Origin of the sequence: Streptomyces sp. SD31 (assembly GCF_052068475.1) — a bacterium.
Lineage (GTDB): Bacteria > Actinomycetota > Actinomycetes > Streptomycetales > Streptomycetaceae > Streptomyces.
On sequence record NZ_JBQHCX010000009.1, the window covers coordinates 340,586 to 448,642 of the forward strand.

86 protein-coding genes and 4 pseudogenes (1 of these 90 running past the window's edge) are annotated in these 108,057 nt (G+C 70.3%); 53 read left to right on the forward strand and 37 right to left on the reverse strand.

The window, feature by feature from the left end; genetic code table 11:
- Positions 1 to 2,501, reverse strand: partial view of a tetratricopeptide repeat protein gene (locus ACTMVF_RS21645; protein ID WP_441272722.1) — the 5' portion only. 736 nt of this gene lie to the left of the window's left edge; 2,501 of the gene's 3,237 nt are visible here — the first part of the coding sequence; its start codon is at positions 2,499 to 2,501; its stop codon lies off the left edge, out of view.
- 264 nt (positions 2,502 to 2,765) lie between these two features.
- Here ACTMVF_RS21645 and ACTMVF_RS21650 point away from each other — a divergent pair, with 264 nt between their 5' ends.
- The 6 genes from ACTMVF_RS21650 (at position 2,766) to ACTMVF_RS21675 (ending at position 11,740) form a co-directional block, all read left to right on the forward strand.
- A complete protein-coding gene (locus ACTMVF_RS21650) occupies positions 2,766 to 2,960 on the forward strand; it encodes a hypothetical protein (RefSeq protein WP_441272723.1) in 195 nt (64 codons plus the stop codon).
- A 30-nt stretch (positions 2,961 to 2,990) separates the two neighbouring features.
- Positions 2,991 to 5,024 carry a thioredoxin domain-containing protein gene (locus tag ACTMVF_RS21655; RefSeq protein ID WP_441272724.1) on the forward strand — a complete coding sequence of 678 codons (2,034 nt, stop codon included), beginning with the start codon at positions 2,991 to 2,993 and terminating at the stop codon, positions 5,022 to 5,024.
- 191 nt (positions 5,025 to 5,215) lie between these two features.
- Positions 5,216 to 6,493 carry a glycosyltransferase gene (locus ACTMVF_RS21660; RefSeq protein ID WP_441272725.1) on the forward strand — a complete coding sequence of 426 codons (1,278 nt, stop codon included), beginning with the start codon at positions 5,216 to 5,218 and terminating at the stop codon, positions 6,491 to 6,493.
- Positions 6,490 to 8,139, forward strand: a complete 1,650-nt coding sequence (locus tag ACTMVF_RS21665) for an ArnT family glycosyltransferase (protein WP_441272726.1) — start codon at positions 6,490 to 6,492, stop codon at positions 8,137 to 8,139. Before ACTMVF_RS21660 ends, ACTMVF_RS21665 begins: the two co-directional genes overlap by 4 nt.
- Positions 8,136 to 9,326 (forward strand): glycosyltransferase, encoded by a 1,191-nt coding sequence (locus ACTMVF_RS21670; protein WP_441272727.1) that lies wholly within the window; start codon positions 8,136 to 8,138, stop codon positions 9,324 to 9,326. The genes ACTMVF_RS21665 and ACTMVF_RS21670 overlap by 4 nt, the downstream gene beginning before the upstream one ends.
- 11 nt (positions 9,327 to 9,337) lie before the next feature.
- The gene (locus tag ACTMVF_RS21675) at positions 9,338 to 11,740 is read left to right on the forward strand and encodes a galactose oxidase-like domain-containing protein (RefSeq protein ID WP_441272814.1); all 2,403 of its coding nucleotides are present in this window, start codon (positions 9,338 to 9,340) and stop codon (positions 11,738 to 11,740) included.
- On the opposite strand, the gene ACTMVF_RS21680 is transcribed toward ACTMVF_RS21675, so the two are convergent.
- The 4 genes and pseudogenes from ACTMVF_RS21680 to trhA all read right to left on the reverse strand — a co-directional run bounded on the left by ACTMVF_RS21680 (position 11,737) and on the right by trhA (position 14,196).
- The gene (locus ACTMVF_RS21680; protein WP_441272728.1) at positions 11,737 to 12,468 is read right to left on the reverse strand and encodes a Mut7-C RNAse domain-containing protein; all 732 of its coding nucleotides are present in this window, start codon (positions 12,466 to 12,468) and stop codon (positions 11,737 to 11,739) included. The genes ACTMVF_RS21675 and ACTMVF_RS21680 overlap by 4 nt on opposite strands.
- 4 nt (positions 12,469 to 12,472) lie before the next feature.
- Positions 12,473 to 13,132 carry a TetR/AcrR family transcriptional regulator gene (locus ACTMVF_RS21685; protein ID WP_441272729.1) on the reverse strand — a complete coding sequence of 220 codons (660 nt, stop codon included), beginning with the start codon at positions 13,130 to 13,132 and terminating at the stop codon, positions 12,473 to 12,475.
- Positions 13,133 to 13,137: 5 nt separating this feature from the next.
- Positions 13,138 to 13,332, reverse strand: a pseudogene (locus ACTMVF_RS21690) (MFS transporter); the annotation flags it as partial.
- Between the two features lie 117 nt (positions 13,333 to 13,449).
- Positions 13,450 to 14,196 (reverse strand): PAQR family membrane homeostasis protein TrhA, encoded by a 747-nt coding sequence (trhA, locus tag ACTMVF_RS21695; protein ID WP_441272730.1) that lies wholly within the window; start codon positions 14,194 to 14,196, stop codon positions 13,450 to 13,452.
- A 353-nt stretch (positions 14,197 to 14,549) separates the two neighbouring features.
- On the opposite strand from trhA, the gene ACTMVF_RS21700 reads away from it, so the two are divergent.
- Entirely contained in the window at positions 14,550 to 16,373 is a 1,824-nt protein-coding gene (locus tag ACTMVF_RS21700) for a phosphoenolpyruvate carboxykinase (GTP) (protein WP_441272731.1), read from the forward strand.
- Positions 16,374 to 16,678: 305 nt separating this feature from the next.
- Positions 16,679 to 18,412 carry an Ig-like domain repeat protein gene (locus ACTMVF_RS21705; protein ID WP_441272732.1) on the forward strand — a complete coding sequence of 578 codons (1,734 nt, stop codon included), beginning with the start codon at positions 16,679 to 16,681 and terminating at the stop codon, positions 18,410 to 18,412.
- Here the strand turns inward: ACTMVF_RS21705 and ACTMVF_RS21710 are convergent.
- The 6 genes from ACTMVF_RS21710 to ACTMVF_RS21735 all read right to left on the reverse strand — a co-directional run bounded on the left by ACTMVF_RS21710 (position 18,402) and on the right by ACTMVF_RS21735 (position 24,790).
- On the reverse strand, positions 18,402 to 19,007 hold the full coding sequence (locus tag ACTMVF_RS21710; protein WP_441272815.1) for a hypothetical protein: 606 nt from the start codon (positions 19,005 to 19,007) through the stop codon (positions 18,402 to 18,404). The genes ACTMVF_RS21705 and ACTMVF_RS21710 overlap by 11 nt on opposite strands.
- A gap of 19 nt (positions 19,008 to 19,026) precedes the next feature.
- A complete protein-coding gene (locus ACTMVF_RS21715; RefSeq protein WP_441272733.1) occupies positions 19,027 to 20,574 on the reverse strand; it encodes a substrate-binding and vWA domain-containing protein in 1,548 nt (515 codons plus the stop codon).
- Entirely contained in the window at positions 20,571 to 21,740 is a 1,170-nt protein-coding gene (locus ACTMVF_RS21720) for a toxic anion resistance protein (protein ID WP_441272734.1), read from the reverse strand. The genes ACTMVF_RS21715 and ACTMVF_RS21720 overlap by 4 nt, the downstream gene beginning before the upstream one ends.
- 15 nt (positions 21,741 to 21,755) lie before the next feature.
- On the reverse strand, positions 21,756 to 22,820 hold the full coding sequence (locus tag ACTMVF_RS21725) for a hypothetical protein (protein ID WP_441272735.1): 1,065 nt from the start codon (positions 22,818 to 22,820) through the stop codon (positions 21,756 to 21,758).
- 251 nt (positions 22,821 to 23,071) lie between these two features.
- Positions 23,072 to 23,506: an SCO4983 family protein gene (locus ACTMVF_RS21730; protein WP_441272736.1), complete on the reverse strand. Its 435-nt coding sequence runs from the start codon at positions 23,504 to 23,506 to the stop codon at positions 23,072 to 23,074.
- Between the two features lie 72 nt (positions 23,507 to 23,578).
- A complete protein-coding gene (locus tag ACTMVF_RS21735; protein WP_441272737.1) occupies positions 23,579 to 24,790 on the reverse strand; it encodes a pyridoxal phosphate-dependent aminotransferase in 1,212 nt (403 codons plus the stop codon).
- A 126-nt stretch (positions 24,791 to 24,916) separates the two neighbouring features.
- On the opposite strand from ACTMVF_RS21735, the gene ACTMVF_RS21740 reads away from it, so the two are divergent.
- On the forward strand, positions 24,917 to 25,645 hold the full coding sequence (locus ACTMVF_RS21740; RefSeq protein WP_441272738.1) for a hypothetical protein: 729 nt from the start codon (positions 24,917 to 24,919) through the stop codon (positions 25,643 to 25,645).
- 258 nt (positions 25,646 to 25,903) lie between these two features.
- Positions 25,904 to 26,836, forward strand: a complete 933-nt coding sequence (locus ACTMVF_RS21745; RefSeq protein WP_441272739.1) for a trypsin-like peptidase domain-containing protein — start codon at positions 25,904 to 25,906, stop codon at positions 26,834 to 26,836.
- A 3-nt stretch (positions 26,837 to 26,839) separates the two neighbouring features.
- Here the strand turns inward: ACTMVF_RS21745 and ACTMVF_RS21750 are convergent, their stop codons facing one another.
- Together ACTMVF_RS21750 and ACTMVF_RS21755 are read right to left on the reverse strand one after the other, a co-directional pair.
- Positions 26,840 to 28,468 carry an N-acyl-D-amino-acid deacylase family protein gene (locus ACTMVF_RS21750; RefSeq protein WP_441272740.1) on the reverse strand — a complete coding sequence of 543 codons (1,629 nt, stop codon included), beginning with the start codon at positions 28,466 to 28,468 and terminating at the stop codon, positions 26,840 to 26,842.
- Positions 28,469 to 28,478: 10 nt separating this feature from the next.
- On the reverse strand, positions 28,479 to 29,750 hold the full coding sequence (locus ACTMVF_RS21755) for an amino acid deaminase (RefSeq protein ID WP_441272741.1): 1,272 nt from the start codon (positions 29,748 to 29,750) through the stop codon (positions 28,479 to 28,481).
- A 125-nt stretch (positions 29,751 to 29,875) separates the two neighbouring features.
- On the opposite strand from ACTMVF_RS21755, the pseudogene ACTMVF_RS21760 reads away from it, so the two are divergent.
- The 6 genes and pseudogenes from ACTMVF_RS21760 to ACTMVF_RS21785 form a co-directional block, all read left to right on the forward strand.
- Positions 29,876 to 30,640: pseudogene (locus ACTMVF_RS21760) on the forward strand (sugar kinase); the annotation flags it as partial.
- A 612-nt stretch (positions 30,641 to 31,252) separates the two neighbouring features.
- A pseudogene (locus tag ACTMVF_RS21765) lies at positions 31,253 to 31,549 on the forward strand (PfkB family carbohydrate kinase); the annotation flags it as partial.
- Positions 31,546 to 32,307 carry an IclR family transcriptional regulator gene (locus ACTMVF_RS21770; RefSeq protein WP_441272742.1) on the forward strand — a complete coding sequence of 254 codons (762 nt, stop codon included), beginning with the start codon at positions 31,546 to 31,548 and terminating at the stop codon, positions 32,305 to 32,307. The pseudogene ACTMVF_RS21765 and the gene ACTMVF_RS21770, both read left to right, overlap by 4 nt.
- A gap of 22 nt (positions 32,308 to 32,329) precedes the next feature.
- Complete coding sequence (locus ACTMVF_RS21775; protein ID WP_441272743.1) at positions 32,330 to 32,740, forward strand: RidA family protein; 411 nt, start codon at positions 32,330 to 32,332, stop codon at positions 32,738 to 32,740.
- A 120-nt stretch (positions 32,741 to 32,860) separates the two neighbouring features.
- Positions 32,861 to 34,348, forward strand: coding sequence for a GntP family permease (locus tag ACTMVF_RS21780; protein WP_441272744.1), 1,488 nt, complete (start codon positions 32,861 to 32,863; stop codon positions 34,346 to 34,348).
- Between the two features lie 214 nt (positions 34,349 to 34,562).
- Entirely contained in the window at positions 34,563 to 35,183 is a 621-nt protein-coding gene (locus tag ACTMVF_RS21785; protein ID WP_441272745.1) for a hypothetical protein, read from the forward strand.
- 3 nt (positions 35,184 to 35,186) lie between these two features.
- On the opposite strand, the gene ACTMVF_RS21790 is transcribed toward ACTMVF_RS21785, so the two are convergent.
- A complete protein-coding gene (locus ACTMVF_RS21790; protein WP_441272746.1) occupies positions 35,187 to 36,539 on the reverse strand; it encodes a M14 family metallopeptidase in 1,353 nt (450 codons plus the stop codon).
- 443 nt (positions 36,540 to 36,982) lie between these two features.
- On the opposite strand from ACTMVF_RS21790, the gene ACTMVF_RS21795 reads away from it, so the two are divergent.
- The 4 genes from ACTMVF_RS21795 to ACTMVF_RS21810 all read left to right on the forward strand — a co-directional run bounded on the left by ACTMVF_RS21795 (position 36,983) and on the right by ACTMVF_RS21810 (position 42,608).
- A complete protein-coding gene (locus ACTMVF_RS21795) occupies positions 36,983 to 39,622 on the forward strand; it encodes an ATP-binding protein (protein ID WP_441272747.1) in 2,640 nt (879 codons plus the stop codon).
- 46 nt (positions 39,623 to 39,668) lie between these two features.
- Positions 39,669 to 40,583 (forward strand): anti-sigma factor RsbA family regulatory protein, encoded by a 915-nt coding sequence (locus ACTMVF_RS21800; protein WP_441272748.1) that lies wholly within the window; start codon positions 39,669 to 39,671, stop codon positions 40,581 to 40,583.
- 134 nt (positions 40,584 to 40,717) lie between these two features.
- Positions 40,718 to 41,200, forward strand: a complete 483-nt coding sequence (locus ACTMVF_RS21805; RefSeq protein ID WP_441272749.1) for an ATP-binding protein — start codon at positions 40,718 to 40,720, stop codon at positions 41,198 to 41,200.
- Between the two features lie 88 nt (positions 41,201 to 41,288).
- On the forward strand, positions 41,289 to 42,608 hold the full coding sequence (locus ACTMVF_RS21810) for an Nramp family divalent metal transporter (RefSeq protein ID WP_441272750.1): 1,320 nt from the start codon (positions 41,289 to 41,291) through the stop codon (positions 42,606 to 42,608).
- A gap of 15 nt (positions 42,609 to 42,623) precedes the next feature.
- On the opposite strand, the gene ACTMVF_RS21815 is transcribed toward ACTMVF_RS21810, so the two are convergent.
- Both ACTMVF_RS21815 and ACTMVF_RS21820 read right to left on the reverse strand, forming a co-directional pair.
- The gene (locus ACTMVF_RS21815; protein ID WP_441272751.1) at positions 42,624 to 43,892 is read right to left on the reverse strand and encodes a hypothetical protein; all 1,269 of its coding nucleotides are present in this window, start codon (positions 43,890 to 43,892) and stop codon (positions 42,624 to 42,626) included.
- A gap of 89 nt (positions 43,893 to 43,981) precedes the next feature.
- Complete coding sequence (locus ACTMVF_RS21820) at positions 43,982 to 44,497, reverse strand: SigE family RNA polymerase sigma factor (protein WP_441272752.1); 516 nt, start codon at positions 44,495 to 44,497, stop codon at positions 43,982 to 43,984.
- Positions 44,498 to 44,636: 139 nt separating this feature from the next.
- Here ACTMVF_RS21820 and ACTMVF_RS21825 point away from each other — a divergent pair, with 139 nt between their 5' ends.
- Entirely contained in the window at positions 44,637 to 45,068 is a 432-nt protein-coding gene (locus ACTMVF_RS21825; RefSeq protein ID WP_441272753.1) for a hypothetical protein, read from the forward strand.
- Between the two features lie 107 nt (positions 45,069 to 45,175).
- Positions 45,176 to 46,801 carry a glycosyltransferase family 2 protein gene (locus ACTMVF_RS21830; protein ID WP_441272754.1) on the forward strand — a complete coding sequence of 542 codons (1,626 nt, stop codon included), beginning with the start codon at positions 45,176 to 45,178 and terminating at the stop codon, positions 46,799 to 46,801.
- Positions 46,802 to 46,880: 79 nt separating this feature from the next.
- Here ACTMVF_RS21830 and ACTMVF_RS21835 read toward each other — a convergent pair whose 3' ends face one another.
- A complete protein-coding gene (locus ACTMVF_RS21835; RefSeq protein ID WP_441272755.1) occupies positions 46,881 to 47,918 on the reverse strand; it encodes a glycoside hydrolase family 5 protein in 1,038 nt (345 codons plus the stop codon).
- Between the two features lie 148 nt (positions 47,919 to 48,066).
- Entirely contained in the window at positions 48,067 to 49,746 is a 1,680-nt protein-coding gene (locus ACTMVF_RS21840; RefSeq protein WP_441272756.1) for a chitinase, read from the reverse strand.
- 243 nt (positions 49,747 to 49,989) lie between these two features.
- Between ACTMVF_RS21840 and ACTMVF_RS21845 the strand changes: the two genes are divergently transcribed.
- The 13 genes and pseudogenes from ACTMVF_RS21845 to ACTMVF_RS21905 all read left to right on the forward strand — a co-directional run bounded on the left by ACTMVF_RS21845 (position 49,990) and on the right by ACTMVF_RS21905 (position 59,896).
- Positions 49,990 to 50,799, forward strand: coding sequence for a hypothetical protein (locus ACTMVF_RS21845; protein ID WP_441272816.1), 810 nt, complete (start codon positions 49,990 to 49,992; stop codon positions 50,797 to 50,799).
- Between the two features lie 78 nt (positions 50,800 to 50,877).
- Positions 50,878 to 51,585: a Flp pilus assembly protein CpaB gene (gene cpaB / locus ACTMVF_RS21850; RefSeq protein WP_441272757.1), complete on the forward strand. Its 708-nt coding sequence runs from the start codon at positions 50,878 to 50,880 to the stop codon at positions 51,583 to 51,585.
- A 9-nt stretch (positions 51,586 to 51,594) separates the two neighbouring features.
- Positions 51,595 to 52,863, forward strand: coding sequence for an AAA family ATPase (locus ACTMVF_RS21855; RefSeq protein WP_441272758.1), 1,269 nt, complete (start codon positions 51,595 to 51,597; stop codon positions 52,861 to 52,863).
- 44 nt (positions 52,864 to 52,907) lie between these two features.
- Positions 52,908 to 53,231: a pilus assembly protein gene (locus ACTMVF_RS21860; protein ID WP_441272817.1), complete on the forward strand. Its 324-nt coding sequence runs from the start codon at positions 52,908 to 52,910 to the stop codon at positions 53,229 to 53,231.
- A gap of 1 nt (position 53,232) precedes the next feature.
- Positions 53,233 to 53,601, forward strand: a complete 369-nt coding sequence (locus ACTMVF_RS21865; RefSeq protein WP_441272759.1) for a TadE/TadG family type IV pilus assembly protein — start codon at positions 53,233 to 53,235, stop codon at positions 53,599 to 53,601.
- A 23-nt stretch (positions 53,602 to 53,624) separates the two neighbouring features.
- A pseudogene (locus tag ACTMVF_RS21870) lies at positions 53,625 to 54,927 on the forward strand (CpaF family protein).
- Positions 54,928 to 54,937: 10 nt separating this feature from the next.
- Positions 54,938 to 55,885 carry a type II secretion system F family protein gene (locus tag ACTMVF_RS21875; RefSeq protein WP_441272760.1) on the forward strand — a complete coding sequence of 316 codons (948 nt, stop codon included), beginning with the start codon at positions 54,938 to 54,940 and terminating at the stop codon, positions 55,883 to 55,885.
- A 46-nt stretch (positions 55,886 to 55,931) separates the two neighbouring features.
- Positions 55,932 to 56,819, forward strand: a complete 888-nt coding sequence (locus ACTMVF_RS21880; RefSeq protein WP_441272818.1) for a DUF5936 domain-containing protein — start codon at positions 55,932 to 55,934, stop codon at positions 56,817 to 56,819.
- Between the two features lie 69 nt (positions 56,820 to 56,888).
- Positions 56,889 to 57,680 (forward strand): response regulator transcription factor, encoded by a 792-nt coding sequence (locus ACTMVF_RS21885; protein ID WP_441272819.1) that lies wholly within the window; start codon positions 56,889 to 56,891, stop codon positions 57,678 to 57,680.
- Between the two features lie 156 nt (positions 57,681 to 57,836).
- Positions 57,837 to 58,031 carry a Flp family type IVb pilin gene (locus ACTMVF_RS21890; RefSeq protein ID WP_441272761.1) on the forward strand — a complete coding sequence of 65 codons (195 nt, stop codon included), beginning with the start codon at positions 57,837 to 57,839 and terminating at the stop codon, positions 58,029 to 58,031.
- Positions 58,028 to 58,645, forward strand: a complete 618-nt coding sequence (locus ACTMVF_RS21895) for a pilus assembly protein TadG-related protein (protein WP_441272762.1) — start codon at positions 58,028 to 58,030, stop codon at positions 58,643 to 58,645. Before ACTMVF_RS21890 ends, ACTMVF_RS21895 begins: the two co-directional genes overlap by 4 nt.
- Before the next feature lie 34 nt (positions 58,646 to 58,679).
- Positions 58,680 to 59,258, forward strand: coding sequence for a hypothetical protein (locus ACTMVF_RS21900; protein WP_441272763.1), 579 nt, complete (start codon positions 58,680 to 58,682; stop codon positions 59,256 to 59,258).
- 8 nt (positions 59,259 to 59,266) lie between these two features.
- Positions 59,267 to 59,896, forward strand: coding sequence for an OmpA family protein (locus ACTMVF_RS21905; protein WP_441272764.1), 630 nt, complete (start codon positions 59,267 to 59,269; stop codon positions 59,894 to 59,896).
- A 36-nt stretch (positions 59,897 to 59,932) separates the two neighbouring features.
- Here ACTMVF_RS21905 and ACTMVF_RS21910 read toward each other — a convergent pair whose 3' ends face one another.
- Positions 59,933 to 60,316, reverse strand: a complete 384-nt coding sequence (locus ACTMVF_RS21910) for a DUF192 domain-containing protein (RefSeq protein WP_441272765.1) — start codon at positions 60,314 to 60,316, stop codon at positions 59,933 to 59,935.
- A 71-nt stretch (positions 60,317 to 60,387) separates the two neighbouring features.
- Here ACTMVF_RS21910 and ACTMVF_RS21915 point away from each other — a divergent pair, with 71 nt between their 5' ends.
- The 7 genes from ACTMVF_RS21915 (at position 60,388) to ACTMVF_RS21945 (ending at position 68,713) form a co-directional block, all read left to right on the forward strand.
- Positions 60,388 to 61,266, forward strand: a complete 879-nt coding sequence (locus ACTMVF_RS21915) for an LLM class flavin-dependent oxidoreductase (RefSeq protein ID WP_441272766.1) — start codon at positions 60,388 to 60,390, stop codon at positions 61,264 to 61,266.
- A gap of 61 nt (positions 61,267 to 61,327) precedes the next feature.
- Positions 61,328 to 61,864 (forward strand): GNAT family N-acetyltransferase, encoded by a 537-nt coding sequence (locus ACTMVF_RS21920; protein WP_441272767.1) that lies wholly within the window; start codon positions 61,328 to 61,330, stop codon positions 61,862 to 61,864.
- A gap of 12 nt (positions 61,865 to 61,876) precedes the next feature.
- Positions 61,877 to 62,677: a class I SAM-dependent methyltransferase gene (locus ACTMVF_RS21925; RefSeq protein ID WP_441272768.1), complete on the forward strand. Its 801-nt coding sequence runs from the start codon at positions 61,877 to 61,879 to the stop codon at positions 62,675 to 62,677.
- 905 nt (positions 62,678 to 63,582) lie between these two features.
- A complete protein-coding gene (locus ACTMVF_RS21930) occupies positions 63,583 to 64,356 on the forward strand; it encodes an isoprenyl transferase (RefSeq protein WP_441272769.1) in 774 nt (257 codons plus the stop codon).
- Between the two features lie 353 nt (positions 64,357 to 64,709).
- On the forward strand, positions 64,710 to 66,035 hold the full coding sequence (locus ACTMVF_RS21935; RefSeq protein ID WP_301997224.1) for a PhoH family protein: 1,326 nt from the start codon (positions 64,710 to 64,712) through the stop codon (positions 66,033 to 66,035).
- A gap of 418 nt (positions 66,036 to 66,453) precedes the next feature.
- Complete coding sequence (locus tag ACTMVF_RS21940; protein ID WP_441272770.1) at positions 66,454 to 67,143, forward strand: transglycosylase SLT domain-containing protein; 690 nt, start codon at positions 66,454 to 66,456, stop codon at positions 67,141 to 67,143.
- 166 nt (positions 67,144 to 67,309) lie between these two features.
- Positions 67,310 to 68,713 (forward strand): AI-2E family transporter, encoded by a 1,404-nt coding sequence (locus ACTMVF_RS21945; protein WP_441272771.1) that lies wholly within the window; start codon positions 67,310 to 67,312, stop codon positions 68,711 to 68,713.
- Between the two features lie 49 nt (positions 68,714 to 68,762).
- Here the strand turns inward: ACTMVF_RS21945 and ACTMVF_RS21950 are convergent, their stop codons facing one another.
- Together ACTMVF_RS21950 and ACTMVF_RS21955 are read right to left on the reverse strand one after the other, a co-directional pair.
- Positions 68,763 to 69,296 carry an alkyl hydroperoxide reductase gene (locus ACTMVF_RS21950; RefSeq protein WP_441272772.1) on the reverse strand — a complete coding sequence of 178 codons (534 nt, stop codon included), beginning with the start codon at positions 69,294 to 69,296 and terminating at the stop codon, positions 68,763 to 68,765.
- Positions 69,297 to 69,301: 5 nt separating this feature from the next.
- Positions 69,302 to 69,856: a peroxiredoxin gene (locus tag ACTMVF_RS21955; RefSeq protein WP_217214840.1), complete on the reverse strand. Its 555-nt coding sequence runs from the start codon at positions 69,854 to 69,856 to the stop codon at positions 69,302 to 69,304.
- A gap of 136 nt (positions 69,857 to 69,992) precedes the next feature.
- Here ACTMVF_RS21955 and ACTMVF_RS21960 point away from each other — a divergent pair, with 136 nt between their 5' ends.
- Positions 69,993 to 70,940 carry a LysR substrate-binding domain-containing protein gene (locus tag ACTMVF_RS21960; protein ID WP_441272773.1) on the forward strand — a complete coding sequence of 316 codons (948 nt, stop codon included), beginning with the start codon at positions 69,993 to 69,995 and terminating at the stop codon, positions 70,938 to 70,940.
- A 289-nt stretch (positions 70,941 to 71,229) separates the two neighbouring features.
- Here the strand turns inward: ACTMVF_RS21960 and ACTMVF_RS21965 are convergent, their stop codons facing one another.
- The 5 genes from ACTMVF_RS21965 to ACTMVF_RS21985 all read right to left on the reverse strand — a co-directional run bounded on the left by ACTMVF_RS21965 (position 71,230) and on the right by ACTMVF_RS21985 (position 76,139).
- Positions 71,230 to 73,566 carry an ABC transporter permease gene (locus ACTMVF_RS21965; protein ID WP_441272774.1) on the reverse strand — a complete coding sequence of 779 codons (2,337 nt, stop codon included), beginning with the start codon at positions 73,564 to 73,566 and terminating at the stop codon, positions 71,230 to 71,232.
- On the reverse strand, positions 73,563 to 74,252 hold the full coding sequence (locus ACTMVF_RS21970; RefSeq protein WP_441272775.1) for an ABC transporter ATP-binding protein: 690 nt from the start codon (positions 74,250 to 74,252) through the stop codon (positions 73,563 to 73,565). Before ACTMVF_RS21970 ends, ACTMVF_RS21965 begins: the two co-directional genes overlap by 4 nt.
- The gene (locus ACTMVF_RS21975) at positions 74,249 to 74,773 is read right to left on the reverse strand and encodes a PadR family transcriptional regulator (protein WP_441272776.1); all 525 of its coding nucleotides are present in this window, start codon (positions 74,771 to 74,773) and stop codon (positions 74,249 to 74,251) included. Before ACTMVF_RS21975 ends, ACTMVF_RS21970 begins: the two co-directional genes overlap by 4 nt.
- Positions 74,774 to 74,934: 161 nt before the next feature.
- Positions 74,935 to 75,189 (reverse strand): hypothetical protein, encoded by a 255-nt coding sequence (locus ACTMVF_RS21980; RefSeq protein ID WP_441272777.1) that lies wholly within the window; start codon positions 75,187 to 75,189, stop codon positions 74,935 to 74,937.
- On the reverse strand, positions 75,186 to 76,139 hold the full coding sequence (locus ACTMVF_RS21985; protein WP_441272778.1) for an SPFH domain-containing protein: 954 nt from the start codon (positions 76,137 to 76,139) through the stop codon (positions 75,186 to 75,188). Before ACTMVF_RS21985 ends, ACTMVF_RS21980 begins: the two co-directional genes overlap by 4 nt.
- 249 nt (positions 76,140 to 76,388) lie before the next feature.
- Between ACTMVF_RS21985 and ACTMVF_RS21990 the strand changes: the two genes are divergently transcribed.
- Entirely contained in the window at positions 76,389 to 78,788 is a 2,400-nt protein-coding gene (locus ACTMVF_RS21990) for a transglycosylase domain-containing protein (protein ID WP_441272779.1), read from the forward strand.
- A 51-nt stretch (positions 78,789 to 78,839) separates the two neighbouring features.
- Here the strand turns inward: ACTMVF_RS21990 and ACTMVF_RS21995 are convergent, their stop codons facing one another.
- The 4 genes from ACTMVF_RS21995 to ACTMVF_RS22010 all read right to left on the reverse strand — a co-directional run bounded on the left by ACTMVF_RS21995 (position 78,840) and on the right by ACTMVF_RS22010 (position 85,668).
- A complete protein-coding gene (locus ACTMVF_RS21995; RefSeq protein ID WP_441272780.1) occupies positions 78,840 to 80,984 on the reverse strand; it encodes a SpoIIE family protein phosphatase in 2,145 nt (714 codons plus the stop codon).
- A gap of 277 nt (positions 80,985 to 81,261) precedes the next feature.
- Positions 81,262 to 81,957 carry a cytidylyl-2-hydroxypropylphosphonate hydrolase gene (gene fomD, locus ACTMVF_RS22000; protein ID WP_441272781.1) on the reverse strand — a complete coding sequence of 232 codons (696 nt, stop codon included), beginning with the start codon at positions 81,955 to 81,957 and terminating at the stop codon, positions 81,262 to 81,264.
- A 72-nt stretch (positions 81,958 to 82,029) separates the two neighbouring features.
- Positions 82,030 to 83,415 (reverse strand): class II fumarate hydratase, encoded by a 1,386-nt coding sequence (locus ACTMVF_RS22005; RefSeq protein ID WP_441272782.1) that lies wholly within the window; start codon positions 83,413 to 83,415, stop codon positions 82,030 to 82,032.
- A gap of 585 nt (positions 83,416 to 84,000) precedes the next feature.
- The gene (locus ACTMVF_RS22010) at positions 84,001 to 85,668 is read right to left on the reverse strand and encodes a fumarate hydratase (protein ID WP_441272783.1); all 1,668 of its coding nucleotides are present in this window, start codon (positions 85,666 to 85,668) and stop codon (positions 84,001 to 84,003) included.
- A gap of 153 nt (positions 85,669 to 85,821) precedes the next feature.
- On the opposite strand from ACTMVF_RS22010, the gene ACTMVF_RS22015 reads away from it, so the two are divergent.
- Positions 85,822 to 86,547 carry a DUF1707 SHOCT-like domain-containing protein gene (locus ACTMVF_RS22015; RefSeq protein ID WP_441272784.1) on the forward strand — a complete coding sequence of 242 codons (726 nt, stop codon included), beginning with the start codon at positions 85,822 to 85,824 and terminating at the stop codon, positions 86,545 to 86,547.
- Positions 86,548 to 86,722: 175 nt separating this feature from the next.
- Positions 86,723 to 87,100 (forward strand): WhiB family transcriptional regulator, encoded by a 378-nt coding sequence (locus ACTMVF_RS22020; RefSeq protein ID WP_388802369.1) that lies wholly within the window; start codon positions 86,723 to 86,725, stop codon positions 87,098 to 87,100.
- Positions 87,101 to 87,254: 154 nt separating this feature from the next.
- Here ACTMVF_RS22020 and glpX read toward each other — a convergent pair whose 3' ends face one another.
- Positions 87,255 to 88,292: a class II fructose-bisphosphatase gene (gene glpX / locus ACTMVF_RS22025; protein WP_441272785.1), complete on the reverse strand. Its 1,038-nt coding sequence runs from the start codon at positions 88,290 to 88,292 to the stop codon at positions 87,255 to 87,257.
- 126 nt (positions 88,293 to 88,418) lie between these two features.
- Between glpX and ACTMVF_RS22030 the strand changes: the two genes are divergently transcribed.
- On the forward strand, positions 88,419 to 88,940 hold the full coding sequence (locus ACTMVF_RS22030; protein WP_441272786.1) for a DUF4245 domain-containing protein: 522 nt from the start codon (positions 88,419 to 88,421) through the stop codon (positions 88,938 to 88,940).
- 104 nt (positions 88,941 to 89,044) lie between these two features.
- Here ACTMVF_RS22030 and ACTMVF_RS22035 read toward each other — a convergent pair whose 3' ends face one another.
- From ACTMVF_RS22035 to xseA, 3 genes are all read right to left on the reverse strand, one after another.
- The gene (locus tag ACTMVF_RS22035; protein WP_441272787.1) at positions 89,045 to 89,635 is read right to left on the reverse strand and encodes a malonic semialdehyde reductase; all 591 of its coding nucleotides are present in this window, start codon (positions 89,633 to 89,635) and stop codon (positions 89,045 to 89,047) included.
- A 155-nt stretch (positions 89,636 to 89,790) separates the two neighbouring features.
- Positions 89,791 to 90,030, reverse strand: coding sequence for an exodeoxyribonuclease VII small subunit (locus ACTMVF_RS22040; RefSeq protein WP_441272788.1), 240 nt, complete (start codon positions 90,028 to 90,030; stop codon positions 89,791 to 89,793).
- 9 nt (positions 90,031 to 90,039) lie between these two features.
- Positions 90,040 to 91,305 (reverse strand): exodeoxyribonuclease VII large subunit, encoded by a 1,266-nt coding sequence (gene xseA / locus ACTMVF_RS22045; RefSeq protein WP_441272789.1) that lies wholly within the window; start codon positions 91,303 to 91,305, stop codon positions 90,040 to 90,042.
- A 377-nt stretch (positions 91,306 to 91,682) separates the two neighbouring features.
- Between xseA and ACTMVF_RS22050 the strand changes: the two genes are divergently transcribed.
- The gene (locus ACTMVF_RS22050; protein WP_441272790.1) at positions 91,683 to 92,702 is read left to right on the forward strand and encodes a 4-hydroxy-3-methylbut-2-enyl diphosphate reductase; all 1,020 of its coding nucleotides are present in this window, start codon (positions 91,683 to 91,685) and stop codon (positions 92,700 to 92,702) included.
- 29 nt (positions 92,703 to 92,731) lie between these two features.
- Entirely contained in the window at positions 92,732 to 93,481 is a 750-nt protein-coding gene (gene ppgK / locus ACTMVF_RS22055) for a polyphosphate--glucose phosphotransferase (protein ID WP_441272791.1), read from the forward strand.
- 65 nt (positions 93,482 to 93,546) lie between these two features.
- Here ppgK and ACTMVF_RS22060 read toward each other — a convergent pair whose 3' ends face one another.
- On the reverse strand, positions 93,547 to 94,155 hold the full coding sequence (locus ACTMVF_RS22060) for a DUF6542 domain-containing protein (protein WP_441272792.1): 609 nt from the start codon (positions 94,153 to 94,155) through the stop codon (positions 93,547 to 93,549).
- A gap of 485 nt (positions 94,156 to 94,640) precedes the next feature.
- On the opposite strand from ACTMVF_RS22060, the gene ychF reads away from it, so the two are divergent.
- Positions 94,641 to 95,729 (forward strand): redox-regulated ATPase YchF, encoded by a 1,089-nt coding sequence (gene ychF, locus ACTMVF_RS22065; protein ID WP_441272793.1) that lies wholly within the window; start codon positions 94,641 to 94,643, stop codon positions 95,727 to 95,729.
- A 287-nt stretch (positions 95,730 to 96,016) separates the two neighbouring features.
- On the opposite strand, the gene ACTMVF_RS22070 is transcribed toward ychF, so the two are convergent.
- Both ACTMVF_RS22070 and ACTMVF_RS22075 read right to left on the reverse strand, forming a co-directional pair.
- Positions 96,017 to 97,018: a TauD/TfdA family dioxygenase gene (locus ACTMVF_RS22070; protein ID WP_441272794.1), complete on the reverse strand. Its 1,002-nt coding sequence runs from the start codon at positions 97,016 to 97,018 to the stop codon at positions 96,017 to 96,019.
- Positions 97,019 to 97,119: 101 nt separating this feature from the next.
- A complete protein-coding gene (locus ACTMVF_RS22075) occupies positions 97,120 to 98,058 on the reverse strand; it encodes a TauD/TfdA family dioxygenase (protein WP_441272795.1) in 939 nt (312 codons plus the stop codon).
- 186 nt (positions 98,059 to 98,244) lie between these two features.
- Between ACTMVF_RS22075 and ACTMVF_RS22080 the strand changes: the two genes are divergently transcribed.
- From ACTMVF_RS22080 to ACTMVF_RS22090, 3 genes are all read left to right on the forward strand, one after another.
- Complete coding sequence (locus ACTMVF_RS22080) at positions 98,245 to 98,463, forward strand: MbtH family protein (protein ID WP_441272796.1); 219 nt, start codon at positions 98,245 to 98,247, stop codon at positions 98,461 to 98,463.
- Positions 98,464 to 98,733: 270 nt separating this feature from the next.
- Positions 98,734 to 103,377, forward strand: coding sequence for an amino acid adenylation domain-containing protein (locus tag ACTMVF_RS22085; protein ID WP_441272797.1), 4,644 nt, complete (start codon positions 98,734 to 98,736; stop codon positions 103,375 to 103,377).
- A 70-nt stretch (positions 103,378 to 103,447) separates the two neighbouring features.
- Positions 103,448 to 108,057: amino acid adenylation domain-containing protein (locus ACTMVF_RS22090; RefSeq protein ID WP_441272798.1), on the forward strand; the 4,610-nt coding region annotated here is incomplete at its 3' end.

Genomic DNA, 108,057 nt, shown 5'->3' on the forward strand with positions numbered 1-108,057 from the left:
CCGGCGACCAGGCGGGCGCGGGCGAGCTGGGTCATCGCCCAGGCCTCGCCCCGGGCGTCGCGGGTACGGCCGTACAGGTCCAGGGCTGTCCGCAGCTCCGACTCCGCGCGCGGTACGTCGCCCATGCGCAGGCCCAGTTGGCCGAGCTGGAAGTGGGCCCAGGCCTCGCCGTGGATCGACTCGCCGGCGCGGTGCAGGGCGAGGGAGCCCGTCAGGAGCTCCAGGGACTCGGAGATGCGGCCGCGGTCCCGTTCCACCGCCGCCAGCGCGTGCATCGTCCAGGCGCGGTCCGTCGCCAGGGCCGGGGCCGACTGCAGGTTCAGGGCCTCGCGGAGCTTGGCCGCCGCCTCAGTCAGGTTGCCCTGGTGGTGGAGGGTGATGCCGAGGGAGCACAGGGCCCGGGCGGCGCCCGCGTCGTGATGCGCCTCCATGTAGAGGTCGACCACCGAGGTCAGGGTCGTGCGGGCCTTGTCGAGTTCGCCGAGCTGGCGGGCCGCGATGCCCGTACGCCACTGCACCGAGCGCACCAGCAGGCCCTGGTCCCCCTCCTCCACTCCCGACTTCGCTCGAGCGGGCGGACCCCCACGCGCCAGCTCGCTGATCTCGCCCAGCCGGTAGAGGTCGCCGCGCAGCAGGCAGTAGTCGCACAGCGCGCCCAGCAGGTTCAGGACCGCCGCCTGGTCCACATCCTCCGTGTGCCGCAGGGCTGCCGTGATGAAGCTCGACTCGTCGTCCAGCCAGCGCAGCGCGTCGTCCAGCGAGGTGAAGCCGTGCGGGCTGAAGCGGTCCGAGCGGGTCGACATGTTGCCGTCGACCAGGCGAAGGACGGAGTCGGCGAGGTCGGCGTAGTTCACGATCAGCCGCTCCTGCGCCGCCGTACGCTCCGCCGGCTCCTCCTCGTCGAGGAGGCGGGCGTGAGCGAAGGCGCGGACCAGGTCGTGCAGGCGGTAGCGGTTGCCGCGGACGTGGTCGATCAGGCCCGCCTCGGCCAGGGCCACCAGGTGGCGGGTCGCCTCCGCCTCGTCCGTGGCCAGCAGCGCCGCCGCCGCTGCCGCGCCCAGCGAGGCCCGGCCCGCCAGCGCGAGCCGGCGCAGCAGGCGTCTCGCCGGCTCCGACTGGTCGGTGTAGCGCAGCCACAGCACCCGCTCGATCGGCTCCACCGGGCCGTACGCCCCCAGGTCCGTCGCCAGCGTGCGCGGTGAACGCGGCCCCAGTGCCGAGCCCGCGATGCGCAGCGCCAGCGGCAACCCCCCGCACAACTCCCTTATCCGGTCCGCGGATTCGGCGTCGTAGGGACCCGAGGAGTCCTGCGCCGCCACGCTCAGCAGCTCCTCCGCGCCGGCCGCGTCCAGCGACTCCACCGGCAGTTGGTGCACCCGGGCGGCGAGATCCGCGGGCAGGTCGAGAGGCTCGCGTGCGGTGACCAGGACCAGGCTGTCGCAGCGCTCGGGGACGAGGGTGCGGACCTGCTCCGGGTCCGAGGCGTCGTCCAGTACGACGGTGACCGGGAGGCCCGTGAGGTGCTGGTGGTAGAGCTCACTCAGCCGCTTGACCTGCTGCTCCGGCGAGGACCGCTCGCGGAACAGCAGCTGCTCGCGCGGGGCGCCCAGCCGGTTCAGCAGATGCAGCAGCGCGTCCCGGGTGGGCAGCGGTGGCTCCTCCGCGGTGTCGCCGCGCAGGTCCACCACGCACGCGCCGCGGAACTGGTCCTTCAGGTCATGGGCCGCGCGGACCGCCAATGCCGTACGACCACTGCCGGGCGCCCCGTGCAGGACCACGACCGTCGGCTTCGTCTCCGTACTCGCCCGCGCCGCCTGCACCCACTGCCGGATGCGGGCCATCTCCTGTCTGCGGCCCGCGAACGGACCGATCGGCTCCGGGAGCTGGCCGAACGACTGCGCCAGCACGCTCCGGCCGCGGGCCGCCGCGCTCTTGTCCGCGCCCTTCAGCCGCGGCCCCGTCTTCTTCGGGCCGGTGGACGCGCTCAGCACCCGCTGCTGGTCGAGGAAGGGACGGATGCCCCGTACCTCCAGCGCCGTCAGCCACTGCAGCCGCAGCTGTTCCGGCCCGCCGGGCTGGCCCACGGCGCCCGCGCGGTGGTGCGCGGCCGGCAGATGCGTGCCGGCCACCTTCACGACCGTCGCCGCCGCCCCCACGACACCGACGGTCACGCCCGCGCCCACCGCGGTGCCCGTGCCCGTGCCGAGCGCCAGGTCGGTGACGACGGCCGCGAGCGCCGCGACGCCCGCCACCATCAGCGGCGTACCGCCGCCCTCCCGCGCGAACCGCTGCCCGAACGTCAGCCGGCCGGCCTCCGCCTCGTCCAGTGCGCGGGTGTACGCCTCGTACTCCTCGGCCGCCGCCTGCGCGATGGAGTCCAGTTCCCCGCGCGCCCGTGACAGCAGCACCTGCCCATCGGCGCGCCCGCCCGAGCGCCGCACTTCCTCCTCCACGGCCCGAGCCAACAGCCGCTCGGCATCCGCCCGATGACTGTCCCGCATGTCACGTCCCCCTCCGGCGGCTACGGCTTTCCCTGGTGCCTTCCCGGTTTTCCGTTGGTCAAGTGTGCTGCGCCAGGGGCATCGGGGCGAGAGGGCGAGCGGACTGCGAGCACCGCGTGCGTCCGGGAGTTGGAGGGCATGGGCGGGAAGGGAGGGTGTGGCTGTCGTGATCGCGGACACGCCAGGGCAGGACGGGGGAGCACATGAGTTGGACGGACAACGGGCCGGCGGGGCCGCCGCAGGGTCCGCAGAATCCGCGTCCTCGTGAGCGACCCGGGTTCGTCGGACGACATGACCGCACCGGTCGTCATGACCGCCGACGCGAGAGCAGGGACCTCACGGTCAGCACGACCGGGGGCGAACGAGGGCCGTACGGCCCATCTGAGCGTCGTCTCCGCACCCCACGGCCGCGGCATCGCGAAGTTCAAGGTCACCGTCTGGGAGACGCCTGCCGCGTGACGGACCGGGTACTGCGGCAGGATGGACCCCATGCCGAACCGACTGGCTCACGAGACGTCCCCCTACCTGCTCCAGCACGCGGACAACCCCGTCGACTGGTGGCCGTGGTCGGCCGAGGCCTTCGAGGAGGCGCGCAAGAGCGGTAAACCGGTCCTGCTCAGCGTCGGCTACAGCAGTTGTCACTGGTGTCACGTGATGGCCCACGAGTCCTTCGAGGACCAGGAGACTGCCGACTACCTCAACGCCCACTTCATCAGCGTCAAGGTCGACCGCGAGGAACGCCCCGACGTGGACGCCGTCTACATGGAGGCCGTCCAGGCGGCCACCGGCCAGGGCGGCTGGCCCATGACCGTCTTCCTCACGCCCGATGCCGAGCCCTTCTACTTCGGCACCTACTTCCCGCCCGCCCCCCGGCACGGCATGCCGTCCTTCCGGCAGGTGCTGGAGGGCGTCCACAGTGCCTGGACCGACCGGCGGGACGAGGTCGCCGAGGTCGCCGGGAAGATCGTGCGGGATCTCGCCGGACGGGAGATCTCCTACGGCGGCACCGAGGCACCCGGTGAGGAGGAGCTCGCGCAGGCGCTGCTCGGGCTCACCCGGGAGTACGACCCGCAGCGGGGCGGGTTCGGGGGCGCGCCCAAGTTCCCGCCGTCCATGGTGATCGAGTTCCTGTTGCGGCACCATGCGCGGACGGGGGCCGAGGGCGCGCTGCAGATGGCCCAGGACACCTGTGAGCGGATGGCCCGCGGCGGGATCTACGACCAGCTCGGCGGCGGGTTCGCGCGCTACTCCGTCGACCGCGACTGGATCGTGCCGCACTTCGAGAAGATGCTGTACGACAACGCCCTGCTGTGCCGGGTGTACGCCCACCTGTGGCGGGCCACCGGGTCCGAGCTCGCCCGCCGGGTCGCCCTGGAGACCGCCGACTTCATGGTGCGCGAACTCCGTACCGACCAGGGCGGGTTCGCCTCCGCGCTCGACGCCGACAGCGACGACGGGACCGGCAAGCACGTCGAGGGCGCGTACTACGTGTGGACTCCGCAGCAGCTGCGCGAGGTGCTCGGCGACGACGACGCCGAACTCGCCGTTCACTACTTCGGCGTCACCGAGGAAGGCACGTTCGAGCACGGCTCCTCCGTCCTCCAACTTCCTCAGCAGGAGGGCGTGTTCGACGCCGAGAGGATCGCCTCCGTGAAGGAGCGCCTGCTCGCCGCGCGGGCCGACCGCCCCGCCCCCGGGCGTGACGACAAGATCGTCGCCGCCTGGAACGGCCTCGCGATCGCCGCCCTCGCCGAGACCGGCGCCTACTTCGACCGCCCCGATCTCGTGGACGCCGCCCTCGGCGCCGCCGACCTCCTCGTACGGCTGCATCTGGACGACCACGCCCGCCTCGCCCGCACCAGCAAGGACGGCAAGGCCGGCGCCAACGCGGGTGTGCTGGAGGACTACGGCGACGTCGCCGAGGGCTTCCTCGCGCTCGCCTCCGTCACCGGTGAGGGCGTGTGGCTGGACTTCGCCGGGTTCCTGCTCGACCACGTCCTGGCCCGCTTCGCCGACGAGGAGTCCGGCGCCCTCTACGACACGGCCGCCGACGCCGAGCAGCTGATCCGCCGCCCCCAGGACCCCACCGACAACGCCGCCCCCTCCGGCTGGAGCGCCGCGGCCGGCGCCCTGCTGAGCTACGCCGCGCAGACCGGTGCCGAACCCCACCGCGTCGCCGCGGAGAAGGCGCTGGGCGTCGTCAAGGCCCTCGGCCCGCGCGTCCCGCGCTTCATCGGCTGGGGGCTCGCCGTAGCCGAGGCCAACCTCGACGGGCCGCGTGAGGTCGCGGTCGTAGGACCGGCGATGGACGAGCCCGCCACAAAGGCCCTGCACCGCACGGCTCTTCTGGGCACGGCCCCGGGTGCGGTCGTGGCCGTGGGAACTCCGGAGAGTGGCGAGTTCCCGCTCCTCGTCGACCGTCCACTGCAGCAGGGTCAACCCGCTGCTTACGTCTGCCGTAACTTCACGTGCGACGCCCCGACCACCGATCCGGACCGGTTGCGAACAGCGCTGAGCAGCTGAAACGGCGGTGTGCACGGGGCAGTTACGCAAGCCGTGTTCGAATTGTTCACTCTCGGGGCTCGTTGTGATGAAACGAGCTCTTCATCCAAACCGCCTGCGGACTTCACAGATCCCCCCTAATGTCTACACAGTTCCGCGACAGATGTGACGTGCTGTCGCGGCAGGGGGCATTGGGGATCTGGGGGGATCTGTTGCTGACGTCTGTCTTTATAGCCGTCGTCTCGCTGGCCTTGTTCTGGATGGCGGCTTTCACCTTGTGGTGGCAGATGCACGCGTGGCGTACGCCCGAGGTGCTCGCCTCCACCCGGTTCAGCAGACCGGACGGCGGCGAGCATGTGTCGTTCTCGCTGCTGTTGCCGGCCCGGCACGAACAGGCCGTGCTGGATCACACCATCCAGCGGCTGCTGGAGTCCACACACACCGACTTCGAGATCATCGTCATCGTCGGGCACGACGATCCGGAGACCACGGAGGTCGCCGAGCGGGCCGCCGCTCGCGATCCACGGGTGCGGGTCGTCGTCGACACCCACGAGAAGAAGAACAAGCCGAAGGCCATGAACACGGCGCTGCCGCACTGCCGCGGCGACGTCGTCGGGGTCTTCGACGCCGAGGACCAGGTCCACCCGGAGCTCCTCGCCCATGTCGACCACGCGTTCCGGACGACGAAGGCGGACGTGGTCCAGGGCGGCGTCCAGCTGATCAATTTCCACTCCAGCTGGTACAGCCTGCGCAACTGCCTGGAGTACTTCTTCTGGTTCCGGTCGCGGCTGCACCTGCACGCGCAGAAGGGGTTCATCCCGCTCGGCGGCAACACCGTCTTCGTACGGACGGACGTGCTCAGGGAAGCCGACGGCTGGGACCCGAACTGCCTCGCGGAGGACTGCGACCTGGGCGTCCGGCTCTCCAGCGTCGGCAAGAAGGTCGTCGTCGCCTACGACTCCGACATGGTGACCAAGGAGGAGACGCCCGGCAGCCTGATGTCGCTGCTGAAGCAGCGCACCCGCTGGAACCAGGGCTTCCTCCAGGTCTACCGGAAGAAGGACTGGAAGCAACTGCCCACCTTCGGGCAGCGGTTGCTCGCCCGGTACACGCTCATGACGCCGTTCATGCAGGCCTTCACCGGGCTCATCATCCCGCTCAACATCGCGATCGCGGTGTTCCTCGACGTGTCCGTGACCATCGCCTTCATCACCTTCCTGCCGGCCGTCACCGCGCTCGTCACCTTCGTCTTCGAGGTCGTCGGACTGCACGACTTCGGCAAGCAGTACGGACTGCGCGTCCGCTTCGTCCACTACCTGAAGCTCATCGTGGGCGGCCCCTTCTACCAGGTGCTCCTCGCCGGGGCCGCCGTCCGCGCCGTATGGCGTGAGCAGCGCGGCCGGAACGACTGGGAGCTGACCACCCACGTCGGCGCGCATCTCGCCACCGCCGAAGTGACCCGTGACCTCCGAGAGGACGTCCCTGCGTGACCTCCACCCTCCCCGCGGTGACCACTCCGAAGGTCCCCGCGCAGAGACAACCTGTCCCTGAAACGCGTTCGACCGGTCGAACGGACCCGCCGAACCGCCTCCGCTCCTCCCGCCCCGACCTGATCTCGTGCGGCGTCCTCCTGGTCGCGATCCTCGTCGTGCAGGGCTGGAACATCGCCGACTACCCCACCCTCAGCGACGACGAGGGCACCTACCTCGCCCAGGCCTGGGCGGTCCAGGAGGGCCGGGGTCTGGCCCACTACACGTACTGGTACGACCATCCGCCCCTCGGCTGGATCCAGATAGCCCTGCTGACCTGGATACCGGCCGCGCTCAGCCCCGAGTCGATGACCGTCGGCACCATGCGCGCCGCGATGCTCGTCATCAGCGCGGTCAGCGCGGTCCTCGTCTACGTGCTCGGGCGGCGGCTGTCCCTGCCGCGCTGGGCGGCCGGGCTCGGCATGGTCCTGTTCGGCCTTTCGCCCCTGTCGGTCGTCCTGCAGCGGGAGATCTTCCTCGACAACCTCGCGGTGATGTGGACGCTCCTCGCGTTCGCCCTCGCCGCCTCCCCGAGCCGCCACCTCTGGCACCACTTCGGCGCCGGGATCGCGGCCGCGACGGCCGTACTGACCAAGGAGACGATGCTCTTCGTCCTCCCGGCGGTCTTCGTCACCATGTGGCGGCACAGCCATCGCGACACCCGCAAGTTCGCCCTCACCGGAGCCGTCACGGCCTGCGCGCTGATCGGCCTCTCGTACCCCCTGTTCGCCCTGCTGAAGGGCGAGTTGTTCCCCGGCAGCGGGCACGTCTCGCTCTGGGACGGCATCACGTACCAGATGACCAGGCCCGGTTCGGGCTTCATCCTCGACCGGGGCTCCGGGTCCTACGGCGTCCTGCAGTCCTGGCTCTACTACGACCGCGTCCTCATCCTCGGCGGCCTCGCGGGCGGCCTGCTGCTCCTGGCCACCTGGCGCTGGTCGGTCACGGCCCGGTCGCTGGCGGGACCGTCGTTCGCGGTGGTGATCCTCGCCCTGGTGGCCATGCGCCCGGGCGGCTACCTGCCCGCCATGTACGTCATCCAGGCGCTGCCCTTCCTGGCCCTCGTCCTCGCCGGAGGAACGGCCTCCGTCGCCCACGCCGTACTGCGGCGATGGCGCTCCGAGGCCGAGAACCGATACGTCACCGGCGGGCGGTACGCCCTCGCGGCCGTGCTCGCGGTCGCCGCCGGCGCCTATGTCGTCCCGCGCTGGTACGACGGCGACCGCACCGCCGTCACCGCCGACGCCAACGCGCCCTACCAGGCCGCCTCGAAATGGCTGGCGACGGAGGTGGAGGACCCGAAGGACACCCGGGTGCTCGTCGACGACGCGCTGTGGCTGGACCTGGTGCACGCCGGGTACCGGCCCGGGCTCGGTGCCATCTGGTTCTACAAGGCCGACCTCGACCCTGCCGTGACGAAGACGATGCCGCGCGGCTGGAAGGACCTCGACTACGTCGTCGCCTCCCCGACGGTACGGCGGGACGCGGTGGACCTGCCCAACGTCAAGGCGGCGATGGAGCACTCGGTGGCGGTCGCCGTGTTCGGCCGCGGCGAGGACCGCATCGAGATCCGCCAGATCCAGACAGCCTCCGGAGGCGTTCGATGAGCCAGGATTACACCGCCCCCGAGGAGCTGGGCGATCCGATCGTGGAGGTCGCCGAGGTGGCCGAGGTGGCCGAGCCGGGCGCCGTCACCATCGTCGTACCGACCTTCAACGAGTCCGCGAACGTACGGCAGTTGCTGCACCGGATCACCGAATCCGTGCCGTCCCGGCTGCCCTGCGAGGTCGTCTTCGTGGACGACTCCACCGACGACACCCCGCAGGTCATCAAGGAGGCCGCGCAGGACTGCCCGTTCCCCGTCACCGTCATCCACCGCGACGAACCCGTCGGCGGGCTCGGCGGCGCGGTCGTCGAGGGGATGAAGGCCGCCGGGTCGGACTGGATCGTGGTCATGGACGGCGACTGCCAGCATCCGCCCTCCCTGGTCCCGGAGTTGGTCGCCACCGGCGAGCGGGCGAACGCGGGGCTCGTCGTCGCCTCCCGGTACATCAAGGGCGGCAGCCGGGCCGGGCTCGCGGGCAGCTACCGCGTGGCCGTGTCACGTGGCGCGACCTGGCTGACCAAGTCCCTGTTCCCGCGCCGGCTGCACGGCATCAGCGACCCGATGAGCGGCTTCTTCGCCATCCGCCGCAGCGACATCACCGCGCAGGCGCTCAAGCCCCTCGGCTACAAGATCCTGCTGGAGCTGGCTGTACGGAGCCGCCCGCGCGCGGTCACCGAAGTGCCGTTCGTCTTCCAGGAGCGGTTCGCGGGGGAGTCCAAGTCCACGGCGGCGGAGGGGCGCCGCTTCCTGCGGCACCTCGCCGGGCTGCGTACGGCCGATCCGCTGGCCCGGATGGTGGTGTTCGGGCTGATCGGGCTGACCGGGTTCGTGCCGAACCTGGCCGCGCTGTGGGCGTTGACGCAGGCGGGGCTGCACTACCTCCCCGCGGAGATCGTCGCCAACCAGTTCGGCGTGGCCTGGAACTTCCTGCTCATCGAGAAGCTGCTGTTCCGCGACCGCCGCCGGCACCGCCACTGGGCCGACCGCACCGCACGGTTCGCGCTGCTCGCCAACGCCGACCTCGTGCTGCGCATCCCGCTGATCGCGCTGCTCGTCGGCCAGTTCGGGCTGGCCGTGCTGCCGGCCACCGCGCTGGCCCTGGTCATCACCTTCGTCCTGCGCTTCGCCGGTACCGAGGCGCTGGTCTATCTGCCACGCAGGAGCCGCACAGCAAGGAGTACAGCGTGAGATCCAGCCGTATGAGATCAGGACGGAGGACGGCTCTGCTGGCGGTGATGGGCCTCACCGGGAGCTTGCTCCTCACCTCGCCCCAGCCCGCCTCCGCCGCCAACCTCATCAAGAACCCCGGCTTCGAGACCGCCGGCACCGACGACATGCCCTACTGCTGGAAGAAGTCCGGCTGGGGCGACAACGACTTCACCTTCGAGACGGTGGCCGACGCCCACTCCGGCGGCAAGGCCATGAAGGTCACGTTGACCCGCCGCGTGGACGGCGACCGCAAGGCACTGATCACCGAGTCCGCCGCGTGCGCGCCCGTCGTCACCGTGGGCAAGCAGTACGACCTGGGGCTCTGGTACAAGTCGACCACCCCCGACACCTCGGTCACCCTCTTCCGGCACGACGCCACAGCGGGCTGGCAGTACTGGACCGACCTCAAGACGCTGGAGATGGCGGCCGGTTGGACGGAGGCCACGGTCCGTACGCCCGAGGTGCCGGCCGGCACCGACCGGATCGCCTGGGGCGTCTCCGTCTACGGCACCGGCTCCGTCACCACCGACGACTACACGATGGACCAGGTCGCCGACCCGGTCCCGGACCCGGTGTGCACGGGCACGGCTCAGGAGTGCGCGAACGGCCGCTGGGACGTGCTGCCCACGAAGAACCCCGTGCGCTCCATGCACTCCGTCGTCCTGAACAACGGCAAGGTGCTGCTGATCGCGGGCTCCGGCAACGACCCGGAGAGGTTCGCGGCGGGCACGTTCACCAGCGCGGTCTACGACCCGCGGAACGGCACGTACAAGCAGATCCCCACGCCGAAGGACATGTTCTGCGCGGGCCACGTCCAGCTGGACGACGGGCGGGTGCTCGTGATGAGCGGCAACAAGGGCTATCCGTCGGCGGACGGAACGATCGGCTACCAGGGCTACAAGGACTCGTACCTCTTCGACCCGGTCACCGAGACGTACAGCAAGACCAACGACATGAACGACGGCCACTGGTACCCGTCGGCGACGATCCTCGGCAACGGTGACGTGATCTCGTTCGGCGGGCTGAAGGAGGACTCCAGCGGCTCGGTGACCGCCGAGCGGTGGTCGGACGCGGAGCAGCGGTGGCTGCCGACGTGGAAGGTCAACCAGACCTGGTCCTTCTGGGGCCTGTACCCGTCGATGATCCTGATGCAGGACGGCCGCCTCTTCTACTCGGGCAGCCATGTCTTCGGCAACAACATCCCGGGCACCGGTTCGGCGATCTACGACTACGACGCCAACACGATCACCCAGGTCCCGGGCCTGCAGAACAAGGACGAGCGCGACCAGTCGGCGAGCGTGCTGCTGCCCCCGGCCCAGGACCAGAAGGTCCTCACCATCGGCGGCGGCAACATCGACTCCAACCCGGACGCCAACCGCCTCACCGATGTCATCGACCTCAAGCAGCCCAACCCGTCCTACGTCGCCGGCCCGCCGCTCCCGCAGGGCACCGTCGACCTCGGCGGCGGCAAGGTTCCCCAGACCGGCAACCAGGGCAAGATGTACGCCTCCGCCGTACTCCTGCCGGACGGCAAGGTCCTGGAGACGGGCGGCGCGCTGCACAACCGGGCCGACCCGGTGTACGAGTCGTCGCTCTACGACCCGGCGACCAACACCTTCGACCCGGTGGCCACGGACCCGGAGGAGCGCGGCTACCACTCCTCCGCCTTCCTGCTGCCCGACGGGCGGGTGATGACGACGGGCGACAACCCGGGCAACGGCACCTGGAACCACGACGTGTCGGTCTACACCCCGCCCTATCTCCTCAAGGGTGAGCGCCCGACGATCACTTCGGTCATCGACACCGAGTGGACCTACGGCGACACCCAGCGGATCACCGTCGACCGTCCCATCGCCAAGGCCGAGCTGATCCGCCCGGCCGCCGTCACCCACTCCTCCGACCCCAACCAGCGCTTCGTCGACCTGCCGCTGTCGGTGGACGGCAACAACGTCGACCTGAACGTGACGAGCAACCCCAACCTGGCCCCGCCCGGCTGGTACATGCTCTTCGCGGTCGACGCCAACGGCGTCCCGTCGGTGGCCAAGTGGGTGCACCTCCAAGGCCCGCAGGCCTTGAGCGCGACGGACGCCTCGGCGCACGTCCACGACTTCGCCGACGACCTCAAGGGCAAGGTCACGGGTCCCGGCAAGAAGCGCACGTCCCAGAAGGTCAGCCCGACCGTCTCCGGCTGCGACCGCCACTACGGCTCCGCCAACGTCTGTGTGCCGACGGACTTCCCGCCGACGGTGAAGGCGACGACGAAGGCCCGCTGCGACTGGCTGAAGGCGAACGACTACGGCCGATTGAAGGTCAACGGCAAGGACGACCCGCTGCGGCTGGACCGCAACAGGGACGGAACCGCCTGCGGCAAGGGTGATGTGACCCGGCGTTAACTCGGGTTGGCGTACTCGGCGAGGGCGTGTTCCACGATGGCCACCAGCTGTTCGTGGTGCGCGCCCTTCCAGTACGCCCGCCCGCACTGGGTGCACTGCGCGAAGACGTCGTACGAGCGCTGCGTCCCGCCCTCCAGCTGGTCCGCCACCTCCTCCTTGGTGGCCTCCTTGAGCAGCCCGTTGCAGGCGGTGCAGCGGGTCCAGGGACGCAGTTCGGGTCGGAACCGGTCGAGGACGTCGCGGAGCTGCTCCTCGGGCCGGGTGCTGTAGACGAAGGCGCCGGCCCACAGCTCCCGCCGGCGCAGCAGCCCCCGGTCCCGGCTCAGCATCACCCGCTGCTCGGCGGCCGAGCGGGCGGCGAGCGCCGGGTCGCCGATGTCCGTCGACTCGTACGCCGTGTCCACGCCGAGCAGGCGCAGGCGGCGGGCGAGGGTGCCGAGGTGGACGTCGAGCAGGAAGCGCAGGGGAGCGCCGGGCACCCGCTGGGGGCGCTGGACGGGCCGTACGGTCACGGACTCGCCCGCCGCCGGGACGTGCGCCACGGGCACCTCGCGGCCGTCGACGACCAGGGTGCCGACCTCGGTGAGCGGGACGCCGAGGGACTCCACGACATGGCCGAGGGTCGAGACGCCGTCGGTGGTGACGGCGCTCGCGCCCTCGCGTCGTCCGTTCGGGAGGAACAGGCGCAGCTCGGGGGCGAATTCGACGTGGATCTCGGGTCCGTTCACCTGGTCAGGATGTCACGGCCGGGGGCTCGTGCCTCGGCTGTTTTTTCGCGGGGAGGCCGTGCTCGAGCACGTCGAGCGCGCGGTCGAGGAGGTCGCGGAGATCGTCCTTGAAGTCGTTCTCGGCCCAGTACAGGGAGATCTCCGCGAGCCCGCCGATGAGGGAGTTCGTGAAGACCCGCACCTCGAAGTTGTCCCGCGGCAGGCCGGTGCGATCGGCGACGGCCTCGGAGAGCATCCGGCCGGTGACCGACAGGCTCTCCAGCATGCGGGAGCGCACCGCGGGGACCTGGGCCATGAGGTACGACCGCAGCCGGGTGGCCTCGGGTTCCTGCTCCAGTCCGGTGCTGATGGCCAGCCTCATGACGTAGCGCAGTGACTCCATCCACGTCTCCTCCGCCGGCCGCTTGCGCAGCTCGTCCAGCAGGATCGGGTCGTACTCGTCCGTGAGGACGATGTCCTCCTTGGTGGGGAAGTAGCGGAAGACCGTGGACGGCGACACCTCCGCGCGCTCGGCGATCTGCTCGACCGTGGTGGCGTCGTAGCCCTGTTCCTCGATCAGGGCGTAGGTCGCGGTGCGGATCGCCATCCGGGTCTTGATCTTCTTCCGCTCACGAAGCCCCAGCTGGGGGCCGTCGGGGAGGGGGAGGGAGCGTGCGGGTGTCATGGGGGTCATTGTCGAGCATCGGCATGCGCGTCAGCCATGTCCGGGGGCGTGGAGGTCTCGGTCGGACGAGGTGTGGCCGGCAGGAAAGCCACCGCCGGCAGCGCGGAGACGAGGGCCGCGATGCCGCACACCAGCAGGACCACGCCCCCGACGAGGTGCGCCGCGACCACGGACTCCCCGGCGGTGTCGGCGGCCCGCGCGCATGAAATGCGAGGAGCTCTTAAAATGTAGTGACTGTCAATCGGTTTCGGCATGCAAAATCCGCGCGCAAAAAGGGCCACGGCTGCAAGCCGTGGCCCTTCGGTGCGGTGGGCGTGTTACCCGTGCTGGTAAGCCACCAGCGAGATCCCGACGTAGTGCGCGATGAAGGCCGCCAGCGTGAAGGAGTGGAAGACCTCGTGGAAGCCGAACCAGCGCGGTGACGGGTTCGGGCGCTTGATGCCGTAGATCACGCCGCCCGCGCTGTACAGCACACCGCCGACGATCACCAGGACCAGGACCGCGATGCCGCCGGTGCGCATGAAGTCCGGCAGGAAGAAGACGGCCGCCCAGCCCATCGCGATGTAGCAGGGGGTGTAGAGCCAGCGCGGGGCGCCGACCCAGAAGACGCGGAAGACGATGCCTGCGGCCGCCGCGGCCCAGATGCCCCACAGCAGCCACTGGCCCTTGGCCCCCGGCAGGAGCAGCATCGTCAGTGGCGTGTACGTGCCCGCGATGATCAGGAAGATGTTCGCGTGGTCGAGTCTGCGCAGGATGCCGTCCATGCGCGGGCTCCAGTTGCCTCGGTGGTACAGCGCGCTCACGCCGAACAGCAGGCAGGCGGTGAGGGCGAAGATTCCGCAGGCGATCCTGCCTCTGGTCGAGTCCGCGAGGGCGGTGAGCACCAGGCCCGCGACGAGTACGGCCGGGAACATGCCGAGGTGCAGCCAGCCGCGGAGCTTGGGCTTGATCTCGTCCGAGAGCTGCTGGGCGTGGTGCGCGATCTGGTGCGACAAGGAGGACGCGGCGGAACCCCGGCCGGCGGCCGGCGGGTCCGTGGGCGCGTCGGGGGCGGGCGACGTCATGCGGGGCATCGTACCTACGGGTCCGTAAGTTACGTATCAGGGTGGCCAGATGACCGCTCGGAAGTGGCCATCCTCTCATGGGGTACCCGGAATGGGCGCACCCGGGGTGAAGCCGTGGTGACGCATCGAAAACATCTGGATGAGTGGCGATGCTCACGCCGCTCACCTGTGACGCCCTCTGGACATATGGGCGGACGCGTCGGATGATCAAATGAGTGCGGTCGGCACCGGATGAGCGCGGAAGATCGGGATGGTGGATCCAGTCCACTCCCGTCCGCGAAGCATCCGGGTCGCGGCCCCCACGGGGCATACAAGGGCATATTCAGGACAAAATCCCTCACTTAGGAGCAACCGTGGCGCGCGACATCGCGGCTCCCCCCGTCGTCCCCACAAACCACCAGGCACTGGTCTCGTGGGTGAACGAGATCGCTGAACTGACGCAGCCGGACAGCGTGGTCTGGTGTGACGGATCCGAGGCCGAGTACGACCGCCTGTGCGGGGAGCTCGTCGCGAAGGGCACCTTCAAGAGGCTCGACCCGATCAAGCGCCCCAACTCGTACTACGCGGCCTCCGACCCGACCGACGTCGCGCGCGTCGAGGACCGGACCTTCATCTGCTCCGAGAAGGAGGAGGACGCCGGCCCGACGAACCACTGGATGGACCCCGCCGAGATGCGCGAGGTCTTCTCCGGCGAGAAGGGCGTCTTCCGCGGCTCGATGCGCGGCCGGACCATGTACGTCGTCCCGTTCTGCATGGGCCCGCTCGGCTCCAAGCTCTCCGCGATCGGCGTCGAGATCACCGACTCGGCCTACGTCGCCGTCTCCATGCGCACCATGACCCGTATGGGGCAGGCCGTCCTCGACGAGCTGGGGGAGGACGGCTTCTTCGTGAAGGCCGTGCACTCCGTCGGCGCCCCGCTGGAGGAAGGCCAGGAGGACGTCCCCTGGCCCTGCAACCAGACCAAGTACATCTCCCACTTCCCCGAGAGCCGCGAGATCTGGTCCTACGGCTCCGGCTACGGCGGCAACGCCCTGCTCGGCAAGAAGTGCTACGCCCTGCGCATCGCCTCCGTCATGGCCCGCGACGAGGGCTGGCTCGCCGAGCACATGCTGATCCTGAAACTGACCCCGCCGCAGGGTGAGTCCAAGTACGTGGCGGCGGCCTTCCCCTCCGCCTGCGGCAAGACCAACCTCGCCATGCTGGAGCCCACGATCTCCGGCTGGACGGTCGAGACGATCGGCGACGACATCGCCTGGATGCGCTTCGGCGAGGACGGCCGGCTGTACGCCATCAACCCCGAGGCCGGGTTCTTCGGCGTCGCGCCCGGCACCGGTGAGCACACCAACGCCAACGCGATGAAGACGCTGTGGGGCAACTCGGTCTTCACCAACGTGGCGCTCACCGACGACAACGACATCTGGTGGGAGGGCATGACGGAGGAGACTCCGGCCCACCTGACGGATTGGAAGGGCCGGGACTGGACCCCGGAGTCCTCGGAGCCCGCCGCCCACCCCAACGCCCGCTTCACCGTTCCCGCCTCGCAGTGCCCGATCATCGCGCCCGAGTGGGAGGACCCCAAGGGTGTGCCGATCTCGGCGATCCTCTTCGGCGGGCGCCGCGCCACCGCCGTACCGCTGGTGACGGAGTCCTTCGACTGGAACCACGGCGTGTTCCTCGGCGCCAACGTGGCGAGCGAGAAGACCGCCGCCGCCGAGGGCAAGGTCGGCGAGCTGCGCCGCGACCCGTTCGCGATGCTGCCCTTCTGCGGCTACAACATGGGCGACTACATGGCCCACTGGGTCGACGTGGCCAAGGGCAAGGACCAGTCCAAGCTGCCGAAGATCTACTACGTCAACTGGTTCCGCAAGAACGACGAGGGCAAGTTCGTCTGGCCCGGCTTCGGCGAGAACAGCCGTGTCCTGAAGTGGATCGTCGAGCGCCTGGAGGGCAAGGCCGAGGGTGTCGAGACCCCGATCGGCATCCTGCCGGCCAAGGGCTCCCTGGACACGAACGGCCTCGAACTGGCCGACTCCGACCTCGACTTCCTCCTCACCGTCGACAAGGAGGTCTGGCGCGAGGAGGCCGCGCTCGTCCCCGAGCACCTCAACACCTTCGGTGACCACACGCCGAAGGAGCTGTGGGACGAGTACCACGCGCTGGTGCAGCGCCTGGGCTGAGAACAGCCCCCAAAGACGCCGCGGCCGGCTCCGAGTGTGCCCTGACCAGCAACATCGTCACGGCCGGCCGCGGTGACAGCACCACAGACCGGCGAGGTTCCGTACAACGGCGTGCGGGGCTCTGGGCCTGTCGCCGCGTTCCCGTCCGCCCCGACGGAAGCGCGCGGCGACAGGCCCTCGCCTGTATCCGCCAACCTTCTGCCGTCGCGCCCCCTTGATCGCAGGATCTTCACGGCTGTTACATGTTCGGCACAGGAGTGTCACTGATCCCAGTGAGCGCTCGATTCAGCCTGTGGGGGGCACAGTTGAATACTGCACACCGTCCCAGACGTCTCGCGGCCACGCTGCTCGCCGCCGCACTCGCCGGGACCGGCCTGACCGTCGCCGCCGCACCCGCGGCCCACGCGGCGGCCTCCGACGCGGTGGCCAAGCTGCCGATCTCGTCGTACTCGGCGCTGGCGGTGGACTCCGCGCACGAACGCGTCTACGTCGCCGACAGCAACATGGGCAGCTACTCCAACAGCGGCCTCATCGTCGTCTACAACTTCCAGGGCGAGCGGATCACCACGATCAGCACCCAGCAGCACATCTCCGGACTGGCGCTGAACGCCGACGGCTCCACGCTCTACGTCGGCGGACGCGAGGTGATCTGGCGCTACGACACCGGCACCTACACCTCGAACGGCCTGTACGTCTCCACCGACACCTGCGGCCGCAGCCTCGCCTTCTCCGGCGGCACCGCGTACTACACGACGCCGTACTCCTACTACACCTCGCAGTGCGACACGACGCTGACCTACCTGGACTCCTACGTCCCCGCCACCAACACGGCGCCGCGCACCAACTGGCAGGACTACGGCAAACTCCAGCTGGAGGCCGGACCGGGTGACCGGATGCTGATGGGGCAGCCGCTCAACGCGCAGGCCGGCAACCCGTTCCTGACGGTGTACGACACCAGCGGCGGCACCCTCGTGCGGGGCGCGGCCCGCCGGTTCGCCGACGCCGACGGCAAGGGCGCCCTGAACCTGAAGGACATGGCGTTCTCCGCGGACGGCAGCAAGGTCGCCGTCGCCGACGCCGCCTACGGCACCCGGCTGCTGAACACGACCGACCTGTCCGACGCCGCCGACGGCTACCAGGCCCTGCCCGCCGATGCCGCCGCCAGCGCGGTCGCCTTCGGCGGCGACGGCAAGTACGTCGCGCGCGGCGCCGCGGCCACCGGCTCGACGCCGGACCTGCTGGTGCAGCCCGCCGACCCGGCCGACGCCACCGCCCCGCTGGAGTTCGTCTTCGAGGGCAGCCTCGACGGCGACCGGGTCGCCCCGCGCGGCCTGGAGTGGTCGGCGGACGGCTCCCGCCTGTTCGCGGTGACCACCAACGCGGCCGGCAACCAGTTCTGGCTGCACGTCATCCAGCCCCCGGCCGTCCAGTACGACGCCCGCTTCACCGGCGGCCTCACCCACAGCCCCGCCCAGGCCGTGGCAGGCGAGCCGCTCGCCGTGCGCGGCAAGCTGGAGCAGGACGGCCCGGCGCCCACCGAGCCCCTGAAGGTCAAGGCGACCCGCACGGACGCCACCGGCACCCATGACCTGGGCACCTTCACCGTCAAGGCCGACGGCACGTTCACCGTCCTCGACGAGCCCGACCTCGTCGGCGACGCCACCTACACCGTCTCCTACCTCGGCGACCTGACCCACCGCCCCGCCGAGGACGTCACCACCACGGTGAACGTCGGCAAGGCGCCCACCTCGATCGCGCTCACCGCACTCGAGGAGGGCTCGCTGAGCACGGGCGTCGAGATCACCGGCACCTTCACCGCCCAGGGCAAGGCGCTGGCGGACCGGGCGGTCCTCAACGTCACCCGGACCGACCGGCTCGGCACCGGCACGCTGTCGTCGGTGACGGTCGCCGCCGACGGCACGTTCACGATCAACGACCTGCCGCGCACCCGGGGCGACGCGGACTACACGGTCAGCTGGCCGGGCGACGACCTGCACACCGCGTCGTCCGCCTCGGCGACGGTGTACGTCAGGCGGTAAAGCCGCCGCCGGTTCCGCCCCGGTCCTCCAGATACCGGGTGTGGGACTCCTGACGGCGGGCCTCCACCTCGCGCAGGCCCGCCGCCAGGCGCTCGGCGTCCTTCTTCAACAGGCCGAGCTGGCGCTCCAGATGGAGTTCGGGGGACTCGGTGCCGGGCGTCATCCGCGTCCACCACCGCGTCCGTACGAAACTGTCGACGGCCTCGGGAAGATCGCGCCGCACGATCCGGGAGAGCACGTGCACGCCCTCCGGATCGTGCGCGAGCAGCTCGGCGACCCAGCCCCGGTCCAGCAACGCGCCCAGCAGCTCGGTGAGTTCACGCAGCCGCGCGGCCGCCGTGACCGACAGCTCGACGTCCGTCAGATAGCCGCGCAGCTTCTCGAAGTCGCCCCGCACTTCGTCGAGTTGGGCCGACGGATCCGGGAAGTCGGGCAGCGCGGGCCGCTCCGGTGGGGCGATCAGCGCGCCCGCGCCGTAGAGGCCGGTGACGACGACGGGCCAGTACGGCCCCGCCACCCCCGCGAACGTCAGCACGAGCCCGACGACCCCGCACGCGCTCCCCGCGATGTTCTTGCGGGACTCCAGGTACGCCAGTGCCTTGCTCGGAGCCGACTTATTGGTAGCCACGGATCTCCTCGAAGGCGCCGTCCAGCGAGCCCTCCTGGGCGTCGAAGAGGCGGCCGCCGGTCAGCTCGGCGATGTGCTCCAGCTCGGACCGGTCGGAGTCGCCGAAGAGGATGGGGAAGACGGGCGTGTCGCGCCGGTCGCGGTCGAGCCCGGCGTAGAAGGCGTCGAAGTCCGCCGCCTCGGCGCCGGTGGTGTTCTCGCCGTCCGTCATCAGCACGACCGACGTGAAAGTGTCCTGGGACCGTCCGGCGCCCAGATGCTCGTACGCCTTCTCCAGCGAGGTGTAGATCGCCGTGTCGCCCTCGGCGGTGAGCGCGTCGGTGTCCTCGCGGATCGCGTCGAGCCCGCTCTGCGGGCGGGCCGGCTCCACGACATGCGTGCGCACGCTCTTCACGTCCGACCCGAACGGCATCAGCGTGACCTCCTCGCGCTCGCGGAAGTCGCCGGTGAGGTCGGCGAGTGCCTCCTTCAGCTGCTCCAGGCGGTCGCCCTCCATCGAGCCCGAGGTGTCGAGGACGTAGACGGTCCTGGACGGGCGGCGCAGCTCGTTCTCGTACGAGTCGAGCAGGCCGTCGGCGACCGACCGGGTGCCCGGGAAGGGCAGTTCGCGCCGCCGGCTGCTGTCGAGGCCGGACGCGGGCGGGACGGAGGCGACGACCGGGCGGCGATGGGTGCGCTCGGTGATCAGCCGCTGGATGTCCTCGGAGCGCAGGGCCTCGGTGAGGCGGCGGACGTCCTCGCGGGTCGCGCTGCCGGTCGAGGCGAGGGAGGAGAGCGGGTAGTCGGCGGTGACGACGCCGTCCTTGGGGCGGATCACGGTCAGGCCCGGGATGCCCTTGAGGACGGACTCGTAGTTGAGCAGGGCGTCGACGTTCCCGCGCCGCTGGTACGCCTCCGCCAGCCAGCCCGAGGAACCCGACGTCAGCTTCTGCCCCCGGAAGAACTCCTTCAGCCGGGGCGTGGCCTCGGTGACGTCGGCGTCGGTGAGCGCGGACTGGGCGCCGGACAGGGCCGAGGCGACGGAGACGAGAGTGGCGAATCCGGAGTTGGAGCGGGCCGGGTCGGTCATGCCGTACGTCAGTTTCCCGTCCCGGACGGCCCGCTCGATCTGTGTCCAGGTGACCGCGTCCGGCTTCCAGCCGAGCCTGCCGAGTGCCGTGGACCTGACCCCGACGGCCACCGGACTCGACATGACCGGCGTCTCGGACACGACCTTCTTCGCCGCGTCGGGGCGCAGGCGCAGATAGTCGTTGGAGGACAGCCACAGGGCGTCGTACTGCCCGTCCGCCTTGCCCTTCGCCAGCAGTTCCACGGCGTCGAGGGTGCCCATGTAGGTGGGCCGCACCTTGATGCCGGTGTCGTCGGCGATCCGGTCGAGCACCGGGGTCATGTCACCGAGCTCGCTGGAGGCGAGGACGCGGAGGGTGCCGGGCTGCGGGGCGTTCGGGTTCGGGTCGTCCTCGGGCTGCTGCGAGGTGCAGGCGGTCAGGAGGGCCAGCGCGGCGAGCGCGGGGGCGAAGAGCCGTGCTCTCATCCGAGCCCGCCTTCCAGCGCGCCCTGCGCGCGGCTGCGCTCCAAGTAGGCACTCGCGTGCTGCAGTTCGGCGGTGAGGTTCTCCACCGTCGTCGCCATCGCCTCGGTCGCCTGGACCTTGTAGGTGTCGATGGCGTCGAGCGTGCGGTAGATCTGCTGGAAGGCGCTTCGGAGGGTCTCCGCTCCCACCGCCGGGTCGGCGGCGATGCGCTGGATCTCGCCGCCCTGTGTGGCGAGCATCTCGGCATTGCCGCGAATGAGATCCTCCGTGGTCCCGCGCAGGGCGTTGACCTGCTCGATGACCTTCTTCTGGTTGTCGAGCGCGGACGCCAGCATCACGGAGATCCGCAGCGCCGAGACGGTGGTCGTGGCCGCCCGGTCGACGCCCTTGATCAGCTCCTCGTTGTTGCGTCGTACGACGTCCATGGCGAGGTAGCCCTGCGCGCACACCGCGAGCTGGGTGAGCAAATCCTGGTGCTTCTGCCGGACAGGGAAGAGGATGTCGGCGCGCAGACTGTCGGCCTGCTGGGGGTCGGTGACCCGGGCGATGTGCTGCTCGACGGCGGTGTCCAGGGCCTCCGTCAGCACGACGTACTCCTGGAGCTTGCCCATGCTCTCCCAGAGCCGCACCCGCTCGGTCTGCAGGGCGGCGTTGTCCCGCCGCAGCTCGTCCTGCCCACCCCGCAGCGATCCCACGATTCTGTTCAGGGTCCCCTGCGCGGAGGCGTACTTGGCGACGTGATCGCGCAGCTTGTTGCCGCCCGGGAGCCGGGACAGGAACTTGCGCCCCTTGGCGGCGGGAAGATCCCGCGGGTCCAAGTCCTCCACCACCCGCCGCAGTTCGACGAGCGAGCCCGCGACCTGCGCCTGGGCGTCCCCGCCCTTGTCGGGCAGGCTCCGGATGGTCCTCTCCAGCATGCGGTTGGACTGCGCGGCGGCGCTGCGCATCTCACCCGCACCCAGGGCGGTGATCTCGCCGACCTTGCCGGCGAACTCGGGGGAGCGGGCGTCGAGCGCCGCGAGCTCCTCCACATAGGTGGAGGCCTTCTCGGCCATGTCGGTACGGACGGCGTCGTCCACGGGGACGAGCCCGCCCGCCTTCTCCCGCGGCACCGTGGCCACGGGCTCGGGCGGGGTGAGGACGAAGGTGTCGTCGTTGCTGGTCATGTGGTGCTGTCCCCCTTATCCGCGCGCCCGTCGCGCCAGCTCGTGCAGCACCTTGGAGGTGGGCACGGGCGCCTGGCGGACGCCGGTCAGCTCCTGCTTGAGGTAGGTGGTGTCCGAGGTGAACTCGGCGGCGGCGCCCTGCGGCCGGAAGCCGTGCCGGGCCTCCAGCTCGCGCAACTTCGGGTCCGAGGAGAGGAGTTCGGCGACTGCCTTGCCGTCCTCGGTGAGCGGTACGACGGTGTGGTCGCTGTTGACCGTGGTGTCGGGGTAGAGCACGACCAGGTCCTCGGGCTTCTGCCCGTCCGCCAGCAGCGAGGCGACCTGCGACTCGTAGACCACGACGAGCGGATTGCCGGCACCGCTGACGAAGTCCCGGAAGGCGGCGTCGCTGCCGGCCTGCTGGGCGCCCTGCACACTGACCAGCTTGTGCAGCAGCGGTGCGGTGCGGTCCACCTCGGCGTCGGTGGCGACGACCTTGCCGCCGTTCGCGACGTAGGAGGCGGCCGCGAGGTAGAGGGCGCCGGAGTTGGAGGTCTCGGGGTCGGTGCTGGACAGGTAGAGCGTGCCCGTCAACTCCCCGTACTTCTGGGCCCCCTTGAGCTGCTGCCAGGTGCGGTCGGCCCGGGCGGCGTCCAGATGGGCGGCCATCTTCAGCGTGCCCCGGTGGGCCTCGTCCAGCGTGGCGAGGCCGTTCGCCGCGAGCACCTCGGCGGCGTTCTTGTGCGCCACCACGACGAGGGGCGAGTAGAAGGGGCGGGGGAGGGCCCCCGTCACCTTGTACTTCGCGGCGAGTTCGGCGGCCGGCGCCTGGCTCGACGGCAGCGCCAGGTCGTACCCCTCGAGGTCCAGCCCCTCCATGGCCCACGACCCGGAGGTCTCGGCCTTCACGGTGTAGCCCTTGGCGGCGAGGGCCTCCACCACATCGGGATCGGCGAAGAACTCCGCCTTCTCCGACCCGATCACTCCCCGCACGGTCTTCGTTGCCGTGCCGTTGTCCTCATCACTGCGACCCGCGACGACGGCGGCCACCACGCCACCGATCAGCAGAACCGCGAGGACGATCCCTGCGATACGTCTCACGCAGGGAAGAGTGCTCCCGGAATCCAACGTTCCCCGCCGAAGGGGATGAACGGGAGGTGTCATCCCGGTCCCGTTACGACACGGCGGACTGCAACGCCCTGCTTTTTGGGGCGTGGGGCTGTGTCGATTTGCGGCTCCGCCGCGTGGGCGCGACAAGCCACGGACAACCGTCAGCCGCGAAAAAACAAACTGTGGCAACCCGGTCCGCGCGTCGCTGCGGGTGCACGCGGACCGGGGCCGTTCAGGGGGGATCAGCCGACGCCGGTCAGTTCCTGCGGCTCGGCCTGCGCAGCAGCCAGCGCAGCGCCGTGCGCATCCATGCGCTCGGCGGCGAGGATCGCGGCAGCGGTATCCGCACGCGACGCGGCGACGACCAGCGCGCGGCCCGCGAGGGCGTGTGCCCGCTGGTGCAGGGCGGCGAGGTCGGTGCCGGAGGGCGCCGCTGACAGGCGGGCCGGCGTCATCCCACCCCGCAACCGGCTCACCTGGGCGGCGAGTCGCTCGGCCGCCTCATCCAGGTCGGCGGAGGGAGCCGTCGTGCGCAGCTCGTCCGTGACGGTGAGCAGTGCCGCGAGATGGCCCCCCAGCTGGATGTCCAGCTCCTCCTCGCGGGAACGGTGCGGAAAGTCGGAGGTCGTGCCGCCCATCGTGCTGTGGACCGACTTGGTGCGGATCGGTTCGTACATGGATGGCCTCCTGTGCTGTCAGGAAACCATCCTAGCTTAGATTCCGTCTAAAGTTGAGCGAGCGTAAAAGATCTAGGGCTGGCTGTATCCGTCCAGGAACCGCCCGATCCGCCCGACCGCGTCCCGCAGATCCGTGACCGTCGGCAGCGTCACCACCCGGAAGTGATCCGACTCCGGCCAGTTGAAGCCGCTGCCCTGGACGACCATGATCTTCTCGCGGCGCAGCAGGTCCAGGACCATCCGCCGGTCGTCCTTGATCTTGAAGACCTTGGGGTCGAGGCGGGGGAAGAGGTACAGCGCCCCCTTCGGCCGTACGCACGTCACCCCGGGGATCTGTGTCAGCAGCTCGTACGCGACATCCAGCTGTTCCTTCAGCCGCCCCCCGGGCAGCACCAGGTCATTGATGGTCTGCCGCCCGCTGAGCGCGGCCACGACCCCGTGCTGACCGGGCATGTTCGCGCACAGTCGCATGTTCGCGAGGATGGTGAGGCCCTCGATGTAGGAGTCGGCGTGGGCGCGGGGGCCCGAGATCGACATCCATCCCACCCGGTACCCGGCGACCCGGTAGGCCTTCGACATGCCGTTGAAGGTGAGGGTGAGCAGGTCGGGGGCGACGGCGGCGGTCGGGGTGTGCGTGGCGCCGTCGTACAGGATCTTGTCGTAGATCTCGTCGGAGCAGACGAGGAGGTTGTGCCGGCGGGCGATGTCCGTCAGCCCCCGGAGCATGGCCTCGTCGTACACGGCCCCCGTCGGGTTGTTGGGGTTGATGATGACGAGGGCCTTGGTGCGGTCGGTGACCTTGCGCTCGATGTCGGCGAGGTCGGGCATCCAGTCGGACTGCTCGTCGCACCGGTAGTGGACGGCGGTGCCGCCGGACAGGGACACGGCGGCGGTCCACAGGGGGTAGTCGGGCGCGGGCACGAGCACCTCGTCCCCGTCGTCGAGCAGCCCCTGCATCGCCATGACGATGAGCTCGGAGACGCCGTTGCCGATGAAGACGTGCTCGACGTCGGTCTCGATGCCGAGGGTCTGGTTGTGCATCACGACGGCCCGGCGCGCCGCGAGCAGCCCCTTCGCGTCGCCGTACCCGTGGGCCGTCGACACGTTCCGGAGGATGTCCTCCAGGATCTCGGGCGGGCACTCGAAGCCGAACGCGGCCGGGTTCCCGGTGTTCAGCTTGAGGATCCGATGCCCCGCCGACTCGAGCCGCATCGCCTCCTCGAGCACCGGGCCCCGGATCTCGTAACAGACGTTGGCGAGCTTGGTCGACTGGATCACCTGCATGTCAAGGAGCTTACGGCCCGGTAACGCCCCCTGGGCCGTGTTTTCCGACACGTGAGACGCGGGGGTTTGGGCCGTTATCGCCGGTAGCTGTCCCACGGGTCGCTCCCGTCCCTACAATGCGCGGTCATGTCCAGGCCACCCGAGCGCGAAAACGAGCCACCTCAGGCGCCGCCGAACGTGTACCTCCCACAGCCGACGGCATCCCCCGCCTACGAGGAGTACACGGACCCGGCGGCCGCGCACGGCTGGCAGAACGCGTACGACGCCACGGCGCGGCTGCCTCGGGTGGGTGATGCCGGAGCGGCCGAGGGGACGGGCCACGGCTCCGGCGAGAGTGCGAGCGCGGGCGCCGGCGCCGGTGCGGGTGCACGGCATGGGCGTCGGGCGGGCGGCGCGGGCCGGGGTGTGCGCCGCAAGGGGCGGACCTGGGGTGCGCGGCGCGCGGTGGTCGTGGTCGGTGCGGCGGGGGTGGTGTCGGCGGCTGCGCTGATCGCCGGCTTCTCGCTGTCCGGCTCGGCGCCGGAGGGCGGCTCGCGGGGCAAGCAGGACCGTACGAGCCCGACGGCGGGGGACTCGGCGGACCCGGCCGAGCCCACCGACGGCGCCTCCGCCACGCCCGGCTCGTCCGACGGCAGCGGGCCGTTGCGCACACAGGCCCCGGACGCCTCGCCGACCGCCTCCGCCGCCGAGGACGACGACGCCGACAGCCCCTCGCCGACCCCCACCATCACCACCACGAGTGCGGCCCCGACCACCCCGACCACCCCGACCGCCACGACGAGCGCGACGGCACCGGGTGGCGGGCGTGACGGCAACCCGGGGCGGGGGCTGGGGAACACGAAGGGCCCCAAATAGAGCCGGCCTCACCGGCTCGCTGTCCTGCCGGCCTCGCGCAATCTGCCGGGTGTGGCGATGTCATCGCCCTCTCGTGAACGTCCTGCGCCGCTCGCCCAACGCCCCCTGCGTGCCGTGATAGGGAAAGCCCTACGGCTTGAACTCACCGGTAAGTAAGTCCTTGTCCGCACCCCCCTCATGCGGTGACAATGCGCATGACAAAAATGCGGGTGACCGGAAGTTCTTCGGTCACCCCTCTTCGTATGAGGGGACCCCCACATGAGAAAACCTCTCGGCGCCGCCCTCCTCGCCCTGGCGATAGCCGGGGCCGGCGCCGTACCCGCGGTCGCGGCTCCCCTGGAGTCGGCCGAGACCTTCGGCAAGAGCGTGGACACGGGCTCGGTCACGTCGGTGGTCAATGACACCGTCGCCTCCACCGCGGACACCCTCGACCAGGTCCTGAACGGCCCCAAGGCTCAGGCCGTCAACTTCGCGGGCACCGTCGCGCTCAGCAACTGTTCCGGCTCCGTCGTCCGCTTCTCGGACTCGGAGGACAACGACCCGGCGCTGGTGATGACCAACGGCCACTGTCTGGAGACCGGCATGCCCGGCCCCGGCCAGGTCGTGGTCGACCGGGCCTCCAGCCGTACCTTCAGTCTGCTCAACGCCTCGGGCAGCCGGGTCGCCACCCTGCGGGCCAGCAAGATCGCCTACGGGACGATGACCGACACGGATGTCGCCTTCTACCAACTCACCACCACGTACGGGCAGATCAAGAGCTCGTACAGCATCAACGCGCTCACCGTGGCCGAGACCCACCCGGTCGCCGGCACCGCCATCACCGTCGCCTCCGGCTACTGGAAGCGGCTGTACAACTGCAACATCGACGGGTTCGCGTACCGCCTCAAGGAAGGCGACTGGACCTTCAAGGACTCCGTCCGCTACACCTCCGCCTGCAACACCATCGGCGGCACCTCCGGCTCCCCCGTCATCGACCAGGCCACCAACAAGGTCGTCGCCGTCAACAACACCGGCAACGAGGACGGCGGGCGCTGCACGGTCAACAACCCGTGTGAGGTCGACGAGAGCGGCAACGTCACCGTCCGCCAGGGCATCAACTACGCCCAGCAGATCTACCGGATACCCGCCTGCTTCGGCGTCGACAACAAGCTCGACCTGAGCGCGAGCGGGTGCGTGCTGCCCAAGCCGTAGTCGTCACGGGGCGGGCGTCCGGCGGACCGCCCGCCCCGCGAGTACGTCCGTCCGGCGGCCGTCCTCGATCACGAAACGGCCGTCGACGAGGACGTACGGAATACCCGTCGGCAGCCTCCGCGGCTCCTCGAACGTCGAACCCGCCGCCACCGTCCCCGGGTCGAACAGCACCAGGTCCGCCCGGTAGCCCTCGCGGACCAGCCCCCGGTCGGGCAGCCGCAGCCGCGCCGCCGGGCGCGAGGTCAGATGGGCCACGCACTCCTCCAGGGACAGGACCCCCAACTCCCGTACGTACCGGCCGAGATAGTGCGGGAACGTGCCGTACGCCCGCGGATGCGGCTTCGTGCCGCGCAGGATGCCGTCCGAGCCGCCCGTGTGCACGCGGTGCCGCATGATCGTCCGCACGTTCTCCTCGTGGCCGACGTGCTGGAGGATCGTCGAGCCCAGCCGGTCGTCGAGCAGGAGACGGCGAGCGGTCACCCAGGGGGCCTCGCCCCGAGCGTCCGCCGACTGCTGGATCGTACGGCCCACGAAATCCGCGGAAGAAGCGTCGCTCACGCCCGAGATCTCGATCGTGTCCCATTCGATCGGCACGCCGTGGCAGCCGTCCGCGCCGATGACCTCCATGTGGTGGCGGATGCGCTCGGCCGTCGCGTCGTCCGACAGGCGGGCCAGGATCGCCTCGGGCCCGCCCTCGCTCGCCCAACTGGGCAGCATGGCGACCAGGGTGGTGCAGCCGGGGGTGTAGGGGTAGGTGTCGAGGGTGATGTCGGCTCCGGACTCCAGCGCCTTGTCCAGGAGGGAGAGCAGCTCCGGCGCCCGGCCCTTGTTCACACCGAAGTTCATCGTGGCGTGGGCCAGGTGGAGGGAGCAGCCCGCCTCCCGCGTCAGGGCCACCATCTCCTCGTACGCCTGAAGGGCCCCGGCCCCGTACGAGCGGTGGTGCGGGCAGTAGTAGCCGCCGTACGACGCCACCACCCGGCACAGCTCCGTCAGCTCGGCGTCCTTGGCGTACATGCCGGGCGTGTACGTCAGCCCGGACGACATGCCGACCGCCCCCTGCTCCATGCCCTCCGCGACCAACTGCCGCATCCGGTCCAGCTCGTCCGGCGTCGCCTCCCGGTCCTCCCAGCCGACGGCCAGCGCGCGGACCGTCCCCTGGGGGATGAGGTACGCCGCGTTCACGGCGATGCCCCGGCCCTCGAAACCGGCGTCGAGGCGGTCCAGGTACTCGCCGACCGTCCGCCAGCCGAAGTCGATGTCGTCGCCGGAGCCGTTCCAGCCGGTGATCGCGCGGCGGACCTCGGCGAGGGTGCGGTCGTCGACGGGGGCGTACGACAGGCCGTCCTGGCCGATGACTTCGAGAGTGACCCCCTGTGCGGCCTTCGCGCTGTGGTCGGGGTCCCGGAGCAGCGCCAGGTCGCTGTGGGCGTGCATGTCGATGAAGCCGGGGGAGAGGACGAGGCCCTCCGCGTCCAGTTCCCGGCGTGCCTTGGGCCGTTGGCAGCCGGCGGCGGCCGCCTCCTTGACGATCGAGACGATCCGGCCGCCGTCGATCACGACATCGGCGCGGTACGCGTCCGCCCCGGAGCCGTCCACCACGTCCGCGTCACGGATGACGAGCTCTTCCACTCCGGGCCTCCTAGAAGAACGTGCGGATGTAGTCGACGACCGTCCCGTCCGCCTCGGCGACCGGAATCAGCTGCCACTTGTCGAACGACGTGCACGGGTGGGACAGCCCCATGCCGAGCCAGTCCCCGACCTCCAGGTCCGCCTCCTCGGTCGTCCGCAGCCATGCGTGCTGGTCGGACAGGGCGGTCACCGAGATCCCGGTCGCCGGGCGCTCCAGCCCCTCCCGGCGGACCACCTGGGCGAACGGCAGGTGCAGGTCGTATGCCGCGTCCCGCTTGCCCGCGTTGACGAAGGCCTGGTCGGGGGCGGGGCGGGAGACCACCTGGGCCCAGAGGCGGAAGGCGGGTTCGAGGGCGCCCTCGGCCGGGACCCGGTTGAACGGGGTCAGCTTGCGGTAGTGGCCGTCGTCGTGCGAGACGTACGCACCCGAGCGCAGCAACTTCAGTACGGGCAGGGAGAGTTCGGGGATCTCGGCGAACACGTCCGCCACCGCGTCGAACCACGCGCTGCCGCCCGCGCTGACGACGATCTCGTCCAGCCCCGCGAACCGCCCCGCCTTGTCGAACTCGACGGCGAGGGCGACGAGCCGGCGCAACCACGCCCGCACCCTCTCCGGATTCGCCTGCGGGACCTCGCCCTCGTACCCCGCGACGCCGACCAGCCGCAGCGTCGGCACGGCCGTCACCGCGTCCGCGATCGCCGCGCACTCGGTTTCCGTACGCACGCCGGTACGGGCGCCGTCCCCGGCCGCCAGTTCGACCACGACGTCCAGCGGGCGGGTGGCACCGGCGCCCCTCAGCGCCGCGTCCATCTGCTCCACACCGCGCACGGAGTCGACGTAACAGATGAGACGGAAGTCCGGATCGGCGGCCAGCTCGCCGGCGATCCAGCGCAGGGCCGCCGGGTCCACCAGCTCGTTGGCGAGGAAGACCCGCTGGACGCCGTATGCCCGCGCGACCCGCACCTGGTGCGGCACCGCGAGCGTGATGCCCCACGCCCCGTGCTCGATCTGCCGCTGGAACAGCTGGGGGGCCATGGAGGTCTTGCCGTGCGGGGCGAAGGCGAGTCCGTGGCGGGCGGCGTACGTCTCCATGAGGTCGAGGTTGTGCTCCAGGCGCTCGGCGGAGAGCGCGAGCACGGGGGTGGCGAAGCCGCCGGTGAAGAGGTTGCGGCGCTGGGCGGCCAGCTCGGCGACGGTCAGGCCGTCGGCGTCCGGGGGGAGGCCCTTGAAGCGGTGATCGACGCGTTCCTCGGCCAGTCGGGCGAGCGCCTCGTTGCTCATGGAACCTCCCTGATCTGGGATGTTGCATTCTCTGCAACATCCATTGCATATATCGCTTACGGCTGTCTAACATCTCGGCCACGCGGGGTCAACGGAGCCGCGTCTCGCTGAGCCGCCGAGGAGCTATGACGATCGTGACTGTCACCGGACCCTGCAATGCCCTCGACGTCGTCGACGTTGTCGCGCTCGGCGAGTCCATGGTCACGTTCCTGCCCACCCGTCCGGGACGCCTCGCCGATGTGCCGTCGTTCGAGCGGGGGATCGGGGGTGCGGAGTCCAATGTCGCGTGCGGGCTCGCTGCCGCAGGGCACTGCGTGCGGTGGGTGAGCCGGGTGGGGTCGGACGGGTTCGGCGACCACTTGGTGGAGGCGATCGGGGGGTACGGCGTCGACGTCTCGGCCGTACGGCGGGATCCGGTGCGGCCGACGGGGGTGTACTTCCGCACGGCGGGTGACCGGGCGACGGAGGCCCATGAGGTGGCGTACTACCGGGCGGGTTCGGCGGCGTCGGCGATGTCCGTGGAGAACGTGGACCTTGGAGCGGTGCGGTCGGGGCGGGTGCTGCATCTGTCGGGGATCACGGCGGCGTTGTCGGGCGGGTGCCTGGAGTTGCTGCGGGAGCTCGTCGCACGGCGGCCGGGTGGCCCGCTCATCTCCTTCGACGTCAACTATCGACCGGGGCTGTGGCGGGACGCCGACGGGCCGGCGGTGCTGCTGGAGCTGGCGCGGGCGTGCGACGTGGTGTTCGTGGGCGCCGATGAAGCGGAGGCGGCTTGGGGGGTGACCGGGGGGCCGGAGGCGATTCGCGCGCTGCTGCCGGAGCCGGGGGTACTGGTGGTGAAGGAGGGGTCGAGGGGCGCGACGCTCTTCGAGCACGCAACTGAGGCAACGCGACCTGGGCCGAGCCCACAAGCAGCCGCCGGGCCGGATGCCTCCGCCGTCCCGCGTCCGGCCGACGGGGCGGACCCGCTCGCCCAGCCGTGGCCGGCCGACGGGGCGGACCCGTCCGCCCTGCCGTGGCCAGCCGGCGCGCCGGACGCCCCCCAGCCGCTCGCCGCCGGCCGCCTGGACCCGTCCCCCCAGCCGTGGCCGGCCGACGGGGCGGACCCGCTCGCCCAGCCGTGGCCGGCCGACGGGCCGGACCCGTCCGCTCAGCGGTGGCCGGCCGACGGGCCGGGCCCGTCCGCCCAGCCGCTCGCCGCCGACCGCTTGGACCCGCTGGCTGCCGACTGCCTGGACCCGGTCGACCAGCCGTGGCCGGCTGAAGGGCCGGAATCGTCCCCCCAGCCGCGGGCAGCCGACCGTCCGGACCCGCTCGCCGCCGACCGTCTGGACCCGCTCGTCCAGTCGTGGCCGGCCGACGGGCCGGGCCCGTCCGCCCAGCCGCGGGCAGTCGTGCCGCCTGGGGTGGCTCCCGACCCAAAGAAGGGTGGCACCCCGCCGACGCCGGGCTGTGCGGCCCACTCCCGGCCCACGCCAACGCCGGGCACCTCGCAGCCAACCGTCTTCGTCCCCGCCCCCCACGTCCACATCGCGGCAGCGACCGGCGCAGGTGATGCCTTCGCCGCCGGCTATCTCTCCGCCACCCTCCGCGGCCTTCCCCCGAGCCACCGCCTGCGCCACGCCCACCTCTGGGCCGCAGCCACCCTCACCGCCCCCGGCGACCTCGCACCGCCCCCCTCCCGCGACCACGCCGACCGCCTGGTCGCTCTCGACGACGCCGCGTGGGAGAAACTTCGACTCGGCCCCGGCTGGACGCAAGCCGCTCACAGGGCCGACGAGGAGGTACGTACGCCATGAGCCAGACCGTCGACCGCGCACTGAGCATCCTGCCGCTGCTCGCCGAGGGCCCCGCCGACCTCGGTCAGGTCGCCGACCGCCTCGGCGTCCACAAATCCACCGCCCTGCGCCTTCTGCGCACCCTCCACGAGCACGGCATGGTCTACCGCCAGTCCGACCAGCGCTACCGCCTCGGCGCCCGCCTCATCGCCCTCGCCCAGGAGGCGATGGAGAACCTCGACATCCGCGAGATCGCCCACCCGCACCTCGTACGCCTCAACGAGCAGTGCGGGCACACGGTCCACCTCGCCGTGTACGAGGAGGACGAGGTGCTGTACATCGACAAGGTGGAGAGCCGGTACCCCGTGCGGATGTACTCCCGGATCGGCAAACCGGTCGCCATCACCGTCGCCGCCGTCGCGAAGCTCCTCCTCGCCGATCTGCCCGAGCACGAGCGCCGCCCCCTCGCCGAGAAGCTCGACTACCCCATGTACACGGCCCGTTCCACCCCCAACGCCCCCGCCTTCCTGAGGGAGTTGGACAAGGTGCGCGAACAGGGCTGGGCCACCGACCTCGGTGGTCACGAGGAGTCCATCAACTGCGTCGCCGCGCCGATCCGCGGTGCCGACGGCCGGGTCGTCGCCGCGATGTCGGTCTCCGCGCCGAACGTCGTCGTCACCGCCGACGAACTCCTCACCCTGCTCCCGCTGGTGCGCCGTACGGCGGACGACATCAGCGGCGAGTACTCCGGCAGGACCTCAGCGAACAACTCCGTATGACCGAGGAAAGCAAGGATCCCGTATGACCGAGAAGATCGCACTCACCCCGAAGACCCACACCACCCCGCCCGCCAAGTTCTCGCACGGTGTGAAGAAGGGGAACATCCTCCAGGTCGCGGGCCAGGTCGGCTTCCTCCCCGCGGTCGAGGGACAGTCCCCGACGCCCGCCGGCCCCACCCTGCGCGAGCAGACCCTCCAGACCCTCGCCAACGTCAAGGCGATCCTGGAGGAGGGCGGCGCCTCCTGGGACGACGTCATGATGATCCGCGTCTATCTGACGGACGTCGCCCACTTCGCCGAGATGAACGAGATCTACAACGCCTACTTCGAGGCACAGGGCCTGACCCAGCCGCCCGCCGCACGCACCACGGTGTACGTCGGCCTGCCGGCGGGTCTCCTCATCGAGATCGACGCGCTGGCCGTACTCGGCTGACGCCGACGCCTTCTCAACTCCCCGCACGCCGTACACGGCATGGTGTCCGTCATCCCTGGGACGCCATGCCGCGATCCCCCCTGCCCGAAAGCAGTATGTACTTACCCAGAGGACCCCCGAATGTCCCCACTGTCCCTCCCGCTCGCCGCATCCGCGCCCGCCGAGACACCACCCCACACCGGCGGACTGCTCCTCCTCGTCGACGGTACGGCCGGACTGCTGACGGTCGCCGCCATCGGCATCGCCCTGCTCCTGTTCCTGATCATCAAGGTCCGTCTCCAGCCCTTCGTGGCGCTCCTCGCCGTCTCCATAGCCGTCGGCCTGATGGCGGGCCTGTCGGTCACCGAACTCTTCGGTACGGTCCAGCGAAGCGACGCCGTCTCCACCATCGAGTCCGGCATGGGCGGCATCCTCGGCCATGTCGCGATCATCATCGGCCTGGGCACCATGCTCGGCGCCATCCTCGAAGTCAGCGGCGGCGCCGAGGTGTTGGCGTCCCGGCTGCTGAACCTCTTCGGTGAGAAGCGCGCCCCCCTCGCCATGGGCCTGACCGGCCTCATCTTCGGCATCCCGGTCTTCTTCGACGTCGGCATCTTCGTCCTCGCGCCGATCGTCTACGCGGCGGCCAAGCGCTCGGGCAAGTCGATCCTGCTGTACTGCCTGCCGCTGCTGGCCGGCCTGTCGATGACCCACGCCTTCCTGCCCCCGCATCCCGGTCCGGTCGCGGCAGCGGGCCTGCTCCACGTCCAACTGGGCTGGGTCATCCTCATGGGCGTCGTCTGCGGCATCCCGGCGGTGCTGGCCGCGTGGGCGTTCTCCGGCTGGATCGGGCGGCGCATCTTCGTCGCCGTACCGCAGGACATGGTCGAGGCGGCGGCCGAGGCGAAGCAGGCGGTGATCGACGAGCAGCGGGCGGCAGGGGTCGAACCGCAGGAGAAGCCCGTCCCGCTCGGCACGGTCCTCGGCATCATCGGTACGCCGCTGGTGCTGATCCTGGCGGCGACGTTCTCCTCGATCGCCCTGGACCCGTCCACCACCCGCTCGGTGATCGAGTTCTTCGGCAACCCGTTCGTGGCCCTGACGATCGCCCTGCTGCTCGCGTACTACCTGCTGGGCATCCGCCGCGGCTGGTCGCGCAAGTCCCTGGAAACGGTGTCGACTTCCTCGCTCAAGCCGGTCGGCAACATCCTCCTGGTCGTCGGCGCGGGCGGTGTCTTCGGCGCCATCCTCAAGGCCAGCGGTGTCGCCCAGGCCCTCTCCGACACCTTCAACGACGTGGGCCTTCCGGTGATCGTCCTGTCGTACCTGATCTCGGTGGTCCTGCGGGTGGCCCAGGGCTCGGCGACGGTCGCCATCGTCACCACGGCCGGCATCGTCGCCCCCCTCCTCACCGAGGGCGACCACTCCCAGCCCTTCGTCGCCCTCGTCATCATGGCCATCTCGGCCGGCTCGATCTTCGCCTCGCACGTCAACGACGGTGGCTTCTGGATCGTCGCCAAGTACTTCGGGATCAGCGAGCGGGACACGTTGAAGACGTGGACCGTGCTGGAGAGTGTGCTGTCGGTGGCGGGGTTCGTGGTGGCGGCTGTGCTGAGCGTGTTCGTCTAGCGCGATGGCGCCTTTCCGCGGCGGCTGCCGTTGACTGATGGCGCAGAGACGGAGGCGGCCCTGCCCTGCTGGTGGGGGCCGCCCGGTCTTCGCCTCGCACGTGGATGGCGGCGCCCGCGCGCGGAGCGCGCTGATGGATGCAGCGCGCTTGGTCGTGTAACGATGCGGGGGCTGGTTGCGCGGGACACAGGGTTGTCGACCATACTGCTGCGCTGTGGAGCAGCGCATAGGTTCAGGCAGCCAGCCCCTGAAAGGCGCCGGGTTCGACCCGGCCTTCATCCCCGGGCTCACCTCGCCCGTGTCCGCCGAGCCGGAGGACGTGAAGGACGAGGACGTGGCCGAGGAGTCCGCCTCGGAGGAGAGAGATTCCGAGAGGGCGGCCTCCGGGAAGACGGACTTCAGGAAGCCGGACTCCGAGGAAGCGGATCTCGAAGGCGCCGACGAGGCGGAGGCGGAGGCGGAGGCCGATGACGAGGCCGCCGACGACGCGGACGGGGAAGTCGGCGAAAACGAAGAAGCCGGTGAAGCCGGTGAAGAGGCTCACGCCGACGGGCCCGTCTTCGAGGCCGCCGACCGCCGGGCTCGTATCGTCGCCGACCACAAGGGTGTCCGTCTCTCCCTGGACGACCAGGAGTGCGAGTTCCGTTGGGACGAGATCGGCGCGATCGAGACGGAGGCCCCGCGCTTCGGGAAGCGTTTCACCGTCACGGTGCACACTCCTGACCGCCGCTGGTACCCGATCGAGATCGAGGCGACGGCCAGGAGCCGCTTCAAGGAGTGGGACGAGCAGCTGGACGCTGTCCTCGACGCCTACTTCGAGGACAGCGAGTCCTAGCTCCTAGCTGCAGTACTGGGCTTCCTTGCCGATCGACCGGTACATGCAGTCCGCGTTCTCCAGCAGCTGCAACACCGCATCCCGGTTCCGGGACGTCTCCCGCTCGATCACCTCGTCGGGCGGGTAGAAGCCCCCACCCGCACTGGACGACGGGTACATCTCGAAGGTGTACCCGAAGATCTTCTGGCTGCCCCACAGCCAGTCGTCGATCGACCCGTCGGTGATGTACAGGTCACTGGACTGCTCCGCCGTATAGCCGTTGCTGGCCGCCATCTTCCGCCCGACGGTCGCGAACGCGTTGCGGTCGTCGGCGGTCATGCCGGTCGTCGTGTCGGAGTAGGTGTACCCGAACGGCCACAACACCAGCTCGCTGTAGGTGTGGAAGTCGACCCCGGCCTTGATCTGCTGAACCCCGCCGACCACGCGGCTGCGTACGAAGTTGGCGACCACCTTGACCTCGGGCGCCGACTCGGCGGACGTGCCCCGGTACGTGTCCGAGGACGGCGAGCCCGACGAACCGCCACAGCAGCCCCACCGGTAGTTCCAGTTCCGGTTGAGGTCGGTCCCGACGGCCGACGAACCGGAGTTGGGCTGCCGGTTCTTGCGCCACGACCGGTACGAGCCGGTGGCGATGTCGTACTCGCCGCCGTCCGGGTTGAGGTCGGGCACGATCCAGATCTCGCGGTTGTTCACCATGCTGGTGACCCGGGAGTCGGTGCCGTAGTCGGAGGTCAGTTCGCGCAGCAGATAGAGCGCCATCTCGACGGTGAGGTGCTCACGGGCGTGCTGGTGGTGGGTGAAGAGCACCTCCGGCTCGGACTCGTCGGCTCCCACGTTGTCGCTGATCTTGATGGCGACGATGTTCCGGCCCTGGTACGACTGCCCGATCACGCGCTGGCTCGCGATGGAGGAGTTGGCCGAGACGATCGAGTTGATCTCGCTCGTCATCTCCGCGTAGTTGTGATAGCGCGAGTCGCCGGACGGGAAGTCGTAGAGGCGGACGTCGTCCTCGCCGGAGGAGCGGTCGGGGGCCGCGCCGAGCGGGGTGACGTCATAGCCGAGGTCGCGCAGCTTCTTGATCTGGTCCGTTCGGCCGGAGACTACGACACCGTGGCCGTGGACCTCGTCCACGGTCACACCCGTCCGCTGAAGTGCGGTGCGGTCCTTGGCCGTCGAGTGCATGTGCACCTCGTACTGCCGGGCGTCATCGGTCGAAGAGGCTGCCTTGGTGGCGCTGTCGGCGTTCGCGGAGACGTTGGCGGACAGGGGCGCCGCGAGGGCGAGAGCGAGCAGGGTGGCGAGCGCGGCGGCACGTCTGCCGCTGCGGGCGCCTGAGCCGCGTATGCGAAGTCGCATGAATTCTCCTTGTGGGAGTGGGGGGTGGGGTTCATCGCGACGTACTGCGTCGTGCGGGTGTGGCGCTCATCGTGGGCCGGTGGCATGGACAGGTCAAGGGTGGCACGGTGATTGATGGCGTGAACCATTCGAAAATCAGCCGCGCAGTGTACGCGCGCGCACCGCACACCGAGCGTTCCCGGACGAAATCCACCCGGGGGTGTGAGGCGGGTGTGCGTGCCGGTGTGGGGGCGGGGGAGGGTGAGGGTCCGCGCAAGGGGGAGCGGTGGGAGCGGCGGCAATGGCGGGGACCGACGCACCCTCCGGCTCCCTTGCCTCCCGACGCCACCGCTTCCCGGCTCCGGGCTTGTTGGCTCCTCGACTCCTCGACCCCTCGACCCTTCGGATCCTCGCTCCCTTGCCGCTCGGCTCCCTTCGACACCACCCCGGAGGAACGGCTGATCATGGGCGGATCAGCGCCACGACGGGATCACCAACTGCCGGTCGAGACGACCAGCTTCGTCGACCGGCGCGACGAACTCGCCGCCGGACGCGAGCTGTTGGCCAGGGCTCGGCTGGTCACGCTGACCGGCCCCGGCGGCGTCGGCAAGACCCGCCTCGCCACACGCATCGCGTCCGGAGTCCGACGGGCCTTCCCGGACGGCGTGCGCATCGTGCATCTCTCCGGCCTCCACGACCCCGCGCTCGTCCCGCTCGCCGCCGCCGACGCGCTCGACCTGCACGACCACACCGCGCAGCCGCCGCTTCAGGCGCTGGTGGAGCGGGTCCGGGACCGTCGGCTGCTCCTGCTCGTCGACAACTGCGAACACCTGCTGCCGGCCTGCGCCGAGCTCGCCGCGGCCCTGCTGCACGGCACCCCCGGCGTACGGATCCTCGCCACCAGCCGGCACCGCCTGGGCCTCACCGAGGAACACCTCCTGGAGGTACGCCCCCTGCCGGTCCCCGACCCGGACGGCGACCTCTCCGGCCCCGAGGGCTGCCCGGCCCTGGCCCTCTTCGCCGACCGAGCCGCCGCGGTGGTCCCCGGCTTCCGTCTGACCGCCGCGAACCGGGCGGCCGTAGCCCGCCTGTGCCGCCGCCTGGACGGCCTCCCCCTGGCCATCGAGCTCGCCGCCGTCCGTATGCGCGTGCTCGACGTCGATCAACTCCTCGACCGCCTCGACGACCGCTACCGCCTCCTCACCGGCGGCAGCCCCGCCGCCCTGCCGCGCCACCAGACCCTGCGGGCGGCGGTCGACTGGAGCCACGAACTGTGCACGGAGCGGGAGCAGTTGGTGTGGGCGCGGTTGTCGGTGCTGGCGGGGAGCTTCGACCTGGAGACGGCGGAGGCGGTGTGCGGGGGCACTTCAGCCGGTCCGGCGTGTGAGGACGAGGCTGTGCCGTCCCTAGCCCCCGCCCGCCCGTCGGGGGCTTCACCTCTCGGCGTCGGCCCGGGCATCTCAGCCCGTCTGGGGGTGCCCCCTCTGGGGGAGTTTGAGGACGAGGCCCGTTCAGGGCCGACGGGGGTCCAGGGGGCGGAGCCCCCTGGACGGGTCGCAGGGGCGGAGCCCCTTCAGGATGGGACGGGTAGGGGCGGCGGGGGCGAGGAACTCACGGCCACCACCACGCCCCCCATTCACCCCGACGACGTCCTCGACGCCGTCACCGGCCTCGTCGACAAGTCCGTACTGTCCCGCGAGTCCGGCCCCGACGGCATCCGCTACCGCCTCCTCGACACCCTCCGCCACTACGGCCTGGACCGCCTGCGCCGACTACCCGGCGAGGAGCCCGCGGCCCGCCGCCGCCAGCGCGACTGGATGCTGCGGCGCGCCACCGCCTGCGAGAACGCCTGGTTCGGCCCGGGCCAGCGCGAGATCGTCGCCCGCCTGCGCGCCGACCAGGACAACCTCCGCACCGCACTCGACTTCAGCCTCGCCACCCCCGGCGAACGCCTCGCCGGACTGCGCCTGGCCGGCACCCTGTGGTTCTACTGGCACGCCTGCGGCGCCCCCCGCGAGGGCCGCTACTGGCTCGACCGCGCCCTGACCGCCAACCCGGAGCCGACCCGGGAACGGGCCCGCGGCCTGTGGATCGCGGGGCTCCTCGCCGCCGCCACCCATGACCTCGCCGCAGGACTCGCCCGCGCCCGGGAAGCCCACGTCCTGGCCCGTGACCTCGACGACGAGGCCGAGGCCGCCCACGCCGAGTACGTCATCGGCGTCATCACCCTCTTCATGGACGACCTGCCGACCGCGCTGAAACACTTCGAGGCCAGCGTCGCCCGCGGCCCCGTCCCCGGCCAGCACCTCAGCCTGCACGGCCTCGACCAGGTCGAACTCGCCTGCGCCCTGGGGTTCCTGGGCGAGGCCGAGCGCGCCGTCGAGGTCTGCGAGGGGGCCCGCCGGATGTGCGAACGGCACGGCGAGGAGTGGGTGCACTCGTACGTCCTGCGGATGCTCGCCCTCGCCCACACCGTGCAGCGCGACTGGCGCCGAGCCGAACACCACGCCCGGCACGCCCTGTGCCTCAAACTCGCCGTTCACGACGTCACCGGCATCGCCCTCACCCTTGACCTCCTGGCCCACATCGCCACCCAGGCGGGCGCCCCCGAGCGGGCGGCCGTCCTGCTCGGCGCCGCCGACCGCGTCTGGGCCGGCATCGACCGCGACCGATGGGGATCGGCGGCCCTGAACTCGCCCCGCCGCGACAGCGAGACACGGGCCGGCGAGGCCCTGGGCCGGCCCGACTACCAGCGGGCGTACGAACGCGGCGCCGCACTCGACCTGGCGGAAGCCGTCGACTACGCCGTGCATGACCGCAGACAGCCCCAACGGCCCGCAGCCGCACGGAAGAGGAACGGCCGACCCCATTCCCACCACACCACCGCCGGCGGCCGCCTCACGCACCCCGCGACCGGCGTCCGTCTCACCCGCCGCGAGACCGAGGTCGCCGAACTCGTCGCCCAGGGACTCGCCAACCAGCAGATCGCCGACCGCCTGGTCATCGCCCGCCGCACCGCCGAAGGCCATGTCGAACGCATCCTCGGCAAGCTCGGCTTCAGCAACCGCAGCCAGATCGCGGCCTGGATGGCCGCGCAACGCTGAGACTCCCACCCACCGCAACCAACGCACCCAGAGGGAGCCCGGACCCGTGACCACTCGACCCGCACCGGCCCAGCCCGGATTCGACCACCGCATGACCGTCTTCGACTCCGACGACGAGTTCCTCGCCGCCGCCCTGCCCTTCCTCACCGAAGCCCTCGCCGCCCCCGGCGAACCCCCGCCCGTGGCCATCGCCGCCCCCGGCAACCTGGACCTCCTGCGCGACGCCCTCGGCACCGACGCCAAGAGCGTCGGCCTCGTCCCGCACACCGAGTGGTACACCGGCTCCGCCGCCAACGCGGTCGCCCAGGGCGCCGGTCACCTCGCCGCGCACGCCGGCCCGGGCGGCCGTATGCATCTGCTCATGGAACCCGTCTGGGGCGGCCGGGCGGGCCGTTCGCCGCGCGAGACCGCCGAGTGGATCCGCTACGAGGCCCTCGCCAACCTCCTCTTCGCCCCCCTCGCGACGACGGCCCTGTGCGCCTACGACGCCCGCGTCGCGGGCTCCGCGATCGTCGCCGCCGCCCGCCGCGCCCACCCCGGCACCGGGGTGTACGAGGACCCCGTCCGGCTCGCCGCCGAACTGGACGCCGTACCGCTGCCACCGCCCGACGCCGACGCCGAGCGCCTGGCCGGCCCGGCCCTCACCGGCGACGCCGTACGCAGCCGGGTGAGCGCGCGAGGGCTGTCCGCCGCGGACGCGGAGTTGTTCGCCACGGCCGTCACCGAGGCGGTCGCCGTCCTCGGCCCGGTCGACGGTGCCGTGCTGTGGGGCGAGGCTCCGGCCTGCGTCTGTGAACTGCGTACGGCGCGCCGCGTCGACGACCCGCTGGCGGGCTTCGTACCGCCGCCGAGCGCGGAACTGGAACCGGGGCAGGGGCTGTGGTTCGCCCGCCAGGTGTGCGCGTACGTCGACGTCCGGGACGACCGGGACGGGGCGAGCGTACGGCTCCAGTACGGGTAGCGGAGCCCCGGTGCAGGATCGGTGCACGTATCGGTGCACGTATCGGTGCAGGGATGGGTGCGGGGATCGGTGCAGGTATGGAATCAGGTATTCCTCCCCGTGCGCCGTACCCCCGTGCGCGCCACCCTGTACCCATGCTGCACCTCGACGGGGCGCGCTTCCCGGATCCTGGTCCTCAGTACGGTTCGTATCCCCAACCACCCCTGGGGGCCGGCCATCGGAGCGTCGACTACGACCCCCGTCCCTCCGCGGTTCGTGAGGCCCGCGCGGAGGTCCGCCGCCAGTTGGAGGGATGGGGGCTCGCGGACCTGGACGACGTGGTGGACGTGGCCGAGCTGTTGGTGAGCGAACTGGCCACCAACGCCCTGCTGCACTCCGCGAGCCGCTTCGGGCTCACCCTGTTCGCCGCGCACGGGATCCTGCGCTGCGAGGTCCGGGACGGCGGCCGGCGCGTACCGATGGTGCTGGACGCCGGCGCCTCGGAGAGCGGCCGGGGGATGTTCCTGGTGGACGCGCTCGCCCGGCGCTGGGGCTGCCACCAGGACGGGTCGGGCAAGACGGTGTGGTTCGAGCTCGCGACGTGCGGGTCCGACGGCTGTGGTCGGCGACAGCCGTAGTACCCGCCCCGAACACCCATGAGCACATCGGGTGGAGATCGCGCACGCCCTCTTGTCCGACCGGCTCCTTTGAGCTTTCTTGACCACCATGGCGGAAACCACGGGAAACACAGAGACATCCCAGGCCGGTGAGGCGGACTCCCGGCCTCGCAAGTCCAGTTGGCGGTACATCGGTCCCGGCATCGTCGTCGCCGCGACCGGCGTCGGCGCCGGCGACCTCGTCGCCACCCTCATCGCGGGCAGCAACTTCGGCTACACCCTGCTCTGGGCGGCGATCATCGGCTGCCTGGTCAAGATCTCCCTGGCCGAGGCGGCGGGCCGCTGGCATCTGTCGACCGGCCGCACCCTCTTCGACGGCTGGGCGAGCCTCGGCCGCTGGACCACCTGGTTCTTCGCCGTCTACGTCGTGATCTGGGGCTTCGTCTACGGCGCGGCGGCGATGTCGTCGAGCGCGCTGCCGCTCCAGGCGCTGTTCCCGGGCGTGATGGACCTCGAATGGTGGGCCATCGCCTGCGGACTGGTCGGCCTGGTCTTCGTCTGGTTCAACAAGTACGCCGTCTTCGAGAAGGTCATGACGGTCCTGGTGGGCGTCATGTTCGTGGTGACGGTGTATCTGGCGATCCGCGTCACGCCCAACCTCGGGGACGCCTTCGCCGGTCTGCTGCCCGTCCTGCCCGACGAGAAGGACTCGATCCTCAACACCCTCGGCCTGATCGGTGGCGTCGGCGGCACCATCACGCTGGCCGCGTACGGCTATTGGGTCAACGCCAAGGGCTGGACGAACACCGGCTGGATGAAGGTCATGCGGCTCGACAACCGCGTCGCGTACGCCACGACGGGCATCTTCGTCATCGCGATGCTCTTCGTCGGCGCCGAGCTGCTGCACTCCGCGAACATCGCCATCGCCAGCGGCGACAAGGGCCTGATCCAGCTCGGCGGCATCCTGGAGGACGAATACGGCACGGCGACCGCCAAGTTCTTCCTGATCGGCTTCTTCGCCACCTCCTTCACCTCCCTCATCGGCGTCTGGCACGGCGTGAGCCTGATGTTCGCGGACTTCGTGACCCGCTACCGGGGGCGGGAGGCGCTGAAGGGCGAGGAGGTCGCCTCGGGCGAGCGGGAGCGTTCCTGGCCCTTCCGCGCCTACCTGCTCTGGCTGACCTTCCCGCCCATCGTCCTGCTCTTCCAGGGCCAGCCCTTCCGCCTGATCATCATCTACGGCGTCCTGGGCGCTGCCTTCCTGCCCTTCCTCGCCGGCACCCTGATCTGGCTCCTCAACTCCTCCCGCACCCCGAGCCAGTGGCGCAACGGCCCGCTGAGCAACGCCATGCTGGCGATCGCCGGCCTGCTGTTCCTGGTGCTGTGCGTGAAGCAGATCTGGGACCAGCCGTGGGCGGAGTTCTTCTAGCCCCCATGTCGAGGCCTAGCGGAACCGGTCCCACTGCGGGCTGAGGGCGATCTCCCGGAGCTGCTTCATGGTCAGGGCGGGGGTCTCGCGGGTCGGGGCGTCGTGCTGGGTGCCGGAGTTGAAGGCGCTGATGACGACCCGGAAGCCGTCCGTACCCGCGCGGAGGGTGTCGACGGTCCACATCACGGCGCCGTCGACGCCCTTGTCGCCGCCGCTCTGCCGAGAGGCGACCTTCGTGCCGTCGGGCAGCGTCTCGGCGCCGTCGCCGAAGAGCTGGTCGACGGTCTCCTTGTCCCCCATGCCGTGCTGGACGTCGATCTGGACGTAGCTCCTGCCCTTGCCGTCGTCGAGGACGAGATACGTGTAGTCGTTGCCCTTCTCGACCACCTCGACTCCCTTGGGGAGGAGCGGGACGAGCGTGGCCAGCACCGAGTCCACGCCCGGTTCGACGACGGTGCTCGGCGTGGCCGACGGCTTCGGCTTCTTCGGGTCCTGGGGAATGAACTCGACGTACTTGCGCCACACCTGGGCCGTCACCAGCTCCTTCAACTGGGTGGTCGACAGGGGAGGTTCGCTTCTGCTGATCGGCGCGTCCTTCTGGGCGGCGGCGTTCCACTCGTTGACCGAGACATGCTGTCCCGCCGGGGTGATCAGGTCGGCCGACCACATCTTGGTGTCGACGCGCCGGTCGGGATACTCGTACCCCTGGAACAGCTTGAGCAGCGAGCCGTCGGCCAGCCTGGTGGAGACGCAGCTGTCGTGCGGGACCAGTGTCTTGTCCGGGCAGTCGGTCGTCTCGCGGGCCTGGTCGCTGCCGGGCTCGACGCGGTTCAGGCTGACGCCGACGGCCCCCGGGCCCTGACCGTCGTCGTACACGAGGTGGACGTACGGCGGCAGCATCGAGTCCTCGGTGCCCCGTGCCTGCTGCTCGCTGACCTTGCCCTCGGGGAGCAGATCTTCGAGCGTCGCGATGAGTTCGCGGCCCGTCAGGGGGACGGGGGACGACGTCGGTGTGCCGGACGGCTGCTCGGCCACACTGGAACTGGACGGCAGCGGGGCAGGCGAACCGCCCCAGGGCACCAGCAGCGCCCCGCCCACCGCGACTGCCGTGATCCCGGCGGCGCCGCCCACCACCGCGGCCCGCCGCCTCAGCCGCAGCCGCCGCCCCCGCGCCTGTCCGGCGGCGACCAGCGCGGTCCGGTCGGCGTCGAAGCGGTCACCGGCGTCGTGCAGGGCGTGACTGAGCCGCCCCTCGAAGCGGTCCTCGTCGTGTTCCACAGGCATGGCAAACCACCGTTTCTCGGGAGTGGGGTGTGGGAGGTCGTAGGACGTCGCGGGAGGTCGTGGGAGAGAGGCGTGGGAGAGGGAGTGGGTCAGGAAGTCGCGTACTCGCCGAGGTCCTCGCCCAGCAGCTGGCGCAGCCGTCCGAGCGCCCGGGTGCACCGTGTCCGCACCGCGGCGGAACTGGCGTTCAGCGCGTCGGCGGTCTCCTCGACGGACCGGTCCTCCCAGTACCGCAGGACGACCACGGCCCGGTCCTTGGCGGGCAGCCGGGCGAGTGCCTGGAGCAGGGTCAGCCGCAGCGGCACATCCCCGTGTCCGCCGTCGGCCGCCGCCCGGTCGGGAATCGCGTCCGTGGCCCGCTCGGAGCTGCTGCGTCGCCGCTGGTGGGTGAGGAAGGCGCGGGTGAGGACGGTCTGCGCGTACCCGGCGGGGTTGTCCGCCCGGGACACCCGCCCCCAGCGGACGTAGATCCGGCCCAGGGTCTCCTGGACGAGGTCCTCGGCGAGGTGGGTGTCCCCGGCGGTCAGCAGACAGGCCGACCGGTACAGATGTCCGGCTCTGGCCGCCGCGAACTCCGCGTACTCGTCCGCGCGGGCCTGTCTCATGCGTTCCCCCTGTTGCTGTGCGCCGGCTGCCGATGAGGTCCTCACCTCACTGATGCGGCAGGGCTGGAAGAATGTTTCACCGCAGCACGAATCAGTTCCAGCGAGTACCCAGCGAGCACGAGGACCGAGGACCCCACGGATGACCGAGCAGCCACCCCCACCCGGCCCCGGCTTCGGCCCGCCCCCACCGCAGTTCGCGCCCGCACAGCCTCCGTACGCACCTGCCCAGCCTCCGTACGCGTCCGCACAGTCTCCCTACGCCCCGGTCCCGCCCCAGCCGCCGGCTCCGGCCGGCCCGGAGTTCCTGGCGATCGACAAGCGCAACGCGGTCGTGATCGATCCGTCCGGCGTCGCCTTCGAGATGTCCGGCCTCACGATCGAGTTCCACTGGCCCGAGGTCCGCAGCGTCCACTACAAGGCGAGCCCCGACGGCAAGGCCCTGATGGTCGCCGTGATCCACATGGACGGCAGGTTCTACGAGTGCGTGGTGGAGGCCAAGCCCCGGACGCGGCTGCAGGAGTGGTTCCCGCAACTGGCCTGGGTGCTCGGCCACTACCGGCCCACGGGGTGAGGATCCTTCCTTCGGGCATCCGATGTGGCAATCGGACCAGCTGAACACGCAGGTCACACCCGGGCTGGCTGTGGTGGGAGGTGAACACCACACCCAAGGAGCACGACATGAGCCGCTCGACGGCCCCCCGGCGGACAGCCCGGTCCCGGAACGCGACCCGCCTCCTCCCCCAGCCGCCGGACAGCGAGGAGAAGTACTCCTACGTGAGGCGTCACCTCTGGATCCTCACCGCCGCCTCGCTCATCAGCATGAGCTGTCTCGTCGTCAGCCAGTTCAGGCTGATCCACTCGACACCGTGGCTGATCGTCCTGCTGCCGTTCCTCGGCTTCACCGTCCTCTACTACGTGACCTCCCTGCGGGTGACCGGCTTCACCGCCGACTTCGATCTGGCGGCGCATCGCCGACTGGTCCAGGCCTGGCGTCCGAAGGAGTACCCGACGGTCGCGATCTTCCTGCCGGTGTGCGGGGAGCCCGTCGACGTGCTGGAGAACACCTGGACGCATGTGCGCCGGCTCGCCGACCGATACCCCGGCAGGTCCGTCCCGTACGTACTCGACGACTCCGCCGACCCGTCGCTCGCCGCCATGGCCGAGAAGTTCGGCTTCGTCTACGCGAGCCGGCCCAACCGAGGCTGGTTCAAGAAGGCCGGCAACCTGCACTTCGGGCTGGGCATCTCCGACGAGGAGTACATCCTCATCCTCGACGCCGACTTCGCCCCCCGCGCGGACCTGCTGGCGGAGCTGCTGCCGTACATGGAGTACGACCCGAGGACCGGCATCGTCCAGTCACCGCAGTACTTCCGCGTGCTCGACCGGCAGACGTGGGTCGAGCGTGGTGCGGGTGCCGTACAGGAACTGTTCTACCGGGCGATCCAGGTCTCCCGGCAGCGCTATGGTGGCGCCATCTGCGTGGGCAGCTGCGCCGTGTATCGGCGCACCGCGCTCGAGGCCAACGGCGGGACCACGTTGATCGAGCACTCGGAGGACGTGCACACGGGCTTCGACCTACGGCGTCTGGGCTGGGACCTGCGCTATGTGCCGATCCCCCTCGCCACCGGCAACTGCCCTGACAACGTGAGCGCCTTCTACCACCAGCAGTACCGCTGGTGCTCGGGTTCCATGAGCCTGCTGGGCAGCAGGAAGTTCTGGGACGCAAAGCTCAGGCTCACGACCCGGCTCTGTTATGTCTCCGGCTTCTTCTACTACGTCCACACGGCGCTCTTCACCTTAGTGGCACCGCTGATCCCGATCACCCTCCTGCTGGCCATGCCCGAAACGGTCAAGGTCGAGTACATGCTGCCGGTCCTGCCCAGCGTCATCTACACGGTGTTGATCTTCCCGTGGTGGCACAGGTGCCCGTACGGGCTCGAAGCTTGGGCCGTGCGTCTGATGTACGGCTGGGCGCACACGTTCGCCATCTGGGACGCCGTATGGGGCCGGCACCAGCCCTGGCGACCCACCGGTTCGGCCGCCGCCGGCCGGGACGCCAACCGGCGCTTCTGGATCGGCGTCCGGGTCTGGAGCGGCGGTACGGCGCTTGTGTGGGCGGGCGCCGCGATCTGGCGGACGCTCACTCTGTACCCGCCGGACTTCGGCCTGGTGCTGTGCTCCGGACTGTTCTACGCGGCGATCGTGGGCCGCATCCTCGTCCCGCCCCGGGCCGCCTCCGAAGCAGTCGTCCCCGTCGTCGAGCGAAGCAAGCGGGAGGTCCTCGGAGCCGGCACCCTCGGCTGAGCTCGACGTGCCCGGCGCCGGCTCCAGGCGTCGCCGGTCGTGGCGTACAGGTGGCCGTCCGGGCCGCACTGCCTGGTACTCAGCCTCTGATCCGCTCCCTGACCCAGACACCGGAGGGCTTGAGAACGCCGGTGCCGGAGAACGTGCCCGCGCGGCAGGCGCCCTTCTTGTAGACCGAGAGGTCGTTGTCGTTGTCGGAGAGACTCCACTTCGTCCAGCCGATTTTCCGCCGCGCCATCAGGTCGACCCATTTCTGCGCCTTGGCGAAGTCATTGCCCCAGCCCGTCCAGGACGCGGTGCCCCACTCCGTGACGAAGACGGGGAGCTTGGCAGAGGCGCGCTCCAGGGCTGAGTAGAACGGGTCTCCTGCCGCCGACGCGTAGAAGTGGAAGGTGTACATGATGTTGCCGGCGCGCACGGGATCCGCGACGACGTCCCGCTCGGTGGAACCCAGCGCCACGCCGAACGTGGCCCACGCCGGGGTGGGGACGAGGATCACACTGTCGGGATCGCGGGACCGGATCACCGGAATGACCGTCTCCGCGTATCGCTTGACCGTCGACCAGGGCACGTGGTGCGGCTCATTGGCGATCTCGTACATCACATTGCGCTTGTGCTTGTGGCGTTCGGCGAGTTGCTCGAAGAATGCGCGGGCTTTGTCCAGGTCCTGGAACGGATCACCCGGATGAATCGTGTGCCAGTCGACGATGACGTACATTCCACGTGCGGTCGCCATATCGATGAGTTGGCTTGCCAGTTCGGTGAACTTCCGCGGATCCGACGCATATCCGCCCTCGCGCGCATAGGTCGAGACGCGCAGCACACTCGCCCTCCAGTCATAGGCGAGGGCGTCGAGCGCGGGGCCGGTCAGGCAGTGGGCGTACCACTGCGTGCCGTGCGTGCTCATGCCCTTCAGCTGGACGGGCCTGCCGGATTCCGAGCACAGCCGCGTGCCGCAGACGCGGACCTTGCCGTACGTCTGGACGGGAGTCCTGGCCCTGGCCCCTGCGCCCGCGTCATCGCCGTACGCTGTGTTCGGGGAGAGAAGACCGAGCGTCGCTGCCAGGGCCAGGGAGGATCGAGTGATCCAACGTCTGCCGGACGTGTGGGCGCGCATCTCTGCCTCCAGTTTGATGAGATGTCATTTGAAGGCATATATGACGATAGGAATCGTCATCGGTGATACGCGCCCCCACGCTTCGCCCGCACGCCAGGGAAGGTTCACCCCCTTGGCCCACGGTCACCCGCCCGGAGGCGGCGCGCCGCTACGGCAGCGCGTGCACGTGCGGCCCCACCGCGTTCGACCAGGCGTTGCCCGCCGTCGCGTCCCAGTTCGTCGACCAGGTCATCGCGCCCCGCAGGTCGGGATAGGTCCGCGAGGGCTTGAAGGTCCCGCATCCCGTCCCCTTGGTCAGGCAGTCCAGGGCGTTGTTCACGACGGACGGTGACACATACCCGCTGCCCGCGCCCCGCGTCGAGGCCGGCAGCCCCAGCCCCACCTGGGACGGGGCGAGCCCGCCCTCCAACTGGATACAGGCCAGGGCGGTCAGGAAGTCCACCGAGCCCTGGCTGTAGACCTTGCCGTCGCAGCCCAGCATCGAACCGCTGTTGTAGTACTGCATGTTGACGACCGTGAGGATGTCCTTGATGTTCAGCGCGGTCCGGAAGTAGGCGTTCGACGTCGACTGCATGTCGATGGTCTGCGGCGCCATCGTGATGATCAGCGACGAGCCCGCCTTCGCCGAGAGCGAGCGCAGCGCCTGGGTCATGTACGTCGCGTTGAGACCGTTCTCCAGGTCGATGTCGACACCGTCGAAGCCGTACGTCTGCATCAGGGAGTACACCGAGTTCGCGAAGTTCGTCGCCGACGTCGCGTCGTTCACCGCCACCGTGCCGCGCTCGCCGCCGACCGAGACGATGACCTTCTTCCCGGCGGCCTGCTTCGCCCTGATGTCGGCCTTGAACTGGTCGACCGTGTAACCGCCAAGGCCGGCCGAGTCCAGGTTGAAGGTCACCGCGCCCGGCGTCGAGGTCGCGTCCGCGAAGGCGACGGCGATGATGTCGTACGGGGACTGGACGTCGGCGAGCTTCTGGACCGTGGCCCCGTTGTCGAAGTTCTGCCAGTAGCCGGTCACCGCGTGCTTGGGGAGGGCGGGGCCGGGGCCGGTCGGCGTGTTCGTCGTCGCCGTGACCGCCGCCGACTTCGGCGACTCACCGGCCGCGTTGGCCGCCGTGACCTGGAAGGAGTACGACGTCGAGGCCGCGAGCCCGGTCACGGTCGCCGAGGTGCCGGTCACCGCGGTCACCTTCGTGCCGTTGCGGTAGACGTGGTAGCCGGTCGCGCCCGAGACGGTGTTCCAGGCCAGGGAGACCGACGAGGAGGTCGTACCCGACACGGTGAGGCCGCTCGGGGCCCCCGGGATCGTGGGGGAGGGGCCGGTGCCGCCGCCTCCGTCGGGGCCGTACACCGACACGTCGTCCGCGTAGTAGGCCGCCTGTCCGTACCAGCCGTGCGTGTACACCGTCACCGACCTCGTGGAGGCGCCGGTGGTGAAGGTGGTCGACAGCTGCTTCCAGGTCGTCGTGTCCGGCGTCCAGGTCGAGACGTCGGTCGTGCCGGTGCCGGTCACGCCCAGGTAGGTGTAGCCCCCCTGCGCCCACGCGCTCAGCGTGTACGTCGAGTTGGGCTGCACCGCCACCGCCTGGGTGCAGCGGGCGTTGTCCTGCCCGGCCGGCGTGGCCTTCAGGGCGGTCGAACCGCCGTGTACCGGTGCGGAGACGGTCGTGCCGCTGTTCGCGGAACAGGTCCAGTCGCTCAGGCCGGACTCGAAGCCGGCGTTCTTGGCGTTGTTGACGTCCGCGGCCGAGGCGTGGCCCGCGGGGAGGAAGGTGAGGGCGAGGGCGGCCGTGACCGCGGCCATCCGGAATCTGCTGCGTATGGACATGACAAGAGGCATGCCGAACAACTTGGTCCAGACCAATTCACGTGTCAAGGGATTCGGATGGTGGAGAATTCGTGTGCGTAACCTGCCCCGTTTTGGCGTGACTTGTGCGAGAGGAGTTCCTTCCCGGCTGCAGAGAAGCTGTTCTCCGGCCACAGAGCCGTGGATACAGTGCTGAGACAGTCACGCAATGAAGTCATCGGGGAGCTGCGCGTGCCAACTGCCATTGCCGTGACCAGCGCCGACATGGCGCTGCCGGCGCAGGACGAGCGAACCGTGCCCGCCGTCGTGCTCGGAGACCTCGGCCGGGAGCCGCTGGAGCTGTCGTTGGCGGACCTGCAGACCCTGATCGAGCAGCACGGTCATGTGGTCGTCGTCTGCTCACAGGCCGCCCCACGTGAGGTCGTGCAGCGGCTGCGCACCGTACGGTCCCTCCTGGAGAGCGACCGTATCGCCCTGTTCCGCCCTGACCTGCCCCCGCTCGGACTCGCCGTCCTCGCCCGCCAGTTGCGGCAGCTGGCCTCCTGCGACCTCAGCCCCGGCGTCCTCGCCTCGGCCGGCCGGCTGCTCACCCACTACATCCACGCCGGGGCCCTTCTCGGCTCCGTCGCCAAGCTGGACCGCATCCCCGTCGACCTCAAGTCGCACGCGAAGTCCTGGGTGCCCGGCAGCCAGTTCGGCGTGCTCGCCCACCCGACGCCGCAACTGGTCCGGATCGCCCCCGGAGCCACCCTGAGCGGCCCGGAGTTCCGCACGTCGATGCTGGTCGCCCAGGGGCAGCTCCAGTCCGACTGGGTCACCTCCAACCTGGTCAAGGTCTGGAACGCACAGGGCCTGCGCGAGGCAGCGCTGCCCGCCGAGTCGGCCACCTGGTGGGGGACGCCCAAGCTGATCGAGTTCTGCGCGTATCTGCCCGATCTGTCGGTGCTTTACCAACTGGTCACCTCGGTACGGCAGAACTCCTGTCACTGGTGCGGCATCGACGTCATCGGCGACCGCTGCGTCTTCTGCTCCGCCGTCCCGCCCGCCCACGAGCAACCGGCCCGCGCCGGCTGACCGGACCCGGCCGCCCTGGCCGCCCCGACCCCACCCGACCGCTCCCGACCGATTCCCCCAATGAGGTTGTACGGTTCAATGAACTCCCGTCAGCGCCGTGGCGTGATACTCCTGCTCCTGTCGATCGTGTGCGCCCTCGGCGCCTTCGCCGGCGTCCTGTCCGTCATCAACGACGTGAAGTCCAAGGTCGGTCCCGAGGTCACCGCCTACCGCGTCAAGGCGAACATCGCCCCCTACACGCAGCTCGGCGCCGGTCAGTTCGAGAAGATCGAGATGCCCGAGCGGTGGCTGTCGGACAACGCGGTCACCAACCTCCGCGAGATCCAGGGCAAGATCGCCGTCACGACCCTCCAGAAGGGCTCGCTGCTCCAGAGCGACATGATCGTCGACCAGCCCGCCCTGAAGTCGGGAGAGCAGGAGATCGCCATCCTCATCGACGCGGCGACCGGCGTGGCCGGCAAGATCACCCCCGGCGCCACCGTCAACATCTACGCCACCTTCGAGGGGCAGCGTGACGGCGACCCCGACCAGTCCAAGCTCATCGTGGAGAACGCCAGGGTCATCGACGTGGGCGATCAGACCGCCCTCGAGCCCGACGCCGACGACCGCGACCGCGAGCCCACCGACGCCGTCCCGATCACCTTCGCGCTCCAGACCATCGACGCCCAGCGCATCACCTACGCCGAGTCGTTCGCCGACGAGGTCCGGCTCGCCCTGGTGGCACCCGGCACCGGCTCCGACGTCGACGCCACGGACCGCACATACGAACTCGCCAAGGACAAGTGAGAGGCCCCCATGCCCACGAGGATCCTCCCGGCCGTCGGCGACGCGGACGCGGTCCGGTCCCTCACGACGCTGCTCAGCCAGCTCCCCGACGCCGAGCCGGTGGCCCCGGTGGCCGACTCCACCCAACTCGTCGACACCCTCGCCCGCCTGGCCGCCGAGTCCATCGACGAGCTGCCCGAGGTCGTCGTCGTCCACGAACGCATCGGACCCGTCCCGGCCCTGGAACTCATCCGCGACGTCGCCCTGCGCTTCCCGGCGGTGGGCGTCATCCTCGTCACCTCCGACGCGAGCCCCGGCCTCTTCCAGGCCGCCATGGACTACGGCGCGCGGGGCCTGGTCGCCCTGCCGCTGAGCTACGAGGAGCTGGCCAGCCGCGTCAACGCGGTGGCCCAGTGGTCGGTGGGTGTACGGCGTCATCTCGGCGCCGGCGGCGATGTGTTCAGCGGCGTCGGCGGCACGGTCGTGACGGTGAGCGGCGCGAAGGGCGGGGTCGGGACCACCCTCACGGCCGTCCAACTGGCCCTCGCCGCCCAGGCGTCGGGCCGCAGCACCGCCCTGCTCGACATGGACCTGCAGACCGGCGACATCGCCGCCTACCTGGACATCCAGTTCCGCCGCTCGGTCGTCGACCTCGCCACCATCAACGACATCACGCCGCGCGTGCTGGCGGACGCGGTGTTCCGGCACGACACCGGCGTCTCCCTGCTCCTCGCCCCCGGCGACGGCGAACGCGGCGAGGAGGTCACCGACCGCGCCGCCCGCCACATCGTCGGCGCCCTGCGCTCCCGCTACGAGGTCGTCGTCATCGACTGCGGCGCCCAGCTGACCGGCGCGAGCGCGGCCGCCGTGGAGATGGCCGACACGGCGCTCCTCGTCACCACTCCGGACGTGGTCGCGGTGCGCGGCGCCAAGCGCACCGTCCGGATGTGGGACCGCCTGCAGATCCGCAAGGCGGAGGAGACCACGATCGTCGTCAACCGCTACTCGCGCGCCACCGAGATCCAGCCCGCCCTGATCCAGCGGATCACCGGCACGGGCATCGCGAGCACCGCGATCCCCGCCAACTTCAAGGAACTCCAGGGCGCGGTCGACGCCGGCCGGGTGCACGAGCTGGACAGCAAGGGGTCGGTCAAGCAGGCCCTGTGGGCGCTCGCGGGCGAGCTGGGCCTGGTCAAGGGCACCGAGGGCGCCGCCCAGCAGCGCCGCAACGGCCGGGCGCGGGGCGGGGACCGGACGGCGGCGCTGACGTTCCGGCGGCGCAAGGAGCTCGGGAGGTGAAGCGGCGGGGGGACAAGGGCCAGGTGACGATCGAGTTCCTGGGCATGATGCCGCTGATCATCGTCACCTTGGTGCTGCTGTGGCAGTTCGTGCTGGTGGGGTACACGTTCACCCTCGCGGGGAATGCTGCGGACGAGGCGGCGCGGGCGGCTACGGCGGTACCGTCCGGCGAGCGGCTCGGGGCCTGCCAGGAGGCCGGGTTGGACAAGCTCCCCGACGCGTGGACCGGCGAGGTGACCTGCGGTGCCGAGGGCGGCTACGTCACGGCCGACGTCAGGCTCCGGATCCCCGTCCTCTTCCCCGGCGCCATCGGTTTCCCCTTCGACATCGAGGGCCACGCGGGCGCCGTCGAGGAGGACAGGGACTGAGATGCCGTACGACAGGAAAGTCCGCGACCGCGGCCAAGTCGCCATCGAGTACCTCGGGTTCATCCCGATCCTGATCCTCGTCGCCATGGCGGGCGTACAGATCGGGCTCATCGCCTACACCGCCCAGCAGGCCGGAACGGCGGCCCGGGCGGGAGCGCGTGCCGCCTCCCTCGAACCCGGTGCCGCCCAGGAAGGGTGCCAGACCGCGGTCAGCAGCTGGCTCGCCGCCGGGACCGACTGCGCGGAGGCGTCCGGCGGCGACGTGGTCACGGTCACCGCCACCGTCCGGATCCCGTCCATCGTTCCCGGCTGGGACTTCGGCGACGCACAGAAGACCGCGACCATGCCGCTCGACTCGACCACCGACTGACGCAGGAACGAGGAGCACCGACGATGAGCCTGCGCGCACGCATCAACACCCCCGAGGAGCCCGGCAGCCGGGGCGAGGACGGCCACCTGGTCGCCTCGTACCGGGCCAAGCTCCTGGAGGAGATCGACCTCGCGGAGATGAGCTCCCTGGCGGCGGCGGAGCGCCGGGCCCGCCTGGAACGAGTCCTCGGGCACATCATCAGCCGTGAGGGCCCGGTGCTGTCGACGGTCGAGCGCTCGCAGCTGATCCGCAGGGTCGTCGACGAGGCGCTCGGACTCGGCATCCTCGAACCCCTCCTGGAGGACGCGTCGATCACCGAGATCATGGTGAACGGCCCGGACGCGATCTTCGTCGAACGCGCGGGCCGGGTCGAGCAGTTGCCGCTCCGCTTCCCGTCCCACGACCAGCTGATGCAGACGATCGAGCGGATCGTCTCGACGGTGAACCGGCGGGTGGACGAGTCCAACCCGATGGTGGACGCGCGCCTGCCGTCCGGCGAGCGCGTGAACGTCATCATCCCGCCGCTGTCCCTGACCGGCGCGACGCTGACGATCCGCCGTTTCCCCCGCTCCTTCACCCTGCACGAGATGACCGGCCTCGGTTCGCTCGACGAGCCCATGGTGTATCTGCTGGCCGGGCTGGTGCAGGCGAAGTTCAACATCATCGTCTCGGGCGCGACGGGCACGGGCAAGACCACGCTGCTCAACGCCCTGTCGGGGCTGATCCCCGAGCGCGAGCGCATCATCACCATCGAGGACTCGGCCGAACTCCAGCTCCAGCAGTCCCATGTGATCCGGCTGGAGTCGCGCCCGCCGAACGTCGAGGGCAAGGGCCAGGTCACGATCCGCGACCTGGTCCGCAACTCCCTCCCGCGGCGGCGAGTCCCTGGACATGCTCCAGGCGATGTCGACCGGCCACGACGGCTCCCTCGCCACCGTGCACGCCAACAGCACGGAGGACGCCCTGATGCGCCTGAAGACCCTCGCGTCCATGGCCGATGTGACGGTCCCCTTCGAGGCGCTGCACGACCAGATCAACAGCGCGGTGGACGTGATCATCCAGCTGACCCGTTTCCCGGACGGCGCCCGCAGGATCACCGAGATCGCGATCCTGGACAGCCACGGCGCGGAGCCGTACCGCGTGGTGACGGCGGCCCGCTTCCACGCCCAGCCCATGACGCCGGACGGCCGCGTCCACGGCGCCTTCGCGTACTACCCCCTCCCGCGCCGCACCGCGGACCGCCTCTACATGGCGAGCCAGCCGATACCCCAGGCCTTCGGCGTCGCCCAGTCACCGCTCGAGCTCGCCACCCGAGAAGCCAGGTAGGACCCCACCCATGGACCTGCAGACCCGCATCACCCTCACGACCGGCGTCGCCCTGCTGACCTGCGCCCTGGCCGTGGTGGGCGTCCACGCGTACGCCGCCGGCCGGGCCCAGCGCCAGGCCTTGGTCGACCGTCTGACGGCCAGCGGCCAGATCGCCGGAGCCGGCGGCCGCCGACGCCGCTTCGCGGACCTGGACCGCCGCCTGCGCCGTACGAAGCCGGGAAAGCGGCTGGAACTCCGCCTGGCGGCGACCGGCCTGGACGTGACCCCCGGTGAGTTCTTCGTCTACATGCTGGCGACGGTGGCGGGCCTGTGGCTGGTCGGCCAGGCGACCCTGGCGCCGTTCTTCGGCCCGATCGCGGGCCTGCTGGGCGTGTGGGCGGCGGTGCAGTTCCTCAACTGGCAACGCCAGAAGCGCATCGAGAGGTTCATCAACCAACTCCCGGAAATGGCCCGCATCCTGGCGAACGCGGCTCACGCGGGACTCGCCCTGCGTACGGCCATCGGCCTGGCCGCGGAGGAACTGGAGGCCCCGGCGGGCGAGGAACTGGCCAAGGTCTCCAACCAGCTGGCGCTGGGCGCCTCGATGGACGACGCCCTGGGTGAGCTGGCGGAACGCCTGCCGTCCCGCGAACTGGTCGTCCTGGTGACCACGCTGGTGCTGTCCAACCGGGCCGGCGGCCAGGTGGTGAGCGCGCTGCGGAACCTCACGGAGACGCTGGAGGAGCGCAAGGAGACGCGACGCGAGGTCCGTACCCAGCTGTCCCAGGTGAGCATGACGTCGTACGCGGTCCCGGCCCTGGGCGTGGGCTCGCTGTTCCTGATGAACGGCGTGCAGGACGGCGCCCTGGACCGTATGACGGGTTCGCCGTTCGGCCAGGCGGCGGTGCTGATCGCGTTCGGGCTGTACGCGGTGGGGTTCGTACTCATCCGCCGCCTGTCGCGGATCGACGTCTGAGCCGCAGAAAGGAGGCGACGGGACAATGGGAATCGGACTCGGACAAGTGGGACTTCTCCTGGCCCTGGTGATGGCCCTGAGCGTGTGGGGGATCTTCGCCGGCATCCGCATGTACCGCGCGGAGGCGAAACTCCCCGGCGACCTGGCGCTGGCCCTGGAGATCGGCGCGACCCGCACCGGCGCCGTGGACTCCGTCGTCGACCGCATGGGCATGCGCTACGCTCCCGCCGTACTGCGCCTGATGGGCCCGAAGCTGGTCGCCAAGTACCGCCGCAAGATCGACCTCGCGGGCAACCCCGGCGGCCTGACCATCGACCGCTACGCGGCCAGGCGCGCGGTGTACGGCTTCCTGGGCGCGGTCGGCTTCCTGGTCTTCCTCCTCCGCGGCCAGGTGCTGATAGCTCTCCTCCTCCTGGCCTTCGGCGCCTTCTGGACGGAGGTCGGCATCTGGTCGGCGATCCGGATCAGGAAGGACGAGATCGAACGCACCCTGCCCGACTTCCTGGACGTACTCGCGGTCGTGGTGAGCGCGGGCCTGGGCTTCCGCCAGGCACTGGACCGGGTCGCCTCGAAGTACGAGGGTCCCTGGGCCGACGAACTCCGCATCACCCTGCGCCAGATGGACCTCGGCATGAGCCGCCGCCAGGCCTTCGCGGAGCTGAGGCGGCGCAACGACTCGGAACAGGTGGCGATGTTCGTGACGGCGCTCCAGCAGGGTGAGGAACTGGGCGCCCCGATCGTCGACACGCTGGTGGCACTGGCGAAGGACATGCGCCGCACGGATGCGCAGAACGCCCGGCGGAAGGCGGCGCGGGCGGTACCCAAGGCCACGATGATGATCACGACGTTCATGGTTCCGGCGACGATGATCCTGCTGGGGGCGGGGTTGTTGCTGGGGTCGGGGACGGACTTCGGGTCGTTGACGGGGGAGTAGGGGGCGGGTGAGGTCTGTGTCGATGACCAGGGCGCCGTGGGCGCCGAGGACTTGGGCGAAGGCGGCCACATGAACGAGCGGAAGCCGCTCCCCGCTGCCACGCCTCTGCGGCTCGTGGTCGCTGCCGACAACCCTGCCGTCCGAGGGGGCCTGGCGGCCCTCCTCATCGCTCGGGCGGACGCGAGGGTGGTGGCAGAGGTGACGAACGCCCACGAGGCCCACGAGGCGGCAGCCGACCACCGTCCCGACATGATCCTCCTGGACGTCCGCCTACCGGGCATGGACGGCGTCACGGCACTTCCGCGACTCGTGAGCATCGCCCCGGTGATGATGCTGACGTACCGCGATGAGCCGGAGTCGGAGACGGAGCCGGAGTCGGAGACGGTTCGGGAGGCGTTGCGCCGAGGGGCCGTCGGCTACCTGGTCCACGGTGAGTTCACGGCGGACGAACTGGTGGATGCCGTACGGGACATCGGGGATGGCATGCGACGGCGGGACAGGATGCCGCGCCCGCCGCGTCCCACTCCCCCGGAAGCAACTGGATCACTAGCGCAAGCAAACGCCCAACTGTCAACCAGCACAAGCAATTCCCCGGAACACCTTTCGCAAATGCAACCAGATGTGGGACAGTCGTCCTCGGACCGGTCGCGGTTCCGGCTGAGCAGGAGGGAGGCGGAGATCATGGGCCTGATCGCATCGGGCATGAACAACCAGCAGATCGCCGCCACCTGCTTCATCAGCGAGAAGACGGTCAAGAACCACATCAACCGCATATTCGCCAAACTCCACAGCACCAGCCGTGCGGATGCCGCCGCCAAGTGGCTGGGCAGGGCCCCGGGTTCACCCCCAGGACGGAGCTGATGGCGATGACACAGCGATGGTTTTCGGCCTGGGTCCGGAATCGGGTCCAGGCACCCTCTGGTGTTTCGGGTATTTCCGCTTACTTTTCTCGCAAGACTTCTCTTGAGACTTGCGAGCTCAGCGCTCAGCGATCGCTGAACACCAGAGGGGAACACCATGAGCAACTGGATCAACACCACCGTCGAGCACCTGCGCTCCCGTGCCGCTCGCGACGACAGGGGGCAGACGGCGGTGGAGTATCTGGGGATCATCGCGGTGGTCGTGGCGATCGTGCTGGCCATCACAGGGACGGACATTGGTCAGACGATCTACGACGCGATTGTGGAACAGATCGACGAGCTCACCGGATGACCAGGCGCCGCACGTTCGGCGACTCAGGGCAGGCCTTCCCCATCTACATCACGGTGGTGGGCGGCCTGCTCTTTCTCGCTTTCGCCTACCTCGCGGTCGGCCAGGCCGCAGCAAATCGGAACGGTGCCCAGACAGCCGCCGACGCGGCCGCGCTGGCGGCGGCACAGGACACGCGGGACCAGCTCGCGGGCATGTGGCTGGGCGACGTACTCGATCCGACGAAATGGCAGGATGTCTTCGACGGCAACGTGCCGGGCCTGGCTCTGTCATGCTGGCGCGCAGACCAACTTGCGACGCAGAACGACGCCCATGTCGAAGCTTGCACTCCGACGGGCCCCCTGGGCTACACGGTCGAGATCGAGACCGACGAGCCGGTGGGAGAGTCCATCGTCCCCGGTACAGAGAACAAGTACTCGCGGGCGTCTGCCACCGCTGTCATCGAGCCACGTTGCACATTCGATCTTCCTGGCGATGGTGCCGAGGGCAGCGAGGGGAACGAAGTACTGCCGCTCCCGCAGCTCACTTGCGACGACAGGAACTGGGACCCGGATCCGGAAGACCCGACCACGCTCCCGGACCCCGAGGACCTCTTCGACGTCCACCTGGCCGACTAAGAAGCGAACGACGAGTGACGAAGGAAGCAGAGGCATGAGTATTCGGTTCACGGCGAAGGCCCACAGAGGGATGGTCGCGCTGACCGTTGCGGCTGGACTGGCCCTCGGCGTGGCCGGCTGCGGAAGTGGTGGCGACGGCGGTAAGAAGCCCAAGACGTCGGCTTCGGCCTCCAAGGACGATGGGTCCAACCCGAGTGCTCAAGAGGGGACGGATGACCTCCTTGCCGAGCTCAAGGGTGAGGACGGCCTGATTCTCAGGATCACCTCTGTTCAGCGCGATTCAGGCGGATTCGTCACCGTCAGTGGTGAGTTGAAGAACGACGGCGACGACCCAGCTCGCGTTTCGGCCCGGACATCGGGTGACGAGACCGAGATCATCAGGCACGGAACGTCGTTCGGCGGAGCAACGCTCGTCGACTCGGCTAGCAAGAAGCGCTATTACGTCCTGCGCGACACAGACGGCCGTCCTCTCACGACGACGGGCATGCCGCGCATCAAGGCAGGCGACTCCATCCCCGTGTTCATGCAGTTCCCGTCCCCGCCCACCAGCACGACCGAAGTCAGCTTCCAACTGCCGACATTCGCCTCGGCCTCCATCCAGATCTCCGGATGAGGCTCCCCATGACCCCCACCCCTCGCCTCACCCTCACCCTCACCGCAGCCACAGTCATGCTCGCCACCCACATCCTCGGCACCACCACAGCCGACGCGGCCGACGACCCCAGCGTCCCGCCCGGCACCGAAGCGACCGCCACCGCCCCCGTGGAAGTGGACGCGAACGACCCCGACCTCAAGCTCCCCGAGGGTGCAACCCTCGCCGAACCCAAGGTCCTGGACATCAAGCAGGTCGTAGAGGACCAGGCCGGTGAGGAACGCCGCGAAGACACGAACACGGACGTGAAGTTCGCCCTCCAGGCGGAGGTCCTCTTCCCCAAGGACAGCGCGAAGCTGACCGGCGAGGCGAAGGCCCGCATCTCGGAGATCGCCGAGGAGATCAAGACCCAGAACGCCACCCGCATCCGCGTCTTCGGCTTCACCGACAATCTGGGCTCCTCGGCCCACGGCGACGTCCTGTCGAGGAAGCGGGCGAACGCCGTACAGGGGATTCTGGACGCGGAGCTGAACGACTCGACGGTCACGTACGAGGTGAGGGGGTACGGGGAGCAGTACCCGATCTCGTCCAACGCCACGGAGGCGGGGCGTAAGAAGAACCGGCGGGTGGAGGTGTCGTTCCCGCGCTCGGACAACTGACGACGCACAACCCCGGGAAGTGAGGGGGAGGGACGGTCATTCGGCCTCGACCTCGACCTCGGCCTCGACCGACACCCGCACCCCCACCCGCACCCCCCACCCCGCCATGACCCCGGCCGCCGCCTCCAGCACATGCCGCGAACGAAGCCGGGGCAGGCCCATGCGCCCCGGCCTCATGGTGCCCACGGCGATGACGTTCAGCTCGCGGTCGAGATGGGCGACGTCGATGGGGATGCGCATGCGGAAGGTGTGCACCCCACTGGCGGGCGTCAGCAGCATCGCCCCGTCGACGGAATCACGCCCCAGAAGCCCCTTCGTACGGGCCCGGTACGACGACGCGAACTCCAGGGGAACCGAGACGTCACCCCGCTCCCCGTGCACGACCAGCGTCCCCCGCCCGTCACGCCACCGTCGTCCCATGCTCGGACACCTCCTGGGGGCCGTTTCAAACTCTGTTGTCCGCCGAGTGCCGGAGGGGTAGGAAAGACCCCATGACCGGACTCGGTGCCATCTTCCGCCCCCAACTCGCCCCCGAGCGACTCCGATCCGTCGCTCGCCTCGCCGACGAGACGGGCCTCGACGAGCTCTGGCTCTGGGAGGACTGTTTCCGGGAGGGAGGGATCTCCACGGCCGCCGCCGCACTCGCGTGGACCGAGCGCGTGCGGGTCGGCATCGGACTCCTCCCCGTCCCGTTGCGGAACGTCGCCATCACCGCCATGGAGGCCGCCTCCCTCCACCGTATGTTCCCGGGCCGTCCGATCCTCGCCGTCGGGCACGGTGTGCAGGACTGGATGGGGCAGGTCGGGGCTCGGGTGGAGTCGCCGGTGACCCTGTTGCGTGAGCATCTCGACGTGCTGCGGGCCCTGTTGCGCGGAGAGCGGGTCACCATCGAAGGGCGGTACGTCAAGCTCGACGACGTCGCCCTCGACTGGCCGCCCGCCGAGCCGGTGCCCGTCATCGCCGGAGTCACGGGGCCCCGCTCGCTGCGGCTCGCCGGTGCGGCCGCCGACGGCACGCTGCTCACCGCCTCCACCTCGCCGGAGGGGCTACGGCGGGCACGGCAACTCATCGACGAGGGGCGGGAGTCGGCCGGGCGTACCGGGGGTGCGTCGCACCAGGTCGTCGTCTACCTCCTGACCGCCACCGGGCCCGACGGGCCGGCCCGTCTCAAGGCCGAACTCGAAGCCGAGGGGCTCGGATCCGTGCCGGACCTCGGAGTCGCCGGGGACGCCGGCGCCGTCGCGAAGGCCGTGCAGCGGCTCGCGGATGCCGGTGCGGACACCGTGGTGCTGCAGCCGACGGGGGACGAGCCCGACCCGGAGGGGTTCGTGCGGTTCGTGGCCGAGGAAGTACGGCCCTTGGTGCCGTAGAGCGTTCGGACCGCTCGTCGGCCCAGGGGCGTTGTCAGTGGCGCCTGCCACACTCCTGGACATGCGTGAAGGACAGAGCGACGACGATTACACGGACGACTGCACGGACGACTACGCGGACGTACGCCTCCGAGACGTGCGGGACGCCGACCTCGAGGCCTTCCTCGCCTACGAGCACGACCCGGAAGCCGTCCGGCGGTCGAGATTCACCCCTCGGCCGCGCGACGCCTTCCTGAAGCACTGGAGGAAGGGCGTCCTCGGGGACGAGACCTGCCTCGTACAGACGGTCACGATGGGGGACGAGGTGGCCGGCAGCGTCGTCTCCTGGTGGGTCGGCGACCGCCGCTTCCTCGGCTACTGGCTCGGGCGCCCGTACTGGGGGCGGGGCATCGGCACCAAGGCGCTCGCCCTCTTCCTGGAACTCGAGCGGACCCGTCCGCTGTACGCCGACCCCTTCCACGGCAACACCGCTTCCGTACGACTCCTCGAACGACACGGCTTCCAACGCGCGGGCACCCTCCACCACGGCGACGACGAACACGTACTGCTCGTGCTGTCCGCCCCGGAAAATGAGCGGCGGCCAGGGACCACGCCCTGAGACGATCACCGAATGAAGGAGCCGCACCCGCAGCGCACCCGGACTTTCGAGGACCTCGTCGCCGAAGGCGCCGCCGTGCCCACCGAAGGCTGGGACTTCTCCTGGTTCGAGGGGCGGGCCACCGAGGCACGGCCGTCATGGGGGTACGCCTCGTCCCTCGGTGAGCGGCTCTCCCTCTCCGCCGCCGCTCTCGACATCCAGACCGGGGGAGGCGAGGTACTCGACTTCGCGCTCCGCCGCGCCGCCCCCAAGGTCCCCGCTCTCACCGTCGCCACCGAGGGCTGGCCGCCGAACATCGCCAAGGCCACCGCCCTCCTCCGCCCGCACGGCGTCGCCGTCGTCGCCTCACCCGAGGACGCCCCGCTGCCCTTCGCCGACGGCGCCTTCGACCTCGTCAGCAGCCGGCACCCGGTCAGTGCGCACTGGGCCGAGATCGCCCGCGTCCTCGAGCCCGGCGGCACGTACTTCGCCCAACACGTCGGCCCCCGCAGCGCCTTCGAGCTGGTCGAGTACTTCCTCGGCCCCCTCCCACAGGAGCAGAGCGCCGCCCGCCACCCGGACCGTGAGCGCGCCGACGCCGAGGCGGCGGGTCTGGAGATCGTCGATGTGCGGGCCGAGCGGCTGCGCATGGAGTTCCACGACATCGCGGCCGTCGTCCATCTCCTGCGCAAGGTGGTGTGGATGGTCCCCGGCTTCACCGTCGAGGCGTACCGGCCCCGACTGCGCGCCCTGCACGATCAGATCCGGACCGACGGCCCCTTCGTCGCGCACAGCACCCGCCACCTCTTCGAGGCACGCAAACCCGACGCCTGAGCGCGCCCGCCGCGCCCCTACGCCACCTTCCGCCCCCGGCGTGGGCGACCACCGCCTCGCCCAGCCCTTCCACGGTCGGACACAGACCGCCGTGGTCACCGCCGAGTCGAGCAAACCGTGCATCCGTGAGCAAAGACCCGCCGCCCCCTGCGCATCAAAGGAAGCCCCACCTTTTCCACATTGTTATAGCGGCCGACTCGCTTTCCCTGTGGTCCTCACGTAAGTTCAGACCAAGGTAATTCGCGTAAGCAAAGCCGCGCGGCGGCACCGTGCGGCGGAGGGGGCTGCGCGGTGCCGTGCACCCCTGCGCACCCCTGATGGACGCGCATCGCATCGAAACCGTGCGCGCCACGGGGAATCGCGCGTGCCGTCAAGTGGGCGTTCGCGGTCGGAGTCACCCGGGGGAGGGAAGCGCGGACAAGTCGCCGAGCGCAGCCCAAGATGCGGCAAACCCTCCGGATCCGGCCTCATCCCACGCGTTTCCCTTGGGAATAGGCTCCGATCCTGTCGCGAATCCGCCACGAAAAGGCCCCGTCATGGCCACCGGGCCGTCGCCGAATGACTTCGGAGAGTGATTGTGGCACGCCGATGCGCGCAGCATCCCTCACGAAGGGTTATGGTGGAAACCCCCCCTCGGGCCGGTCCGTCTCCCCCCCACGGACCGGCCCGTTTTTTTGCGCCCGCGCCCCGTCTCCTGTTCACCGCTGGCGACCGCACTCTCCAAGCGCCGGCGGCTGTCCCCACCCAAAGACCGCCCCCACCCGGCGCACCCCGTAAACCCGGCGCAAGCCCCGCAGGGGTAGGCTTCGCCTCCGGGGACCGCCATAGGGACAGGAACCACCCTCGCCTGCGCCGCGCGCAGCGCCACGCGCCTGTCCGATCCATACGGAGGGGCTGACAATCACGTGAACCTGCGCGACAAGCTGCGCGGCCTGCTGGTCAGGCTGTACGCACGCCGGGTGGAGGGTCACCTGGACCACGCTCAGGTGCCCAAGCACATCGGCGTCATCATGGACGGCAACCGGCGCTGGGCGAAGGCCGCGGGTTCCACCACCGTGCACGGTCACCGGGCGGGCGCCGAGAAGATCGAGGAGTTCCTCGGCTGGTGCTCCGAGACGGACGTCGAGGTCGTCACCCTCTGGCTGCTGTCGACCGACAACTTCGACCGGCCGCAGGACGAGCTCGTCCCGCTCCTCGGCATCATCGAGGACGTCGTGCGCACCCTCGCCGCCGACGGCCGCTGGCGGGTGCACCACGTCGGCACGCCCGACCTGCTGCCGTCCGGGATGCAGACCACCCTCAAGGAGGCCGAGGAGGCCACCGCGCACGTCGACGGGATACTGGTCAACGTCGCCATCGGCTACGGCGGTCGCCAGGAGATCGCCGACGCGGTGCGGTCGATGATCGTCGACGCCCATGACAAGGGCACCTCGATGGAGGACCTCGCCGAGTCCGTCAGCGTCGACCTGATCGGCCGCCACCTCTATACCGGTGACCAGCCCGACCCGGACCTCGTGATCCGTACCAGCGGCGAGCAGCGGCTGTCCGGATTCATGCTGTGGCAGACGGCCCACTCCGAGTACTACTTCTGTGAGGTCTTCTGGCCGGCCTTCCGCAAGGTCGACTTCCTGCGCGCCCTGCGCGACTACGCGGCCCGGCACCGGCGTTACGGCGGCTGATCCCCTCTCGGCGCTCTCACCGCCGTATCCGGACGCGACGAAAGTGACCCTCTCCGGGACAGAAGTAACAAGGAGTTCACCAGCGCGCCGTCATATGCGCTGGCATGGCACCGCATGTTCGAGGGCATAAGCCAAGCAGGTCGACGCCCGAACCACGGGTGTCGTATCTCAGCGGGCGGCGCCGGAGCCGTCCGCCCGGGAGGCCCTTTGCACCAGCCCTACCGTGCGGTCACGGCACGGGAGAAGCAGTGGAGGGCCGGTTTTCGGCCCATGCCAGGCGTGCAGGGCGGCCGACGACCGGTCCAGCTCCACTCCGTCGCTCCCCGACCTCATCCGAGGGGGTACGTCCTTCCGTGGTGACCAGCACAAAGCGCCACAAGCCAGACCGGCGCACCTACGTTCTCGACACCAGCGTCCTGCTGGCCGACCCGAACGCCCTGAATCGCTTCGACGAGCACGAGGTCGTGCTCCCCATCGTCGTGGTGACGGAACTGGAGGCCAAGCGGCACCATCCCGAACTGGGTTACTTCGCCCGGCAGGCACTGCGCCTGCTCGACGAGTTCCGGGTCAAGTACGGCCGTCTCGACGCCCCCATCCCGACCGGGGACCTCGGCGGGACCATCCGTGTCGAGCTCAACCACTCGGACCCCAGCGTTCTGCCGACCGGCTACCGCCTGGGGGACAACGACTCCCGCATCCTCGCGGTCGCCCGCAATCTGCAGGCCGAGGGGTTCGACGTCACCGTCGTGTCGAAGGACCTGCCGCTCAGGATCAAGGCCTCGTCCGTCGGTCTCCTCGCCGAGGAGTATCGCGCCGAGCTCGCCATCACGGACTCCTCCGGCTGGACCGGAATGTCCGAACTGACCCTGTCCGGCGAGCAGGTGGACGTCCTCTTCGAGGAAGGTCACATCTACGTCCCCGAAGCCGCCGCCATGCCGGTGCACACCGGGCTGACGATCCACTCCGAGCGCGGCAAGGCGCTGGGCCGGATCACGCCCGAGGGCAACGTCCGTCTGGTGCGCGGTGATAGGGAGGCCTTCGGCATCAAGGGGCGCAGTGCCGAGCAGCGGATCGCGCTCGATCTGCTGCTCGACCCGGACGTCGGGATCGTGTCCATGGGCGGCCGGGCCGGCACCGGCAAGTCGGCGCTGGCGCTGTGTGCGGGCCTCGAAGCGGTGCTGGAGCGTCGTCAGCACCAGAAGGTGATGGTCTTCCGGCCGCTGTACGCGGTGGGCGGGCAGGAGCTCGGCTATCTGCCCGGCAGCGAGGCCGAGAAGATGAGCCCCTGGGCGCAGGCGGTCTTCGACACGCTGTCCGCGGTCACCAGCCGCGAGGTCATCGAGGAGATCACCGCGCGCGGCATGCTGGAGGTGCTGCCCCTCACCCACATCCGCGGACGCTCGCTGCACGACGCGTTCGTGATCGTGGACGAGGCACAGTCGCTGGAAAGGAATGTCCTGCTGACTGTTCTGTCCCGAATTGGCGCTAATTCACGGGTGGTTCTCACCCATGACGTGGCCCAGCGGGACAATCTGAGGGTCGGGCGCTACGACGGTGTCGTCGCCGTCGTGGAGAAGCTGAAGGGGCATCCACTTTTCGCCCACGTCACGCTGACGCGGTCCGAGAGGTCCCAGATTGCCGCCCTTGTGACCGAAATGCTGGAGGACGGGCAGATCTGACCCAAGTGCTCAACTTGCGGTAGCTACTCGTTGGTTGGCGCCGTTCGGAAAGGCAGTGAGCCTATCCGGGCGGCGCCTCGGCGTGTGCGGCTTTCCCAAAAGCCCTGGGACAAACGAGGTGTGACCTTTCACACGCAACACAGAATTGCCTTGCGGCGTCTGCGTGCGGCAGAGTCTCCATCCTGTCAGGCCCCGCATACGACACACCTGTACCCCCAGCGGTACGGCACCACAGCAACACCATCATCAACTCCATACCGCCGTCGTATGCCGCCCGAGTTACCACGCGGCGCTCTCCTACACGGGAGTTGCCCACCGGGTCCGTGCCTCCCGTGACCCCGCAGTTGGGAGGCCAGCGCCAGGGGCACGATTGCGTCCGCCAGGGTCACCGAAGCGGGCGATGCTGGAAGGAAACCGTGTGAGTCCGATTTCGGTCAGGGGATTCGCAGTGGCCTCGGCCACCGCGGTCACCGCTGTCGGAAGCGTCGTCGGCGTTGCCTCGGGCAGCACCGCGCAGAACAACGACGCCGAGGCGACGGCTGCCGATTCGACGCTCCTCGCGGACATACCCGCGGGCCAGCAGGCCCAGGTGCAGACCGAGTCCCTGACGGCGCAGGCCAACGTGCAGGCCATCGCCGCGGACGCGAGCGCCAAGAAGGACGCTGAGGAGTCGGCCCGCAAGGCCGCCGCCCAGACCGCGATCGAGAAGAAGGAAGCCGCCGAGAAGGCGGCGCAGGAAGCCAAGGAGCGCGAAGAGGCCGAGGCGAAGGCCTCCCGGTCCCCCTCCTCCGTGGACTTCCCCGTCCAGAACTCGTACAGCATCGAGCAGATCCAGGCGATGGCGCGCCAGATGGTGCCGGCCGACCAGTTCCAGTGCTTCAGCAACATCGTGGACCACGAGTCCGACTGGAACTACCAGGCGGTGAACCCCTCGTCGGGTGCCTACGGCCTCTTCCAGGCGCTGCCCGGTTCCAAGATGTCGTCCGTCGGCTCGGACTGGCAGACCAACCCGGCCACCCAGATCAAGTGGGGCCTGAACTACATGAACGAGCGCTACGACAGCCCTTGCGGTGCTTGGTCGTTCTGGCAGGCCAACCACTGGTACTAGGCGCGCCACGCTCCGCCGGCTGAGCCGCGATGGGCCGTCGTACCCTGCATTGCCCCTCACCGTCCTTTTGGTGAGGGGCTTTCGCACTTCCGCGTCCCCGGGCATGTACGGTCGGACGGACGACTCCGGGGGAGTGGTGGGGAGAGACGGGGGAAGAGGACGGATCATGTCGCGAGTGCCTGGGTGGCTCGGTCGGCTCGGTGCCGGACTGAGCGAGATGAGCGAACGGTTGGACGAGCGCCGCGCCGCGGTGGAGCGGGAGAGCGACGAGCTCCAGCCGGTGCGGCCGTCCGCCGTCGATGCCCCGCCCGACTCCTCCGGCGACGCCCTCTCGCCGCCCGCCGGCCACGTCCCACGGCCCCCCGACTATGCGCCCACGGCTCCGCCGCCCCGGCCCGACCCCGCACAGGTCGTGCCCTGGGGCGTACGGGTCGCGGCGGAGGCCGGCTGGCGGCTGCTGGTGCTGGCCGGCACGGTCTGGGTGCTGATGCGGGTCATCAGCGCCGTCCAACTCGTCGTGTTCGCCTTCGTCATCGCGCTGCTCCTCACCGCGCTGATGCAGCCCTCGGTGGCCTGGCTGATGCGGCGGGGCGTGCCGCACGGGCTCGCCACCGCCCTGACCGCGATCCTCGGGTTCGTCGTCATCGGGCTGATGGGCTGGTTCGTGACCTGGCAGGTCATGGAGAACATCGACAACCTCTCCGACCAGGTCCAGGACGGCATCGACGAGCTGCGCAACTGGCTGCTCAACAGCCCCTTCCACGTCACCGACAAGCAGATCAACGAGATCGCCGAGAACCTCAGGGAGGCGATCGGCGCCAACACCGACGAGATCACCTCGGCCGGTCTGGAAGGCGTCACGGTCGTCGTCGAGGCCCTCACCGGCATTCTGCTCGCCGCCTTCTCGACGCTCTTCCTGCTCTACGACGGCAAGCGCATCTGGGCGTGGACGCTGAAGCTGGTGCCCGCCGCGGCCCGGCCGGGCGTCGCCGGTGCCGGCCCGCGCGCGTGGGAGACGCTCACGGCGTATGTGCGCGGCACGGTCCTCGTCGCCCTGATCGACGCCGTCTTCATCGGCATCGGCATCTACTTCCTCGATGTGCCGATGGCCGTCCCGCTGGCCGTCTTCATCTTCCTGTTCTCCTTCATTCCCCTCGTCGGCGCGGTGGCCTCCGGTGCGTTGGCGGTGGTGGTGGCCCTGGTGACGCAGGGCGTGTTCACCGCGGTCATGACGCTCGCCGTCGTCCTCGCCGTGCAGCAGATCGAGGGCCACGTCCTGCAGCCGTTCATCCTCGGGCGCGCGGTCCGCGTGCACCCGCTGGCGGTGGTGCTGTCGGTGGCGGCCGGCGGCATGGTGGCGGGTATCGGCGGGGCGGTGGTGGCCGTACCGCTGGTGGCGGTTTCGAACACGATCGTGGGGTATCTGCGGGCCTACTCAGAGGAGACGGTGCCCCGACAGTCGGTGCGTCCGGCGCTTGCGGACAAGGCCGTTCCGGTGGAAGCGGGGGCCGGGGGCGCGGCCGCCGGGGACGCCGAGGACAGCGCGGAGGGCCCCGCCCACCAGCAGTGAGCGAGGCCCTCGACGTGGCTCGGCCTACAACTTCGGCCTACTCTCCGGCCTACTCGGAGAGCACGGCCTCGGCGTCCAGCGTGACGCCGACCGCCTGAATGACGGACGCGATCTTGAACGCCTCCTGGACCGTCTCGCGGTCCACACCCGCCTTGCGCAGCACCTGCTCGTGCGAGTCGAGGCACATGCCGCAGCCGTTGATGGCGGACACCGCGAAGGACCACAGCTCGAAGTCGACCTTGTCGACACCGGGGTTGCCGATGACGTTCATACGGAGCCCGGCGCGCAGGCTGCCGTACTCGTGGTCGGACAGCAGATGCCGGGTCCGGTAGAAGACGTTGTTCATCGCCATCACCGCGGCCGCGGACTTCGCCGCGTTGTACGCCTCCGGCGTGAGGTTCGCCTTTGCCTCCGGCGCCAGCTCGCGCAGCACGATCGGGGAGCGCGAGGCGATCGCCGTGGCGAGCACCGTGCCCCACAGCTGCTGCGCCGGGAGGTCGGAGTTGCCGATGACCGAGCCCAGGTTGAGCTTCAGGTCCTTGGCGTAGTCCGGTATGCGGGACTTGAGGGAGTCGAGGGACATGTCACTCACTCTCCGGCAAGCAGCTTGACCGGGTCCAGGGTGTCCTCGCCCTTGGTCCAGTTGCACGGGCACAGCTCGTCCGTCTGCAGGGCGTCCAGGACCCGCAGGACCTCCTTGGGGTTACGGCCGACGGAGCCGGCGGTCACCATGGAGAACTGGATCTCGTTGTTCTGGTCGACGATGAAGACGGCACGCTTGGCGAAGCCGTCCTCGCCCTCGATGCCGAGGTCGCGCATCAGCTCGTGCTTGGAGTCGGCCATCATCGGGAACGGCAGGTCGCGCAGGTCGTCGTGGTCCTTGCGCCAGGCGTGGTGGACGAACTCCGAGTCACCGGAGAAGCCGAGGACCTGGGCGTCGCGGTCGGCGAACTCCTCGTTCAGCTTGCCGAAGGCCGCGATCTCGGTCGGGCAGACGAAGGTGAAGTCCTTCGGCCAGGCGAAGACGATCTTCCACTTGCCCTCGTAGGTCTTGTGGTTGATCGTCTCGAACTCCTTGCCCTTCTCCAGCGAGACGCAGGCGGTCAGTTCGAACTCGGGGAACTTGTCACCGACAGTGAGCACACGCTCTCCTTGCAGCGAAAGAGACACCTGTTCGGTACAGGTGTCTCCCTTGGGTTGGGCCTTACCGATCCTGGCACAGGGTGCATTGATACGGGAAATAGCTACACTCGGTCGGGTTGATCGGAAGGATCTATCAGTGACCGTGAGTAAGAGGAGGCAGCCCAGCCTCGCCCAGCTGCGTGCCTTCGCCGCCGTCGCCGAGCACCTCCACTTCCGGGACGCCGCCGCCGCGATCGGCATGAGCCAGCCCGCCCTGTCCGGAGCCGTCTCGGCCCTGGAGGAGTCACTCGGAGTGACACTCCTGGAGCGCACCACGCGCAAGGTGCTGCTGTCGCCGGCCGGTGAGCGGCTGGCCGTACGGGCGAAGGCGGTGCTGGCAGAGGTCGGCGCGCTGATGGAGGAGGCGGAAGCCGTCCGGGCCCCGTTCACGGGAGCGTTGCGCCTCGGCGTGATCCCCACGGTGGCGCCGTACCTCCTGCCCACCGTTCTGCGGCTCGTCCACGACCGGTATCCGCACCTCGACCTCCAGGTGCACGAAGAGCAGACGGCCAGCCTCGTCGAGGGGCTCACCACCGGGCGCCTGGACCTGCTGCTCCTCGCCGTGCCGCTCGGCGTGCCCGGCGTCGCCGAACTCCCCCTCTTCGACGAGGACTTCGTGCTCGTCACCCCGCTCGACCACGGGCTCGGCGGCCGCGAGGGCATCCCGCGCGAGGCCCTCAAGGAGCTGAACCTGCTGCTCCTGGACGAGGGGCACTGCCTGCGCGACCAGGCCCTCGACATCTGCCGGGAGGCGGGCCGCGAGGACGCGCCGGTCACCACGACGGCCGCGGGGCTGTCCACGCTCGTGCAACTCGTCGCGGGCGGCCTTGGCTGCACGCTGCTGCCACGTACCGCCCTCAAGCTGGAGACGACCCGCAGCAGCCGGCTCCTCACCGGGTACTTCGCCAACCCGGCCCCCACCCGCCGCGTCGCCCTCGCCATGCGGACGGGGGCGGCGCGTGCGGCGGAGTACGAGGAACTGGCGTCCGCCCTGCGCGAGGCTCTGCGTCCGCTGCCGGTGCGGGTGGTGGACGGGGAGGGGTGAGCCCGATGGCGGGAGGGGGCCTGTGGATGCCGCGCACGTGCGCGGGGGCGTGAGCTCCTCGCGGCCTTCGCGGCCGGCGCAGGGTGACCGGCTTGGCGCACAGGCGTGGGCCAGGCGCCCGCCGTCTCGGTCGACCTGTGTCTGACCCACGTTTCGGCTGCGCCGGCCGGCCGCGGGCCGAACGGTCGGCCGTGCCCAACGGCGGGACGGCACCCGCGGATACCGCGCGCGTCAGGCCGTCCGGACCGGTGCGGTCCGGACGGCCTGAGGCCGAGGGGGCGGCGGATGCCTACTCCGTGCGCAAGCCGTCCGGGCGCATCAGTCGCAGCAGGGGCGGCAGGCTGAGCAGTGTCACCGTGAGGACGATGCCGGCGCCGACGCCCAGCATCGACAGCACGCTCGTCCAGTCCACGATGACCGGGGTGGCCGTCATCCGCAGCAGGACCGCGCCCAGTGTCAGCCCCACCACCGAGGACAGCAGCAGGCCCAGGGCGATCGGGATCGCCGTCTGCCACAGCACCGACAGGCTCAGGGTGCGGCGCCGGGTGCCGAAGGCGACCAGGGACGACAGCAGCTTCTTGCGGTCGCGCAGCTGCTCCAGCTGGGAGACCAGCAGGCTCGCGCCGATCAGCGCCAGGACACAGACGGCGCCGACGAACAGGCCGGTGCGGATGGTGCCGTAGCGGTCGGTCGTCTGCGTGGAGTACCAGGTCATGGGGTAGGACAGCGGGTCCGCGGCCGTCGCCGTGTTCCGCACCCGGTCGTCCACGTCCGGCACGGAGCGGTCGATCTTGAGGTACACCTGCCCCTGCAGCCCCGGCGCGGCGGTCGCGGGCAGCGCCTTCGGGGTGACGAGGAAGCCACCTCGCTGCCGGTCCATGAAGTCCTCCTTCGTCCGGGCCTTCTTCAGGTCCTTCGGCACGGTCCAGGCGATTTCCTGCCGCGGCGCCCCGCCCTCGTACGACGGGTCCAGATACACCGTCCGGCCCGGCTGCTTCGCCAGCTTCAAAGTGTCCTCGTCGTACTCGGAGTCCGACACGTAGAAGATGTCGCCGTCCCGGCATGAGGGAAGCTCGGCCGTCTGGCGCAGCGACGCGCAGTCGCCGACGGTGAACTCGGCACCCATGTCCGGGTCCTTGCGCCGCTCGCCCAGGTAACCCTCGGCGTAGGCGTAGACCTGCTGGACACCCTTCGTGTCGCGGAACTTCTCGACCGCCGGGTCGAGTTGGGCGCCGCGGGACAGGGACACCTGCATCTGCGCCCGCTGGGTGTCGTACCGGGACTGCTTCGTGTAGTCGCTCTCCACCCCGGCGAACAGCATCTGCAGCGCGATCGCCCCGGCGACCGCCACCGCGACACCGTTGACCATGCGGGCCGCCGTACCGCTGCTCAACTGGAGCCTGCGAACGGCGAGTTGCCAGGCGACGCCGCCCGAGCCGAGCCGGGCGACGACCGCCTCGACGACCCACGGCAGCAGGGTGGTCACGCCGATGAGCAGCAGGAGTACGCCGCCGATGACCAGGTATTCGTTGAAGGTGCCGTTGTCGCGGCCCTGGCCGATCATCGGCCAGAGCATCGCGAGGCCGCCCAGCGGCAGCAGCAGCCGCCACCACAGCCGGCGTCGCGAGGGCTTCGCCGTCCGCACCACGCCGAGCGGCTCGATCACCACGCCGCGCATCGCGAACAGCGTGACCAGCACCGCCGCCGCCGGGACCGCGAGGCCGACCAGCAGGGCCAGTGCGGGGGAGGGGTTGAGGTAGCTCGGGAAGACGCTGACGTCGAACACCTCGACCGAGCCCGCGATCTGGCGGCCGATCAGGAAGAAGCCCGTACCGAAGACCAGTCCGAGCACCGCCCCCGCCAGCGCCTCGCCGGCCGCGATCCGCCGGGTCATCCGGCTGTCGGAGCCGACCAGCCGCAGCGCCGCGAGGCGGCGGTCGCGCCGCTCACCGCCGAAGCGCACGGCCGCGGCGATGAAGACGGCAACCGGCATCAACAGCACCACGAAGACGACGATGACCAGCAGGATCAGCACGGGGTCGGTCTGCGTCTCGGTCGGGCTCGTGTCCCCGAACCGCTCGATACGGGCGACCCGGGAGCCGTCGATGTACGGCGCGAGGCCGTCGCCGCCCCGGAAGAAGGCGAGTTCGTGCGAGCCGATCAGCCCGCTCTCCCCGATGGTCCCGACGATCCGCTCGGGCAGCCGCTCGCGCAGCAGCTTGGCGCCGTCCGACTCCAGCAGCCTCTTCAGCGCGGGGGAGACGACCATCTCGCCCACCGCGGGGAACTTCTCCAGCCCCGGCGGCAGCGGCGCCCTCGCCCCCTCGGGCTCCAGCGCCCGGCCGCGGATGTCCCTGTTCCGGAAGTCGGTGTCGACGTCCGCGACGATCAGGGTGGCGTCGGACTTCTTCAGGTCCACGTAGCTGTAGTCGATGTCGGCGCGGGCGCTCTCCCGGTCGTGCCGGACCTCCAGCATGTTCGGGACCGCCGTCGTCAGCAGCAGCAGCGCCACCCCGAGCCCGACCCCGACGGCCGTCAGCAGGGCCCGGACCCAGCCCTCACGTCCGCCGGCGAAGGCGAACCGGACCCCCATCCCGAGATCCTTCGCCCACTGACCCACACTCATACGACGCGCTCCATGTCCCGGGACTTGCCGTCCCGTACGACGATCTCGCGGTCGGAGTAGGCGGCGACCCGCGCCTCGTGCGTGACGAGGACGACGGCGGCGTTGGTCGACCGGGCGGCGTCCGTCAGCAGCTCCATCACGCGCTCGCCGTTGAGGGAGTCGAGCGCGCCGGTCGGCTCGTCGGCGAACAGCACTCGCGGGTTGGTGACCAGCGCGCGGGCCACGGCGACGCGCTGCCCCTGACCGCCGGAGACCTCACCGGGCCGCTTCTTGCGCAGGTCGTCGACCTCCAGCCGCTCCATCCACGTCAGGGCGGCCTTCTCCGCCTCCTTGCGGGAGGTGCCGTTGAGGCGCAGCGGAAGGGCGACGTTCTCGACGCACGTCAACTCCGGTACGAGCTGACCGAACTGGAACACGAACCCGAACTCCGAGCGCCGGAGCGCACTGCGCTGGGCGTCGCTCATGGTGGCCAGCTCTTGGCCGGCGTAGGTGATGGACCCCGAGTCGGGCGGCACGATCCCGGCGAGGCAGTGCAGCAACGTCGACTTGCCGGAGCCGGACGGCCCCATCACGGCGACGACCTCGCCGGGGTGGATGGAGAACTCGGCCCCGTCGAGCGCCATGGTCGGACCGTAGGCCTTGCGCAGCTCCTGGGCCGCGAGCAGGGAACCGGGAGGCGGTGTCACTTGGCCACCACCTCGGCCAGCTTGTCGAGGCGCGCGGCGGTGAGTTCCAGCCAGCGCAGGTCGGCCTCGAGGTGGAAGAGGGCGTGGTCGCAGATGAGCTGATCGGCGAGGTTCCCCTTCCGCTTGCGGTCGGTGAGGATCCGCATCATGCGCAGGTGCTCGGAGCGCTGCGTGTCGAGGATGTCGGCCGCGTCGCGCCGGGTGAGCAGCGCCAGGACGACCTTGGTGTACAGGGTCGACTGCAGGTACGGCTCCGGCTTCTCGGGCGTCGCGAGCCACTGCTGGACGTCGGTGATCCCGGCGTCGGTGATGGCGTACCGCTTGCGCTCGGGCCCGCCGCCGGGCTCGATCCCGTCGACCTCGACGAGCCCGTGCTTCAGCAGCCGGGACATCGTCGAGTAGACCTGGCCGTAGTGCAGCGGCCGGTCGTGACCGAACTTCTCGTCGAAGGCCCGCTTCAGGTCGTAGCCGTGGCGGGGGCCCGATTCCAGGAGCCCTAGAAGGGTGTGACCGATGGACATGGCCATGACTCTACACGGGGTGTATACGCCGCATGTATACGCGCAGTGTGTAGATCATGGCGGTGGGTACGACGGCCCAGGTGAGGGCCGGTTGTCACGGTTCTGCTACACGCGGGTGGGTGCGACGCCCAGCCCGTCCGGCGTTTTGAGGGCGAGGCCGCTCAGGCCGATGGGGGTCTGGGGGCGGAGCCGCCGGAAGGCCGGCCGCGGCGGGGAAGCGGCCCGGTGTCCTTCGGCAGGCGACCCGCGTCCGCCAGTGCCTTCCGCAGCAGGAACTCGATCTGCGCATTGGCGGACCGCAGTTCATCACCCGCCCACCGCGCCAGCGCTTCGTACACAGACGGGTCGAGCCGCAGCAACACCTGCTTGCGCTGCGGCCGACCTTGAGGGGCTGAACCCCCGGAGGGAACCGTCACTGGTAGAGCGTCCCGGTGTTGAGGACCGGCTGCGGGGCCCTGTCGCCGCACAGCACCACCATCAGGTTCGACACCATCGCCGCCTTCCGTTCCTCGTCCAGCTCCACGATGTCCTGCTCGGAGATCCGCGCGAGCGCCGCCTCGACCATGCCCACCGCACCGTCGACGATCTGCCGCCGTGCCGCGACGACCGCCCCCGCCTGCTGCCGCTGGAGCATCGCGGAGGCGATCTCGGGAGCGTACGCGAGATGCGTGAAGCGCGACTCGATGATCTGCACGCCGGCCGCCTCCACGCGCGCGTGCAGCTCGAAGGCGAGCTTCTCGGTGATTTCCTCGGCGTTCCCGCGCAGCGACAGGCCGCCCTCGTCATGGGCGTCGTACGGGTACTCGATGGCGATGTGCCGCACGGCCGCTTCCGTCTGGGTGGCCACGAACTCGAGGTAGTTGTCCACCTCGAAGCTGGCCTGCGCGGTGTCCTCGACCTTCCACACCACGACCGCGGCGAGCTCGATCGGGTTGCCGTAGGCGTCGTTGACCTTGAGGACGGCCGTCTCGTGGTTGCGGACCCGGGTCGAGATCTTCGTACGGGACGTGAAGGGGTTCACCCAGCGCAGTCCGTCCTGCCGGATCGTCCCCCGGTACCGCCCGAAGAGCTGGACGACCCGCGCCTCGCCCGGCGCGACCATGTTCAGTCCGCACATGGCCAGCAGCGCGGCTATGCCGACCAGGACGCCGGTGATGATCAGTGCCGCCTTGCCGCCGGTCCCGGCGACCGCGGTGGCGCTGACGATCAGCCCCGCGCCGACCAGCAGCCCGACCAGGCCCAGCAGCAGGGCGAGCCCGCCGCCGATGCAGTGTGCGGTGAACTCACGGACGCGTGGTGCGGGCATGTCGGGTACGTCGGGTGCGTCGGCGGTGACGGACGTGGCGTCGTTCTTGCCGTTCGGCATGGGTGATGTCCCCCGTTTTCTCAAGTTAGCTTTGGTCTAGCTAAGTGATATCACTTTACCCTGGCCGGGCAACCCTACGCACCCCTCAGTCGTCGGTTCCTTTGGGACGGGTGCTGATTGTCACGTCCCCAAAAGCCCGGATCGACCGGTCTTTGTCACAACTTCCGGTGTTAGCTTTCTGAGCTGACCTGAGCGGCGAACCTGTGTGGCGGGAGCGCACACAAGAGCGAAGCGGAGCGGAACGGACCCATGGGACGAGCGGAAGAGAGACGAGCGCGCCAGCATGGCGGCCGCCGCGCCGCGCCCCGGCGCTCGTCAGGGACGCCGTCGGCCGCGGTCGGCGGCGACTCGGCCACCGTGGTGGGCCCCCCGGCCGTGCCGGGCGGCCGGGCCGCGGCCCGCCGAGCGGCCAAGGCCGCGGGCAAGGGCGGAGGCGGCAAGGGCCGAATACGCCGGCTCTTCACCTGGAAGAAGATCCTCGGCACGTTCCTCGGCGTCTGCCTGCTCGGCATCGGCTCCTTCATCGCGCTGTATCTGTACGTGGACATCCCGAAGGACAACGCGGCCGCCCAGGCCGCCCAGCGCCAGAGCAATGTCTACAAGTACAGCGACGGCACGACGCTGGCCCGCGACGGCAAGGTCAATCGCGAGATCGTCGACCTGTCCAAGGTGCCGAAGGAGGTCCAGCGCACCTTCGTCGCGGCCGAGAACAAGACGTTCTACAACGACAACGGCATCGACCTGAAGGGCACGGCCCGCGGTCTGCTCAACACCGTGATGGGCAAGGGCGCGCAGGGCGGTTCGACGATCACCCAGCAGTACGTCAAGAACTACTACCTCAGCCAGGAACAGACGGTCAGCCGCAAGCTCAAGGAGATGGTCATCTCCTTGAAGGTGGACCGCCAGATGTCCAAGGACGCCATCCTCGCCGGCTACATCAACACCAGCTACTACGGCCGCGGCGCCTACGGCATCCAGGCCGCCGCCCAGGCCTACTACCACGTCGACGCCGAGAAGCTCAGCGTCGAGCAGGGCGCGTACCTCGCCGCGCTACTCCAGGCGCCGAGCCAGTACGACTGGCAGGCCGCGTCCGAGACCGGCAGGAAGCTGGTCACGGCCCGCTGGAACTACGTCCTGGACAACATGGTCGAGGAGAGCTGGCTGGACAAGGCCGAGCGCCAGGACATGAAGTTCGCGGATGCCGTGCCGAAGGAGCCGAAGCCCATCGCCGGCCGGGAGGGCCAGAAGGGCTATCTGATCGAGCTCGCCAACCAGCAACTGATCAGCCGGCTGATGAAGCAGGAAGGCATCACCCGCTCCCAGGCCGAGGCCGAGGTCGTCGACCAGGGCTGGACCATCACCCTGAACATCGACAAGAAGAAGCAGGCCGCGCTGGAGAAGGCCGTCAAGGCGCAGCTGACCAGCAAGCTGGACGCGAAGAAGCGCAAGGTCGACGCGAACATCCAGGCCGGCGCGGTCTCCGTGGACCCCAAGACGGGGAAGGTCGTCGCGCTGTACGGCGGCGTGGACTACTTCGAGCACTACACGAGCAACGCGACCCGCACGGACTACCAGCCCGCCTCCACGTTCAAGCCGGTGATCCTCGCCGCCGCGCTGGAGGAGAACGCCAAGACCCGGTCCGGCAAGCCGATCACCGCCAACACGATCTACGACGGCACCAGCAAGCGTCCGGTCGTGGACAGCAACGGCAACAAGGTCGGCTTCGCCCCGGAGAACGAGGACGACCGGAACTACGGCGACATCACCGTCCAGACGGCGATGAACAAGTCCGTCAACTCCGTCTTCGCGCAGATGGGCGTCGACGTCGGCATGGAGAACGTCATGGATGTGGCGGCCAAGCTCGGCATGGACACCACCAACGAGCAGGCCGTACCCGCACAGACCCTGGGCACCATGGGCGCGAGCCCGCTGCAGATGGCCGGGGTGTACGCCACCCTCGACAACCACGGCAAGAAGGTCACCCCGAGCATCCTCAAGAAGGCCGAGCACAACAGCCGTGAGGTCGATCTCCCGAACCCGATCGGCGAGGAGGTCATCAGCCGCGAGGCAGCCGACTCGGTGACCTCGGTGCTGACGGGCGTGGTCGACGACGGTACGGCGCAGCGGGCCGTGGCGAACAACCCCAAGCGTGACGGCCAGAAGGTCGCCGGCAAGACGGGTACGTCCGACGACAACAAGTCGGCCTGGTTCACCGGCTACACGCCCGACCTGGTCACCTCGGTGGGCCTGTTCGGTGAGGACGACAAGACCCACGCGCAGACCAAGATGTACGGCGCGGGCGGCGAGGACCGGGTCAACGGCGGTGGCTTCCCGGCGCAGATCTGGGCGGCGTACATGTTCGGCGTGACGGACCCGGACGCCAGGTTCGACCTGAACACCGACCAGGGCGCGGCCGTCCAGCCGACCTGGACGCCGACACCCACGCAGGAGCCGACGACCCAGGAGCCGACGGAGGAACCGACGACTCAGAAGCCGACGGAGACCCCGACGACCGAGGAGCCGACGGAGACCCCGACGACCGAGGAGCCGACGCAGACGCCGACGACCGAACCACCCACGACGGCACCGACGGAGGAACCGACGGGCGACGTCACCCTGGACCCGGTCAGACCCGGCGACGATCAGTAGCAACGACAAGGGCGCCCGGCAACACGCCGGGCGCCCTTCTCGTCGCGACTTTCAGCTCCGGTTCAACTCGAACCAGACGACCTTCCCGGTGCTGAGGCGTGTCGCCCCCCAACGCCGGGCCAGCCGATTGACCAGGTACAGCCCACGTCCGCCCTCGTCCGTGGCCCTGGCCTGGCGCAGGCGCGGCAACTGCGGTACGTCGTCGCCGACCTCGCAGCGCAGCACATCGGTCCGCAGCAACCGCAACGTCACCGGCCGCGTGGCGTACCGCACCGCGTTGGTCACGACCTCGCTGACCAGCAACTCGACCGAGTCGGTGAGCTCCTCGAGCCCCCAGCGGGCCAACGCCCGCCGTGCAAGCCGCCGGGCACGGCCGGGCGCCGCGTCCTCCGGCTCCAGGAACCAGTACGCCACGTCGCTCGGCGCGATTCCGTCGAAGCGGGCGGCGAGCAGTGCGATGTCGTCGTCCCGGTCGCCCGGGCCGAGCATGTCGAGGACCTCGTCGCAGAGCGCTTCGAGGGGCGGCGGATGGTCGGGGCCGGTGAGCTGCGCGGTGGCGGCGAGCTTCTCGCGCAGCTGCTCTATGCCGGTCCACACGTCGCGCAGGCGCGACTCGACGAGACCGTCGGTGTACAGCAACAGCGTCGCTCCGGCCGGTGCGTCCAGCTCCACGGCCTCGAAGTCGACGCCGCCGACACCGATCGGCGCGCCCGCCGGCACGCGCAGCACTTCCGCCCGGCCGCCCAGGTGCAGCAGGACCGGCGGCGGATGGCCGGCGTTGGCGATGGTGATGCGGTGCGATACCGGGTCGTAGACGGCGTACAGGCAGGTCGCCATGCGGTCGGTGCCCAGGCGCTGGGCCTGCTCGTCGAGGTGGTGCAGGACCTCCTGCGGGGGCAGGTCGAGGCCGGCGAGGGTCTGGGCCGTGGTCCGCAGCTGGCCCATGATCGCGGCCGAGGTCATCGAGTGGCCCATGACATCACCGACGACCAGCGCCACGCGGCTGCCCGGCAGGGGGATCGCGTCGTACCAGTCGCCGCCCACCCGGGCCGTCTCGGCCGCCGGGAGATAGCGGGAGGCCAGCCGCACGCCCGTCGGACGCGGCAGCGTCTCCGGCAGCATCGTCCGCTGCAACTCGTCGGCGATGTACGCCTCACGGCCGTACAGCACCGCCTTGTCGATGCCGAGCGCGCTGTGCGTGGCGAGCTGGGCGGCGACGAGGAGGTCGTCGGGCTCGAAGGCGATGCGGTCCGGGCGGCGCAGGAAGACCGCGGCGCCGATGACACGGCGGCGGCCGCGCAGCGGGGCGAGGATCGCGCGCTGACCGTCGGGGATGATCAACTCCCCGTCCTCGCCGAGGAGTTCGGGCAGGGCGGCGCGGGCGGCGGGCGCGTCGGCGAACACGGGACGTACGCCACGCAGCACCTCGGCGAGCGCCCCGCCGGGCCGTACCTCGCACAGTTCGGCGGTGACGGCCGACAGCTCGGACAGTTCGTTCGGCTCCGGCTGCTGCTGCGCCCCCGCGGACAGGAAGCCGCCCTCGGTGTCCCGTTCCTCCGGGATCCGGTCGGTACGGCGCAGCCGCAGTACGACGGGCCCCGTGGGCCGTTCGTCGCCCACCGGCAGCGGGTCGCGCAGATAGACGAGGATGGCGTCGGAGAAGGTCGGCACGGTCGCCCGGCACAGCCCCATCACGATCTCGTCCAGGTCGATGCCGCGGGCGATCCGCCGGGTGGCGGCGCCCACGAAGCGCAGCCGGTCTCCGTCCCGCCGCATCGGCGTGGGCCGCCCCGTCGGCAGCCCCTGCCCGGTGCGCCGCTCGGCGGAGTCCTGCGGCTGCTCGGCGCCGGGCTGTGACGGTATGGCCTCCGGAACGGGCCGCGGCCGGTGCGTGTCGGGCTCGGCGGCGACGGAGGGCTGCGAGTGCTCGGGGCCGTTGCCGGCGATGTCTGAGGGCTCCTTGCTCGGGCCGGACGGTGCGGTGGTGCCCGGCGTGGAGGGGGTCTCTCCGGTGCGCGCCTGCGCGGGTAAGGCGGTCCCCCCGCGGGCGTCGCCGCCAGGGGAGTGCGGCGGCGTGGAGTGCGCCGTGGACGGTGTCGGGGTACGCACGAGCGCCCCGCGGGTCTCCGCGGGGTCCACGCCCGTCTCGGGGCGTTCGAAGGAGGTCGGCTGCTCCGTCACGCCTTTCGAATCCATCCGTCCGGGGCTGCGCGCCATGCGTGCAGTTCGGCCCGCCGAAACTCCGATACCCGGAATACGTGCCCCAGGAACGGAATTACCGCGTGACCAGAGGCAGTTCCTGTGCCGTCGGGGCAGCGTCTGCCCGTCCCGACGTTGCCCTGGTAACCCTCGCTCACGTCCTGCCGCCCCTCGGTGACGATCGGTCAAGCCCGGCACGCACTTAGGTAGTTGTCCCTGCGCGCCCTTGCGGAGGACGATCCTACGTTTGTTGCCCGGGGGCGCATCAAGGGTCTCATGAGGACATGTGCGCGGGTGTGCGATCCCAGTCCTCAGGCAAAGAAGGTACAGCCCAGGCCGGATCCGGGCGCCAGTGCTGCCAGCTGTCCGAGAACGGCGGCCCCCAGGCGCGGATCACCTCCACCGCCTCGCGCCCCGCCTCGCGCACCCGCGCGGCGAGCCGGTCGTCCACCAGCCCGTCCCGCTGGGCCTGCGCGAACTCGTCCTCGTCCCGCCAGTGCCAACTGCGGTCCGGGTGCACGGAGATGTCGAGAAAGTGGTCCTCGGAGTCCACCCCGCCCGCCCAACGGGCCATCGGCTCCTCGAGGTTCACGTACCAGTTCTTGAACTGCCACCCGGGTTCCCAGAACAGCCACACCGACCACGGCTCCCCGGGCCGCGCGAGCTTCAGCACCCCGGTCCCGAACCACCGGTCGCGCTGGACGGAACGTGGCTTGGTGTACCGCGTCTCGAGCGGTTCCATGTGCACGGAGGTCCCGTCGGCCAGCACGGGTTTGATGCATTCCGTCCCCGGGGCCAGCCATACGGCGAGGACCTCGGCGTCGTCCCGTACGACGGTGACGGGACGCGCGATGTGGAAGCGACGGCCGGCGTTCTCCCGGTACCGCCACAGGATGTGTGTGCCGGGCGCCCAGAAGCCCGTCGAGCCGCCCGCTTCCACTTCCGTCGTCACCGCTCCACCGTCCGCCATGCCCAGATATTAGGTGCCACAGGCATACGACGCTGCGGCGCGCGTCACGGTTCACACCGCCGTGATCGTTGGTTACGGCCGCGTCATCCGCAGGACATCGAGGGCCTCGTCGAGTTGCTCGACGGTGAGGTCGCCGCGCTCCACGTACCCGCTCTCCAGAACGACTTGACGGATCGTCTTCCGCTCGGCGAGCGCCTTCTTGGCGACCTTGGCGGCCTCCTCGTACCCGATGTACTTGTTGAGCGGCGTGACCACGGAGGGTGACGACTCGGCGTATTCCAGGGCCCGTTCGAGGTGGGCGACGATGCCGTCCACGGTCCGGTCGGCCAGCAGCCGGGAGGCGTTCGCGAGCAGCCGGATCGACTCCAGGACGTTCTTCGCGATGACCGGCAGCATCACGTTCAGCTCGAAGTTGCCGGCGGCTCCGGCGGTGGCCACGGTGGCGTCGTTGCCGACGACTTGAGCGGCGACCATGAGCACGGCCTCCGGGATGACCGGGTTGACCTTGCCGGGCATGATGGACGACCCCGGCTGGAGGTCGGGGAGGGAGATCTCGGCGAGGCCGGTGCGCGGGCCGGACGACATCCACCGCAGGTCGTTGGCGATCTTCGTCAGCCCGACCGCGATGGTCCGCAGCTGCCCGCTGGTCTCCACGATCCCGTCCCGTGCCCCCTGCGCCTCGAAGTGGTCGCGGGCCTCGGTCAGGGGCAGCCCGGTGGTGCGGGCGACCTCCTCGATGACGGCGGCGGAGAACCCGGGCGGGGTGTTGATGCCGGTGCCGACGGCCGTACCGCCGAGGGGAAGTTCGGCGAGGCGGGGCAGGGAGGCGTGCAGCCGCTCCACGCCGTACCGCACTTGGGCCGCGTAACCGCCGAACTCCTGCCCCAGCGTCACGGGCGTGGCGTCCATGAGATGGGTCCGCCCCGACTTCACGACGTCGGCGAACTCCTCGGCCTTGCGCTCCAGGGAGCCGGCGAGATGCTTCAGGGCGGGGATCAGATCACGGGTGACGGCGGCGGTGGCGGCGATGTGGATGGAGGACGGGAAGACGTCGTTGGAGGACTGCGAGGCGTTGACGTGGTCGTTCGGGTGGACGTCCCGTCCGAGCCGCTCGGTCGCGAGCGTGGCGATGACCTCGTTGGTGTTCATGTTGGACGAGGTGCCGGACCCGGTCTGGAACACGTCGACGGGAAAGTGCTCGTCCCACCGCCCCTCGGCGACCTCTTGAGAGGCTTCCTGGATGGCGTCGGCGATGTCCTTGTCGAGCACCCCGAGCCGCGCGTTCACCTTCGCGGCGGCCCCCTTGATCCGGGCGAGGGCCTCGATGTGGGCGCGCTCGATGCGCTGGCCCGAGATGGGGAAGTTCTCGACGGCCCGCTGGGTCTGGGCCCGCCACTTGGCGTCCGCCGGGACGCGGATCTCGCCCATGGAGTCGTGCTCGATGCGGTAGTCGCTCATGCCAGGTAAAGCGATCGGCAGGGGGCGGATGTTCCTGGGGGCCGTCCGGTTCCCCCGGATGAGGAACATGAGAGAGGCGGGTTCATTGCTTCTCGGAGTGCCGGCCGAGCTCGGCATCGTGGCCCCCGCACCACCGTCGTGACCGATGGGGAGAGGGCCCGGCGCGCGGCCATGTCGGGCAGATACGACCTGTGGTCCTGGACATCGGCCTGCCCGGGGAGGACGGCTTCACCGTGGTCACCCGCCTGCGTGCGGCGTCCAGTGCCCTCCCGGGTCGTCATCCTCACGGCCCGGGACACCGTCGCCGACACGGTCCACGGCCTTGAGGGCGGCGCCGACGACTACCTGACCAAACCCTTCGGCTGGGCGCGTCGAGGATCACGACGGTGCGGGGTCAGGGTTACCGGCTGGAGGACGAAGAACTCGCCTGATTCATCTCGGCCCGTCCGGCGTTCGAGGACAAGGCCGTTCAGGCCGACCGGGGTTCCAGGGGCGGAGCACCTGGGGACGGGACGGGTAGGGGCGGCGGGGGCGTGGTGTCCATCAGCGGCTCCGCCGCAGGCCATCCCCGCCGCCCCGAAGGCACTACGCCAGGCCCGGGCCCCGGACCGGGATCGACGTGAACGTCGGCGCGGGCGCCGGGTCCTGGAAGAAGTCGTTGCCCTTGTCGTCGACCACGATGAACGCCGGGAAGTCCTCGACCTCGATCTTCCAGACGGCCTCCATGCCGAGCTCCTCGTACTCGACGACCTCGACCTTCTTGATGCAGTCCTGGGCGAGGCGCGCGGCCGGGCCGCCGATGGAGCCCAGGTAGAAGCCGCCGTGGGTGCCGCACGCGTCCGTGACCTGCTTGCTCCGGTTGCCCTTCGCCAGCATCACCTTGGAGCCGCCCGCCGCCTGGAACTGCTCGACGTAGGAGTCCATACGGCCGGCCGTGGTCGGCCCGAAGGAGCCGGAGGCGTAGCCCTCGGGCGTCTTCGCCGGGCCCGCGTAGTAGACCGGGTGGTCCTTCAGGTACTGCGGCATCTCCTCGCCCGCGTCGAGGCGTTCCTTGATCTTGGCGTGCGCGATGTCGCGGGCCACGACCAGCGGGCCGGTGAGCGAAAGCCGGGTCTTGACCGGGTACTTGGTCAGCTCGGCGAGGATGTCGTCCATCGGCTGGTTGAGGTCGATCTTGACGACGTCCCCGTCCTGCTCCAGGTGCTCGTCGGTCGTCTCCGGCAGGAACCGCGCCGGGTCCGTCTCCAACTGCTCCAGGAAGACGCCCTCGGCCGTGATCTTCGCGACGGCCTGACGGTCGGCGGAGCAGGACACGGCGATGGCGACGGGACACGAAGCACCGTGCCGCGGAAGCCGCACCACCCGCACGTCGTGGCAGAAGTACTTGCCGCCGAACTGCGCCCCGATCCCGATCTTCTGCGTCAGCTCGAAGACCTTCTCCTCCAGCTCCTTGTCCCGGAAGCCGTGCCCGAGCGGCGAGCCCTCGGCCGGGATCTCGTCCAGGTAGTGCGCGGAGGCGTACTTCGCGGTCTTCAGCGCGTACTCGGCGGACGTACCGCCCACCACGATCGCCAGGTGGTACGGCGGACAGGCGGCCGTACCCAGCGAACGGATCTTCTCCTCCAGGAACTTCATCATGGAGGCCTCGTTCAGGACGGCCTTCGTCTCCTGGTAGAGGAAGGACTTGTTGGCCGAGCCGCCGCCCTTCGCCATGAACAGGAACTTGTAGGCGCCGCCGTCGGTGGCGTACAGCTCGATCTGCGCGGGGAGGTTGGAGCCGGTGTTCTTCTCCTCCCACATGGTGAGCGGAGCCATCTGCGAGTAGCGCAGGTTGAGGTTCAGATACGCGTCGTAGATGCCGCGGCTGAGCGCCGCCTCGTCGCCGCCCTCGGTCAGCACGTTCTGGCCGCGCTTGCCCATCACGATGGCCGTACCGGTGTCCTGGCACATGGGGAGCACGCCGGCGGCCGCGATGTTCGCGTTCTTCAGCAGGTCCAGGGCGACGAACTTGTCGTTGCTGGACGCCTCCGGGTCGTCGATGATGCGCCGCAGCTGAGCCAGGTGGGCGGGCCGCAGATAGTGCTGGATGTCGTGGATGGCCTCCTCGGCCAGCTTGCGCAGCGCCTCGGGCTCGACCTTGAGGAACGTCCGCCCGTCGGCCTCGAAGGTGGAGACACCCTCGGAGGTCACCAGCCGGTACGGGGTGGTGTCCTCTCCCATGGGGAGCAGATCGGTGTACGCGAACTCAGGCATCTCAGCCCATTCCTCACTCGACAGACGACAGCCGCCTCCATTGGCGGCCTCATCAGCGTAGAACCTGTCCAAGGCCGGAAGCTTGTGAGGTAAGGCTCAGTTCGTCATCCACAGGGGTATCGCGATCTATCGTGTTTCGGTACGCTGCTTGCCGTGGACCTTCAGAAGCGCCCCGCGCCCACCGCCTCCGATGCCTCCGGTGTCTCCGGTGTCTCCGGTGTCACCGACGTCACCGAGCTCCGCGCCTCCGACGCCGATCGCGACCGGATCGCCGACATCCTGCGCGAGGCCCTGGCCGAGGGCCGCCTCACCGCCGATGAGCACGCCGAGCGAGTCGAGGGCGTACTGGCGGCGAAGACGGTCGGTGAGCTGGATGTCTTCATACGGGACCTGCCCGCAGCCCACGTGCGCCGCGCGCCGTATGTGCCCGCCCCCAGCCGCCCCACCCCCGGCGCGATCCCCGCCGACCCCGACGAGAACGTGGTCGCGGTCTTCAGCAGCGCCGTCCGCAGGGGTCGCTGGCGCGCGGGTCGCCGTATCCATGCGTACGCGATCTTCGGCAGCGTGGAGATAGACCTCAGTGAGGCACTCTTCGAGTACCAGCAGGTCGTGATCCGCGCGATATCGGTCTTCGGCAGCGTCGAGGTCCGCGTCCCGGAGAACGTCTCGCTGCGCGGCACGGGCGGCGGCGTCCTCGGCAACTTCGAGGTGGACACGCTCGACGCGGAGGACCCCCAGGCGCCGGTCGTCCATGTCGACGGCTGGGCCGTGCTCGGCAACATCGAGGGCCGGCCGAAGCGGGGGAAGCTCGTCGCGGACATTCTCGACCGCGTCCAGCGCAAGGTCGACAAGGGTTTGCGCAAGCATCTGGATCGTTGACGACTGCGAATCGGGTCGTAGTCGTCCCGGCTCCACGGCCCTCCCGGTCGCCCCGCGGCGGCGCGCACGACCCCCCGAAATCCAGCGGTTCGGAACTGGCTGCATAGGCGCGCGCACAGCGGGTAGACCTTGCTGCATCGTCTCTCGCTCGCGAAGCCGTCGTCAGGAGTAGACCGTGCTGCAACCGCCGCATTCGTCCCTGCAGGTAGCTGCCGTTCCGGCCCAGCGGGTGCCAGTGCGAGACAGGGACCAAGACGCCCCGTGGCATACAGAGGCCGTATGCCGCCGCGACGAGGCCGGCCTGTTCTTCGCCCCTTCAAAGGAGCCCACCGCGGCTCGCCTCTCCCGCGAGGAGGCTGCCAAGCGAGTCTGCGCCCGCTGTCCGGTCATGGTCGAGTGCCGCGAACACGCCCTCCTCCAGCCCGAACCGTACGGTGTCTGGGGCGGCCTCACCGCAGCGGAACGCCGAGTGGTCCTGGCGAGGCGCCGCCGCCGCGAGATGGAGCTGAAGAAGGCGGCGAGGACGGCGGACCGCATAGCGCAGGCAGGCTGAGGAGCAACAAAGGGCGCCCCCTCCGCACCGGGGGCGCCCTTTTGGCTCAGGGAAGCGGGCCGACCTAAGGGGCACGGGGAACTGCGCGATCAACCACAGACAACTCGCAGTCGCCGATCATCCGCACTCCCGAGCTATCAGGCGCTGTGTGCACCTACTTCGCGCGGTCGAAATCAATCGCGCTGTAGGCCCGCAGCTTGCGCAACCGGTGCTCGGAGTCGATCCTGCGCACCGTCCCCGACTTCGACCGCATCACGATCGAGTCGGTGGTCGCGGTCTCCGACCGGTACCGCACACCCCGCAGCAACTCACCGTCGGTGATCCCGGTCGCGACGAAGAACACGTTGTCCCCGGCGACCAGGTCATCGGTCATCAGCACCCGGTCCAGGTCGTGCCCGGCGTCGATCGCCCGCTGCCGCTCCTCATCGTCCTTCGGCCACAGCTTGCCCTGGATGGTTCCACCGAGGCACTTCACGGCACAGGCCGAGATGATCCCCTCCGGCGTACCGCCGATGCCGAGCAGCATGTCGACGCCGGTGCCCTCACGCAGTGCGTAGATGGACCCGGCGACATCGCCGTCGGAGATCAGCTTGATGCGCGCACCCGCGTCCCGGATCTCCTTGATGATGCCCTCGTGGCGAGGCCGGTCGAGGATGACGACGGTGACGTCCTCCGGCGTGGACCGCTTCGCCTTGGCGACCCGGCGGATGTTCACTTCCACGGGCGCGTTGATGTCGACGAAGTCGGCGGCCTCGGGACCGGTGACCAGCTTGTCCATGTAGAAGACGGCCGACGGGTCGAACATGGACCCTCGGTCGGCCGCGGCGAGCACGGAGATCGCGTTGGGCATGCCCTTCGCGGTCAGGGTGGTCCCGTCGATCGGGTCGACGGCGATGTCGACCTCGGCCCCGGTCCCGTCGCCGACCCGCTCTCCGTTGAAGAGCATCGGTGCTTCGTCCTTCTCGCCCTCACCGATGACGACGACGCCGTTCATCGACACGGTGTGGACGAGGGTCCGCATGGCGCGCACCGCGGCACCGTCGGCGCCGTTCTTGTCGCCTCGCCCGACCCAGCGGCCCGCGGCCATCGCCGCCGCTTCGGTCACGCGGACCAGTTCCAGGGCGAGGTTGCGGTCGGGGGCTTCGCTGGGTACTTCGAGCTCGGACGGAAGATGATGATGATTCTCGGTCATCGGAGCGCACCTTTCTGATACGACGACGGCCGGATGAGGGTGACCGCCCTGACTCTATCCTCGGGCGCGCAGTATGAGCAGGGGGCCCCACGGATGAGCAGCCGGGGCACCTGCGACGATAGGGGCGTGGCAGGTTCGAACGGCAAGCAGAAGTCGGTCCGCAACATGGTCCTCTCCCTGGGAGTGACCTTGCTCGCGGCGGGAGTCATCTATCTCTTCGTTCCCCATGAGGACGGCGCTCCCGACCTCCCGCGGGTCGACTACCGCGTCGAGCTGCTCACGGCCCGCCGTGCGGCGTCCTACCCCGTGGTCGCGCCCCAGGGCCTGCCCGACTCCTGGAAGGCGACCTCCGTCCGCTTCAAGGGCGACGACTTCGACGCGTGGCACCTCGGCTTCCACATCCCCGGCGGGGAGTACGTGCAGGTCGAGCAGTCGGCTGAGAAGCCCGCGACCTTCCTGGAGGAAGCCACCCAGGGCGGACAGGCGACCAAGGTCACCGAGGAGATCGGCGACCGGACGTGGACGCGGTACACGGGCGGCCGGTACGACGCCCTCGTGCACCAGGAGAAGGGCGCGACGACCGTGGTGGCGGGAACGGCGTCGTTCGAGCAGCTGACACGTATGGCGAAGGCGCTGAAGGCGGAGTGACCACCGTCCGCGTACGACTCGGCTGACGACGAAAGGCCCCCCGCGACACCGCCGGGGGGCCTTTCGTATGTGCGGGCTCAGCGCCCGCCGGGTGCTCGGGTCGGTCAGACCGTCGTGATGACCTGGTCGTACGCCAGACGGGGGGAGCGCGGGTACCAGGCGTCGGGGCCCGGCTTGCCGATGTTGACGACCATCAGCGGGGTGTGGTCGTCGTCCAGGAACTCCTTGCGGACGCCCTCGAAGTCGAAGCCGGTCATCGGGCCGGCGGCCAGACCGGCGGCGCGGATGCCGACGATGAAGTACGCGGCCTGCAGGGCGGCGTTCATCCCGGCGGCGTTCTCGCGGGCCGCGCGCTCGCTGAAGAAGAGGTCCTTGGCCTGCGGGAAGGCCGGGAACAGGGTCGGCAGCTCCTCGTGGAACTCGTTGTCCGCGGAGAGGATCGCGACCAGCGGGGCGGCGGCCGTCTTGGCCTGGTTGCCCTCGGCCATGTGCTGCACCAGGCGCTCACGGGCCTTGGCGGAGCGGACCAGGGTGATGCGCAGCGGGGTCTGGTTGAAGGCGGTGGGGCCGTACTTGACCAGGTCGTAGATCGCCTGGACCTGCTCCTCGGTCACCGGCTCGTCGGTGAAGGAGTTCGCGGTGCGGGCCTCGCGGAACAGCAGGTCCTGGGCGGCGGAGTCAAGAACGAGAGACATGCGTGAACCTTCTCGGGATGTGGCGGGGTGCGCGTAAACGGACCGGGGACCGGTTGTCGTCGTCGACGGTACGCGAGACAAGTTCAAGCTTCAACAAAAGGCGTGGTGTGGTGATCCGCTTCACAGTCACCGCCGCGGCCGCAACCGTCCCGGTGTTACGACTCGGCCCCGCCGTCTCCCCGCTCGGCCGCGGCCTCCTCGGCCAGCGCCGCGTCCAGCCGCGCCCGTGCCCCGTCCAGCCAACGCCGGCACACCTTGGCCAGCTCCTCGCCCCGCTCCCACAGCGCGAGGGACTCCTCCAACGTCGTACCGCCCGCCTCCAGCCGCCGTACGACCTCGATCAGCTCGTCCCGGGCCTGCTCGTACCCGAGGGCCTCTTCCACCTTGCTGGTCATTCGCCCACCCTATGCATCGCTCTGTGCACCGCTCTGTGCATCACTCGGACCGTCGACTCGACGGCTCGGACCACCGACTCGTACGGAGAACTCTCCCTCGGCGACCCGCGCCCGCAGCGCCTCGTCCGCCGTCACCTCGGCCGGGTCACGCACCACATGCCCGTCGGCCTTCTGCAGCACCGCATACCCGCGCTTCAGGGTCGCCGCGGGCGACAGGGCCACCACGCGCGCGTGCGTGTGCGTCAGCTCCGACTCGGCGCGGTCGAGGAGGTGGCCGAGGCAGCGGCGGCTCCGGTCGAGAAGCGAGGCCACGTGATCGGCGCGTTCGTCGATCATCCGGTGCGGATCCTCTATCGAGGGCCGCGCGAGGGCATGCGCGAGCCCGCGCTCCTCCCGCTCGACGAACGCCTCGACACACCGCCGGGCCCGATCGCGCAGCAACCGCACCCGCTCGTACTCCTCGCCCACGTCCGGTACGACCTTCTTGGCCGCGTCGGTGGGGGTGGAGGCCCGCAGGTCGGCGACGTGGTCGAGGAGGGGGTTGTCGGGCTCGTGCCCGATGGCGGACACGACCGGCGTCCGACATGAGGCGACGGCCCGCACCAGCTGCTCGTCGGAGAAGGGCAGCAGATCCTCGACGCTCCCGCCGCCCCGGGCGACGATGATCACATCCACGTCGTCGATCTCGTCGAGCTCCTTCACCGCCTGCACGACCTGCGGTACGGCGTGCACGCCCTGCACGGGGACGTTGCGCACCTCGAAACGGACGGCGGGCCAGCGGTGGCGGGCGTTCTCGAGGACATCCCGCTCGGCGGCCGAGGCCCGTCCGCAGACCAGGCCGATGAGCTGTGGAAGGAAGGGCAGCGGCTTCTTCCGCTCCGGCGCGAAGAGCCCTTCCGCGGCAAGGGCCTTCTTCAGCATCTCCAGCCGGGCGAGCAGCTCGCCGACGCCGACGGGCTTTATCTCGGTGGCGCGCAGGGAGAGCTGGCCGCGGGGCGCATACCACTCGGGCTTGGCCAGTACGACGACCCGGGCGCCCTCGCTCACCACGTCGGCGACGTCGTCGAACACCTGCCGATAGCAGGTCACGCTGACGGAGATGTCGTACGACGGATCCCGCAACGTCAGAAACACGACGCCGGCGCCGGGGCGTCGCGACAACTGCGTGATCTGCCCCTCGACCCACACCGCCCCGAGCCGGTCGATCCACCCCCCGATGAGCCGCGACACCTCACCGACGGGCAGGGGCGATTCGGGAGACGTGTTCACAGCCATGCGCCGAGCGTAACGGCCACCGCCGACAACGTGGCCCAGCCGAACGGGGCCTGGCGGGGCCGCGGCCGGCCTCACGGGGTTTCGCCCCCGCCGCCCCTACCCTCCCCCAGAGGGGGGACCCCCACCGTCCCCTGGGGGCTGCGCCCCCAGACCCCCGCTTCGGCCCTGAACGGGCCTCGTCCTCAAACGCCGGACGGGCTGAGTACTCAGCCCCTCCGGCGTTTGAGGAGCGGGGGTCCAGGGGGCGGAGCCCCCTGGGATGGGACGGGTAGGGGCGGCGGGGGCGAAAAACCCGTCACAGCCCACCGTCAGTCTCCCCACCAACCCGTCACCCACACGACCTTCGACCCCCCGACCGCACCCTTACGATGGGACGCATGACTGCTTCGCCTGGCCGCCGTGTCCTGCTCGCCGCCCCCCGTGGCTACTGCGCGGGTGTGGACCGCGCCGTGATCGCCGTCGAGAAAGCCCTGGAGCAGTACGGCGCTCCGGTGTACGTCCGGCACGAGATCGTCCACAACAAGTACGTCGTGCAGACCCTGGAGAAGAAGGGCGCGATCTTCGTCGAGCGGACGGAGGAGGTCCCGCCGGGCAACATCGTCATGTTCTCGGCGCACGGCGTGGCCCCCGTCGTCCACGAGGAGGCCGCGCGCGGCAAGCTCGCCACCATCGACGCGACCTGCCCCCTCGTCACCAAGGTCCACAAGGAAGCCGTCCGCTTCGCCAAGGAGGACTACGACATCCTCCTGATCGGACACGAGGGCCACGAAGAGGTCATCGGTACGTCCGGCGAGGCCCCCGACCACATCCAGCTCGTCGACGGCCCGGCCGACGTCGCCAAGGTCGAGGTCCGTGACCCGTCGAAGATCGTGTGGCTGTCCCAGACCACCCTCTCCGTCGACGAGACCATGGAGACCGTCGACGCGCTGAAGGAGAAGTTCCCGCAGCTGATCTCCCCGCCCAGCGACGACATCTGCTACGCCACGCAGAACCGTCAGCTCGCGGTGAAGCAGATGGGCGCCGAGGCCGAGCTGGTCATCGTGGTCGGCTCCCGCAACTCCTCCAACTCCAAGCGGCTGGTCGAGGTCGCCAAGCTGGCGGGCTCGCGCGAGGCCTACCTCGTGGACTTCGCGAGCGAGATCGACGAGGCCTGGCTGGAGGGCGTCACGACGGTGGGCGTCACCTCCGGCGCCTCCGTCCCGGAGGTGCTCGTCGAGGAGGTCCTGGAGTGGCTCGCCCAGCGCGGCTACGGCGACGTCGAGCTCGTCAAGGCGGCCGAGGAGTCCATCACCTTCTCCCTGCCGAAGGAGCTGCGCCGCGATCTGCGCGAGGAGGCGGCGGCGCTGGTCGCCGAGCGCACGGGGGCCGGCGAGGGCTCCGCGGACTCCGGGGAGTGACTGTCCGTCCGCCGTCGTAACGTAGGGCCATGCAGATCTTCGGCTTGGACATCGGCGGATCCGGGATCAAGGGCGCCCCGGTGGACCTCGACAGGGGCGATCTCGCTCAGGAGCGCTTCAAGGTGCTCACCCCGCACCCGGCCACGCCCGACGGGGTGGCCGACGGTGTGAAGCAGGTCGTCGAGCACTACGGCTGGACGGGGCCGGTCGGGCTGACCTTCCCCGGCGTGGTCACCGACGGATCCACGATCCGTACGGCGGCGAACGTCGACAGAGGCTGGATCGACACGGACGCGCGCGCGTTGTTCAGCGAGCGTCTCGGCGGGCTGCCGGTGACGGTGGTCAACGACGCGGACGCGGCCGGGGTGGCCGAGATGCACTTCGGCGCGGGCCGCGACCGCCGGGGCACCGTGATCCTCCTCACCTTCGGCACCGGCATCGGCAGCGCGCTGTTCGTCGACGGCACCCTCGTCCCCAACACCGAGCTGGGCCACCTCGAACTCCATGGCCACGACGCCGAGAAGCGCGCCTCCAGCAAGGCCAGGGAGGACGAGGACCTGTCGTGGGAGCACTGGGCCGAGCGCGTCCAGAAGTACCTCGCCCATGTCGAGATGCTGTTCTCCCCGGAGTTGTTCATCATCGGCGGCGGGGTGAGCCGGAAGTCCCACAAGTTCCTGCCCCACATCGAGGGCATCAAGGCGGAGATCGTCCCGGCGCAGCTGCAGAACAACGCGGGGATCGTGGGGGCGGCGATGCGGGCGGCGGAGAAAGACAGCTGAAGGACGTCTGAGTCCCAGGACGTCCAGGGACGTCCAAGGACGTAGGGAGGACAGCTGGTCGGCGCTCACACCGATCGGCGGCGGGCCGCCGCCTTGCGCACCATCAGGCGGACCCTTCGTACGGTCACGATGAGAGCGGTGACCAGCGTCCCCCCGTACAGCCACCCGGCCTCAGTGGCGAGGGCGGTCACGATCCCCATCAGGTGACCGCCGATCCCCCCGCCCTGGTCGGCCACCGGAACCAGCCCCACCGCGAAGGCGATCGGCACGACCACCGGCGCGGTCATCAGATCGCCCCTGCGCACCCAGACCGCGGTCAGCACGCACACCGGCAGGAACAGCACGCTGTACACCGTGAGCGACGACCCGAACAGCAGCGCGTCGAGGTAGCCGAGCAGGAGCATCACGGCACCGCAGAACAGGCCGCCGCCCAGGCCGGTGAGCCGGGGGTTGGGAAACCGGCGCGCGGTCTGCGGCGCGGGGAACGGCCCGGGGCGCCGTACCGGCGCTGCCGCCGGGGCCGGACCCGGGCGGCGCTGGGAGACGGGCCGGGTCGACCGGGCCGGCTGGGCGGACCCGGTGGCGCGGGATGACCGGGCGGGGCGGGAGGAGCTTGCCGCCGGGGCGGAGCCGGACGACCGGGGCGGCCAGACGGACCGATCCGAACCGCTCACACCCCTCACCCGGCCCGCACCGCCCGCATCGCCCGCGCCGCGCTCACCCCGCGCGAACCCGCCCGCGCCGCGCCTCGTACGACCTTCGCCCCGCTCCACACCGACCCCGTCCTACGCGCACCCGCGCTCACCCCGCGCGAACCCGCCCGCGCCCCGCCCCACACCACCCCCACCCCGCGCCGCCTGCGGCGGCAACGGAGACGGCGTACCGCGTCGCGAGTCGTACCCGGCAGGTCGCGCCCTGTCTGGCTCCACTGCACCAACCTAGGTCGGTTTATGTGGTGAATCGGCCCTCAGACACGCCCGGGGGCTGACCTTGGCCACCTGTTCGATACGCCGACCCTCGGCCGCCGGGGCCCGGTCCGGTACGCCGTAGACTGGGGGATCGGCCCGTGCGTCTGCATCATCTGCATCGAAGATCGAAGAAGGACCGGGCCCCAGCCCAGCCCAGCCCTGAAGTCCTCTCACGTACGGGAAGTCGCAACGTGTCGCTCACGATCGGAATCGTCGGTCTGCCGAATGTCGGCAAGTCGACCCTGTTCAACGCCCTGACCAAGAACGACGTGCTGGCGGCCAACTACCCGTTCGCCACGATCGAGCCGAACGTCGGTGTCGTGGGCGTCCCGGACGCGCGCCTCACCAAGTTGGCCGAGATCTTCTCCTCCCAGCGCGTCCTCCCGGCGACCGTCGACTTCGTCGACATCGCCGGCATCGTGCGCGGCGCCTCCGAGGGGGAGGGCCTGGGCAACAAGTTCCTCGCGAACATCCGTGAGTCCGACGCGATCTGCCAGGTCATCCGCGCCTTCAAGGACGAGAACGTCGTCCATGTCGACGGCAAGGTCTCGCCCAAGGACGACATCGAGACGATCAACACCGAGCTGATCCTCGCCGACCTCCAGACCATCGAGAAGGTCCTGCCCCGGCTCCAGAAGGAGTCGCGGATCAAGAAGGACATCGCGCCGAAGGTGAAGGCCGTCGAGGAGGCCAAGGAGATCCTGGAGAAGGGCGACACGCTCTTCGCGCACGGCATCGTCCAGGGCACCGAGCGCAACGAGCTCCTGCACGACCTGCACCTGCTCACCACCAAGCCCTTCCTCTACGTCTTCAACGTCGACGAGGACGAACTGGTCGACGAGGACTTCAAGAACGAGCAGCGCGCCCTGGTGGCCCCCGCCGAGGCGATCTTCCTCAACGCCAAGCTGGAGGCCGACCTCGCCGAGCTCGACGAGGAGGACGCGATGGAGCTGCTGGAGTCGGTGGGCGCCGAGGAGCCCGGCCTCGCGACCCTCGCCCGCGTCGGCTTCAACACCCTCGGCCTGCAGACCTACCTGACGGCCGGCCCCAAGGAATCCCGCGCCTGGACCATCAAGAAGGGCGCCACCGCCCCCGAGGCCGCCGGCGTCATCCACACCGACTTCCAGAAGGGCTTCATCAAGGCCGAGGTCATCTCCTTCGCCGACCTGGTGGAGACCGGATCGGTGGCCGAGGCCCGCGCCAAGGGGAAGGCGCGGATGGAGGGCAAGGAGTATGTGATGCAGGACGGGGACGTGGTGGAGTTCCGCTTCAACGTGTAGCGGCTGACGTACGACGTCGCTGATCCGGCAAAGGTCAAGAGGGGCCGCTGTGAAAGGCGGCCCTGCGGGACGTTCGCGGGCTGCCCGGTCGAGTCCGCGGGTAGGCCGCAGGAGGCCCCGGCGGCAACGCCGGTCCCAGAGGGATGGCCGTTGCCTGGGGTGCGTGGGGATCCCGGAGAACGGAACCCGGTGTACAACAGCTCGACTCGTCTGCCATTGCGGCCCTGACCAGAACATAGGCCTGGTCAGGGCCGGGCGTTTCTGCGGTCTGCCCGCACAGAGCGCGATCACACGAGGACGCTGCCATTGCCGGGGCGGCTGCCGCGGGTGCGGCGGTTGTCGAGGAGGACGAAGGTGCGGTGCAGCCAGCGGTCGTGGCCGTCGTAGCGCGGGGTGAAGGCCGTACGGCCGTGGATGGCCAGGCGGTTGTCCAGGAACGCCATCTCGCCGGAACGCAGCGGCACCGACGTCGAGGCTTCGACGAAGGCGGCCCGCAGCTGCTCCAGGGCGGTCGCCGCCTCCGCGTCGACGGCGGAGGTGGCGTGGAAGTCGACCTTGACGTTGGGGTCCTCAGGGTCTCCCGTCAGCACCGCGTGGGCGACGGCCGTGTCCCCCGACTGGAAGGAAGGCGGGGGGACCGTGGTGAAGCGCTCCTGGTGCAGCACCTGCACGGTCTCGGTCGCGAGCAGTCGCAGGGCGCGGCGGATCGACGAGACGAGCGTGCCGGCGGCGTTGTCGGGGTCGCCGCGCAGGCACAGCAAGCCCACGAAGTCGGGTCGGTGCGGATGGAAGGCGTTCTCGACGTGCAGCTCCAGCGGGGTGGAGCCGGCGTTGCTCTGCGACGCCTCGCGGCCCGGCACCGGGACCACGTTCTGCACGAGGGCGCCCGACTTCTCGTTGCGGTAGGCGGCGATCTCGCCCAACTCCTGCGCGATCAGTACGGCGACGGCGGCCGGAACCGTCGCCTCCCGCTCCACCGACTCCGGCACGCTCGGCGTCGGAGGCAGCACCTCCGGGTCCACGGGCAGGTTGCGCAGGACGAGGATGCCGTCCTCGCCGGGGTCGTGCCGGTAGGCCCGTACGACCTGGCGCAGCCGCGCCGGCAGGTGGGCGGACAGCTCGCGGGCCGCGGCCACCCACTTGGCGTCGTCGACGAGTTCCGGCGCGGTCGTCGCCAACTCCTCTGCCAGCAGGCGGAGTTCGCCTCGCTCGGGATCGGTCAGGGTCAACGAGAGCGGTGCGTGTGCGTCCGCGTCGGACGGGATCGCCGCCGGCTGAGGTATCGCCATGGGCAAACGTCTCCTTCGGGCGTGTGCTTGCGGGTTGCGTCACCCGACGGGGCTGCGGCGGCCGTCAGGCGTTGAGGGAATCGGCGGTCGGCTGGAGGCGGTCAGCTGGACATGGCCACCAGCACGCGGCGGCTGCCGGTGAACGCGCGGCGGCCGTGGGCAACCAGCACGTTGTCGATCAGCAGCAGGTCACCGGGGTGCCAGTCGACGTCTACGGCGGCGGCCAGACCGCGGTCGCGCACCTGCAGCACATACGCGTCGGGGATCGGGCTGCCGTCGGCGAAGCTGACGGACTGCGGCAGTTCGTCGGCGGGCAGCACCCGGGCCAGCGCGGCCGCGTCCGCACCGAGCGCCGCGGGGTGCCACTGGTCGGACTGGTTGAACCACACCTCCTCGCCGGTCACCGGGTGACGCAGGGTGGCCGGGCGGTCCTGAGTGACGCGCAGGGCGTCGCCCGGCAGCCACTTCCAGTCCGCCTCCGTGGTGGAGAGGAACTCCTCGACCGCGTCGCGGTCCTCCGTCTCGAAGGTCTCCTGCCAGCTCTTGCCGAGGCCCCGGCCGCCGTGCAGGTTCTGCGTGTAGCGCACGCCGCCGGCGAACGCCTCACGCACCTCGTCGTCCAAAGACGCGAGCCACAGCGCGCCGTTCACCACGGGAGTGGCGCCGCCGGTCTCCGGGGCGGTGTGACAGAAGAACAGCAGCCGGGTTGGCCAACGGTGCGCATACGAAAGCTCGTTGTGCATCGAGATGACGAATTCCGGCGGATATTCCGTGGACGTGTAGACGTTTCGCCCGACCTTGGTGCGCGGGGAATTCCCGTGCACATAGGCAGCCCGGTCGGGCAGCACACGGTCCATGACGGTGTCGAGTTCGTCGGGGTCGACGCCGAAGCCCCGGAACACCAACGCACGTTCCCCGACCAGCAGTCCGGCGAGGTCAGGAAGGGTGTCGAGATACGCGGCGAGGCCTTCGGCGCCGGCATCCGCGCCCACGCTCGCCGGGGTGATCTCCAGCGGTTTCCAGTTCCGGTGGTCCGGCATCCCGGCCTTCCCTTCTGCGCCGTGGCACGGCGTGTGGAATGAGATTCGCCGGACAGCTTGCGGAGCGTTTCTATATCGGCTCTACACGCCGGGGTCGACCGATATAGAAGCCCTATAGCGCCGGTTCGCAGACTCCCGGACGCCGATACGAAACGTTCGACGAAACCCAATCGATCAGGGAGCGACATGGCCGAGCAGAACACCGACGCACAGACCTACCTCGTCGTCCTCAACGACGAGGAGCAGTACTCCATCTGGTGGGCCGAGCGGGAGCTGCCGGCGGGCTGGCACGCCGAGGGCACCCGTGGCACCAAGGAGGAGTGCCTCGCGCACATCGGCGAGATCTGGACCGACATGCGCCCGCTCAGCCTGCGCCGCCGGATGGCGGAGCAGGCGGCGGGCTGACCGACGGGACCTGGCGCAGACCCGGGCGACGGCCCCACGTCCGCGCGCACCGGCGGGGTGCCCGCGGGCGCACCGGCGATCTGGCCGGTGCGGGACGGCCGGCCTGCGGGGCACCGCTCGTCCCGATCCGCGATCCCTCCGTAGCCGCGCCCGACCTGTGCACCTGCCCCTCGCAGGGGCCTCACCACGCGCCCGCGGATCCGCCCCGCGCTCTCACCCCGCTCTCATCCACCCGCCCACCCACCGCACACGACCCCACGGGGAGCACTTGTGGCACGTCAGTCGCCCCTCCATCTTCTCTTCTCGGACCTGGCAGCCCAGGCTTCCGACCGGCCCGCCGTCGTCGACGGCGGGCGCGGCATCGGTTACGCGGAGCTCGACGCGGAGGCCAACCGGCTGGCGCACCTGTTGTGCGCGGCCGGTGTGGGCCGGGGATCGCTCGTCGCCGTGCACCTGCCGCCCTCCGCCGATCTGCCGACCGCACTGGTGGCGATCTGGCGGGCGGGCGCGGCGGTCGTGCCGCTGTCGGCCGACGCTCCGGAGGAGGGGCTGCGGGCGCTGCGTCGGTACGCCGAGCCGGCAGCCGTCCTGAGCCATGACCACGCGGTCCCGGCCCTGCGCGCCGAGGCCGGACGGGCCACGGTGATCGCCCTCGACGGCGAGCGTGACGCCCTGCGTGCCAAGGCGGCCACCCCGCCCGCCGTCACTGTCGAAGCCGACGACATCGCCTGGGTGTCCCCACTGGCCGACGGGCATCTGATGGTGGATCATGCGACGGTCGCGCATCACGTCCGCTGGACCACCCGGCGCTTCGCTGTGTCCGACGCCGACCGCGTGCTGTACACGCCCTCCGGTCCTGCGACGTACTGGCCGCTGTTCACCGCCCTCGCCGCCGGTGCGACCGTGGTGACGGCCACCGACAAGGCCCCCCTCGCCGACACGGTCGCCGCCCACGGCGTCACCGTCCTCCCGGTCTCCGCGCCCGACCTCAACTCCCAGGCGAGTGAGGGCGATTGGGCTGCCTGCACCGCCCTCCGCCTCGTCCTCGCCGCAGGAGCCCCCGCCGACCCCGCGGCCGTCACCGCCGTCACCGCGGGCGGCGCCCAGGCCTGGCAGGTGTACGGCCCGGACGGTGGCACCCTCGCCGTCACCGCATGCCCCGTGGACGGCGACACGGACGATGCCCTGACCGCCGTATCCCTCGGGCGGCCGGTCGACAAGGTGCGGGCCCTGGTGCTCGACGTGTACGGCGACCCGAGCCCTCCCGGGGTGCCGGGCGAGCTGCACGTCGCCGGGCTCGGTGTGGCGCGCGGCATACTCGGTGACCCGCGTGCCACGGCCGACCGGCTGCGGCCCGCCCCCTTCGGAGCGCCGGGCTCCCGGATGTACCGCACCGGCGACGAGGTCCGCTGGCGTGCCGACGGCGCTCTGGAACTTCTCGGACGAGCGAGAACCGAGGGAGCCGTCGCCCCCGCCGCCCCCGAACCCCTGGGCAGGCCGACCCACGTCGCTCCGGTCACCGAAGCCGAGCGGGCCGTCTGCGCCACGTGGTCGGAACTGCTCGGCGTCCCCGACGTCGGTCTCGACGACAACTTCTTCCAGCTCGGCGGGCACTCCCTGATCCTCACCCAGCTCGCCGAGATGCTGCACCGGGACACCGGCCGCCAGGTGGTGCTGGCCGACCTGTTCGCCGCGGTCACGGTCCGCGAGCAGGCCGCGCTCGTGGACGGCGCCGCCGACGTCGAACCCGCCGTCACGCCGGTGCCCCGCGACGGGGAACTCCCGCTGTCCTTCGGACAGCGCCGGCTGTGGTTCATGGACGCGATGCAGCCCAAGAGCCCGGAGTGGGCGGCACCCCTCTTCATCCGGCTCTCCCCGGACATCTCCGCCGACACCGTCCGCCGCGCGCTGGACATCCTCGGCATGCGGCACGAGGCGCTGCGCACCCGCTACGCCTCCCGCGACGGCGAGCCCGTGCAGATCGTCGAGCCGTACACGCCCGTAGAGCTCCGGGTCGTCGACGGTGACCGGGACGAGCTCGTCCCCGTCTACGCCGAGCAGTTCGAGGCCGGCTTCGACCTGGAAGGCGGCCAGGTCTGGCGGGCCCTGCTGGGCCGCGCGCCCGGCGAGGACCAGCTGCTGCTGGTCACCATCCACCACATCGCCTGCGACGGCTGGTCCTCGGCCGTCCTGGAGGACGAGTTCCGCACCCTGTGCCGCGCCCTGCACGCCGGTGAAACCCCCGAGCTGCCCGAACTGCCCGTGCAGTACCCGGACTTCGCGGCCTGGCAGCAGCAGTGGCGCACCACCGAGCGGCTCGCCGACGACCTGGGCTTCTGGCGCCGCACCCTCGACGGCATGGCCCCGCTGGAGCTGCCCACCGACCACCCGCGCCCCCCGGAGCGCGACTCGCACGGCTCCGTCGTCACCTTCAGCATCCCGCAGCCCCTCGTCGAGGCCGCGACCGCGCTGGGCCGCCGCCACGAGGCCACGCCCTTCATGACGTTGCTCACCGCGTTCGGAACCCTGCTCGCCCGGCACACCGGGCAGTGGGACGTCGTCGTCGGTGCCCCCGTCGCCGGCCGCACCCGCCCCGAACTGCGGCCCATGGTCGGCTTCTTCCTCAACTCCCTCGTGCTGCGCTGCCCGCTGGAGGCCGGACAGTCCTTCGAGGACGCCCTCGGCCTGGTGCGCTCCGCCTGCCTGGACGCCTTCGCCCACCAGGACGTGCCGTTCGAGCACCTCGTCGAGGAACTGCGTCCCGAGCGCGACCTGTCCCGCACCCCGCTCTACCAGGTCGCCTTCAACATGCACGACGAGCAGCTCACCGGCGGCATGCCCGAACGCACCGACCTCGACTACCTGAGCGGCGCCCGACAGGTCTCCAAGACCGACCTCACCCTGTACGTACGGCGCGAGGCCGACGGCACCTGGACCGGCGCCCTCGAGTACGCCACGGCCCTGTTCGAGCACACGACGATCGAGCGGTTCGCCGACCACTTCGTCCGCCTGCTGGCTTCCGTGACCGCCGCCCCGGCCACCCCGCTCGCAGAGGCGGACATCCTGCCCGACGCCGAGCGCGCCCGGCTGCTGGGGGAGTGGAACGCGACCGGTGAGGAGTTCCCCGCGGGCACCGTCCTCGACCGCATCGAGGCCACGGCCGCCGCCCGCCCCGACGCACCGGCCGTCCTCGCCGGGGACGTACGCCTGTCGTACGGCGAGCTCGACGCGTACGCCAACCGCCTCGCCCACCATCTCGCCGCGCACGGCGCCGGCCCGGAGTCCGTCGTCGGCGTCTGCCTCGACCGCGGCCCCGACCTGGTCGCCGCCCTCCTCGCGGTGTGGAAGACGGGCGCCGCCTACGTCCCGCTCGACGCGACCAACCCGGCCGAGCGGCTGCGTCACGTCCTCACCGACAGCGGGGTGGCGCTGCTGCTCACCGAGTCCGCCCTCGCGTCCGCCACCGACGGTTTCACGGGCACGCGTGTCCTCCTGGACGAGGAGCGCGAGGCCGTCGCGGAACGCCCCGCCGAGGCCCCGCCCCGCCACAGTGACCCGGCCGCCCTCGCCTACGTCATCTACACCTCCGGCTCGACCGGCACCCCCAAGGGCGTCATGGTCACCCACGGCGGCCTGGCCAACCATCTCGCCTGGGCGGCCGAGGAGCTGACGTCCGGCGGCGACGAGGGAGCGCCCCTGTTCTCCTCCACCGCCTTCGACCTGCCCGCCACCAATGTGTACGTGCCGCTGATGACGGGCGGCCCCGTGCATGTCCTGCCCGCCGACCTGGACCTCACCGGACTGGGACAGGCACTGGCCGACGCAGGGCCGTTCGACTTCGTCAAGCTCACCCCCGGCCACCTCGACCTGCTCGCCCACCAGCTCGACGCCGAGCAGTCGGCCAACCTCGCGCGGACGGTGCTGGTCGCCGGCGAGGCGCTGTCCGCCCGAACCGCCAACCACTGGCTGACCGCGCTCGGCGACAACCGGCTGATCAACGAGTACGGCCCGACCGAGGCGTCCATCGGCTCCACCACCCACCCGGTCACCGAACCGTACGACCGCCCGGTGCCGCTCGGCGGCCCCCTGCCGAACACCACCGCGTACGTCCTCGACCCGGCCGGAGAGCCCGTCCCGGTCGGTGTCGCGGGCGAGCTGTACGTCGGCGGGCACGGCGTGGCCCGCGGCTATCTGCGCCGCCCGGCACTGACCGCCGAGCGCTTCGTGCCCGACCCGTTCGGCCCGGCGGGCTCCCGGCTGTACCGCACCGGCGACCTCGCCCGACGCCTCCCGGACGGTGCCATCGAGTTCCTCGGCCGCATCGACGACCAGGTCAAGCTGCGCGGCTACCGCATCGAACTCGGCGAGATCCGAGCCGCGTTGATCGATCAGCCGGGGGTGCGGGACGCCGTCGTCGTGCTGAGCACCGACGACGCGGGGGAGAAATCCCTGGCCGCCTACCTCGTCGCGGACGGCCCCGCCGACCCCGACCTGACGGCCGTACGCGAAGGACTCACGGCGGTGCTCCCCGAGTACATGCTGCCCGCCGCCTATGCCGTCGTCCCGGCGATCCCGCTCACCGCCAACGGCAAGGTCGACCACCGCGCCCTGCCCGTCCTCGACATGACGGCGGCCACCCACCGGGCGCCGGCCACGCCGACCGAGGAGCGCATCGCCGAGATCTGGGGCGAGGTCCTCGGCCTGGAGCGGATCGGCGCCGACGACAACTTCTTCACGCTGGGCGGGCACTCCATCCTCGCCATCCGCATGACCTCCCGCCTCCAGGACGCCTTCGACATCGACCTGACCATCCGGACGGTCTTCGAACAGCCCACCGTCGGCGGGCTGGCCCAGGCGATCGAGGAGCGGATCAGGGCCGAGATCGACCAGCTGACCGATTCCGAACTCGCCTGACCGCGCGAGCCGAAGACGAACCGCCCGACGAACCGGGCCCTGTGACACACCCGTTGAGGAGCGGAAAACCATGAGCATCGGCGACACGCCGTCCACGAACGACCGGGAAGCAGCCGCGCTGCGGGAGGAACTGCTGCGGAGCCGACTGGCCGGCCGACGGAGTGGACGCCGAGCCCCGCTCCCGCGCGCCTCGCGGGAGCGGGAGCTGCCGCTGTCGTTCGGACAGCAGCAGCTGTGGTTCCTCCACCGCATGGACCCCACGAGCCCCGAGTACACCGTGCCGCTCGCGATGCGGCTGCACGGCACCCTCGACCCCGAAGCCCTGCGCGCCGCCCTCACCCTGATCGTCGAGCGGCACGAGATCCTGCGCACGCGCTACACGCTGGCGGGACGGGAGCCGGTCCAGGTCGTCGACGAGCCCGGCGCCGTCGAGCTGCCGGTCGCCGACCTCACGGACATGTCCGCCGACCAGACCCGGGCCCGTGCCGAGGCCGACGCCGCACTCCCCTTCGACCTGGAAGGCGAGTGGCCGGTCCGGGCCCGCCTCTACCGGCTCGGTGACGACGAGCACCTGTTCGTCGTCACCTTCCACCACATCGCCTGCGACGCCTGGTCGATGGGCGTCTTCGCCCAGGAACTCGGCGCCTTCTACACCGCGTACGCCGCGGGCACGACGCCCACCCCGGACCCGCTGCCCGTGCAGTACGCGGACTACGCGGCCTGGCAGCGCCGCGAGCTGACCGGTGCCGCCCTGGAACGCCACCTCGCCTACTGGAGGGGGCAGTTGGCCGATCTGCCGGTGCTGGAGCTGCCCACCGACCGGCCGCGCCCCGCGGTCCGGGACCCGCACGGCGACGCCGTCGCCTTCACCGTCCCCGCCGCTCTCGCCCGGCGCGTCACCGAGGTGGCCCGCGCCCACGGCGTCACCCGCTTCACCGTCCTGCTCACCGCCTACCAGCTGCTCCTCGCCCGTCATACCGGCACCACCGACATCCCGGTCGGCGTGACCGTCTCCGGGCGTGGCCGCCCCGAGCTGCAGCAGCTCATCGGCTACGGCATCAACGTGCTGGTGGCTCGCGCCCACTGGCAGGGCGACCCCACCTTCGCCGAGCTCCTCGTCGCCGGCCGCACCACCGTCCTGGACGCCTTCGACCACCAGGCGGTGCCGTTCGCCACCCTCGTGGACGAACTCCAGCCGGACCGCGACCTGTCCCGCACCCCGCTCTACCAGGCCGACTTCATCCTGCGCGAGCGGCAGGCCCCCGACCTCGCGCTGCCCGGCCTCACGGTGACGCCCGAGTCCGGCCACCGCATCGCCAAGACCGACCTCACGCTCGACATCGCCGACGCCGCCGACGGCCCGCTCGACGCCCATCTGCTGTTCGCCACCGCCCTGTTCGACCATGCCACCGCCGACCGCATGGCGGGTCACTACCTCCGCCTCCTGGACGGCCTCACCGCCGCGCCCGAGGCCCGCGTCTCCACCGTCGAGATGCTCGCCGACGAGGAGCGCGCCCTGGTCCTGGGCGCCTGGGCGGCCGGTGAGACCGTCGACCGCGGCGGCGCCACCACCGTCGACCTGTTCACCCGGCAGGCCGCCGCCACCCCCGACGCGGTGGCGGTCCGCGCCGACGGCCACGAGCTGACTTACCGCCAGGTCGAGGAACGGGCCAACCAGATGGCCCACCATCTGCTGGAGAACGGCGTCGGCCCCGACAGCCTCGTCGGCGTCTGCCTGGACCGCGACATCCACCTGGTGCCCGCCCTCCTCGGCATCTGGAAGGCCTCCGCCGCCTACCTCCCCCTCGACCCGAGCGTCCCCAGCGAACGCCTCGGCTACATGCTCACCGACACCCGCGCCGACCTCGTCCTCACCACCGGCGCCCACCTGCCCACCCTGTCCGCCGTCCACCACGGCACCCTCACCGTCCTCGACCAGGACGCCTGGCTCATCGACGAACAGCCCACCACATCGCCGTCGATCACCCCCGACCCGAGCCAACTGGCCTACGTCATCTACACGTCGGGCTCCACCGGCCGCCCCAAGGGCGTGATGATCCACCACCGGGGCCTGGCCAACTACCTCTCCTGGACCACCGACGCCTACGCCGCGCACGGTACCGGCGGCGCCCCGCTGTTCTCCTCCATCTCCTTCGACCTCGGCATCCCCGACCTGTTCACCCCCCTCATCACCGGCCAGCCGGTCACCCTGCTGCCCACCGACCTCGACACCGCCGCCCTCGGCAGCACCCTCGCCGCCCACGCCCCCTTCAGCTTCATCAAGCTCACGCCCGGCCATCTCGACCTCCTCACCCACCAGCTCACCCCCGCCCAGGCCCACGGCCTCGCCGGCCTCGTCATCGCCGCCGGCGACAGCTTCACCACCGACCTGGTCGCCCGCTGGCGTGCCCTCGCCGGACCGCAGGGCACCCGCCTGGCCACCGAGTACGGCCCCACCGAGATCACCATCGGCAACTCCGGCCAGATCATCGGCACGCTCCCCGACGGCGAACTGATCCCGCTCGGCGACCCCATCCCCAACTCCCAGATGTACGTCCTCACGGACGACCTCCGGCCCGCCCCGACCGGCGTCACCGGCGAGGTCTACATCGCGGGCGTGGGACTCGCCCGCGGCTACCTCGGCCGCCCCGACCTGACCGCCGAGAAGTTCCTCCCGGACCCGTACGGCCCGCCCGGCACCCGCCTGTACCGCACCGGCGACCTGGGCCGCTTCCTGCCCGACGGCTCCCTCGACTTCCTCGGCCGCATCGACAACCAGGTCAAACTGCGCGGCTACCGCATCGAGCTCGGCGAGATCGAGGCCCGCCTGCGCCGACACCCGGCCGTCTCCGAGGCCATCGCCGCCGTACGCCGCACGACCCACGGCGTGGAGCGCTTGGTCGCCTACGTCGTCACGGCCGACGCAACGGACCCCGACCAGCACGCCCTGCGCACCCATCTGGCGGCGGCCCTGCCCGACTACATGGTCCCCACGGCCTACGTCCGCATCGACGCCGTCCCCCTCACCCGCAACGGCAAGGTCGACCACCGCGCGCTCGCCGCCCTCGACCAGGGCTCCGAGTCCGGCAACCGTGGCACGGCACCCCGGACTCCGGCGGAGGAGAGGCTGGCGGCGGTGTGGGCCGACGTCCTCGGCCTGGACGAACTCGGCGTCGAGGACAGCTTCTTCTCCCTCGGGGGTGACTCCATCGCTGCGGTGCGTCTGGTGGGCGCCCTGCGTGAGGCCGGCCACGACGTCACCGTCCGCGACGTCTTCGAACACCGCACGGTCGCCGACCTCGCGGTCCTCCTGGCCGGCCAGGACACGGAAGGACCGGGGGCGGGACCGGGCTCACTGGTGTCGCGGGTGGCGCCGTTCGCACTGATCGGGGACGAGGACCGCGCCGCGCTCCCGGCGGACGTGGTGGACGCCTATCCGCTGTCGCAGATCCAGACCGGCATGCTCGTCGAGATGCTGGCCGCCGGCCCCGGCACGAAGGACGTGTACCACAACGTCAACTCCTTCCGGATCCCCGACGACCAGGCGTTCCACCCGGAGGCCTTCCGAGCGGCGGTGGATGTCGTCGTTGCCCGCCACGACGTCCTGCGCACCTCGATGCACCTGTCCGGCTACTCCCAGCCGCTGCAGCTCGTCCACGCCGAGGCGCGCCTCGGCGTCGAGATCCATGACGTACGGACTCCCGCCGTCTCGGGAGGGGGTTCGGCGCGGGAGCAGGCCGTGGCCGCATACGTACGGGGCGAGCGCGACCGCCACTTCGACCTGGGTACCGCCCCCCTGCTGCGGTTCGGCGTGCACATCGAGTCCGACACCGGCTGGTGCCTGACCCTCAGCCACTGCCACGCGGTGACGGAGGGCTGGACCCTCAACACGCTGCTCGTGGAGCTGCTGGAGTGCTATCGGCGGCTGCGGGACGGAGGAGAGGTGCCCGCGTACGAGGCGCCTTCCGTCCGGTACGCGGACTTCGTCGCGGCCGAGCTGGCGTCGGTGGCGAGTGACGGGGACCGTGCCTTCTGGCGTGCGGTGACGGACGATCACGCGCCGTTGCGACTGCCGGAGGGGTGGGGTGACCCGGAGGGCAGCGGTGCGGAACGCGTCGGTCTGCGGGTCCCGTTCGCGGACCTGGAGGGGCGCCTGCGGGAGCTGGCGCGGACGGCCGGTACTTCGCTGAAGAGTGTGCTGCTGGCGGCGCATCTGAAGGTGCTGTCGGCGCTGACGCCTGATGCGGCCTTCCACGCGGGTGTCGTGTACCACGGGCGTCTGGAGGCGCCGGGCGCGGATCGGGTGCTGGGCATGCACCTCAACACCCTTCCTTTCCCGGCCGCTCGGCCCGTCTCGGGCAGCTGGCGGGAGTGGGTGGAGCGGGTCTACGCCCAGGAGACGGAGATCTGGGCCCACCGCCGCTACCCCCTCCCCGCGATCCAGCGCGACTCCGGAGACGGTGACCGGCTCGTCTCCGTGCTCTTCGAGCACCAGGACTTCCGTCCGGCCGGTGCGGAGGCGTACGGCAGTGGAGCGTCCTGGGAGGTCGGCGGCAACGAGTTCCCGCTGAACGTGGTGGCCGCTGACGGGGCCGTTCAGCTGGGCTCCACGTCGGACGTGATCAGCCGGGAGAACCTGCGGCGGCTGGGGTCGATGTACCGGCGGGTGCTGGAGGCGAT

Excerpts from the sequence above, each read along its gene's own strand:
- ACTMVF_RS21655 (WP_441272724.1), top strand. The coding sequence starts at position 2,991 with ATGCCGAACCGACTGGCTCACGAGACGTCCCCCTACCTGCTCCAGCAC.
- ACTMVF_RS21670 (WP_441272727.1), top strand. The coding sequence starts at position 8,136 with ATGAGCCAGGATTACACCGCCCCCGAGGAGCTGGGCGATCCGATCGTG.
- ACTMVF_RS21675 (WP_441272814.1), top strand. The coding sequence starts at position 9,338 with ATGAGATCAGGACGGAGGACGGCTCTGCTGGCGGTGATGGGCCTCACC.
- ACTMVF_RS21685 (WP_441272729.1), bottom strand. The coding sequence starts at position 13,132 with ATGACACCCGCACGCTCCCTCCCCCTCCCCGACGGCCCCCAGCTGGGG.
- trhA (WP_441272730.1), bottom strand. The coding sequence starts at position 14,196 with ATGACGTCGCCCGCCCCCGACGCGCCCACGGACCCGCCGGCCGCCGGC.
- ACTMVF_RS21715 (WP_441272733.1), bottom strand. The coding sequence starts at position 20,574 with ATGAGAGCACGGCTCTTCGCCCCCGCGCTCGCCGCGCTGGCCCTCCTG.
- ACTMVF_RS21720 (WP_441272734.1), bottom strand. The coding sequence starts at position 21,740 with ATGACCAGCAACGACGACACCTTCGTCCTCACCCCGCCCGAGCCCGTG.
- ACTMVF_RS21730 (WP_441272736.1), bottom strand. The coding sequence starts at position 23,506 with ATGTACGAACCGATCCGCACCAAGTCGGTCCACAGCACGATGGGCGGC.
- ACTMVF_RS21735 (WP_441272737.1), bottom strand. The coding sequence starts at position 24,790 with ATGCAGGTGATCCAGTCGACCAAGCTCGCCAACGTCTGTTACGAGATC.
- ACTMVF_RS21740 (WP_441272738.1), top strand. The coding sequence starts at position 24,917 with ATGTCCAGGCCACCCGAGCGCGAAAACGAGCCACCTCAGGCGCCGCCG.
- ACTMVF_RS21745 (WP_441272739.1), top strand. The coding sequence starts at position 25,904 with ATGAGAAAACCTCTCGGCGCCGCCCTCCTCGCCCTGGCGATAGCCGGG.
- ACTMVF_RS21755 (WP_441272741.1), bottom strand. The coding sequence starts at position 29,750 with ATGAGCAACGAGGCGCTCGCCCGACTGGCCGAGGAACGCGTCGATCAC.
- ACTMVF_RS21770 (WP_441272742.1), top strand. The coding sequence starts at position 31,546 with ATGAGCCAGACCGTCGACCGCGCACTGAGCATCCTGCCGCTGCTCGCC.
- ACTMVF_RS21775 (WP_441272743.1), top strand. The coding sequence starts at position 32,330 with ATGACCGAGAAGATCGCACTCACCCCGAAGACCCACACCACCCCGCCC.
- ACTMVF_RS21780 (WP_441272744.1), top strand. The coding sequence starts at position 32,861 with ATGTCCCCACTGTCCCTCCCGCTCGCCGCATCCGCGCCCGCCGAGACA.
- ACTMVF_RS21790 (WP_441272746.1), bottom strand. The coding sequence starts at position 36,539 with ATGCGACTTCGCATACGCGGCTCAGGCGCCCGCAGCGGCAGACGTGCC.
- ACTMVF_RS21795 (WP_441272747.1), top strand. The coding sequence starts at position 36,983 with ATGGGCGGATCAGCGCCACGACGGGATCACCAACTGCCGGTCGAGACG.
- ACTMVF_RS21805 (WP_441272749.1), top strand. The coding sequence starts at position 40,718 with ATGCTGCACCTCGACGGGGCGCGCTTCCCGGATCCTGGTCCTCAGTAC.
- ACTMVF_RS21810 (WP_441272750.1), top strand. The coding sequence starts at position 41,289 with ATGGCGGAAACCACGGGAAACACAGAGACATCCCAGGCCGGTGAGGCG.
- ACTMVF_RS21815 (WP_441272751.1), bottom strand. The coding sequence starts at position 43,892 with ATGCCTGTGGAACACGACGAGGACCGCTTCGAGGGGCGGCTCAGTCAC.
- ACTMVF_RS21820 (WP_441272752.1), bottom strand. The coding sequence starts at position 44,497 with ATGAGACAGGCCCGCGCGGACGAGTACGCGGAGTTCGCGGCGGCCAGA.
- ACTMVF_RS21825 (WP_441272753.1), top strand. The coding sequence starts at position 44,637 with ATGACCGAGCAGCCACCCCCACCCGGCCCCGGCTTCGGCCCGCCCCCA.
- ACTMVF_RS21830 (WP_441272754.1), top strand. The coding sequence starts at position 45,176 with ATGAGCCGCTCGACGGCCCCCCGGCGGACAGCCCGGTCCCGGAACGCG.
- ACTMVF_RS21835 (WP_441272755.1), bottom strand. The coding sequence starts at position 47,918 with ATGCGCGCCCACACGTCCGGCAGACGTTGGATCACTCGATCCTCCCTG.
- ACTMVF_RS21840 (WP_441272756.1), bottom strand. The coding sequence starts at position 49,746 with ATGTCCATACGCAGCAGATTCCGGATGGCCGCGGTCACGGCCGCCCTC.
- ACTMVF_RS21845 (WP_441272816.1), top strand. The coding sequence starts at position 49,990 with ATGGCGCTGCCGGCGCAGGACGAGCGAACCGTGCCCGCCGTCGTGCTC.
- cpaB (WP_441272757.1), top strand. The coding sequence starts at position 50,878 with ATGAACTCCCGTCAGCGCCGTGGCGTGATACTCCTGCTCCTGTCGATC.
- ACTMVF_RS21855 (WP_441272758.1), top strand. The coding sequence starts at position 51,595 with ATGCCCACGAGGATCCTCCCGGCCGTCGGCGACGCGGACGCGGTCCGG.
- ACTMVF_RS21860 (WP_441272817.1), top strand. The coding sequence starts at position 52,908 with ATGATGCCGCTGATCATCGTCACCTTGGTGCTGCTGTGGCAGTTCGTG.
- ACTMVF_RS21865 (WP_441272759.1), top strand. The coding sequence starts at position 53,233 with ATGCCGTACGACAGGAAAGTCCGCGACCGCGGCCAAGTCGCCATCGAG.
- ACTMVF_RS21875 (WP_441272760.1), top strand. The coding sequence starts at position 54,938 with ATGGACCTGCAGACCCGCATCACCCTCACGACCGGCGTCGCCCTGCTG.
- ACTMVF_RS21885 (WP_441272819.1), top strand. The coding sequence starts at position 56,889 with ATGAACGAGCGGAAGCCGCTCCCCGCTGCCACGCCTCTGCGGCTCGTG.
- ACTMVF_RS21890 (WP_441272761.1), top strand. The coding sequence starts at position 57,837 with ATGAGCAACTGGATCAACACCACCGTCGAGCACCTGCGCTCCCGTGCC.
- ACTMVF_RS21895 (WP_441272762.1), top strand. The coding sequence starts at position 58,028 with ATGACCAGGCGCCGCACGTTCGGCGACTCAGGGCAGGCCTTCCCCATC.
- ACTMVF_RS21900 (WP_441272763.1), top strand. The coding sequence starts at position 58,680 with ATGAGTATTCGGTTCACGGCGAAGGCCCACAGAGGGATGGTCGCGCTG.
- ACTMVF_RS21905 (WP_441272764.1), top strand. The coding sequence starts at position 59,267 with ATGACCCCCACCCCTCGCCTCACCCTCACCCTCACCGCAGCCACAGTC.
- ACTMVF_RS21910 (WP_441272765.1), bottom strand. The coding sequence starts at position 60,316 with ATGGGACGACGGTGGCGTGACGGGCGGGGGACGCTGGTCGTGCACGGG.
- ACTMVF_RS21915 (WP_441272766.1), top strand. The coding sequence starts at position 60,388 with ATGACCGGACTCGGTGCCATCTTCCGCCCCCAACTCGCCCCCGAGCGA.
- ACTMVF_RS21920 (WP_441272767.1), top strand. The coding sequence starts at position 61,328 with ATGCGTGAAGGACAGAGCGACGACGATTACACGGACGACTGCACGGAC.
- ACTMVF_RS21925 (WP_441272768.1), top strand. The coding sequence starts at position 61,877 with ATGAAGGAGCCGCACCCGCAGCGCACCCGGACTTTCGAGGACCTCGTC.
- ACTMVF_RS21945 (WP_441272771.1), top strand. The coding sequence starts at position 67,310 with ATGTCGCGAGTGCCTGGGTGGCTCGGTCGGCTCGGTGCCGGACTGAGC.
- ACTMVF_RS21950 (WP_441272772.1), bottom strand. The coding sequence starts at position 69,296 with ATGTCCCTCGACTCCCTCAAGTCCCGCATACCGGACTACGCCAAGGAC.
- ACTMVF_RS21965 (WP_441272774.1), bottom strand. The coding sequence starts at position 73,566 with ATGAGTGTGGGTCAGTGGGCGAAGGATCTCGGGATGGGGGTCCGGTTC.
- ACTMVF_RS21975 (WP_441272776.1), bottom strand. The coding sequence starts at position 74,773 with ATGTCCATCGGTCACACCCTTCTAGGGCTCCTGGAATCGGGCCCCCGC.
- ACTMVF_RS21985 (WP_441272778.1), bottom strand. The coding sequence starts at position 76,139 with ATGCCGAACGGCAAGAACGACGCCACGTCCGTCACCGCCGACGCACCC.
- ACTMVF_RS21990 (WP_441272779.1), top strand. The coding sequence starts at position 76,389 with ATGGGACGAGCGGAAGAGAGACGAGCGCGCCAGCATGGCGGCCGCCGC.
- ACTMVF_RS21995 (WP_441272780.1), bottom strand. The coding sequence starts at position 80,984 with ATGGATTCGAAAGGCGTGACGGAGCAGCCGACCTCCTTCGAACGCCCC.
- fomD (WP_441272781.1), bottom strand. The coding sequence starts at position 81,957 with ATGGCGGACGGTGGAGCGGTGACGACGGAAGTGGAAGCGGGCGGCTCG.
- ACTMVF_RS22005 (WP_441272782.1), bottom strand. The coding sequence starts at position 83,415 with ATGAGCGACTACCGCATCGAGCACGACTCCATGGGCGAGATCCGCGTC.
- ACTMVF_RS22010 (WP_441272783.1), bottom strand. The coding sequence starts at position 85,668 with ATGCCTGAGTTCGCGTACACCGATCTGCTCCCCATGGGAGAGGACACC.
- glpX (WP_441272785.1), bottom strand. The coding sequence starts at position 88,292 with ATGACCGAGAATCATCATCATCTTCCGTCCGAGCTCGAAGTACCCAGC.
- ACTMVF_RS22035 (WP_441272787.1), bottom strand. The coding sequence starts at position 89,635 with ATGTCTCTCGTTCTTGACTCCGCCGCCCAGGACCTGCTGTTCCGCGAG.
- ACTMVF_RS22040 (WP_441272788.1), bottom strand. The coding sequence starts at position 90,030 with ATGACCAGCAAGGTGGAAGAGGCCCTCGGGTACGAGCAGGCCCGGGAC.
- xseA (WP_441272789.1), bottom strand. The coding sequence starts at position 91,305 with ATGGCTGTGAACACGTCTCCCGAATCGCCCCTGCCCGTCGGTGAGGTG.
- ACTMVF_RS22050 (WP_441272790.1), top strand. The coding sequence starts at position 91,683 with ATGACTGCTTCGCCTGGCCGCCGTGTCCTGCTCGCCGCCCCCCGTGGC.
- ppgK (WP_441272791.1), top strand. The coding sequence starts at position 92,732 with ATGCAGATCTTCGGCTTGGACATCGGCGGATCCGGGATCAAGGGCGCC.
- ACTMVF_RS22070 (WP_441272794.1), bottom strand. The coding sequence starts at position 97,018 with ATGGCGATACCTCAGCCGGCGGCGATCCCGTCCGACGCGGACGCACAC.
- ACTMVF_RS22075 (WP_441272795.1), bottom strand. The coding sequence starts at position 98,058 with ATGCCGGACCACCGGAACTGGAAACCGCTGGAGATCACCCCGGCGAGC.
- ACTMVF_RS22080 (WP_441272796.1), top strand. The coding sequence starts at position 98,245 with ATGGCCGAGCAGAACACCGACGCACAGACCTACCTCGTCGTCCTCAAC.